A 115,343-nucleotide genomic window follows, 5' to 3' on the forward strand; every position below is an offset into this window, starting at 1 on the left:
AATTGATTATAGTGATCAGTAATATTTGTATAGACTATTTGATCTTCAATCTTTGTTTCAATTAAATCGAATATATTTACTTTCTGAACATGGTCCATTTGCTGGATATTGTGCAAAAGCTCCTTTATGTCTGCATCCGCCTTAACCGTGATCATCAAATTTGCAGGTTCTGCACCAAATATATTTACGAATGCTGTTTTATCTGAACCAATGTTATAATACAGTACTGCTGAAAAAACTGTGGCAAAGGTCAAAGCAATAACAATGAGGAGGATCATCATATTTTGCTTTGCATTTGCTAACGTCGATTTAATCGCAAGGACGAAATGAAGATCGCCGCCTGTCTTTTCCAAAGGAAAGTAATTCTTTTTAAAACTGTGCGTTTGAATACCTCCTCGAAGTGCCGCAACCGGTAAAATTTTACGTACTCGATAAGCTGAAAATAAGGTAACGATAACTACGGAAAAAACAATAAGAACAATACTGACCAAGTTAATAAAAATATCTAATTTTTGTACCCATATTAATCCAGATAAGGACGAGATAATATTGCCGAAAAGGGGCATTAATCCATAGGATAGGACGACCCCTACTCCACTCGCACAAAGGGCGATTAAGATGAACTGCAGAATAATGGATAAAAGAATTTGTCCGCTTGTATAGCCAATCGCTTTAAGAGCTCCAATATTCCCCATCCCATCTTCTATATTATTGGAAACGCGGAATCTAATCACAATTAGTGACACAAGTACAATAATGGCTGCAAAAGCAACTAATATTGTTGCGACAATATTAATCGTTAATGTATTCACATTTTTAACCATTTCGATATCCAATCCAAAAATATACGCTCCCGCTTTATCCTTTTGAGAAAGTTGAACTTCCTTCATAAAATCGTTGCTTAGCTGGGAGGACTCTGTTTTATCCTCCATGATCACAGATAACAGCAACGCTTCTGAACGATTGTCCAATTCACTCGCTAATTTGCGGTAAGTGGTTTCCGGTAGCATAAATTTCATTACGCCTATATTGTTCGTACCCATCATCGTCGTCTCAAAGAATCCAGAAATCCGATATTCATAGTCCTTATTTTGTGATGTTAAGGTAAACTGATCCCCCAGTTGATAACCCCCATCTGTTTTAAAGCTGTATGGAACAAAAATATCATTGGTGCCTGGAGAATCTAATTTTTCAATAAACCTCGGCGCACCTATGTTACGTTCGGCATCTGCATTAAAAATAACCGCACTGCTATTCAATTCACCATTACCATATTTATAAGTGGAATTCTCCATATGGATAACATCTTCCTTTTCCGTCTCTGTTACCCCTTGATAGTCCTCTAAATATTCACTGCGGGAAGGATGATAGCTTTCCTTGTTGATAACAAACATGGCATGGGGATCCTTTAACTGATCAACTTTATCGTCAAAAAAAGGATTAACCTGTGTAACAACCATTAGTCCAATATTGAGTAATAATGAAGCCACTAAAACAAAAATAAACAAAGAAGCTGTAGCCGATTTACCTTTTCTAATATTCGCCAGCGCTAGATTCAGTATTTTCACATTACCACCCCATTTCTGCAAGGAACTCTTTCAGTCTTTCATGACGTTCGAGATTGTCATCGTCACTGTAAGAACCTAGTTGTAAATCGCCACAAATGACCCCGTCCTTTAAATAGATAACGCGATTTCCACGCAGGGCCGTATTTACGTCATGGGTGACCAAAACGATACTTTGTCCAGAGCGATTTATCTCTGAGAATACGTCTAAAACATTTTTACTAGATAATGAGTTTAATGCCCCTGTTGGTTCATCTGCAAACAGTATTTTCGGATTGTTAATGATCGCTCTGACAATTCCAACACGCTGAGCCTCACCCCCAGATAATTGAGTTGGAAATTTAGACCATGAATTTTCATTAATTCCTACTTGAAGAAGTAACTCTTTTGCTCTTTTAACAAGCTCCCGTTTATTTTTATTAACTAAAAGACCGCTCGCCAACACATTATCGAGTACGCTCATATTGTCTAGTAAATAAATCTGTTGAAAAACAAAGCCGCAGTGATTTCTTCTAAATATAGCCAGTCGATCATTGCTGAACTTAGTTAATTTTTGACCGGCAAAATCAATTTCGCCTAAAGTTGGTTTATCCATCCCGCTAATAGCGTAAAGCAGCGTTGATTTTCCAGAACCCGAGCTGCCCATGATTATGGTAAAATCCCCTTCAACGATACGTATATCAAGATTTTTTAATACATGCTGTTGAATCCCACCACTTGAGAAGGTTTTACACAATTTCTCCGTTCTAATGATTGTTTTTGTCACCGTGCGCATCTCCCTTTATATTAAAGTTGGTATCTTCTCGCCATAGAAAAAAGACTGTATAAAAGATTACAGTCTTATCTTACAAAACATTTCCTTATTAAATCTTTGTGCAATTCTTAACCAATTATTAATTATTATGCAAGCTTGATTTTTAAAGCGACTGTAAATCCATCATTGCGGTTGTAACAGACAATATCGCCACCCATATTTTCCATGAAATACTTTGAGATATATAGACCAAGACCGGAGCCGTTTTTACCTGCGACATTTCCCCCGCGATAATATTTATTAAATACTAGGGGTAATTCTTCATCACTCATCCCTGCTCCGAAATCATTAATCATCAATTCCAGGTACTCTTGATTAATCTGCGAAGCGATTTTAATTTTGGTGCCTGCATATTTATATGAGTTACTGATAATATTGTCGATTACCTGCTGGATTCGCAGCGGATCCGTTAAAATGATACAAGCTGGGATAGGATCATACTCAATTTTGTGGTCATAATTGACATTTTCAATCATTTCCACAAGCACATCACTCGCTACTTCTGTGACTTTTAATTTCAATTGTTGAAGTTCCTCCAGAGTGGCGTGAAACATATCTGTCACAAGCAAGTCAATTTGCTCTGCCTTTGAATAAATCGTATTCACTTGCCTAACTATCTTCTCATCTTTTGCTTGCATGAGCATCAACTCACTAACCGCTTTAATGGAAGCAACAGGCGTCTTAATATCATGGCTTAATGTCGCGACAAGCTCTTTCTTGCTGCGATTGGATTCATACTCCTTTTGCCGGGCAGCATCAAGCTCTTCACGCAATAAGTCAAAACTTTCTGTAAATGCACCAAAGTAATTATTCTTCTCCATATTTAAAGGGATGTCGAAATTGCCTCTTGCTATATTAGCGGCAAACTGTTGAAGCTGATGAAATGGCTGCAATAAAGTTTTGTTCAGATAAAAAATGTAAAAAATGCTTATCAGCATTAATAAACCAACGAAAAAAATCACAAATAAAAGCAATTCCCATTTCATTTGCTGGACGAGTTCCTGTTCATTATTGCGAATAATCAATTTTCCGACCAATTCGTTATCCTTCTGCAAATCGATAAACAGATCCCTATTTTTTATAGAATCATATACATCTATAAATTGCGCGTCAGGTGTTTGATAGATTACGTTTCCTAAATGGTCCGTAATCAAAAATGGTTGTGTTAACTCAGCATTGTGAAATGTTTCATCACTAACTTGGCCCCAATTTTTTTCGATTGTTTTAACTGCATCATTGATTGCCACAACATCCACTTCTGCCATATTTTTATTACTTATCGTAATCACGGAGAAAACAATTATTGCGCTAAAAAAAACTAGCATTGTTATCAAGGTAATCTTTAGTTTCATTGATCGTGGTCCTCTAAAACATATCCTGTTCCCCATACTGTTTTTATAAATTGCGGGTCATTCGGATTACTTTCAATCTTTTCACGCAAGTGGCGAATGTGAACGTTAAGGGTCCCATCTCCCACGAAAGCATCTCCCCATACATGTTGGAAAAGTTCGTCTTTAGAAATGATTCGATTTTTATGCTTTGCCAAATAAGAAAGAAGTTTATATTCCATCGTTTTTAAGTGAATGGCGTCTCCATTCACTTTGACTCGTTGTAGCTTTGTATCAATTTGGATTGGTCCAAATGTTAGGATGTCCTGGTGATCATTCGAAGCACTGCCATATCTTTTGAGCACTGCTTTGACCTTTGCTAAGAGAATACTTAATTTATAAGGCTTTTGAATATAATCGTCTCCCCCGATATTTAAAGCGATCAAAACATCGTCATCGCTCGAACGGGCACTGATAAATAAAATAGGAATCTGCATCGTTTGCCGCAGTTTTTTACATAAATCAAAACCAGAACATTCCCTTAAATTAATATCAAGAAGAATCACTGCCGTTTCATGTTCCTGCAAAAAAAGCTCACACTCCTCCGCACTTGTTACAAATGCTGTCCTAACATCAAACATATTAAAATACTCACACGTAGTCTCAGCTAACGCAAGTTCATCATCTACAATCAAGCAATCGTATTTCATTGTAAATCTCCTTGAAAAAAATTATCCTCACATGTTATCAGGGATACTAACAGTATACATTAGATTTAATTAGGCAGTGTAAATCTTTAAGAGTTGCATGTTAAAAACTCACTTGAGCTATGGTAAACTCCAAGCGAAAAAGTGGATTTCAGCAAATGTCTAAACAAAGGTTGGCTATTGCGTTAATTTCCTCATGACCGCATATTTAACTGTTATATTTATTTTTTACATCCAGTTTCTTACTCTTACAAATGATTTTAAATTGATCTGGAAAGCAGAAAGTTTGCATAGAATTGCGGGATTTGCCAATTAATCGTGGAATTTTTGAGGGAAAACCTGCGAATGACTCATAGCTCAAAAAAGCAAAAGGAGAAAAATCAAGCATTTTTCTCCTTTTGCTTTTTTATATCTGCCGAAAATATCCGGGCTTAACTCCCCATAATGAGAACAACGATACACTGTTCATCTTCTGTAAAAAGCAGACGTCCACACTCCATTTCCCTTCTGGATGGCATGACTCTTCGTATTGCAATCAAGTGTATATTCGCTTTACTTTTATTGCGCGTCTGTATAAAAATCTTCGATCGCTTCATCAACGTAAACCCAGCCCTTCCAGCCAAGGTGGAGCGTATCTTTCAAGAAATACGGATCATATTCATGATTTGTTAAATCAGCGACTTGAAAGCCTTCTTGTTCGATTTCTTTTTTTATCTTTTTATAAAAATCAGTCCGACCTTTATTTGGGAAGCCGGTATAATCATAAAATTTCCCATGTACAGGAACTAAGATAAATAGTGGTTCTGCACCGGATTCTTTCAATACATCCATCATGAGGTGGAAATCATGGAACTCAACGGACTCAGCATAATTCATATTTTTTTTACGGTCTTTAAGCTTTGTTAGCTGTGGTTCCAACCTCTTATAAACGCCGTTTGAGATTTTAAACTCATTGTTGTTGGATTCTTCGGCCCCAACCTTTTCGGCCATCTGCTTTAATTCATCCCACGACTTGTTTTTTACATCTTGAGAAATGGTCCTCTTTGGACTGATTCCTTTAACGATGGAATAGTAGATATCCTTTTTCTCCAGAATACTTCGGTAAGCTTTTGCCGGCGGAGTCAGAAGAGACAATGCCACTTTGTCCTGCTCGAGCTCGGCTTTAAAAAGAGCTGAAAGCAGAACGTCATTTTTCACTGCATGAAAATTAAGCATGCGTTTGATGAGTTTTTTATTCAGCTCGGAATCATCATTTTGATTAAACACAAGATTGTAAGCCTGCAAAGCCGAAAAGTTCGGCGCGAAGTGAGCTTCGTCTGAACCGCCTTTTTGAAACCACTGTGGAGAAATAATGAAAACAATTTTCTTGCCCTTTAATTGATCAGACCGTACCGCAAAGTTGATCGCATGGATCAAAGACTGTGAGCCGCCTTTTCCGACTAGGTAAGGCGTGAACCCTTGATTGTTTACTTTAAAATAGTTAGACGGATGGAATGCATCTAACCGGGACAATTCCGATGATCCGTAAATCGGCAAATATTGCGGATCTTCAAGCGCTTTGTCTTGAAGATACATCCCCTGAAACATCGTTGGGTTTAATTCAGTAGCTGCAGTTTCGACGCGTTCTTTAGGAACAAGCTTTAACAGCCATGCTTTTGGGATCAAGATCACGGTGAAAAAAAGGAAAAATGCCAAGATGATTGGCCCGAATAAAAAACGCTTTTTCATTATCTCAACTCATTCAACTGCTTTATGATTTGATTTGGCGTGCTCCATTCATCCCGATCGAATTCCGTTATCGGCACGGTAATGTTAAAGTGATTTTCAAATGCAATCAGCAGTTCCACCGTTCCGAAGGAATCAAGGATTCCCTCCTCGAATAGATCAATATCCGGATTTTCCTTTACAATATCGTCCTGACATACCTCTGCTAAAACTAAAAGTACTTCTTGATTAAAATCCATTATAAAAATCTCCTTTTAATGTATTAATTCGCCTGAGAAAATAAAAAATCCAAAACAGACAAAGTGGAAAGTCACCACGACTGAGACAGCTGTCGTCCACTTATTGTTCGGCCACCATTTATATTTCTTATTCCATTTTTCAAAGAAGTTAAAGCCGACCATAAGCAGCGCGTGATACAATCCATAGACGATGTATTGAAGAGCAAGGCCGTGCCAGACGCCCATAAGCAAGAACAGCAACAAATATCCAATATTGGAAACAGCCATCCTATTTGTGATCCATTTTTTCTTCGTCATCCACAGGACAAAGCGCATAAACACATAATCTCTGAACCAAAAGGAAAGCGACATATGCCAGCGATTCCAGAAATCTTTAATATTGCGGCTGATAAACGGCTTATTAAAGTTTTCAGGGGATTTGACTCCCATGATATAACTGATGCCGACCGCAAAAGCCGTGTAGCCGGCAAAATCAAAGAACAGATAGAGACTGTACGCATACATATATGCCAATCCATGCGAGAAACTGCTGGAAGTCCAATACTGCATTGTCATAATGACATACGTATTAATGCAATAGCCAAGAATGAACTTATATAAAAAGCCGAGAAAAATTTTATTGATTCCTTTGTAAAGCAGGTCTTCGTATTGCTCCTTCGTCCATACCGTCTGATCGTCTTTCTCAAATCTGCGATACCTGTCGATTGGACCTGATGAGATGGTTGGAAAAAAGAGAATAAAATAAAGCAGTCTGCTGATTGGGAGCTGCTTTTTAATGAGACCGTCGCGGGTTTCAATGATGAGCTGAACCCCTTTAAAAGTTAAATACGAGATTCCGAGAAATGTTGCCCAGTTGTCAACAGCGAAAAACGGCAGCAGCTTTGACAACGCCAATGGCAGAATAGAAGCTGCTGCTGCCAGACAAAATATGATGCCGCTGTTCGCTTCGCGACGGTAAGCGATATAGCTTTTGATCAAAATTGTCTGCCAAAGCGTAAACAGGCACAGCATGATCAAGCCGTGCAGGCTGTTGGAAAAAATAAGTGCCAGAACCAGGACGGAAACCAGCATATTATATAAACGAAAGCTTTTTCCGTTCAGTCCGAGAATGATGGTCGGCGCCAATAAAATCCCTAAAATAATGAAGAATAGAAATGAACTATAAGGCGTCATACGGTTACCTCTTCTTTTAATCTCTTGCGATCAATTTTACCGTTTGCCGTCATCGGAATCTCGTTTTGATACATGAATTTCCTCGGAATCATATAGGCCGGCAGCCTGCTGCCCAAATCTTTCTTAATGGCACTGGTTAACTGGTAGTCCTTTTCGAAATTATGTTCGGCAGGCACGATCATGGCGATCAGATACTCAATTTTTTCCTCGCGATAAAATGGAGTAATGACTGCCGACTGCACGTATCGGGACTGTTTGATTTGATATTCGATCTCCTCAAGCTCAATCCGGTAGCCATGCAATTTAATTTGGAAATCAAGTCTTCCGAGGAAGAACAATTGCCCATTTTCTTTATAACCTGCGTCACCGGTGCGGTAAGCAGGAGCGCCGTTGTAAGAAAAAAACGCTTTTTCCGTCAGCGCTTTTTCACCTAAATAGCCTTTGCTGACACTGGTTCCGGTAATAATGATCTCGCCTTTTTCCCCATCTTGGACGGCTGTTCCGTCTTCATTGATGATCACGATTTCGGTTTCGGGCTTTTCAGAACCGACGGGAAGTGAAGAATAGTTGTTTAATACGTCGTCTGTTACTTCGATGGAAGTAACGGCAACGGTCGCCTCGGTCGGGCCGTATGTGTTAAAAACACGTGCCTTTGGAAATCTTTCTTTAAGCTGTCTGGCGACTGACGCAGGCAGCGTTTCTCCGCAAAACATAAACAAGCTCAGGTCCGGAAGCAGCTCTTCCGAATAAGAGGGATCCATCAGGCACATTTGTGCGAAAGAAGGCGTCGATGTCCAGACGTTAACATTCGACTGCTTCAGTGCTTTAAACAATAGTTTAGGCCGATTAATCATGTCTTTCGTAACCGTCCATAATGTACCCCCAGACTGCAGGCACGGATAAAGATCCATTACCGATAAATCAAAGGAGAACGGGGCTTGATTTAAGAACACTTGACCGCTTTCTACCGGAAAGTCATTCGTGACCCAATCTGTGAAGCTCTGAAGATTGTCAGCTGAAATTTGCACGCCTTTTGGATTTCCCGTGCTTCCAGATGTATAGATAATGTAAAAAGTATCTTCACCATCAACCCAGAGTCCGGGATCTGTCTCCGGCCCCCCGTCTCCTTCAAGAACGCCCGGTTCCACTACAGAAATGAGGACATCTCCCGTGTTAACCAAAGTGCCTGAATTATTGAGTAAAAGCTCGGTTTTTGAACTGTTGATGATTTTCAGAACCCGGTCTGCCGGAATCGATACGTCAACTGGAATGTACGGATGCCCGGCTTTCACACAAGCCAGGAAGGAAACCGCCATAGCCGGTTTCATATGCCCATAGACAATGATCGGAGAAGCATCTGTTAAAGCCTCGCTTTGAATCCTTGCGGCAAGGCGCTCAGATTGTGACCAAAGCTCTCCGTATGTCAGTTTTTCTTCTTCATTCAAAAAAGCAAGGGTATCGGGTTGTGTTTGCGCATATTCTTTAATTGTTTCTATCAATCTCATTGTTTTTTCTCCATTAAAAATCATTATAAATATATGAACCTGTATTAGCTGTATGGAATCCGTAAATTAAAAACAGCAGCATTAAAATAAGAAAATAATAGGAAGTTTTGAGCAGCCACTTCATTGCTGTTTTTTCATACAACATTTTTAGCTTATTTAACATTGGTCTGTTCCTTTCCAAAATGTCTTAACAAAAATATATAACGAAAATGTTTATATAAAAGTTTCACTTATGAGGAAATTTGTATATCCAAGTGATACAATTATCAGCTCGCTGCCTGACTCCATATTAAATTTTTGTTCTATAATAATTCAGGATTATTTGCATACTGAGTGCACTTAAACACATAAAAAGATGCATTTTCCTCTATTACTTTTTATCACGTGAACAGTTATATAAAATTCTTGTCAAAAAGATTTTGCCTCCTTCTGAAAAGCAGTGAACCCATTATCCGGATAAAACACGGTTGTTTTAACTAACTCTATCGGTGCTTTTAAACTATTCTCGTACCCAATTATTTTTTTAAAGATTTCTTCTGATTTGTCTAAAGAAAATTTCCTTCTCAATAAAATCCAAGCTATCATTTATGGACTTTCTAAGTCTCAAGATTTTAAAAAATAAAGGATAACCCTGCGTAATTAATAACTTTTATTGACCCTTCATATTTAATTTCAACAAAATATGATCGGATTTTTTGTAGTATTTTTTAGTTTTTTGTAGTTAAGATAATATGATGATTGAAAGGTTGTACTAAATCATAGAATTAATAACTAGACTATTATGTAACAGGAGGCGAAAATACTTGATCCTTTTTCGCAATGTAAATAAACACTATGGAAATTTCCACGTACTGAAAAACATTAATCTTTCCATTGAACGTGGAGAAGTAGTTGTTATTCTTGGACCTTCAGGATCCGGAAAAAGCACAATGCTCCGCTGTATCAATCGTCTCGAAACAATATCTGACGGCGAGTTGATCGTAAATGATATTCCCATTCACGATAAAAAGACAGATATTAACAAATTACGCCGCAACATCGGGATGGTTTTCCAACATTTCAATCTATACCCTCATAAAAAAGTTATTGATAACATCACGTTAGCTCCCAAGAAAGTTGCAAAAATCTCCGACGAGGAGGCAAAAGCTACTGCAATGCAATACTTGCAAAAAGTCGGCATTCCAGAAAAAGCTGATTCTTTTCCATCTCAGCTATCTGGCGGTCAACAGCAGAGGGTTGCAATCGCTCGAGGGCTTGCCATGAAACCTGAAGTAATGTTATTCGATGAACCAACATCTGCCTTGGACCCAGAAATGATCGGAGAAGTACTTGATGTTATGAAAACACTTGCAAAAGAAGGCATGACAATGGTTGTTGTTACCCATGAAATGGGATTTGCAAAAGAAGTAGCGGATCGAATCATTTTTATGGATGAAGGCCAAATCGTGGAAGAAGCAACTCCTGCTGAGTTCTTTAGCAACCCTAAGGAAGAACGCACTCGGATTTTCCTCAGCAGATTGTTGCATTAATAAAAAATAAGCTTTGTTATACGATACTGTTGATTCTTAGCTCATTTCGAATATCTCACGTCTTTCAGCTATGCAAAACAGATAGCTCTGACTCGCTGAAACGGGAAGGCTCACTTTCTCGTTTCAGCGAGTCAGAGCTTAAGGAGCCAATAATCAGCAATATTGTATTGCATCAAAAAATAATAAAAAAAGGGGTATGTTCAATGAAAAAGCTAATTTTTAGTCTGATTTCACTTACCATGATCTTCGTATTGGCGGCATGCGGCGGAGGTAATGAAGAGGAAGCCAATGGCGAATCTGGATTGGACGCAATCAAAGAACGAGATAAACTTATTGTCGGTGTTAAATATGATACGAAATTATTCGGTTTGCAAGACCCATCAACAAAAGAAGTAGAAGGCTTTGATATCGATATTGCAAAAGAAATTGCAAAAGAAATTCTTGGAGATGAATCAAAGATTGAATTAAAAGAGGTAACTTCAAAAACAAGGATTCCTATGCTAAACAATGGCGAAATTGATGCTATTATCGCAACTATGACCATTACTGAAGAGCGCAAAAAAGAAGTTAACTTCTCAGACGTATATTTCAATGCAGGGCAATCTTTACTAGTTAAGAAAGGAAGCCCGATCAAAAGCATTGATGATGTAGGTGCAGATACAACCGTTTTGGCCGTTAAAGGTTCCACTTCATCTATTAATATTCGTGAAAAAGCACCGGATGCTACCTTATTAGAATTCGAAAATTATCAAGAGGCATTCCTTGCCCTGAAAGCAGGTCAAGGTGATACTTTAACGACAGATAATGCAATTCTTTACGGTATGGCACAGCAAGATAACAATTATGAAGTTGTCGGTGACACCTTCACTGATGAGCCATATGGAATCGCGATTAAAAAAGGAAATGATGACCTGACTGAAGCAATCAATGAAGTTTTGAACAAATTAAAAGAATCAGGCAAATATGATGAAATCTATGAAAAATGGATTGGTGAGAAGCCGAAAAACTAATTCTTTCAAAGAATAGGAGTAAGTATACTCCTATTCTATTGATACACAGGAGGATCTTACCTTGATTAACTTTTCCATTCTAATCAACTACTGGGACATGTTCCTCGAAGGGTTCCAAAATACACTCATTGCCAGCATGATAGCACTGCTTGGCAGCTTTGTGCTCGGAACCATTATTGCAGTATTTCGAATTGCTCCTTTTCGTCCCTTAAATTGGGTCGGAGCTGCCTATGTTGAATTTATCCGTAATATTCCCCTGCTCTTAATCGTTTTTGTATTTTTTTACGGTTTTAAATTTGGCGGATTTACAGCAGGAACACTTGGATTAATTATATATACGGCTGCCTTTATTGCTGAGGCAATTCGCGCAGGCATCCTTTCAATTCCAAAGGGCCAGACGGAAGCAGCTAGATCTTCCGGTCTAACCTATATACAAACAATGCGATATGTTATATTACCTCAGGCGATTAAGGTTGTCATTCCGCCACTTGGTAACCAATCGCTTAATTTAGTGAAAAACTCCTCTATCTTAGGAGTTGTAGCAGGTTTAGACCTAATGTATTATGCTGATCTTGTTTCTCTACATACATATGTAGTTTTCAGTGTCTACATTATTGTTGCATTGTTCTATCTTGCTATTACAATACCGCTGAGCTTCTTAGTCGAGTACTTAGAACGCCGGCTAACAACGAGTTATTAAGGAGGGAAAGCAATGGATTTCATAGGTGCTTATTCTCCAGAGAATCTAACGTTTTTATTGTCCGGCTTCATGGTTACGCTTAAGGTAGCGGCAATCGCTATTGTTCTCAGCTTTTTACTCGGTACTATCATTGCGATAATCCGCTATGCAAAAGTACCGGTGTTGTCACAAATACTGGCTGTTGCTGTAAATATTATACGGAATCTGCCGTTACTACTCATTATATTCTTTATGCGATTTGCACTTCCGGAAGTCGGCATCAATCTTGACATTATGACGGCAGCGATTGCAGGATTGACTATTTTCGAAGCTGCTCTTATTTCTGAACTTATCCGTAGCGGTCTCAACTCGATTGATAAAGGACAAATTGAAGCAGCCAGATCCTCTGGGTTGAATTACATTCAAACATTATGGCATATCGTATTACCACAGGCAGTTCAAAGAATGGTTCCGCCTACTGTCAGCCAATTTATTGCCTTATTGAAGGATACATCGCTGGCAGTCGTTATTTCCTTGCCAGAGCTCATGCACCATGCTCGGATCATTAACGGTGGCCATCAAGACTATGTCATTCCAATCTTCATCATGGTTGCCTTTATGTACTTTACAGTAAATTATTTGCTTTCCATATTTGCAAAACGTTTTGAAGCAAAACATGCATAAAAATGCAAGGTGTCTTTGCACCACTTACATTAAGATAAAATGCTAACCCGTTGAAGCAATTCGAAAGCTGATTGTATTTGGGATGATAAAAAAAAATAAAGTGATGCGGTTTCTGTCAATCCCCCATCACTTTATTTTTTCCAATGTTTCCAGGTAAAGCACCTGCAAAAACTTCTTCACATTCACTTTCACATTACTCCGCTTCTCGTTGTTTTCAAGCTCTTGCATTTTTAACCTCACATCTTGAAAATCAAAAAACAAGGGTGCAAAATGTTCAAACTTAGGATGTGAGTAATCTGTCAATCCTAAAGAAGCAATATTGTTCAATGCTGATACTACTGTTCTGCGTATTCTCTGTTCAATTGCCTTTACTTCTTTTAATATATCTTCCCTATCTTCCTTCAAATGTTCTGCAATCATCGTATACAACTTCTTTAATGGTGGCAATTCAATGGTTGTCTCTTCATTGATGAGAAGTTCCATTGCAATGACAAGATCCTTGCTTCCCTTCTCTGCCAATATTCCCATATCTTTTAAAATTTGCGAAACAATCTCCTTAACGGAAAGCCTTTGAATATCCCTTGAAATTTCAGGCTGCATTATCTCCAGACCTGTTAATGATCGCCTGATTTCGACAATGGAGCGGTCCAAAGTCATCTGCATCCTGATCCGATTTAATACTGCCTCAACCTCTATACTATTGATGGGTTTATGAATAAAAAATTCTATCCCCACTTTATAGGCCTCTCCTACCATTTCTTTATTGCTGATTTGAGAAATCATGATAAATTTTCCATTATAGCCACGTTTTTTCAATTCTACAATCATTTCTATTCCATCAATCTCTGGCATCAGCAAGTCGATTAAAACAACATGCGGTTTTTCCTCCAAAATTAAATGAATTGCTTCTTCTCCTCCTGTAGCACTTCCTATCACTATGCCTAATCTGCAATCCGTAATGATATTCTCGATCATTTTGCGACTGGCCGTGTCGTCATCTATAATACAATAGGTAATCATATACTCTACTCCCCGACTTTTAATTTCGCCGTCAGTATCTTCATAACAAAAGATGTCCCTTCGCCTTCAATTGAGTTGACCGTTATCTCACCATTGAAGCCTTCCACAATATTATTTACATGCGAAAGACCAATGCCTGTCGCCGCAACACCTCTCTGGTCATATTTCGTTGTATATCCAGGCACAAAGATATACGGAAGTTCTCCTTCTTTTATCCCTTCCCCAGTATCTTCAATCTGGAAAATAGTCATCTTCCTTTGTTCAGATACCCTAATTCTCACACTGCCACTTCCCTCTATCGCTTCCACTCCATTTGCCGCAAGATTATTTAAGGCAGTCAAAAGCAGCAGATGATGTGATGTCAGATAATTTACATGTAAGTGGCAGGAGAACTCTATCTCTTTTTGCAGCCATTTACTATATTGCTGATTAGCTCTTATTACAAAATCTATAATATCCGATAGCAGCATTTCATTATTCAGCTCTGTATCGTTATGTAATTTAAGTAAGCCGGCCCGGATTCTCTGAGCGTCTTTTTTAATTTCATGTATGCCTTCTGCTATCGATAGGGCATGCTTGCTATGTGCATACAGCCGCTCTTTTTTCAAGCTACGGTAGTGGTCATAACTGCTTAACGTTAAATTTTCAATTTCATCCATTATTTTCTTCATATAAAAACTTTCACTGTATAAACTTGCCCCAACACTTAGAGTATGTTCGTATCGTTTCTGCTGTTCAAAATGAACTGCCTGCAATTGTTTTAAAATTATATTGGCGTATAAACCAATGACAAAGAAGACTCTGATACACGCCACCAACAAAAATGTCATCCACTCTGTAAGGGAAAGTGATGTAGTTTCAATTAGAATTTTTCTAAAACCTATTTCGACCATATTGGAATAAAAATCGACAAAAGTCACAATAATGCCTAGTAAAAATAAGCGAGATTGAAAAAATTGCTTCGGTATCCTGCTCATCCCGAAAGCAAATGCAATATAATAAAACATTGCTGGCACGTGAGTAACAAGGACTTCCCAAAACAAACTAGGTTCGATGATAAAGCTTCTACCCGTTAATGTCCGAAACAAGACGACTACCATTCCAGTAACTACACCTGTACGAAGCATGGGAACATTATTCATCAAAAGCAACAATAGAAAAAACATGCTGCTTCCCAATCCAAAGCGAAACTCCCAGCCAAAAGGGACTATTCGCAGTTCTCCAAATATAGCCGTTGCTACTGCAATAAAAAGAATTTGCAAACTAATATACTTCCTAATAAAATTTATCAAAGGTTCTACTTCTCCCAAACATACAATGTTCGTCATGAGCAAATGACGATACTCATTTTTTGAAATATCTGAAATTATATTTACAATTATATCATTACGTTACTTCACTACACCATATCTTTTACTACTTAATCCTTTAGGGCCCTTCGTTAAGATAAAAGGTTCAAGGCAGAAGCCTGCTAGTTATTTATGTTTCTAGTTATGCTTTCAAAATATAAAAACCACCTCATTCTTCGGTGAGTGAGAACTGTCAACACTACCAAACAAAAGAGGTGTCCCTTATATGATAAAATACAATGACCAAAACAAGCAACTGGAAAGCCGTTTTCCCTGTTATAGTACGAAGTGATATAGAATGGTCTATTAAAATTTTAATAATTGTTAAATAGTTTCTCATTCAGACTTGTCTTTCTCTCTTACCCTTCCACTTTCTTTGCCGAAAAATGATCGAGCATGGCCCGGACTTCATCTGTTGATTTTGTACTCATCAATTGATTTCTTAATTCACTCGCCCCGCGAAACCCTTTTACATAAATCTTAAAGAAACGTTGAAGAGCGGTAAATGGACGTGGCTCCAATTCCTTTGAATATTTATCATGAAGATCAAGATGCAGCCGCAAAAGAGCAAGATGTTCTTCACTACTATGTTCCTTCTTCTCTGTTTCAAATGCAAATGGATTTTTAAAAATACCGCGTCCGATCATAATGCCATCGACACCATATTGCTCAGCAAGATTCATGCCTGTTTCACGATCAGGAATATCCCCATTGATCGTCAATAGTGTATCAGGGGCTATCTCGTCGCGAAGTCTCTTAATGTCCGGAATCAATTCCCAATGAGCATCCACTTGGCTCATTTCCTTTCGTGTGCGCAGATGAATAGAAAGATTCACGATGTCTTGTTTCAAAATATGTGTGAGCCAGCTCTGCCACTCATCTACATTCGTGTAACCGAGCCTAGTCTTCACACTTACCGGCAAGCCACCCGCCTTTGCAGCTTCAATAATGTCTGCAGCAACTTCTGGACGAAGGATAAGGCCACTTCCCTTCCCTTTCTGTGCTACGTTAGGCACCGGACAGCCCATATTAATATCCACACCTTTAAAGCCAAGCTGTGCCATGCCGACACTCATTTGCCGAAAATACTCGGGCTTATCTCCCCATATATGAGCAACGATTGGCTGTTCATCTTTTGTGAACAGCAATCGTCCACGTACACTTCGATTCCCTTCTGGATGACAATAACTTTCCGTGTTGGCAAACTCTGTGAAAAATACATCAGGTCTACCCGCTTCACTTACGACATGGCGAAACACAACATCTGTCACATCTTCCATCGGTGCAAGTACAAAAAATGGTCGTGGTAACTCCCGCCAAAAATTTTCTTTCAATTCAAACTCAAATCCCCTCGTCATGGTAACGACGTCAAACCTCGTCCCAAAGTTGTAAATATATTGTTCATACTTATTTTACATTTATATCATGCTTAGCGACTTATTATCAAACCATATTTACTTTACACATTTTTGAAATATCTCTATCTCTTTCACTAAAACAATCCGGTTTCCATTTTTAACATAAAATTCCAAAAATTACGAGACAGGTGTTTAATCTGCTCCTATGATTGTTCCTTGAGTTTCTCGTAAATACGTCGTTTCTTATAGAGCATTTTCCCCGTTTCTCCAATATCGTGAATCATCGATTTATTAATAAAAGATCCAAAAATCATGCCGGCAATCGGAATCATCTGAAATAGCTTTTTCCAGCCAAAATTATCTCTGTATGTCATGATTACCTCTCTCCAGCCTTGCACCTGAGAAATTATTTCATCATTCTTTTCCATCGAAGGGTCTGAGTAGGCCGACAATTCTTTTAAAACAGCTTGCTTCCCGACAATATCCGAAGAAGTGAATTGTAGACATTTTACGATAAAAATTCGCTCCTTTTTATCATTCGGGTCATAGCCATAAGCAACAGCAATTTCCTGAAGTGTCTTTAGTGATATACCAAGAAGTAGCGGAATATCAATCGACAATGTAAAGATCCCGCCTATTCCAGTTGTGGCTCCTTGTGTCATCGCCATATTTTTTCTTGAATGAATCAATTCATCACTAACTTCATCCATCATGTTTAGCGGTAACTCAGGAATGGATTCTAGTGTGATCTCCTCAACGCCTGTTTTCCGAACGTACCTTTTTAAAATGTCCTTTTCATTTAAGAGATAACGGCCACCCGTTTGTAAATAGCTACCCAATTCATCCAGTGCTTGTCCGATCTTTTTGTGAATAAACTGTGGCGTAAGGCGATCAAGAAGCTTAAAAGGGAGACGTCCGAGCTTTTCCCAAAACCATAGACCCTTTTGTTCTTCCTCCCACTTTTGTATGGCATCTAATTCTTTTAGCAGTTGCTCTTTTGTTTCCATTCTCTACTCTCCCCCGGAATTTCCTATTCGAAATATTTTTATCAATCTTTGCACAAATTCTTGAAAATCAAACGGACTGCCCTGCTTCTGGTTATACCATTTTCTCACCGTTTCGATGAGCCACAAAGGGATTTCTTTTCCATCAATTAAATCATAGTACTCTTCATACCCTTTTCTCAAATAAGTCCAGCGATGGTCATTTCCTTCTTTTAAGTATTCAGAAACATCGAGAAGCTTTCCTCTTCCTTCATGTAAAAGGATATTTTTCAAATGAATATCTCTCGGGTTCAATCCTTTCGATATCGCATAAGCACGGGCTTCCTCCACATCCGTGATCACTTGCCTTGGAATGTGAATCCCCTTTACTAAACAATCATAAAGCGTAACCCCTTTTTCATAACTTAAAATAAGAAAATGACTACCTGCCCCATAATAAATTGGAAAATAGGGGGAATCGCCAAGTTGTTCATATACTTGCTTCTCCCTTTCCATTGTTTCTAATTTATCCTCACTAAATACCTTATACACATATTGCGTGTCCCCTTCAATATGGAAAACTGCCGCATCTGTCCCAACACCAATACATTTCAATTGGTCGGAACCACCTTTAACCGTTACAGGGTTATTATTCTTCGAAGAAATGACCTGAATATCCTTTATGATATTTTCAACATTATGATTTTTCAAATCTTCACCTCAAATTTAGCTTTCGTTTAAGTAACATATGATCTCTTTCATTCCTCATTCCCTAAATTTTTAAAATAAAGCCCTTGTTTCGTTACTTTCGTTTATTAGTCCTTAGTTTCCGAATATAAAACAAAAAGACCTTTACCATATGTTTGGTAAAGGTCTTGAAAAATCGAATATATATCACCTTTACCGAATGGCAAAGGTCTCGCAAACAACTTTCGTTGCCAGTTTAGCCGGTGATCATATGATCACGTAATGACGACATAACTGTAAGCTACTCCCCTTTGGAGTAATTAACTTTTACATGTGTACAGTCCTAACTCTAAGACTGTACTTAAAGGATACTATATTTTTGCAGTATACGTCAATTGAAAGGGTTCATGCCCATATATTATCTAATTTCTCAGGGCTTCTTTTGAAAATTTTCTTGTGTTTTTTGTTCACATCTATTATCTTATATCTAAATGATATATATCCTTTAGATAGGTGTGGGAATATTGAAGCGTTATAACGATACAACATATGCAATATTAGGAATATTAACTACGGAATGTAAATCTGGTTATGCAATTAAACAGATAATGGATCAAAGCTTAAATCATTTTTGGAAAATAAGTTATGGTCAAATTTATCCAACTCTTAAACTAATTGTTCAAGAAGAATTAGCTGAAGTTCGTACTTTATCAAGTCAAGGAAGACCTGATAAAAATGAGTACCATCTAACCTCGAAGGGTATCGAGGTACTAAAAAATTGGTTGGAGCAGCCAATTGAGCACTTCCCAATTGAGCGGAATGAAGTTTTGCTTAAATTATTTTTTGGCCGTTATCAAACTCAAGAAAAACAGGTGTTTCTTTTACAAACTTATAAGAAAGAACTTGACAGACGTTATCAAACCTATATAACTATTGAACAGGCTATTATCAATCAGAACTATAACGATGAAGATTCAAAATATTGGTTGTTAACATTGGATTATGGTAAAAGAATAACCAAAGCCGCAATTGAATGGTGTGTGTTTACTCTAGAAAATAAGCTATAGGAAGGGGAATTCGTGATGAACCATGTTTATACGGGCCGTTATACCACTGACAATAAAGAGGATATTGTCGTCTTCATCATTGGAATGCGAATAAACAGACGGCTAGCCATTCATAAGTGGTTACCAGTATTCACTGCCATGCCTGGAATGATAAAAGAACTTAACACTAAGAAAGAGGAGCTAGGATTTTTATCGATGGAAAGTTTTTTTGGTCTTAGAACAACGGCGATGATCCAATATTGGCGTTCTGTCGATGACCTGCTCGCCTATGCTAAAAATGATAAACATTTAACTGCTTGGAGAAATTTCAATCAAAAAGTCGGGAATAATGATGCCGTTGGAATCTATCATGAAACTTATCATGTTAGGAAAGGAAGATATGAATCGATTTATGCAAATATGCCTCTCTATGGTTTAGGAAAAGCAGTAAACCATATTTCCACTACTCCTGAACGAAACTCCGCTCGTGAACGACTTAAAAATGTTTAAATAAGAAAAAGGAGGCAAATTATATTTCAATTGCCCAGAGTGTAGACAAAGTCAAAAATAAATTTTAGCTTTCTTTGTCCTCATGCATTCCTAGAAGGGAAAGTACCTGTTGTTCATCCAGAGTTATCAGGCTTGCCAACGATGCCAGCCCGATGGACAAAACTCATTGAATTCGCTCAACAATGGATTACCCAACAGTGGTCTGCCTCACTTTTTGTTTGCAGAAAACGTTTGATAGCTTGATTTATAGCAAAAAACCCGGATTTGTATTAGAACAAACCCGGGGATTCTTTTATTGGGTACAGCTTCATCATTGCTTCGCAGTGACTTGTGAGGAAGTATTTCCGTTCTCAGAAACGTACCCACGGTTTGAATCTTCAGTATGAGAGAACTTATCTATACCATTCTCAACAATTAGCCTTTTTTTCATTAACATATTTTGAAGACGCTCAGATGTTAAGACACGTCGCTATAGACCTTTTCATATCATTAACAAGTTCAGCCACTTCAGTCTCCATTCCTTCCCAATTATCCTCATACTCTCCTAAATAGGCCTTTCTTGCTTTGTCGAGTAAAATCGCATGCTCTTTATTTAATTGAGGTATCGCCCATTCAGCCGCCAAATCTTTTGAACTAATTTCACCGGTAGAGGCAGTCAGCCACATTCTGGCTAAAGTTAAAATTACATTGCGTTCATCCCCTTTCATGCCAGCTATCAACCCTGGTAAAGACTCTTTAATCGCCTTTTGAATATCTGTCATTGGTACTGATTCAAGAACTTCTGTTGCCTTTAGTCCAAAAAGGTTAATACTATTTTTTCTTAATTGAGCTAAAAGAATTGTTAAATCCGGATCAAAAGTCGGCTCTGGAATTTCTCCCTTCTCAAATTGTTCTCTTAACCACTCTCCGTACATAAATTCATATTTGGGAGGAAATTGCCAAGGAACAACATCTTTTTGATTGATAACCGTAACTTCCAGCGGTCTTATAGCATCTACGTTTCCTATTTCCCCAGATATAAGCATCAGCCTCTCTGCAAGCTCTTTTCGAGTTCTTTCAGATATATTATCATTAGTTACTACCAATATATCTATATCACTATCCGTGCGCAAACCTTCCATTACAGCAGAACCATATAAATATACTGCCACTAATATCCCGTCAAACAGCTCCACGATAATTTTTAATGCTTGAATTGCTTCATTCGGTATTTCTTTGTTATTCATATTCTCGGCAGGGAGCTCCTTTCATTCAAACAAACTTAAACACTCTTTTACCTATGCGCTTTATTAAATTTATCGCCACTGCAGTATTACCTGACACCATTTGCCCGCTCCATAATTTCTTGAACGATCGATGCTTTGGCATCTGCGTAATGCTGAACATGATGCCACTTACTTTTTGCCAAACTTCGCTTGACTTGCACACTTTCTTCCCAGTCTGTTTCACTGGCTCTTAATCCATCTCGATTCAGTGTTTTTTTTATCATTCTTATTTTCTCCTGTTGGCTTTTGGCCATTTGTGGAACGGTACATATTGCACCATTGTTTTAAAAATAATACTCCACTGCTTTTCATCGAGTGTTCCAATTGCCTTTTCATTGTTGATTTTTAGGTTTTTTCTCAAATATTTCATCTGAGGTGGTGTAAAAACACCAGATAAAGCAATTTCGAATGGAGCTTGTGGTTGCCTTAGAGCATATTCTGCAAGCCGTAAAAAATTTCTATACTCTTTTTTTGGCATTAACTCTTCTTTTTTTCGAGTAATCATCACCATTGCTGAATCTACTCTCGGTGGAGGCGAGAAATTATTACGGGAAATTTCTTTTATATAACGAAGATCAAACCACATTTTCCAAACTAAAACATATGAATTCTTAATGAATTTTGACGTGAAGCGCCTTGCTGCTCCTTTTTCCATTACAATTACACCACTTTGAAATCCACTTGATGGATTATCAAGAAGCATCTTCATAATTGGCGTCGTGATGGCATAGGGAATATTCGAAACGACGACAAATTTCTCTTTTGGCAATTGGATTTTCATAATATCTCTATGAATAATGATTGTATTGGAAGATTGCGCTGTTTTTCTGTTTAAAATATCTACAAACTTGGCATCATATTCTACCGCCAATACTTTTCTAGCTCTTTGACTTAATATTGTTGTTAAAGCACCCTTTCCAGCACCTAACTCTAAAACAATATCGTTGTTGCTAACATTTGCCCGATTTACAATTTCATCTAACAACTTCTTATTATGCATTAAATGCTGACCAGAAAAATTGGGAGGCTCCCCACGACTTAATTTTTTCCCACTATACTTATGAAATTTTTTTGTCATTTCTTCTCTTCCTTTCCTAATAAAAAATCACAGGCGATCTGCCTGTAATTCAGAGTAAAAGGGAGAAGACCCATCCTTATTAACCTAATGGATTCAGTAGCTTCATCAAATAAACCTCCTGTTCAATTAATAAGGAAGGAAAATTAGACAAAAATAAAGAAAGGCAGAATTATCCGTCTTTCTAAACATTACATATTTTACTATCTCTACACAAAGATAGTATAAAAAACACAGCGTAATTGCTGAATGGCAAAATACGTGTATTACAATACGAAATGAAGATTATTAAAAAAGGACAGACTTATCCCATCTACTCTGCATTCACAAACAGAGCCTTTGAAAGTATTCAATTACTGATTCAAAGTTGAGAAACGAAGTCTGATAGAATGTGTCATTTTTTAATAATCCTCCTACAAATTTAAAATACAATAGTCATTATAGACTCCCTGTTAAAAAAAGTCAAATGGAAATCATACTACCTACATTTACCTTAACCTAATTTTTTCTAACTTCCATATTTTCGAAATCAATGATTAATTCATGGGCAAGAAAAAAATCACTGCCGATGACATCATCAAATCCATGCATTTCTCTAACATCACCAAGTTGTATAGTGAATTTATCGAGTTGAAACATATCAATTGTCATGCTGCTTACTTCTTGTTCTATACAAATTTCTGTGCCGCCAATTCCGTACATTTTTCGTGTAACGACATTTTCTAAATCAAGCATCAGCCCGATTTCTTCACATAAGTCCGTATCTAAAATGGTTGAAGAACAGCCAGTATCAAGGAGCACGTTATTGAATGTCTTTCTGTTTCCATTGTATTTAATCTCAACAGATACTAGAGGTAAGTGATCATTCATCTGAAATCTCATACTCTTCTTCGCACTCCTATATACGGCTGCTCAATTATCTTTATTTCTTCATTATTTGTGTGAAAAATATATAATTCACGATTTTGATTTTCCGCATGTAGCTTTTTATATACTTTCCATGCAGCATTGCCATTTTCAAAGTCATCGATTACTGACATTTCTTCGATAATTCTTTCTTTTCCTCTTGTTTCTGATTTTAATGCTTCTACTAAAACACAGCGTTCTGGAAAAAGCTGACGAACTTCAGACCCTTTCAATTTAAAGTCCCTCCATTTGGAAAGTGATTTACATTTATTATAACATTAATTAGATTTATATAAGTTAATCCCCTTACAAACAAACACTATTAAGGACTTTAGAAACATTGATACGTCTTTATAAATCCGAGAATCTTCCACCGATTTTCGACTTCTGGTGATCATCCATTAATTTAACACTTAGAGTCGTTTTCTGTTTAACACAGACCCTTGTTCTTAAGAGGATACAGGTAATAGGTTAAAACTTGATGTATCTTTTATATATACCAATAATTTACACATTCATTCCACTTGCCTAATATACCCCCATAGCCGGGCAAGGGAAAATGCACCTATTAAAATTGGGTATATTTTTTACGTATACTTTCTATGTACATGCTCACTTTCTCATCATAATCAGGATATTTATAATTAAATGTTTTTGCAATAAAATGGGACGTTTCTCTAAATAATTCAATACTAGTATTAAGTGCTTCCCACATTTTTTGATACGAGCCCATATCATAAGTAGATAAAATGTTATTCCACATTTCTTCAGAAATATATTCTTTTAAGAACTTATCCGATTTTCCAATGCTTACAGAAAAACCTGTTTCCACTCCAACCTTCCAACGCAACATGGTATGCAAACTTGGACGAAATGCATGATTCATGATATCAATAGCAAAGAGAATTTCCCTTCTTGCAAGACCTTTTACAACATATGTAGATGTCATCCAAAACTCATTACAGCAGTCATCAAATGATTGTTCACTTGGCTTATGAATGTGGTACAAGCGATCTGTCGGAATAACTGAATTCTGAATAAGATTATCCTTATCCAACAAGACTTCAACGAGTCCATCGCTATTTTTGAAATAATCTTCATATTCATTAAGTGGAATAAGTGTAAGGTCGATTTTCGTACCGTCTTCAAAAATCATTAGATACGAGTACCAATTACCCAGCTCTGGTGGATACAATTCCATGGCTTCTGGCTTTTGCATAATTATCCTTTCACCAAAATAACTTAACCAATCATCACTTTTTTTGAAATCATCCATATCTGTAACAAAATAACTAAAATCATAATCTTGAAATTCATCCTTCGGAATATTTATATTTGTTCGTGACCCCTCAAGAGTAAAGAGTCTAATTTTTTCACAATTAAGAGCAAAATTCATCCCTAAATCCATCATTTCTTTCTTACTTCTCAATGTTATCACCTCCATAGACTGTTATAAAAATTATAATTCATCTGAAAAATTTATCGCAATGCTTTCAACGATTAATATGGCGAACGGGAGATAGCCAGGAGCATTCAAAGAGTGTATAAAATGACGCAAGACTTTATATCATTAATCAGTCAGTCAATGAAAAAAGGAAATGAAAAGATTGTATCTTACTGAAAATCAACATGATCTATGTAACTTCTACACGGATATTCATACAGGAACTGTTGATAATCGTTAGGGGTTAAAAAGACTCATACAAGTCGCTGAAAACAGGGGATTTAATATTGTTGTTGCGAAGGAATAAGTAGATTCAGCCTTTTCAACTAAAGCATGTTGATGGATTATTATAAAATTAGTCAATGAAAAAAGGGGCGAGGAACGAAGCCCCCGAAGTGAGCGAACCGAACGGAGAATACATAGGTACTAATTAAAGTATTGCTATGACTCTTATTTTTCTTAATACTTTTCTATTTAATCCATTCATCAGCTAGTATTCCATAAACAACATGGTCAACATAATGGTCGTATAACCATTCTGCTCTTCTAATGCAGCCCTCATTAACGAAAGCTAGTCTTTCAGGTATTCTTCTACTTTTCTTATTCCCCACAGCAGCCCTAATTTCCACTTTATTTAATTTTAATTCAGTAAATGCATAATCAGTTAATGCTTTAGCTACCCTTGTCATAATACCATTTCCTTGATATCCTTCCCCGAGCCAATAGCCAATATATGCTGTATTGTTTGACCAATTAATACTATTAAAGCCAGTAACTCCAACGATATTTCCTTTGAATAAAATGACTGTACTCAGACTTTTATTTTCAGCAAAACCTTTTAAGCACATTTTTATATATTCAATTGTATCTTCAATTTTTATTGTAGTATCTAGCCATGGAAGCCATTCTCTTAAATACTCCCTTGAATTATTGATTAATTCGAATATTCTTTCCCCATCCCTTAATTCAATTAATTTTAAAGATAAATCTTCATCGATTTTATGAACAAACATATTAACCCCTCCATACAATTTAATCTATCAAATTATAAATTGAAAAGATTTTACCAAATCGAGGAACTAAATTCTAGTAAACATTTAATTCCCTTCTCCTAAACTTTAGAAAACTATTCGCCCACATAGAACGATTGCTAGGTTTGAGAGGGGCGATAATTATGAACATTAAAAGAGAATTTATCGGAACACAGTACTTTGGTTCAGTTCAAAAGATTAACATCCGAGATGTTACTACGTTTCATTGATAAAACCGAAGTAACCGAAAACAAAGTTGTTAAGATTTACTACAAGTTTGCACAGGTTGAGGGGTTATAATTCCCCTCAATCATTTTTTAAAACTAACTGTGAAACACACTCCACATGGCTCGAGTTGATGGCATTGATGTCTAGTGTCTATTTTTTATCCCACGTATGAGGGAACATATCAATAGATTTTATCTGTTTTTTTTAGAAATGAAGTATGGGGAAACATATCAATGATGAATTAACTTTTCTTAGTATAAGTATATATTTTTTTATGTAATCAGTAAAAGGAAGACCTTCCGTAATATATCGTTGCGAAGAGTTCATTCTCCAATCAATAATAACATACAAAAATGGTTTCAATCCTTCAAACACCTGATTGAAACCATTTGAAATAACTATATGTCGATATTTTCGTTATAAAAATATGTGGTAAACTACTTATGAATTTTATTAAACAAGAGGCTTATTCGTCTTTTTTTAATTTTACTGGCAAAATATAATCGATAACTACTTTTTCACCACGACTTAATGGAAGGGAATATCGTTCTTTTGTATATATCTCACACCAATAAAACTGTTCAAAATCAATTTCTTGATCAGTTTTTTCAATGGCTTCTGTAATTAACAAGAAGGCTGAGTCAACAATTTCTGCGATGTTATTTCCCTCAATTTGGATACAAGCAACCGTTCCGCTTGGAATATGTTTTTGGTACAGATCATGGGGAACCGGTGTATTTACCCTCATAAAATCTCCTAATATTAATTCAAAAGTATTTGTATCTTGAAAATTAAACATCATTCCTATACCATCATTTTCATCAATATCCTCACAATAAGTAAATTCAGATAAACTTTTTAAATAGTCAATCTTATCACTTTCAAAATAAGATTTCCATGCGTTCCCAGCCTCAAAAAATGAAGTGTTATTATGAACTCCGACCATTAGACGTTCCTCAAATTCCTTATAAACAATCTTCTTTAATTCTGCCATAATTCTTTTCCCTCCTATATATCTCATATCAAGATAATTCATTGGGTAATATTCATTGAGCTTTGCATTTTTTTGTTTTGCTTGAGAAGGTGTGATTCCGTGGTATTCCTTGAATGCTCTTGAAAAAGCAGAATGTGAATGAAAACCATACTTAAACGCTATATCAATAACAGAATCGTTACCTTTCTTTAAATCAAGTCCTGCTTGCGTTAGCCTTCGTTTTCTTACATATTCAGCAATCGTAACATTTGAAATAAAAACAAATATTCTTTGAAACAAAGCTACCGGAGCAACTACAATTCTTCCAATCTCCTCATAATCAATTTCATCGCCGCTAACAACTAACTCCTCAAGGTATTTAATAACCTTACCAAATGTTTTACTATAATTCATTTTTCCTCCTTTCATTTATATGTTAAATCTTTTATTGCCCCGTTTCTTTACATTTAACATACAAATTCTGCACAACATTTAATAATCATCTTACATAAAGGTAAAAACTTACTAAACTATCTGATAAGCAGTGAATCCGGACTAATCGGAAAACTCTTTACGAATCCCGATGTTGGTTAAATAAATTGACCCTTTGTCGCTTTTATCAAAGACAAATTTAATCTTTGTCATATTTTCTGGTTCAAATTGCTTATTCACTTTTTTAAACTCTTCCAACTGAAAGGCAAAATTCTGAAATATCGGCTCTTTCGTTGGTAGCAAAGATGTAAATGGCCATTTCACAATATCCCCTTCAAGCATTGGCAACAAGAAGGTAACACTGCTTAATGGCAAGCTTGCTATATTGCCGCTGCGATCCTCTACCTGTACAGACAGATCGAGTAGTGGTTTCTTTGCGTCCAACTTTTTTTCTTCTCGATCAGCCATTGAGAAAACGATATAATCACTTCCTTTTGTATCAATTTCTATATCAGATAGTAAAACCCCGTAGTTTGGAACTTTATTAGTCGTTGCACGATCCCAGTCAAGCCTAACCGCACGATGTAGGCCATCAACATATTTCATCTTGACCTTCTCTTCGATCCACTCCTTCAATGCCTTTCCAGCCAATCTTCCCCCTTTTAATGTCGTCGTAGAAAAATCAATGTCCTCATCAAAGTTTGCAACCATCACAGTATTTCCATCCCAGTAATCACTGATATACATCGTATCCGGAAGCCAGTCCTTGGCATAGCCAATATCTTGAAATATACGTCGATACTCTGTTTTTTGTTTCAAGGTTGCTTCCAAAAATGAAGAAACAAGCACCTTCCCGATTTGTAATTGTTCCTCCTGTGGTAAAATTTTTGCTGTATTATAGAGCCTATTACCAAAACCCATTCCGTCATATTTTCCCCATTTTGTGTTAAACTGTCCATGGTTAGCCCCATATACATAGATCGTTGATTTAAAATGGGGACTATTTTCTGTAAAATCAATTCTCTCGTACTGATTGACACTGTCAAACGAACTTACATCCATGTCATGTGATCCTTGAATGGCTAAATAACTGATATCTTTCAAATGGGTCAGTTGTCCCGCAGGTTTATATTGACTGTCAGTACCTGCAATAGAAATAATGGAACGAATGCCAAAATGATAGTCGAATTTGATAGTTCCATTTTCAGGATATGAAGGCAATTGATTGTAAAGAGCCGCTATCGCCACCGCCTCACCACCACGAGAATGTCCAATCAATGAAATTCGGTTCATATCCACTTTGTTGAAGAATGGATGATCCTTTGTATGATTCCACTTCTTCCATACCTTTAAATGTTCTAAAATAAGCCAACCACGAGCCGGATTCTCATTTTTTAATACCTTCAACATGAATAAGTCATCATATGGCGAAGTATTCAGAAAGTTTTCATCAATTGATACAAAAATATAACCTTTGCTGGCAAGCAGGTTCCCTAAATAAGCATATCCAGGATCTGAATAATCAGTTGCTAGATGATTACCATGAACGGCGATGATCAAGGGGAACGTTCCTTTTCCATCGGGATACCATACGGTTCCGTTAAGCGGCATTTGATCAGGCCCGAATCCAAATGTTTTCGTGCGGATGGAGGACCAATTTTCCACAAATGACGAACCATCCACTGGCTTCGTAATCAGTGAATGTTCAGCATTGAATTCCTTTCGATAGCTGTTGGCGCCTCCATACGATAATGTCTTTACATGATAATCCCCCAGCTCAGATGGATTTGCCAATGGGAGCGAATACTGTTCCATTGCTTTCATCGTCTTCAGTTTATATAACATCGGCAATTCGTTATCACCATTATGAAATAACCAATAACCACCAATAAGAATATAGGCCAGTGAACAAAATGACAGCACGATCGTCATGATTTTTGATATCTTACTTGACTGACGATATTGACCTTTCAACATGCACCAAATCGTCATCCCCATGATAGAAAAGGAAACCATGATGGATAGTGTGACAATAAACATTAATTTCAAAGGACCGATAAAACATATAAACACTAGGAAAAAGCAGGCGAGTGCGATCCACATGTAAAGAGAAGGTATTTTCTTCGTCCAATAAATGAACAATGTGATGAAGCCAGATAATAAGATCATCGTAAACAGAAAAACAACACTACCAATCATGTAATCTACGATTCCACGAGTTCCTATCATGTAATACCCTTGTACAATGTATAATAGTAAAGATACGGTACCCAATCCTATTGCTGCTCCTTTCCATCCTGTGGAAAGCTGTGCCCAATGCTTAAACATATTCATCCTATATAAAAATTTAACTTTTGAAGTTTTATTTTCTGGCATAACGTTCTCTACCTCCTTTTCAAAAAATATAAACTAAAAAATCGATGATGTTTTCTCTTTATAGTGAAATACAACATTTATAAAACCATCTTCATCAGGATCATTGGACAAAGGAATAAATCCAACGGACAAAAATAATCGTTTGCTTGCTTCGTTCGTATGGAAAATACCGGCGATCATTTGTTTTATAACGGTATTCATATATTTATTTATGATTTGCTGAAGTGCTTTTTTTCCGTATCCCTTGCGCCTGTAATCAGGCCTTATTATAATGGATATGTAGGCCTTGTCTTCTTCTATTTCAACACCTACTTTACCTATAAACTCGTTATTGCTTGAAATCATCCAGCAGTCATAATCAGAATTTGAAGTTACATAATGGATAAATTCTGTCAGCTTCTCAACATGAAAACTGTCAGTATCGCAATACCAACTATTCACAATCGGAATGTGTTCCATGTTAATGTCGTGAAATATAAGTTCTTCCATCGTTGCTTAAACCCCGAACATTCTGTAAAAATCTGCGCAATCCATTCATATTCTGTTTCTCTTGTTCTCCATTTAATTGAACAATAAAGGGAGAAGGAGCCATTGACTAATGACGTGCGTAGAGATATGTCCCAGCATTGCATATGCTAATCCGTGCTTCCAATATAAATAGCCGAACCCAATCCCCGGCAAAAAATTAAGAAACAACGTGCGGATGACAGACACTTGGCTTAACCCCAACATTTGCGCGGTCGCAGGAAGATGTCCAGCTGCAAATAGAAGCGCGGCGATGATAATACCGGCAATGTAAATTCCATTGCTATTTGTAGATTTCGTCATTTTGCTGGCAATCCATATAATAAGCGTCATAAGTCCAAACCTTAGAAGTATTTCTTCAATAATTCCCCCGTATAATACGCTGCCAAGAAAATAAAGCCAGGAGAATTCAAATTTATCCTCCAGCCCCAATACTTCGGCAAAGACAAGCTTTTCCGGAATGACGATGAGGCTGGCAGATACGAGTCCGATAACCACTGCCGCGGCAATGCTTTTTCTGTTATAAATAATCGGTTTGTTCAAACCTACCTTTGGAGAAGCCCAAGATCCTACTATCGTGGCAATACCCGTCATAACTGCTGTTTGCAACATAGCCACGATAATAATGACTTGCTTTGACCCGAGTTGGGCAACGATTTGGCTTTCCCTTTCAGGCGTTAAAGACATGACTTGCTGTGCTCCTAAAATCGCACCTGCTACCAACCCTAAAATGAATACAGCAATCACTTTTTTCATCATTAACATCTCCTAACATTCTCAGCGCACAGCTTGAAGCCAATTCTTAATCTCATCGACAAGTTCAGAGACAATTGGTTCATTAGCCGATTTTTTATAGATTTTTTTTAATGCTAATAAAGTACAAGCTTCTTTTTGCTTCTTCAACATATGATTCATATCATCAATCATTACCGTTTGAACATGGTCTAAATCTAAATTTTTCAAATGATAGAAAGGCTTTATTGGCGATTGGACGTCTTTGCTTCCGTAAATGGCTAGCACTTTGCACGTTAATGAGGACAACAGCTGCAAAATTTGTTGATCGTTCAGAAATAAATGCTCTCTTAACCACTTCGCTTGAACGATCTGTCCACTAATCCTTACAGTCGCTTTATTCGTTTGCATGACTTTATCAAATAGCTTTTTCTGCTTGAGCCGCTGTTTTTCAGGCGACACAAGCTTGCGCAGAAGCGCTCCGGCAAACCCGGATTTTCTAGCGATTTCTGATAATAATGCCTCATTTTGAGAGGTTATGACACTTCTCAATGATGTGCCGGCACCACACAATAAAATGATTCCATCCACCTGTTTTCGACTGGCGGATAGTGTGGCTATAATCGTGCCCTCACTATGTCCTAGCAAAAAGATTTTTGTAAATGCCATATCCTCAGATGAGTTGCAATAATCAATGATGTCGCTTACGCATTGAACTGCATCGTCAAGTCCCGCGCGGTTAAAATCGCCTGTGCTTTCTCCTACGCCAATTTTGTCATATCTTAAGGTAGCAAATCCCGACTGTACCAATGCATCAGCAAGTTGTTGATAAATACTTGCACGCATTCCTCTCATATTGCCGTCGCGGTTAACTGGTCCGCTTCCTGGAATCATCACAATGAGAACGTCCGAATTTTTTTCATCTCCAGGTTTTTCCACTGTTGCAGCGATTTCGATTCTCCCATAATCTACTGGAATTTTTATATCTTCTTTTATCATCATTATCCTCCGTATCAGCATTTTGTTAGCTTTCAATTGATTGATCCGTTTTCTCGCTTGGATTGAAACATACGTTGCAAGTTGTTGACTATCCACTTGAATTTTGGATCTTCATGTAACGGAACAAATAGCGGTTCTTTCTGTAACATGTTCAGCAAATCGTCTTTGATAGCTTGCTCATTGCGCGGAGCATAAGGACCCGAGCGAATATTCTGTTCAATCCAATTGTCAACGGTATAAAAATAATTATCCCCACTAATTTTAATAGGAAATGACAGATGTTTATTTGTATGATAAAAGTGCTCTAGCATACGCAATGCGTCTGTATGCCGATGTTGTTTCATATAGCCTAACGAAGCTTCATAAAAAAAGATGAGTTTTATAAGACCATTTAATTGTTCAATATGGTATATGTCTATCACTTTTTCCAGACGATTGACCATTTCATCAAATAGATTTTGACTATCTGAAGTATATTTCAATAATTCTATCTCGCTTAATACCATACTAAATAAGTGTTGAAACGTAGTAACCTGCAATGTTTCTTTGACCTTATCATAATCTTTAAGCATCGCATAAGCTTCTGCTATCAGTTTTTCTACCCCCAATTGAATAGGAACTTCAGATCCTACACTTTTTAAAAGCTCTTGTGGATTGTTCTTAATTAACAATACAGAGCCATAAATGATCTGCGCTTCTTGGATCAGTTTGTGATCGTCGCTTAATTCTACGACACGCCCGCACCATTCGACGATTCGTTCCAAAACACTTTGAGAATTTTGTGAGTAGGAATAGTGGTTCAAATACAACTGAGCCATTCTTACCAATAACGGGAAACAGGAATAATACTCTTTTACCATCTTCTCCACATCCGCTTGAACTGTTTCAAAACTTTCTTCAAGGAATCGCTTTGAAAAATTATGGTACATTTCCATTATTTTATGCGCAGTCAGTTGTGGTTCATATCCCAACAATTCGTCAATGGTCGTGTGAAACAAAGATGCCAATTTAGGTAGCAAGGATAAATCTGGATAACTTAATCCCTGTTCCCATTTAGACACTGCTGCACCCGATACCCCTATATAAGCGGCAACATCCCCTTGGGTCATTCCAAATTTTTTTCGCAAAAATATAACATTGTCCGAAAATTTAAACTCCCTCATAAAATTTCTCCTTTTAATAAAAGTATAAATACAGATAATAAATCCAACAAGGGAATTATAGTTGTTTATATACTATTAATTCAACTAGTAGTTGAATTAATCAACTAATATCCAATGAAATATTCATTACAGTATTATTCCTGATTAACTTCAATACCTGATTTGAACTTAACTAGAAATTTATCATTGAATACCGTTATTTCTTCAATAAGCCGCCTTACTAACTGCTCATCATATTCCTCCAATTCGCAGAATTGTTCATTCAAGAAATCAGTCATTTCAGCGATTCGTTGCCTTTTTCCTTCACGCTCTGCATTCTCTACAAGTGCATTTTGCTTCAATTCTCGAAGGCGGTATATTTCATCAGCCACATCTTCATAGTCATTCTTTGACTTTGCTTGTATAAGAAGCTGTTGCTGTAATTCTTCCAATTTGCTATCAATATCATCGGTGACATTATCATTTTCTTCATTAAATATAGTAGCAATATTTTTCTGCAAGGTTGAGAGGAAGGGTTCTTTTTTAGCCAAAAGGTTGTTAATAGCCTTGACCACTGCTGTCTGCAATGTTTCCTCGTTTATGGTAAGAGCAGTGCATTCAGATCCTTTTTCCTCCAAACGGCTGACGCATCTCCAAACAATAGACTTATAGCCTCGGTTATTCCAATGTACCCGTCGGTAAATATCGCCGCACTGTCCGCAGTAAACGATACTCGATAAAGCATACTTGCTGCTGTAGACCCTTTTTTTGCCGTTCTTGCCGCCTCGAAGATTTGCTCTTCGAACCATCTCTTCTTGAACCTGCATAAAAAGCTCGCGTGGAATGATAGGCTCATGGCTGTTTTCCACATAATACTGAGGAACAATGCCGTTGTTCTTGACTCGCTTTTTAGAAAGGAAATCAACCGTATATGTTTTTTGTAGAAGGGCATCACCGATGTACTTTTCATTCTGCAGTATCTTTTTCAGTGTTTCCGGTCTCCATTTGGCTTTGCCTGCCGCAGTAAGAATACCATCTGCTTCTAACCCTCTTGCTATCTGTAAAAGGCTGGCTCCCTCAAGGTACTCTCTATAAATCCGTTTAACAACCACAGCACCCTTTGGGTCAATAACCAGTTGCTTGTTTTCATCCTTGGTGTAACCAAGGAAACGCTTGTGGTTGACCTGGACTTCACCTTGTTGATATCGATACTGAATACCTAGCTTTACGTTCTGGCTTAAGGATTGGCTTTCTTGTTGGGCAAGGGATGCCATAATCGTCAGCAAGATTTCACCCTTAGAATCCATGGTGTTGATATTCTCTTTCTCGAAGAACACAGCAACGTTTTTATCCTTTAATTGACGGATGTATTTAAGGCAGTCCAACGTGTTTCTGGCGAATCGGCTGATGGATTTTGTGATAATCATATCAATATTGCCCGCCATGCACTCTTCAATCATGCGGTTAAATTCATCACGCTTTTTGGTATTTGTACCTGTGATACCGTCATCCGCAAAGATACCCGCCAATTCCCATTCCTTGTTCTTCTTAATATAATTTGTATAATGTTCAATCTGAATGTCATAGCTTGAAGCTTGCTCCTCACTATCCGTTGAAACACGGCAGTAAGCAGCCACTCGTATTTTGGGTTTGCTTTCACTATTTTTATTATTTCCGACTCGTTTAATTGCCGGAATGACTGTTACATTCCTCCTCACTGCCAATGGTTACACCTCGCTTTCTATCAAACTGTAGGCATATTCCGCCTGCTTGTATGGATCTTCATATTTTTGCACCAGAGGTTTTGCTTTGAACTTTACAGGATAATCCTTCTCTGGTTCATCTTTAGGTTCCCATATCCTTCCGAGCTTTTCTGCTCGTTTTTGTTTTTCTACTTTAGCTTTTTCGAAGGTCTCCTCATCAATAATTGAAGGGTAGAATTCATCTCCAAGGTAGCACTTATTCTGTAACATCTTTCCTGCAGTGGCATGGTAGCAGTCTATCCCAGCTTCTTTAGCGGCGCCCTTCAAAGAAAGTCCTGCCAAGTACCCCAAAAATAATTCTCTTACTTTTTTTGCTGCTATATCATCCACAACAGCCTTTCCATCTTCAATTCTATATCCATAGGGTGTGTGACCCATTTAATTCACCAACCTTTCCTTCAATGTGATTCCACATTTTAATTCAAATCCAACTTCCTCTCGTGAAAAAGCAATAATCTTCTCTACGTAATTTTCAAAAAGTTCATCCTCATGGGCTGTAAGCATTTTGGACTTAGTGGCAAACTTGAGCAGTCGATCAACTTCTTCCACTTTTGCAAAATTTCCATTGACGGAACGGGTAAGTTGATCCTTTTCGGCAAGAAGCCTTTCTCTTTCTGCTTCCAGTGAGTTCTTTTCTTTATTAAACAGAGCAGGTTCCAGATATCCTTTGGCCATTAAGCCCGTCAGCATCTGGCTTTGCTCCATGTTGTTTTCAATCTTAGTTTCCAACTCTTCGATTCTACGAAAACTTGCTGCATTGTTCTGGTTACGTAACCCATTTAAAAGTGGTCTTAATATGAATTTCTGACCGAAAATGAGTTTATTCATCATCGTAACAAATGCAGTCTTTATATCTTCATCTCGAATGAACTGCATAGAACATTCCGTTATATTGCTTATATGCTTACTGCAGCACCAAGCAATGTATTTTCTTCCAGATGAATGAATCCGTCTTTTAAAGGTACTGCCGCATTCCGAGCAGATAATTTTGCTAGAGAAAGCATATCGATTTAGATATTTACTGTTGCGCTTTTCGATGCCTTTTTCCTTTGCTCTCTGATTGAGAATAGCTTCCACAGCTTCAAAATCTTCATGGCTGATAATTGCCTCATGATGATTTTCTACTAGGTACATATTTTTCTCACCGTAATTGGTGTGCCTGTTAAAACGGCTGTCAGTATAGGTTTTTTGCAAAATAACATCGCCAGTATATTTTTCATTGGTCAAGATTCCACGAATGGTAGTAGCCGTCCAACGACCACCTCTTTTTGAATGGATACCCTTTCGATTAAGATCATCTGCAATTTTCTGAGTACCTTTGCCTGATAATACTTCTGCAAAAATATACTTCACAATTTCAGCCTGCTTAGGGATTACTATCATTTGACCATCAATGTTTTGATAGCCATAGGGTGGGTAGGAAATTTTAAATGTTCCGTTTTGAAATCGTCTTTGAATTGCCCATTTAGTATTTTCTGAAATGGAAATTGACTCACTCTCTGCAAGGCCACTTAAAATGGAGAGCATCAATTCACTTTCCATTGACCCCGTATTAATGTTTTCCTTCTCAAAATAAATATGAACCCCAATGTCTATCAGTTTGCGAACCATCTCTAAACAGTCTGTAGTATTTCTAGCAAACCTACTGATGGACTTTGTAATAATTAAGTCAATGCTTCTGGTTTCACAGTCTGATAACATTCTAAGTAAGCCAGAGCGATTCTGCTTTTTCGTACCACTGATACCCTCGTCATAGTATAAGCCTGCATATTCCCATTCTGGATTTGCCTTAATGTAGGTTTCATAATGAGCCTTTTGTGCTTGAAGGCTGACTAGTTGTTCATCGCTATCTGTAGAAACTCGGCAGTAGGCAACTACTCGTGTTTTTGGCTTAATAAAAGAGTTGACCGTATTTCCTTCTATTTTCGTTATCTTTTTCATCCTCTTACCTCCTTCTTGGTAGGTCACATATTACCTCTGAAACCCTTATATATCAACGATCTGAGGGCATTATCTCTGCTAAAAAAGGGGAGAAAGTTTGGCGATTTAGTGCGTCTATCTTGTTGAATTCCACTTCATTTATTAGGCCTTTTCCAAGCATCTTTCTAAGTAATTTCTCTGCTTGAATATAATCAAACTCACGCTGTAGCTGCTCCTGTGACATTTTCTTTAATTCGATGCTTTTGTCTATAACCCCATCTGAGATCTTCATAACTTTTTTATCCTCATGCTGATTCACGTAGAATCACCTCCTACCTAATAGCCGCGGGAACAGGTCGAAGTTGAGGATTTGTAAAATTTAATTAAATCAAGGCATAAAAAAAGAGCCTGCAAGGGAAGAATCCCCACAGGCTAGATAAATTAATAGTTTAATATTTTATTTGAGAGACTTTGTAAAAATCTAGTAGCACCGTTTTTAACTCGCCCTTTTGATTAATCATACTTAATAAATGCATCCGTAAAGCCTGCCTTTTTAGCTTTGGCAAGCTGTGCATTCGCATTTACTTTGTCAGAATAAGCACCAATTTGCACACGGTAATATTTCTTATTCACCGGCTCAACTGTTTTATTTTCAGCACTTAATAGTTTCTTTACATCCGCTCGAAAGGTGTCCATACTCTTCCCATGCTTAGGAAACCAATGCATCACATCTGCATGATTACTGGCAATGCCTCGTTTATAACCTTCGCTATGACAGATGATATCTTTTTCACTAAACCCATAGAGTTTGCAAAGATATACACAAAGAGCTACAGCTTCATTGTAAACAGCAGAAAAATACGAGGCATCGGTCAAACCGTCCTCGCAAATTTCAAATCCAATATGAGTATTGTTCGCAGCTCCGCCAGCATGCCAACCTCGGTGATTCCAAGGTAATGTTTGATAGGTAGCAATGGAACCATCTGCTAATTTACCAATGAAGGCATGGACACAGACTTCACGCCCTCCAGGTTTGTCTTGATTCCAATGGTTGTTATACTGGTTCTTTCCTAGCAAGCCATCGTCTGGGCCAACGTAGCGTTTCAACCATGGGTTGTTTGCACCAGTCGAGTGAACCATAATACCCTTTGGCGTTATGGTTTTACCCGCTTTATAGCAGGCATTGTTCGTAAGTAATAGTTTGCGTAACTTCATTAAAATCACCTCTAATCAAATATTAAGTCAATCATCTTCCACCACCAGGCTTAGGCGGTTCCCCATCACGTCCATGTAGTTGCTGTAAAACCGATTTTAGGTTTTCTGGAATAGGCAGTCCAATATGTCCAGCGTTCTCTAAAATGGATACTCCTTCATTACTTAGGTAGAAAAAGATTACTGCTGTTCGTAAAATGCCACTATTTTCTCCAATACTAACCAAAATTTGTGTATCGATAATATGAGCGATGCCTACCATTATAAAGATGAGTACCTTTTTGAAAATCCCCTTAGCACCGATTTCGCTACACAGTTTTTTGTTTGCAATTGCACAAAAGACACCTGTCAGGTAGTCAATGATTACAAAGGCTACCAGTGCATAGAGAAATCCGTCATAACCGCCGAGAAACCACCCAAGAAATCCACCGACTGCGGCAATAGCCAGCTGTATCCAATTCCAAATTTCTTTCATTAAAGACACCTCCGTTTCGTGTATTTCCATATAGAAAAGCGCCCCTGCAAATGACAAGAGCACTGAATTTTATTTTTACATTATTTTTATTAGGTCATGAATTTGTTGCATCACATCTGCCCTAGGTCTTCCTGTACCAATAGGTAGCCATGTGACAGATGGTATATCGAATGCATGGGAAGAATCAAAACTATTAATTATCATAATAATCGCATCAATAGCTTTACGCATTTCAACGATATGGAATGGCCAATTCTTAACAGTGGTCTTTCTTGCGATGATCTCCTCTTTCCAAGTTGCAGGGGACATATTGTAATAGCTACGTACCCTGTTTATAGCAGTTCGAAGCGTCTTAATATGCGCTGCCTTTACATGTGTCACATTAGCGGTGATGATTTCAAAAGGTAATGCTAAAATCGTGAAGGTACGAACAACTTCTGTGCTTGCTGACTCGATATCACTGTCAAGGCAACGAAAAGTAACCGTATGATTTCCTACAGAAAGAGGTTCTGCTTGGTAAACCGTCTTGACACCATTACCAAGATAGCCGCTTACAGAAAACCGCTCAGGATTGTCCACGCTATTTTGCCATGGACCAGAATCAATCCTTACCTCCACTATTTGTGTTTGTCCATCTGGTTCAATTCCTGTTGTAATCATAAAACGTGGTGTAGAGTTATAAGTAAAATTGCCAGACATTGGACAGTCCACTACTGGTGATGCAGGTGGGCTGTTTTTCTTTACCATGTTGCTAACTACAAAGGCAGAAACTGCATCAAGTGCATCTGTAACACTGATTCGATAACGGGTATACCGACCAGCTATTTGTGAAGCATTTACCTGAAGGCTACCTGAGGTATTGCTTGAAATAATAGTCGTCAGTGCTACGTATGCCGACCAATTCACACCATCTGTCGATGTAGACTGTTGTATGACATACTGCTTAATCGCACTGGTTCCAGGTACCGTCCCACTCCATGAAAGATTTATTGTATTAGCTTCATATATAGGAGGGTTTGCGGCAAAAATAGTCGGTGGTATGGGCAGTATGTTTTTACGAACAGTATTGCTGGAAATAGTCCAGTCTGAGTAGTAATCCTCACCTGCCGTACCACGAGTTCTTATTTGAAACCGACGATAATGGCCACGTGTAGCAGGTGGACTGACATTTAAAATACTGCTTGTTGCAGAAGTATTGACTATAGCCAATGCCAACCAGGCACCCCAATTGATGTTATCATGTGAATCACTGTACTGTATTTCATAGGAAGTGATAGGGTTACCTGCACCGCCAGATGCTCCGCTCCAAGAAAGAGTGACATTTCCTTCAGATAATGTTGCACTTACCGTGCAAAGGGTCGGTGCTGCACAAGCTGTGACATTACAATAGATACTATTGCTGACTTTTTCTATTGAATAAACATCCAATGTATCAATTGTCCAAATACCAAATTGAGTATATGTTCCTGGAGTCCTTGAAACTATTGGGTTATAGCTCCCTCCGCTTGCCGCCAGTGTCAACGTGGTCAACACATTCCACGCACTCCAAGTACTATTATCCGTAGATGTGCGACTGGCAATTTGATATCCCTTAATTGGACTGGTACCGTTAGATGCTCCGCTCCAAGTAAGCGTGATAGTCTCATCGCTATATGCTGCCGGGGAGGCAACAGCAGTCGTCGCTGGCTTTGGCACCGTATTTCTGCGGACGCTGTTTGTGGATACTTTCCAGCTAGAGTAATAACTAGCACCTGCTGTACCACGGGTTCGTACCTGAAATCTACGATAATTACCTCGGGTAGGGGGCGGTGCAACAGATACACTACCACTTGTCGCTGTGGTGGTCACCGTTGTCAGAGCAGTCCATGCTCCCCATGTGACATTATCGGCGGAATCACTATATTGAATCTCATAACTGGAAATCGTATTATTGATGCCCCCAGAAGCACCGCTCCAAGAAAGAGTCACATTCCCTTCCGCAAGTGTTGGAGAAACAGTACAAGATGTTGGGGCTCCACAAGCTGTAGTAAGCAATGGAGCACTTAGTACCGTATAGCTTGAATTGGTAATTACACCAGAGGATAATGGCAATCGTCCATCAGATACCACTTTGAATGTGACTGGCTGGATTGCATTACCTGTAGTAGAAGCGCAGGTCACCGAAACATATCTGAGCCTTGGTGTGGTCCCTTCCCAGTTATCTCCATCCGCCTCTTTAATACGTACCTGTGAAGAAGATCCATTTACAGTCATAGTGCAAAGCAATGCATAACCACTACGGATAAAGGAACCTGATGAACCCAACGCAGCGGATATGGTGAAGTTGTATCTCATCTGACTATTATTTAGACGGCTTTTGGTATAAGTAATTGTGTAATGGACGGTCGGGCTAGAACCCGCCTGCAGAGTGATGCCATTAATATCCGCCACTTACATTCACCTCCTCCTATTCATAAACAGCCGAAACTAGCGAGTTTACCAGCCCACAAAGGCTAGTATTCAATCGGGTATCTATAATGTTATTTGCTGAAATCGATGTGGCAGCCGAAGGTACTAAAACATCAGCGATGCCAAGTTCATAGACATCGCTTGTTCTTGTCAACTCTGGAGCTATGGGTGTTGCTGCGGGAGTACCCGTGACAATGGCAAGCTGAATGCTCCTCGTAATTTGACTTAAGCGAACCACAACCCGGTCTATGCGAGGATTGCTTCCGTCTGCTGTAGAAAGTGGTTTGTTTAAAACATCCGTATTTTCATATCGATAACCATTAATCCACGCACTGCCCGCTGCTATGCTCACTGCCAACCCAATCCCTGGAGAAACCAGAAGGTTTGTTGGTGTAGAATAAAATACACCATTCGAGACAAGGCTTCCAAAATATGCAGCGAAATCTGTTGCGTCATAGATTCTATCTCCATCAGATGAGTTGAAAAATCCACTTTTCTCCATAAACTATTCCCTCCTTACTAAACGGTTTTTGTGTACTCTATAACTACATAGCCTGTATATGCAGTTCTATCATTGCCTGGTTCGACTACAATGTCGGTCATATTCACGAAGAGTCCGATTTGAGATGCAAAGTTGTTGTAACGAGCAAGGGGCAGTGGCAAGAAAACACTCCCATTCGTGACAAAACCGGTTAAACTGACAACAGTTCTGAGGTTTGCTATACCATGAGGTACATGTTTTGGTGTTGTATCCGTAAGCGAACCGAGATTTATCTCTTTACGATAAATCGTCTTGCCATCTATCCATATCCGCCCTGTGTTTTGTTCTGTAGTTGAGTAGTCGCTAAAGGAAGAAGCCAGTTTAGTGGCTGTAATTGTACGGTCTGCAATTTTCAAGCCAGTGACTGCTCCATTGGCAATCCTTGCAGTAGTTACCGGTTCGTTATTGATATTGAGCCAGTTTGCTTGACCAGAAGGGTTGTTAAATACGAAAACAGAAATCACATAAAATGTCATGGTATTACGAGAAATAAAGAAACCCATTGCCCGCTGATAGCCATTCCCCGTGTTATCCCCGTTATGCTTTACCAAAAAGACATGACCGTCATCACTTGGCTGGTCACTAAACTTATTGCCACTCCATGAGGTGAAATAAAAGGCATCCCCAGAGTTCATATGGTACAACGCATATTGTCCAATGGATATAGCACCTCCGCCCACATTGATTTCGAGTGCTGGTAGTTTACCATACAGATTATTGATAGTAGATACTACGCTGTCTCCTTGAATCTCTGAATCTACCTCAGTCAAGTCACCTAAGGTTTCCTCCACAATTCCCAGCGTTTCCTCCACGGTCCCTAAAGCCTGTGCAATTTCGGATATGCCCGTTGGAGCCAATATCGCTGTTTTAACCTCGCTTAAGTCAGAGCGGATTTTTTGTGCTATCGTTAACTCCGCTTTTCCAAACACTACACTGATGCTCTGGCCGTCTGCGTCATAGGTTTCCTCGACTTCGGTGATACGTGTCGTCATGGATACACCCCACGCTTTGGAAATAACTTTGACGGTCTGCCCAAGATCGAAGTCTATCTTATATGTTAAATTGCCGTGTGGATTGACCGATGTATCAAATGAATAGCGTATTGCCTGCTCACTAAGCTTACTTTGACCTCGAAAGATTAGTGTATCAATGTAATCCGAACCAAAGTCTTCCGCCCGCAAATCCTTAGCATCCACAAAAATTTCATGTCTTGTCTCACCTGAGCCACCTGTAATCGAAATAAAGGTTCGCTCTGTGCCTTCTCCTTCACCAGCAACAAGGGCAGTGTTGGCATAATCTCCTGCACTTATCGTATAAATCTGTTCCGTAAGATTTTCATATTCCTTAGAAAATACTGCTTGTGATTCCTTTCCTCTATACAACGATATGGTAAATCCCCCTGTCGCGGGAGAGAACACGGTCTTAATGCCAATATCTGAAGCAACACATAGTCCTGTCACCACATCCATCAAATTTCTATACGATATTTGTGTGCTGATGGGAACATTTAAGTTTGGAGCAGAAAAGGTTATGTTTGAAATCTTCCTTGCTATATCAGAAGGATTGATAAGATTATTATTTATCAACTGCTCCACACAGACAGATATGTCACCAGACAGTTTCTCCGTTTGCCAAACAATGCGGCGGGAGAGGAAGGAGGTTGCAAAGCGACCACTTGCAGTAATAATTTCATGCTCGGTTTGAGAAAGTTCTAGATGCTCGATGATCCCGGCTTCCTCATCATCATTTTTCCAGATGATATTCCCTTCCTTTAATAGTTCTGTATTCTCTGGAGTTGCTATGGCTTTTAACTCAAATGAACCACACTGGGAATAGCGTCTCGTCCAGCGTAAGTACTCGAAGGATTCAACAATGCCTGCAAGCTCCCGGTTTGAATTGTAGATATACAGTTCCATTTTCACACCCCCAGAAACTGCGGACGAAAGTAAATACTAACCTCTAACAATTCCATATTGACAGAAGCATCGTATCTCAGTGTATTAAGGCCTGCCGCCAGTTGAAAGAACACCGAATTGGTATCCAACAGTGAAAAAGCATTTGTAACCGTTGAACCATCAACTTGGATCACACGCTTACCAGCGAAATGGGTATATACACGAAGTTCATCCCCAGCGCTCATTGTAGTGAGAAGTCGGATATATTCTCCCGTGTCTATGTTTAATAGTTCAGGGTTCGACACAGTACCTAAGGCCCTAAACACTATCTCGCATCCACAAGATACATCCCCTATATTTTCCACCGTAATGATTTGGCTAGGTTGACGCATTCCGAACTCCATCCCAGTCATTGGAATTTCCAATTCAAACTCAAATAGCGGTATCCATGATGCCAGTTCCTCTCGCACCTCATTTAATGTCTCAAAGAAAGGGGATGGGCAGAGCAGACTGACAAAGAAGTTTGGTATTCGTTGCCGATTAGAAACACTAAAACCTGCCTCCTCTACCACACAGGAAATCTGTCTCTCACGGTATTGAAGGGTCCCTAGTAGCTTTGGGCTGAATATTTGAAGGAAGTGTTGTCTCCTTTTATAAGCTTCATCGGGAGTATCAGCAACAACCGTACCCTCAATCGTTATGTTTCGCATATCTAGTGTGGAGGAAATATAAAAAGCGCCATCTTGGTCTGGCGCCTTGAAAGTGTTGACAGTTTGACGGATGTTGCCAGTACCATCTATCTTCATAAGAAAATACGGTCGGCTTTGCTTAAGCGTAATGCTCTCTCCATCTCTATTGGTGTATGTTAGCTCCATTTCCGTACCTCCTTTACAATTCAAGTGCCAGTTTACGGGATAAGTTCTTAAACTGCCGTGCTAGTTCTTTTTCTGATAGAGCCTTAGGTGTCACTACCGAGATGTTTTGAGTGATACTTGCACCAGTGGCATTGCCTTGCCCAGATATACCTCTGTAATTAAAATCAAAGCTGGTTGGTACTGCATTTTGCATATCCCTTGAAACTGCTGTCATTGCATCCTCAAACCCCACTCCGATACCTTCACCCATGTTGCGGCCAATTCCAGCAAATAGAGTTGAAGGGGAGCGGATACCAAAGAAGTCTTTAATCTTCGATACAACATTTCCGAAAAATCCAGATATTTTACTCCATAGCCATGCACCTGCATCTGATATACCTTGCCATAGACCTTTAATCAGATTGCCACCCACTTGAGCCATTTGACCGATATAACCAGTAAAGGCTCTGACCAGTCCAGAGATGATCTGCGGTACTGCTTTAACAATCTCTACGATTATCCTTGGCAGATTTGCAATCAGTGCCACAAACAGTTGAACACCCGCTAAAATAACCTTATCGATGTTACCAATAATGGCATTGACCAGCGAGGTAACAATCTTGGGAATAGCACCTACAACAGTAGTAATAATCTGTGGCAATGCTTGAATGAGAGATACCAAAAGCCGGATACCTGCATCAATAATCAAAGGGATTGAACCAATAACAGCACTGATGATACTGTCGATAATTTGCGGTATTGCTTCCACAACTGCTGTAATAATGGTAGGCAAAGCTGTAACCAGTGAGGTCAATAATTGAATACCCGCTTCAATAATCTGCGGAATAGATTTAATGATAAAATCCACTATTGCTTTGATAATGACAGGCAATGCAGAAGTAAGCTGTGGTATGGCATCTACCAATCCCTGTGCTAATCCTAAAATCAACTGCAAAGCGGCATCCAAAATGAGTGGTAGGTTATCCATCAATCCTTGGACAATCTGCATAACTGCAGAAACTGCCGCAGGGATGAGTTGTGGTAAAGCGATGCCGATCCCCTCCACAAGTGCTGTTACTAATTCAATTGCTGCATTTATTAGCAGTGGAAGGTTATCAATTAACGCCCCAACAATCGTCATTAGAGCACTTACTGCAGCTGGGATAAGTTCCGGTAAAAGATTTAACATTGTTTCCAGTACTTGCGTGAATATATTTGTAACTAATTCAAGAAGCATTGGAAGCAAGTCTGCAACCGCCGCTAATATTGCGCCTGTCGCTGTTGGTAAGGCGGCTACGATATTTTCTAAAACTGGTACGATATTAGTGACAACCGCCTCGAAAGCCTCCACAAGATTCTCAGTCAGATTTGTCATATCCGCATTGGCATTGCCAAGTCCAGCTGTAAAAGAACCAAGTGCAGCCTGTAACAATCCAATAGAGCCAGAAATTGTTTGAGTTGACTCTCTCGCAAAATTTCCAGCATACTGCTCCGTGTTCTCAAAGAACATCTGCATCGCTACTTCAGCTTTTTCCGCTTGTGTTGCCGTATTCCATGTAAAATCCAGACCCTTTGCGAGAGCGTAGGCTTCGATGTTTGTAGCGTTCATCGCAACGCCTAAGTTATCCATCATATCAAAGTTACCCTTTGCCGCCCCTGTGACCGCCTCCAGCGCAGAGGACATATCAATCCCCATAACAGATGCCATGTCTGCCGCACGTTGCATGGCCTTTTCTGTTAGCTCAAGACTTCTCTGTTGCTGTATACCAGAACCTTGTAACAATGCCCCCATTTTATTGGCAGTAGCAAGATACTCACTTTGGGAAATACCGAGGTTTTTATAGGCTTCCTCACCGGTTTTCTGAATCGATGCAGCGTATGCTCCAAAAACCGCCTCCGATCCACCTAAGTTTTGTTCCAGCTCCCCAAATTGTGTGACTACTTCTTTACCTAACTTAATAGCAGCGGCTCCAGCTGCAACGGCAACTGCACCCATAGCCACACCAATTCCCTTTAGTACACCGCCAAGCTTTTCAAACCTGCCACCTGCGTCTTCTGCACTTTTACCGGAATCCTCTAACTCTTCACCAAGATTCTCGGCTTCAACTGTGGACTCCTCAAGTTCACGCTCCATAAGGTTCAGTTCTGCTTGTGCCCTGTTCAGCTGAATCTGCCAGTTCTGAGTACGGCGGTCATTTTCACCAAAAGAGGAGGAGGCATTATCAAGGGCAGCCTTAAGGGTAGAAATCTTTTCTTTCTGTGCGTCAATTTCTTTATTCAAAACGGCATTACGAGCGGTAACTGACTGAATGGATTTATCGTTTTTATCAAACTGACTCGTTACAAGGGCCATTTCACTGCCCAATACTTTAAATGATTGATTGATTTCTCGCAGTGCGTTCTTGAATTCACGCTCGCCTTCAACACCTATTTTTAAACCAAAATTGTCTGCCATGCCTTCACCTCCTCCTAAATACCTGGTGGGATAATATCGTCAATGGTCCGTGTTTTCTTTGGCTTTTCAATACGATGCCATTGTTTATGACAAGTCCATAAATCAAAAAACAGCCCAATTGGCATAAGCCAGAATTCCTCTGTCTCCATGCCCATCTGAACTGTTCCATAATAAAGAAGCCGGGTAAAGACCTCATCGTCCGTTACCCGACTTCCACGTTTTTTGGAGTTTCCTCCTCACTTTCTACATTTCGCTTTGTACCTTTGAACATCGCCTCGGTAATTGCAGTTTTATATGCCGATAAATCAAGCGGTGAGGTAAGAAGCTCTACTTCTTCCTCTGTCAGTAATTCTTCTGGTGCATTCTTATTCTTTAGGTTTCGAATCAAAATGGACTGGTTTGCAAGCAGCGTGATTAACCAAACAATCTCGTCCAGTGCCATCTCGAAGTTTTCTGATTTCATCAGTTTTTCTCCAAGGTTTTCAAGACCACCATAACGACCGGCAATGGCCTTTGTAGCTCGTGTAGTTAAAACCAGTTCATACTCTTTGTCACCTATGTTAATTGTGGCACTTCTCTCATTATCCATGATTTCTCCTCCTATGGTACAGGTGTATAAACAGGTTCATAGACCTCAGTGAACCAACCTGTTATGGTGGTCGATGAAACACCAGGATCACCTTCTGTAACTTCCGCTTTCCATGGGTGCTTGCCCAATCCATCCAGCTTATTCCTGCGCATAACGGTTCCTTCAATGGTGGGTGTAGAAAAGGTAATGGAATCAGCCTTTGTCTGTAAGTTGGTAGCTGGTAGTCCAAACTTAACACGATACAGCCAAAAATAGCGGTATGTTCCATTAGCCCTTTGCGCACGAAACCCCACTGCAACAGGTGTACCCACGTTTTCACTAGCAGAGATTAGTACCCCGTTGTCATCAGTAGAAGCGCCAGTTAAATCCGCTGCGACCGTTGGACCAATGTCGTCTACACCGAGAGTGAGAGTACCACTGTTAAAGTCTTTCACAACCTCAGCCGCACCATCGTCAGCATACAGAATTGCTTCCACCAGTTCTACCGAGAGTTCAGCAGTGATGGCTTTTGCAAGTACGGAAGGTTGGGCATAAGTTTCCTCACCGTTAGTGTCCTCGGTTATTTTTGAATAGTACAGTCTATCAAGACCGATTGTTGCCATTTGTTATTCCTCCATTCTATAGTTTTTCGCCACATCGATGGCGTAATGGTGATATCCAGTATCATCCTCGTGACCGATATATCTTCGTTCAGTCACAGTAAAATCCGCATTTATTAAAGCAGTTGTGAGCTGCCATTTCCGCTCTAGGTAGTTATTTTTTGAGAACAGTGATATCCTCGCTTCCTGCACATCAAAGCCTGGACGATTATCCGCATGAACTTCAAAAATATCCGAAAGAGGGAGAATCACGACATACTCATCTGGTGCCAAACCTGAAAAAACCCCGGTTTCCACGGGGAGCGGTATGGCGGTCACAAGTGTATTAAGTTCCTCTAAGATATTCATATTTTGTCGATCTCCTCCTCCAGCTTGGCAACCATTGCGTTGATACAGGGTTTCCTAGATGCATTCCTCGCAGGCTTTAGGAAGGGTTTTGCAGGCTGACCATGCTTCCCATATTCGATGATGCTGGCAAGTTTAGCATTGCTCTCACCATCAGAACGTGGCTCTGCAAAGCCAACTTTTACATTGAAGTTACCGTTTCTATCCTGCTTTGCTCCAGAAAGACCCAGTGAAGATAGCAACTCACCAGTGCTTTTGGATGGATATTTCGTGCCCTTGCCAACCACCTTACTTAGATTTCCTTTGACTTTATCAAGCACCACTTCACCGCCAACTTCCAAAACCTTAGGAAGAATCACATCGGTCTGGTCAGCTAATCGAGATACCTTTAAAAGGAATTCTTCTGGCATCTTTATATTCGCTTTTGCCATATCCATCACCTCACAGTTGGTTCTAGCTTTTCGGCTAAAACCTCGACATACATCCCTCGATTTCTTACATCCTCAACACTTAAAATTTGATATCTGCCATCATCACAGACGATGACCATTTCATTCGTCACCTTAAGCCCAAAGATTTTCCTAAACCTGAATAAGGAAGTTGCAGAAGAAAAGGATGCCATATTCGTCCACCGTTCACTGCCATGCCGATCTTCCTTATAAGCAAGTACACTTGCGAGTATGTTGTCACCTTTTGTGGCGAAACCTTCCTCATCCTTTATTGGTACCGTGCTGATGATATCGATGAAGGTGTTCATCTTTCCAAAACTCATGCTAAACACCCCACTCTCGATCAAGTCGTAAAAGCAAGTTCACTGTGTTCCATACTTGTTGCCCTGCCTGTACGCTATCAGCAAAGAAACCTGCCGTTGAGCCATCCCTGCTTTCATAGAAATGACTCGACAACATAATCACTGCTTGTTCTGTTGTTGGAGGCATGGCATGTGTTTCATAATAGTTTTCAGGAACGTGTTGATAGCTCTGTGCATATGAAATTGCAGCAGTAATAAATCCAATTAGGAGGGCATCATCCTGATCATGCGTTAAAATTAAGTTCGCTTTAACTTTTGGCAAGAGATTATCTGCCACTGCCATACCACCAACCTCCTTTACATTCCACCTTAGTCAGTCTCCATAAGCCCCGCTGCCTTTAGTTTGGCAAGCAGAGCATTGAAGTCCGTAACTAGACCAGCAACATCGGTGGCTGTGCTGTCTTCTTGGTTTTCAAGAACAGGAAGCCCCGTAACCGAGGCCCCCTCTTTGATTTCTAAAACACCACCGATGACAGTTTTTTCTCCGCCTTGTTCGGTATAATTCTTCGTGTTATAACTCATAAAGCACCTCCGTTAGGCTTTCTGTTGGAGTACCTTAACGGCCTCCGGTAAGATAAGCTTTCCGTCAACTCGTTGAGTCGCAATAAATCCTACTTGACCTGTGACAGCATAGAGTTCATTTAGTCGTTTGAATACTCGTCCTTGACGGTCTGCCACCCAGTAATAACTAAAATCACCGAATACCACTGTCTTTGCACCTGCTTCAGCAGTAGGTACATAGGATGAGGTATACAGCGGGCGGTTAAGAATCGTATCAGGTGTTCCCGCTTGGATGGAAGGTTGCCATAGGTACTGTCCATTACCGTCTTTTAATTTGCGGATAGCTTTTATAGTTGCATCATTCATTACGAAAACTGCCTTGTTTCGATAAGGTGCTTTCAAGCTATAGAATAAATCTAAAACCTCATCCAAAGTGATGGCAGTTGCACTTGCCGCAGTAACACCAACTTGACCACCGCCTGTGGCATTTAAAATCCCTGTTGGCTTACCTGTGCCATCACCTACAAAGAAGGCTTCCTCTTCCTTGTTACCAATGCGACGGGCGAATTCTCTTGTGATGTAGCTTTCGAGATTAAATACGGAATCATTTAGCAATTCCTCAGAGACTTTAATCATCGTTGCTAGTTTATAAGCACCGATGGATACTTGACCGAAGCTGTCATCACTTTCGGGAATGGCTCCTTCTTCATCGATCCAGCTTGCAGTGCCTTTGCTTGCAACAACAGGAATCTTACGGTCACCAGAAGATGTAGTGATTACATTAGCCAATCTACGGAAAATATTTTCTTCCTCAAGAGCTTCTACTAGAGTACGTTCAAACTCATCTGGTACAAGAAATCCGCCTTCAGAATCAGTGCCAATCTTTAGAGCGTTTCTTACTTCATAGCTAACATTGTCACGCATCGCATTCCAGAAAGCTTTTTTGTATTCAGCACTTGCACGACCGGTCTTTTCCTCTCCAGTTCTAGTAGGTTCGTTGGTAATTGGGTTACTGGTTGCTTTCGACAGTTCCAAGTCGATAGATGCTTGGCGTTCTAAACGTTCAATTTCCTTACCAAGAGCCACCACATCGGCTTCCATTTTTTCATAGGTGGTCGTGTCCTCAGCGGATAACAGTCCATCACCGCCACGTTTTGAATCAAGGAATGCCTTTGCTGCGTCCCAAGCTTTAGCGCGTTTCTCACGCAATTCAAGAATTTTACTCATTGTTATTTCCTCCTTTAAATTAGTGCGAAATTAAAGAAAGCCGCTTATCCAGCGACTCAATGGGTGTACCTGTTTTCTGTTTTGGTTGTTTTGGCAGTTTGCTGATGAGCGAGTTAGTAACCGCCATCCTGCTAAAAATAAGACTATCCGTCAAATCCGGTGTTTCACTTTCCATGAACATGATTTTGTCTGCAAAACCAAGTTCAATCGCTTTGTTTGCATTCATCCATGACTCTGCATCCATTAGATGGGAGAGTTTTGTTCGAGAAAGACCCGTTTTTAACTCATAGGCATTAATAATGCTTTCCTTGACCTCATCCAATAGAGCCTTTGCCCGCAACATTTCCTCACTGTCACCGATAGCAATTGTTGAGGGGTTATGAATCATAAGCATAGATACAGGAGACATATATACATCTCCACCAGCCATTGCAATAACGGATGCCGCACTTGCCGCAAGCCCATCAATCTTTACAGTGACTTTTCCGGTATACTCCATCAGCATGTTATAAATCTGAGCTGCTGCGAACACATCACCACCAGGGGAATTAATCCACACCGTAATATCGCCAGTGCCTGCCAGCAGTTCATCCTTAAACATCTTAGGTGTGACCTCATCGCCCCACCACGTTTCTTCGGATATCACTCCATTTAAATAGAGGGTACGTACTTCATCTGAATCTCGCACCCAGTTCCAGAACTTCCTCATTTACTGACCTCCTTCGGTTTTGGCAAACGCACCTGCGTCAGCCAGTTTTGTCATATTTCCGTTAACCAGATATAAATCGCCACCTTCCTCAGCCGGTATCCGGTTCATATCCTCCAGTTCACGGATATCGTTGGCTGACATCCAGCCATTTTGTCGACCTGTAGCGTAGCCATTCATACGACTTTGGTAATCACCACGAAGCAAACCGTCCAAATTGAACTTGATAAACAGTGAAGTTTTCTCAGAAGGCAAAATAAGCGATTGCTGGAGACTTTGTTCCCATCGCACCACCCACGGATCGAGGGTGTATTTTACAAACTCCAACGATTGCTGCTCAATATTGGAAAAACTAGACTTCTCAAGATCACCCACCATATGAGGCGGTACTCGGAAAATCCTCGCAATCTCATTAATTTGGAATTTCCGTGTTTCAAGAAATTGCGCCTGTTCCGGCGGGATACCAATGGCTTGAAACTTCATGCCTTCTTCCAACACAGCAATTTTGTGAGCATTTCCTGTGCCTTGGTAGGCGCTATTCCAACTATCTTTGACCCTCTGTATATCTTTGATTACTCCTGGGTGTTCCAGCACACCTCCCGGATTAGCACCATTGGCAAAGAATGCCGCACCGTATTCTTCAGTAGCAAGTGACATACCGATTGCATTTTTTGCCATAGCGATTGGGCTATAACCAATGAGTCCATCAAAACCTAAGCCGGGGATGTGTAGAACTTCATCTTTACGGAGTGTGACATAGCCACCTTTTGGGTTTAGACCACTTTCGTCAGTATCACGGTAATAGGTGTAGACCAGCTCACCATTTGTTGCTCGGCTAACTTCCATTTTGTTGGGGAGTAGGGGATAAAGAGCCACTGCCTGCCCACGACCGTTTCTGACCACCTGTGCATAGGCATTGCCCCAAAGCAAAAGATGACTCATCAGTGTTTCTCGAAACACGAATGAAGTCATCTCTGGATTTGGTTCATCATGAAGAAGGTAATACAGCGGATGGAAAGGAATCTTTTCTTTACCTCCATCAGAACGATATCTATATACATGAAGTGGCAGTCCGGCAATCGCTTCAGCTAATATCCTTACGCAGGCATACACTGCTGTTGCCTGCATTGCAGTACGTTCATTAACCATTTTGCCAGATGACGTACCGCCAAACAGGAAGGAGAACGCACTACCCACACGGTTTTGCGGTTTGTCTCTTGAACGAAACAGTCCTTTTATTAGATTCATAGGCATCACCTCCGAATATAAACATTGTGCTAACCATTAAGGTTTAAAAGACAATCAAACCTCGCTCGTCATACACCGAATCTCCACTATTACCTGAGCCACAACGAATAGCACGATCAAGTGCCATGATAGTTGCCACCGCGCCATCTATTTTTTCTGTACTTTTTTCTTTATCCGGCTTCACGTTGCCAGCCGGATCGGTTTTTATAAAGATGTTGTCCATCATCCAACGAAGCACTGGATGCCCACCGTGCGCTATTCTTTCTTCTAATGTCAATTTCATCAGTTCTTTGGTTGGTGGTGACATATCTTTAAAGCCTTGACCGAAAGGAACGACAGTAAAGCCTAATCCTTCAAGGTTCTGAACCATTTGAACAGCTCCCCAACGGTCAAACGCAATTTCTCGAATGTTATACTTTTCGCCCAGTTCTTCAATAAACCGCTCAATGTAGCCGTAATGCACTACATTGCCTTCTGTGGTTTGAATATACCCTTGCTTCTCCCAAAGATCGTATTGCACATGGTCTCTTCGGACTCGGAGGTCAATGTTGTCCTCTGGCATCCAAAAATACGGAAGAACAATGTATTTATCTGTTTCATCCTCTGGTGGGAACACCAACACAAAGGCTGTAATGTCTGTTGTAGAAGATAGGTCAAGACCTCCATAACATACCCTCCCTTCAAGACTTTCTGGAATAACTGGAAATGCACAGGCATCCCATTTTGCCATTGGCATCCAACGGACAGACTGTTTAACCCATTGATTCAAGCGCAATTGCCGGAAGCTATTTTCCTCAGCTGGGTTCTGCTTTGCACTTTCACAAGCAGCCTTACCTTGTCAATCCCCACCGTAATTCCCAAGCTTGGATTTGCTTTCTTCCACACTTTTGGATCTGTCCAATCATCCTCTTCTTTGGCACCATAGATTACGGGATAAAAGGTAGGATCGTATTTTCTGCCCTCAATAATATCAACCGCTTTTTGGTGTGTTTCGTAGCAGATACTCTGAGTATCCGTCCCCGCAGTGGTGATAAGAAAATACAGCGGTTGGGTCCTTGCATCCCCAGATCCTTTCGTCATAACATCAAATAGTTTCCGATTTGGCTGAGTATGAAGTTCATCAAAAACAACACCATGTATATTGAAGCCGTGTTTGGAGTAGGCTTCAGCCGACAATACCTGATAGAAGCTGTTGGTCGGCAGGTACACCAATCGCTTAGTTGAAGCAAGCAACTTTACTCGTTTATTCAGCGCTGGACACATCCGCACCATATCGGCTGCTACTTCAAATACAATTGATGCCTGCTGGCGGTCAGCGGCACAACCGTACACCTCTGCCCGTTCTTCACCATCACCGCAAGTGAGGAGAAGCGCAATTGCTGCGGCAAGCTCGCTTTTTCCCATCTTTTTAGGTATCTCTACATAAGCAGTGTTAAACTGCCGATATCCATCTGGCTTTAAAATTCCGAATAAATCACGGACTATTTGCTCCTGCCAATCGATAAGTTCAAAAGGCTTACCTGCCCATAAACCTTTCGTATGGGAGAGTGCTTCGATAAAAGCTACAGCGTAATCAGCAGCATCCTCATCGTAATATGAACCATCAGCTATAAAGGCGGTCGGCTTATATTTCTTCAGTTTCCGCATAAACACCGCCCCTTTATGAAAAAGGACAAAAGAAAAGAGCCTCAATCCTATAGATGAAGCCCTACTTCTTATCCTAGTTTAATTTTATTTACTTATTTTCATCCACTTCCCCCGTCAGTATGAAATGAGCATATTCCGTTTTATGGTCTATTATATAAACTACCAATTCATAAAACCCTCGTTCATTTGCTTCATACTGGACTCGGTTCACATCAAACATATTTGTGACTCCACTTTCTCGGATGGAAAGGATTTGTTCCTTGATTATTTCATTCATTAGTTGACTCCTTCGAAAACAATACTACAATATAAATCTACATATTTACTGCCACATTTGGCTTAAATTGTGTATGTTTTACTCTTCGATTTTCTTGCATAAATCCTCACCAAAGGCCACTCCAAGAGAGCCACCGGAATCCCAACTGACATGAATCGTTCCTATGTCGTCAACACTAGTAACCGTACCTTTAGATCCAGTTTGAAGTTTGGTATAAGGGTCGTTCATTTTAAGTAGCATGACACGAGTTCCTGGAGTGTAATAGCTTCTTAGTTGCTTTAACATTTCAGGGTGAATGATATTCATTGTTCACTCACCTCCTGCTTGAACGTTCCGCTTTTGAAAGCGGAGCTACCTGAAAGCTTCGAGAGGAGAATCTTTCGTCCCATCTTATATTCTGGTCCGATAAAGCCGAGCCTTAGTAGGAAGCAACGGAAAGCGTACTTTTCATTCTCTATTGATTTCTCGGTGGAATTGACACGGGTCTGTTTTTTCGCCATTTCGCAAAGTGCCTTGACAAAATGGGTGTATGCCTTAACCTCCTCTGAGGCGCACTTACCTTGAAACCAAGGGAAGGTAACATATTCCTCATCTTCAATGATGGGAATGGAGTCCGTATCAAGTGCTTTCTTTATAAGAGTAGCTTTACTTTCTACTAATCCTTTTAGGTTCTCGATTGCCGTGTCGGTAAAATCCGCCCGTGGCATTTGAATTATCAGATTGATAGATTCTTCCCTTTCATTTACTTCTGCTTTCGGAAGTGGTGTGTCAAATTCTTCTGAAATTGCTTTGAGATCGTGAAATCTCAATAGATCATCGACCAGTTCCTTATTGTCTGGTCCACTTAGAACTCCGTTTTTGTTAACATTGTAGTCTGCCACCTCATATGCAAATGTAGGTGCTCCGAGATATTTTACAGGGGCATTTAGTTCTTGGCTGATTGCGTTAACCAGTGCTTTTCTTTTTGGTCCTGTAACATTATAGTTAATCTGCATTTTCATACCGCCTTTCTACTTTCGGTACGTACATATATCACTCTAAAAGCTGTTATTATCAAGTCATTTAGAGCATCTTTCTGTAGAAAATACGGTTCCATTAATCGGCGGTATTTTGTGTAGATAACACAATGCCAGTCAGCACAAAACAAACGCATGGAAGTGCTACACCATTACCCCACATTTTATATTCAGCTGAATCAGAATGAGGATTGTTAAGCCATTTTATAATCTGATTTCTTGTTTTTGGTTTTTTACTTTTACCTATAATTTTGCGGTGGGTTTCCCAAACCTCCGTCCAGAATGAAATTTCATCTTCTGTAGGATTTTCCGTACCAAGGTCATCACACCAATCATCGGGGAAGCCTTGCAATCTTGCACATTCCGTTGGTGTAAGCCTTCGAACAATATAGTCCGGTTCAACCAATCCATTTTGATAGCCTGGATTGGTGCCATTGATAATCGTATTTGATGTACCGTCCTGTCTGTAGCATTGACTTTCAGCTTTCATCTGAGGATAAAATGATGCTGGTTGTGCCACTGCTCCAGGACCTTTTGCTGTAAGCGTAGGTTGCTGTTCTTCATCTATAGTCGGTTTATAAAGAGCGTTCTGTCCTTGATTAAAAGCCGCCCGATCAATACCGTAAGAAGGCTGAGTCACAACAGGAGCATCCTTATAATCTCTCGACAATAGAGTAGGTGCTTTATCTTCTTCAACCTGTGCATAGGCTCCGGTAGTCATGGCATAGGCAACAGCATGACGATCAGCGGTATTAAGCGTAAAAGAAACATCTTCATCTATACCGCTTCCTTGGGGACCGTTTTTATCCTCTCTTCCAATCATCGAGCCTTGCAGAGCAACTACTGCAATACCACCTTGATTACATCCCGGATTTCCCCCATTGGCATCAATGGTCCGAGAAGTATCAGCTTCATATATACCGCTATGCGGATTGCTAGACTGCATGGAATTGCTTTTATCAGAACAGATGCCATATGCGGTGGGCACAAAAACGGTCTGATCATTATTGCATCCAAGAGTTGCAGACTTGTCATCCTGTATCAATGCACCCTTGCCACCGCCTTCACAGCCGGAGCGGATTTTTAAAGTTTTAGGAGTGTTCATAACAAGGGGTACATTTCCACCACCAGTTCCCATCCGAGAGGTTAGCGTCTGTACTTTATTATCCTCCGAGAGTTTCACACGGCTATCGGTTGGATGGTTTTCTATTACAACAGCTGTTTGATTATCTCCCATGTTTGCACGAAGTGATCCACTTAAGTTTTCGTCAGTATGGCCACCAACTTTAGAAGCAGCCCCCGGTTCAAAGGACATGACTGCACCTGGGACAACACCTGCTCTAAGTGTAGGGGAGCGTTCTTCCTCATATCCTACACTTCTGCTCTTGGCACTGTGTTCGGTGCAAAAACCGCTTGACTGCATTACACAAGGCTGATGTCCATGTTCCTCTGCACGAAGTGTTGCAGTAATATCCTTTGAAACAGACATCACTCTTCCACCTTGGTCATTTAGGCAAGTTATGCTATCGCCTGTTTTTCCAGTGCAGTTTTTAGCATTCTCGGCAGTTCTTTGCCACGGGCTGCCGCTCGGCGTAAAATTCCTTGGCATGCCTTCGGACTCAAATAGTATTTCTCCGGCACATCTGTCTGCAAAATCTGCGACAAGGTAGATTCTACGACGACGTTGGGGGACTCCGAAATATTGCGCATCGATAGTTCGGTAAGCCACACTCCATCTGTCTCCCATATAGATGTCTGCGTAAGGCCATCGTCTTTTTTCAGGAAAAGGCACCGAGGTGTTCGGTTCTTTGACACCGATGACCGTTTCGAGGACTGCCCTGAAGTCCTCTCCTTTATTTGACGAGAATGCGCCGGGGACATTTTCCCAGACTGCGTACCTTGGATATTGTCCATTGGTCTTACACCTCATTTCTTTAATAATTCGGATTGCTTCATAAAAAAGGACTGATTGCTCTCCGTCCAGACCGGCTCTTTTACCCGCCACACTCATATCCGTGCATGGAGAGCCAAAGGTTATGATATCTACAGGCGGAAGCTCCGCACCATTTAATTTGTTTATATCTCCATAATGCTTCATCTGAGGGATACGTTTAGTCGTAACCCTTATAGGAAACGGCTCAATTTCAGATGCCCATAAAGGTTCGATGCCACAAAGCAAACCACCCAGAGGAAAGCCACCACTACCATCAAAGAGGGAACCAAGTGTTAATTTACTCATCCTCATTCACCTCTGGCAGGTCACAATATCTGAATTTCGAACCATCTCTTAATAGAAATACACCATCAGAATTTCCCACTTGCTCAATATACCTTTTTACAATGACATCACAGTACTTTTCATCCAGTTCAATGGTGTAGCAGATTCTATTTGTCTGCTCACAGGCAATCAGTGTACTTCCTGAACCGCCGAAGGGATCAAGCACGATACAGTTACTAAGGCTCGAATTCATAATGGGGTATGCCACAAGTGCCACTGGTTTCATGGTTGGGTGGTCGCCGTTTTTCTTCGGTTTCTCAAACTCCCAGATGGTGGTCTGCTTACGGTCTGAATACCAGAGATGCTTGCCTTTCCTTTTCCATCCAAAGAGTACAGGTTCATGTTGCCACTGATAAGGAGAGCGACCGAGAACAAGGGACTGCTTTTTCCATATACAAGTACCAGAAAGATAAAATCCTGCATCGGAGAATGCTCTTCTAAAATTGAGTCCTTCCGTATCAGCATGGAATACATAAATAGAAGCGTCCTTTGCCATCGCTGCCTCGGTGTTTTGAAATGCCGCAAGCAGGAAATCATAGAACGCTTCATTCGCCATATTGTCATTTTTGATTTTTCCAGCAGTGCCTTCATAGTTGACGTTATATGGAGGGTCCGTAACTACCAGATTTGCAGCTTTCCCATCCATTAAGACATCAAAGGTGTCTTTCTTTGTACTGTCTCCGCAGACTAATCGATGCTGTCCGAGTATCCAAACATCCCCTAAATTCGAAACAGCGGGCTTTTTCAGCTCGCTGTCTACATCGAAATCATCTTCTTTTATATTATCCTTAAGGGAATCTTTGAAAAGATCCTCCAACTCTCCTGGGTCAAATCCTGTAAGAGAAACATCAAAATCAGAAGCATTTAGGTCTGTAATGAGAAGTGCCAATTTATCTTTATTCCAATCGCCACTTATTTTATTTAGTGCAATGTTTAGAGCCTTTTCCTTTTGCTCATCCATTTCGACAACTACGCATTCTATTTCATCCATGCCCATACTCAGCAGGACTTTCAAGCGTTGATGCCCTCCGATAACTTTGCCTGTGGTCTTATTCCATATAACGGGTTCTACATATCCAAACTCCTCAAGGGAGCGTTTAAGTTTCTCATATTCCGGATCACCCGGTTTTAAATCCTTCCTTGGGTTATATTCAGCGGGGATGAGTTGTTTCGTTTTAATCTTCTCTATCAACATACTTTTCCACCGCCTTTCTAAATTCACTGTATTTATTTACATCCTCCCACGGGAACAGACAACTATTAAAGTGACCATAAGCCGCTGTGTCAGAATAAACCACATTTCTAAGACGTAGTTTTTCAATGATGGCCGCAGGTCTTAAGTTGAAAGTCTCCTGAGCTGCAATAGTTAATATTTCATCAGAAACAGTTCCAGTGCCAAGGGTATTTACAGTAAAGGCTACTGGATTTGCCTTACCAATGGCATAGGAAATACTCACTTCACACTTCTTTGCATAACCACACCAAACAATATGCTTGGCAATATACCGAGCCATGTAAGCACCGCTTCGGTCAACTTTGGTTGGGTCTTTACCACAAAGAGCACCACCTCCATGAGATGAAAGCCCTCCATAGGTGTCGACCATGATTTTTCTTCCAGTCAAACCCGTGTCGGCAGCGGGTCCACCAAGAACAAACTGACCAGATGGATTGACGAGAAGTTCTGTTTCATCATCAAAAGGGAAATCCTCAAAGCATTGCCATAAGACATTGTTAAGAATATCCGCCTTAAGTTCTTCCTGTGTTTTATTCTTATCATGCTGCACAGAAATCACAATCGTCTTTATTCTCACTGGAGTGTCGTCCTCATATTCTACTGTTACCTGTGCTTTACCATCGGGAAGAATCCCTTTGATCAGCTTTCCTTTGCGACAATCATCCAGTCTCTTTACGATTCTGTGAGACAGTACAAGAGGGAGAGGAAGCATTTCTCTTGTTTCCTTTGTAGCATAACCATACATAGTTCCCTGGTCTCCGGCACCTATTGAACTGTACTGTTCATTTATTCCATTTCGTGCTTCCAGTGAGGCATTCACACCTGCCGCAATATCTACACTTTGATTATGTACATATACATAAATCAAAAATTTTAGAGGGTTGTATCCAATCTCTTTTAGGACATTTCTAACAATGCCTCGGATATCGATTTTCTCGCTGCAGGAGATCTCGCCCGCCACGATAATTTTTCCTTTAGTCGCCATAACCTCGCAAGCCACCCTTGATGCCCTATCTTTACGTAGGCAAGCTTCCAAAATGCTATCTGCTATGATGTCGCATAGTTTGTCAGGATGCCCGGCGCATACACTTTCTGCTGTTAAGTATTTTTTACTCATTACATCATATCTCCTTATCTTTATTTTCCTCTGCGGGCAGATAGCAATCGCTCCATCACGTCGTCCTGTGGATTTAAACCAGAATACTCTGTAGCACAATTCTCTCGAACGATTTGATATATCTCCATCCATAGCCTGTTTGTCTGACTCATAAAGTTCTGACTCATCGCTACATAGGGACTTTGAATAGCATTGCCGGTGGTTGGGTGCTTGGCTAGAAAGCCAAACTCAGTTACTGCTTCCTCACACTGTATCCATCTGGCCGCACTCATGGCATATCGCTCTAGAAGCTGCGGAAGTACCAAATGGGCACACCCACGTTCCTCAAGCCATTTCCATGTAATTTTATAGATTTCACTTGCTACTAGGGTTTTCCCATCCTTTTGCACTGCGGAGAGCATGGCCATTGGCTTTGGCATTTCTTGCCCCTTCAGGTCAGCGGTATTTTGGAACTCAACGACTTCAATTTTTCTCTTACCGGGATTTCCCTCTGCAATTTTGTCAGCAAGCGGTTTCTTCTTTTGACCGGAGCCTATACGGGCACCTCCACGATTTGTTCCGTCTTTGGCCATTCACTCACCTCTTTTCATCGATGGGCGCCTATTACCCTGTTTGAAACCGCGAATTTTCACGCGTTGCCCCACGCCCGTTACACAAAGAAAAAGCTGTAGAGATTTGACTCCCCCTACCGGTTTCCCCAACGGTCTCCATCTCTTGCTGTGATAGCAGAGTGGCAAGGAGTACAAAGAGCCATCAGATTACTCCTATCGTGAGTCCCTCCTCTTGCAAGAGGAAGAATGTGATGGACTTCATTTGCTGGGGTCAGCTTTCCTTGTCGATGGCATTCCTCACAAAGAGGATGAGCTGCAATGTAACGGTCACGAATTCTTTTCCAAGCACGACCATAACGCTTACGGGTTGCTGGGTCACGGTCATACTTCTCATACCGTGCAGCTTCCTTCTTGCCATGCTCTTCACAAAAGCGCTTGTCGGTTAGCTCTGGGCAACCAGGGTAAGAGCACGGTCGCTTAGGTTTCTTTGGCATACGGCACCTCCTTTTACCCATAGAAAAAGCCCTCGCAGGAGAAATGCTCCCGTGAAGGCTTCTGTTTATTAATATTCCATACTACCATTATATAACTTTCACTACGGACAAACAGTGTCAGCGTGTGCCAAACTGTGCCAAAGTGTGCCAACTTTATAGATTATCGTCTGGAACTATAGCTTTTGATGTTAGCGTAACAGAATAACTTAACAAAGGAGTTGTAATTCTTGGTAAAATGTATATGAGGGGGGAAGATATGCCATTCGTTAAACATTTTGGGGTAAATGTAGTTGAAAAACCTAGTGGATTAAAATTAACAAGAGAAAATTATATAGAGAAAGTAACTTTTAAAGATTCACATTTAAAGAAACTCTATACTGATTCAATTATAAATAGCCACACAGAAGCTTGTTTATATAATTACGATAAGAATATGAACTATTTTCATTCATTATCTCATGAAGATTTTAATGAAGAGTTAGAAAATTTCATCCGTGAAAATATGAACTTTAAGGAAATTACAGACCTAACTTCTGTAGATGGTAAATCTGGATATTACATTATGGTGTTAGACGAATATGCTCAAGCTTATATTGGTACAAGCCGTGATATCAAAAAACGAATACAACAACATTGGCGTATGCAAATGTTTTTTGATCGAATGATATTTGGCACTAAAGAAAATTCAATTTTATCCATAAATAGCTTTAGGGCTTTAGATACTACAAGGATATTTGTATATTTAACATCTAACACTTATCATCTCGAAGATAAATTAATTAATCAATTTGATAATAAATATCTTTTGAATAGAACTGCTGGTGGAGTTTTAGATGGATTATTGGGAGCTATAACAAATGGAAAAACCAGAGATTTGTCTGTTTAGGACAATTAGTTGAACAAAAAAGGCATTGCATATTAGCAGTATAAATATGTAATGCCTTTTTCCTTTATTTTAAATTTGAGTATCAACCTATCCACACTGTTTTCCTTTTTATTTCGGCACCTTTAAATGTTGCAAAGCGGATGAATGGAGTCTATGCACGGTTCTCATAGAAACATTAAGGTTAACACAGATTTCTTCCCAGTTAAGAAAGTTAATATATCGGTAGCGAAGGAGTAGCTTCTCATCCACGTTTTCCATTTGGTTAATCGCTTCACGGATATCTGATTTCAGCTTTATTAATCGTTCAACCTCATGTTGTATCTGTTGCTCCAAATCTATTATCCTAATCACATATTTTTCAAAGGGTGGGTCAGTACTCTTGGTTCGACTGACTTTCTCATCAAGCACAGGGGATGAAACACTTCTTGATAAATCCCTTAAGTTTTGTAACTCTTCAAGGTCGGAATTAATCAATTCATTCAGACGATAGGCCTGTTTTAAGAATTCCTTAGCCGTCATCATCGCACCACCTCCTCTTGTAGCTGTTGAATTAACATGTCAGGGTTTAGGGAGGTGAGGACATTGAACAATCCAGAATGAAAGAAGCACTCAACCTCACGTTTTGTATATAAAGCAGAATCATTGCGAGGGTGTTTTGCTAATCTTTTCAGTGCAAAACGATAATCCTTGACTGCCTGAAGAATAATGGCATTTGCCAGTTTTTCAAATGCATCCATCATACGGCATCCCTCGCTTTCCCAAGATTTGCTTTGACCGCATTAATAAGATCGGATTGTGTCTTGTCCTTTCGTTTCAAGGCTCCCATCACATCTTCATCGATTGTGCCTTTAGTAATGATGTGATGGATTACTACTGTCTCTTTTTGTCCTTGTCTCCAAAGTCTCGCATTTGTTTGTTGATAGAGTTCCAGACTCCAAGTAAGTCCAAACCAGATAAGCGTTGAACCTCCACTTTGTAAGTTGAGACCGTGCCCCGCTGATGCAGGATGGATAACTGCCACAGAAATATCACCGTTGTTCCAATCCTTAATATCCTTGGAAGTTTTAATTTCTCTGACATTGAATTTTGCCTTAATACGCTCTAAATCGTGATTATACCAATAGACAATAAGCACAGGTTTGCCGTTAGCACCTTCAATTAAATCCTCAAGAGCATCTAGCTTGCGGTCGTGGATAATATGGGGGTTTTTATCATCATCATAGATAGCACCGTTTGCCATTTGCAGAAGTTTGCCTGAAAGGACAGCTGCATTCATGGCATCTATTTCTTCATCGCCAAATTCAAGGACCATCTCTTCACGAAAGTGATCATATACTGATTGTTCTTTTTCATTTAGATAGACAGGTACTTCATTGATCACGCATTCTGGCATTTTGAGAAAATCTACCGACTTCATGGAAATGGTAATATCTGAAATGAGCCGATATATGGCATCTTCAGCACCTGGCAATGGTTTATATGAAAACACAATCTGCTGATTTCGTTTATCCGGTGTAAAGTAGGAATTGCGGTAGTGTGTTATGTACCTGCCGAGTCTTTTACCCATGTCGAGAATACGAAACTCTGCCCACAAATCCATTAACCCATTACTGGAGGGTGTACCCGTAAGACCCACAATCCGTTTTGCCCTCGGTCTTACTTTTAGTAAACTTTTAAACCTTTTTGCGCCATAGGACTTAAAAGATGATAGTTCATCAATGACCACCATATCGAAATTAAAAGGAATACCGCTTTTGTTTACCAACCAGTCAACATTTTCTCTGTTTATAAGATAGACACTTGCAGGCTTCCTTAGAGCCGCCAATCGCTCCTGCTCTGTACCGATTGCTACCGAAAACTTGAGTCCTTTTAAATGCTCCCACTTATTTATCTCAGCTGGCCAAGTATCCCTAGCTACTCGAAGTGGAGCAATAACCAGAACCTTTCCAACTTCAAAACGATCAAGACATAGGTCAAATATAGCAGTTAGAGTAATGACGCTTTTGCCAAGACCCATTTCTAAAAACACCGCAGCAATGGGATGCTCTAGAATGAAGTTCGTTGCATAGGTCTGATATTTATGAGGATTGTATTTCACCCAGTATCCCTCCAATCTGCTTAACATCATCAATGACATAGCAGGCAAAGCCTAACTTCTGTAATTGCTTTATTCTTCTAATCTGTAACAGGCGAGGTTTCTTTCCCGGAGCCTTTAATTCCACAAAAGCCATCTTCCCATATGGTAAAAGCACTATGCGGTCTGGCATCCCATCTAAACCTGGGCTAACAAACTTCGCAGCAATGCCTCCCATCTTTTTTACCTCAGCCACCAGTTTCTTTTCGATATATTTTTCAAGCATAAATACCTCCCATATAAAAAGCTCGGAACAAGAAAACAACTTTGAACCAATTTTCCTATACGCGCGTGTATGCGTGTATGCACAGGCTACTCTTACTTCTTTTGACTATTTATAAATAAATAGGTTACTTCTTGTTCCACTTGTTCCGAACCGTTGATTTTCCTTATTATTACTAACTTTAGGGAAGGAACTAGTATGGGAACAAGGTAAGGTACAACTTAGCGTTGTTCCTCGACTCGGGAATAAGCTCGTTGCTTTCCGTAGACAGGAAACGTCACAACACCATTCTTGTTCCCGGTGTACTTGTTCCACTCACTGATCTTTCTCATAATGGCACCGATGGCATAAGAATCTGAAGGCTTTAGCATTGAGGCCTCTTTACCGAAACACTCGCACCAAATTTCCATATTGCAAACAAGGGTTCTCTTTACTGTTCCAACACGGGTGCCGCCGCCAAATTCGCTACCGCCGAGGAAATTTCTACGCTCGTACAAAGACATCGTGTCCCAATCATCCGGCAAGAGCGTATCCAAGTAAGTACGAACCAGTCCTTCTCGTTCATCTGTTTCCATAGCATCTGCCTGTTCACTAGTTGCCATGGATACATCATCACCTTCAAGATAGAGTTTTTCTCCATTCTCATAAAGCACTAGTGCCTCTGCCCAAATCTGCTGTACTTCCTCTTTGGTCATCTGCCAAGCTTTCTTTTTACCGTTGCCGTTAATGCGGACTGGCCAAAATCTGCGGTTGCCCGTAATATCCCGAAGAAATCCGCTTTCTGCATTCGTTGAACCTACAATTACACACTGACGGGGATGACTTTCGACGTTGACTCCATAACTGGCACGATACTTATCATCCGCCCTTGAAATAAAGGACTTCACAACCTCCACATCCGTCTTACGCATTCCAGCAAGTTCCCCCAGTTCCAGTAACCAATATCCCTGAAGTTTCTCAGCCCCGGATTTATCCTTCATATCTGTAATAGTCAAACTATCTGAAAACCAGTCTCCAGCAAGTTTGGCAAAGAAGGTTGACTTACCGATGCCTTGAGGACCGTTTAATATTAGTACACTATCAAACTTTGTACCTGGTCTATAAATGCGGGCTACCGCTGCAACCATCGTTTTGCGAATAACTGCTTTTGTATAGGAATTATTTGTTGCACCGAAATAATCAATTAGCATATTTTCTACTCGACTAATACCATCCCATTTTGGTAGTGAGTCTAGATACTCCTTAACAGGATGGTAGGCTCGTTCTGACGCTACCGCTAACACAGCATCCTTGGTCTTGGTAGGAGAATAGACTCCGTATTTGCTACTTAAGTAAACTTTAAGAAGTGCATTATCTGAATCATTCCAACCCGCTTTGATTTGTTCCCAAGGCAGGCCACCCTTGGCATCGATCCCATCACGGTGGCAGTTGAAAGCTATATACTGTAAATCTTCATCATGCCGAATAATCTGAACGATATTGTCCAGCGTGTCTTTTATCCGACCTTGCTTATCCAATTCCAAACCTGTCTGCCAATCCTCATCACTAAACTCCTCTTCAGCCTGAGCCTGTCTCTCCTTTGCGAACTCAGCTTTTACCACTTCATCTTTTATAGCAAACTCGCACATTGCCACAAAAGACGGCATCCTGCCAGGAGCCGTAGTAGTGGAAGCTCTATCATCTAAAGAGCCGAATTTATGAATACGAACGAGATCAAAAGCATTAAGGAGCAGGCCGCTTGCTGGATCAGTAGCATGGTGGCTGTATGCAAATTTATCATCATAGATAATCACACCCGCACTACTGTCAGCTGGAATATAGTCATATCGCCCTTCCATAGCAGATGGTTCATAAACTGCACCTAAAAATTTATCAATTGCTTCACGAACGGAATAGGCGCGACAGAAAGTTCCTACCACACCTTCCTTTAAAAGAGGATCTGCTTGTTCTTTCAGACTGCGATTAATAACTTCAGACTGCCTGCTTGATACAGGCCAAGTTGATGTATCCCGCCAATTTTCATATTTTAATAGATAAACATCGGGGTCAAGTAATTCTCCATCCTGCTCTTCGTAGACAAATTGACCATTAGAGGAAGTGGATGGCCAATACATAAGGCGATGGGGTTCATATGTCGTATCATCGAAAAGATCAATACCAATTTCTTTTGCCACCATACGTCCAACAGCTGCATATTCTTCTTCGCTGATCTCACGAGCAAGGGGAACGATAAGTCTGAGTCTTGGATTTTCTGGTGTGTGCTTATGAGTGGAGTAAACGCAACATTTGAAATCGAAAAGCAGACTGATTTGCTCCCAAATATCTGGTCTACCGTAATCCATATCAAGGGTAAGCAAAGAACGGCATAAAACATTGCCCTTCTTTCGCCTTCCTTCTTTTAAATGCCCTCCGACAAAGCCACCCACGTCTTTGATATCATCTTGCTGGCCTTTTTTAAGTTTCCGATATTCTTCTACCGTTTCTGTAGTACGTTGGGTTGTCTTTACACGGGAGCAAAAATCCTCCCAGGAGATATCTTTGTTTTTCCATTTTCTATCCATCCGGCTATTGCCCACTGCAATTTTCATAAGCTTTCAACCTCCTCATGCACCGGACTAAAATACCTGACCGTTTGCCTGCGTTTCTTGGCTACTTCAATCTCCCTTGCCATACCGCTTGAGATGGTATTGCCCAGCACCCACACCTCGGAGCATTTACCCATAAGCACGATGTCCATAAATATGGCAAGCTCTCGTTCCTCTGGGTTTTCATCATCCATAAACTGCGGAAACATAAGGTGGGGAGCAATTGGGATACAATTACTCTCCAAGGCAAATCTACAAAAGCTACGAGCCTTTTTAACATTTCCTTCTACATCACCGGAATAGGGAGAACAGATATATACAAGCGGCTTAAAGGCAGATTTTTTCTCTGCCTTTTCCTTTCTCATTATGTTGGTCAGTGCTTCATGGGGAGTTGGGCCATGGTATCCTTCATGGTTAAATTTGTTGATTTCCATTACACACCCTCCATTTCTATCTGTGGCAAAATACCGTCTGCCTTCATCAGTTCGTAAATGAAGAGTCTGCCTTTTTGTGTCCAATATGTATGGACCTTTGTATGCTGTTGCCCATTACTGCCAAGGTAGCTATGAGTCTTAGTGCTGGTGTAACCTTTTTCCGCATACTTCTGATATAAAAGCCAAATGCCGCCTTGTTTAAATTGGATGCCCTTTTTATTAAGATAGCGGTTCATCCAAATAGCTGACTTACCGTAATCTTTGGCGATTGCTGATGTGGAAATGAGGTCTTTGCAATTTAAAACCACATCGTAATAAGACACTTTCGGTTTCATTTCTGCAATTTGCTGATTCTGAACAGCAATCGTACCTTCAAGCATTTTATTTTGTTTCCTTACTTGAGTTAGCTGTTGATTGGCAATCTGAAGTGCCCTTGCCATGATCGCTTCTGGGGAATTCCATCTTCTTTCTATTTCAAGAAAGTATTGACGGCACTCTTTCCCTTTTGGAGTACGCTGTATCATGCATAGCTCTTTTGCCATGTCAATTGTTAACTGATGGTCTATGCTTGGTCTGCCTCCAGTACTTTCGCTCAAAAATGAGCTAAAGTCTGATCCTTCCTCAAATCCGTACTCACACATTCTTGGAAACCAATCTTTATAAGCGGTCTTTACATCCAAGGCTTCATGTAAATCACGACCGAGTACGGTTGGTCGTTGATTTTCATAATTGATTTTTACTAATTCGTCCATACGAATTACCTCCTGCAATATAGTCAGAGGAAAGTTCCTCTACCTAATAGCCACAGGAGGTAATGATTGTTGAGGATTTAAAAAAATAAATTATACATCCGATTGTTTTTCGGAATTTGAGTATGTAAAATAGATTTAACAGTTGATTCAGTAATTTTCTACTTTAACAAACGGACTAGATTGATAAACAAGAAATGGTAACGTAAACAGTAATAGGCCTATAGTGATTTGGGGCTAATAGGAAAAGAGAAAAACAGTCATTTTGGTATCATATTTTATCTATGACCTGGATGAGTAAGGTTGGTAGAGTCTGAGGAGAATCAATTAAAATAAAAAATACAGAGCGAGAAATTCTCACTCTGTATTTTTTATTTTTGCATCGTTCACTTATCGCTTTTACTTGATGTTATTTTACGAGTGGCTAAAGCTATGATCCCACCAACTGCAATAAATACAATGTCCAAAACGATTTCCAACCCTTGAAACGCATCAATATAATTTACTAAAAACCAACTTTTTCCTCCATTAGTCAAATGATTGATTAATCCTCCTACTCCCTGAATAATAAAAAGTAGGCTGAGTCCACTGATAATTTCTTTCATGATGAACACCTCTTTAATATTTTTTCTAATTTAATATGCCTCTAAGACCGATATTAAAAAAAACTGCACCTATGACTCCTATCGCTACCAAGAGTGAAGAGATTGGAGCTTCATTTAATTTTGACCTCATTTTAACAAGAATTTGTTGCAACCTTTCTTTAAATATAATATTAACCCCTAATAGTAATAGAGAAGGAAGCACCATTACTAGATTGTATCCAATAATTATTAAGATAGCAGGTGTAGTCTCAATTGTTTGATGATACATTAAAAAGATTGAATAGAAGTAAGGCAGTGCCGTTACAAATTCAATTAGGAAAACAATGATCCCTAATATAATCATCCCTTTAATAGTTGTATTATTGGGGATAAATGAAATTAAACGTTTTTTTGTAGTCTCTTTTGGTTTACTGAAGCTTATAAGAACAAGAACTGCTCCAAGTAGGATATAAAACCAATTGATAAAGTCAAACTGAGACAATTGTTCTATTCTCTTCAATAATGAATTTCCACCAAAGTAGAGTAATAAACCCGTGATGAAATAGCCTAACTGCGTGATGAATAAAAACACAAATAAACGAGAAGATAACTGATTCGGTTGTGTCAGTAATAAATAGGCTGTTACAGTCAGTACACCGGGACTTAAAATATCAATTAAAGCACACAAAAAAATAATCATTAATGCTGAAGAAATGTCTAATGATGAAGAAGGCATCAATGCTTCAATAGTTTCGATCAAACAAACTAGTCCTCCTTTAAATGTTGTGGTATTATCTATTTAACACATCGTGCTATAAAAAGATAATAACACACTGTGCTAAATAAAGGAAGTGATTTTTATAATGCCAAAAATTGTTGATCATGATGAAAAGCGCAAACAAATTGCTGAGGCTGCATGGAATATTATTGGGAAAGAAGGGGTTGAGAAAGCGTCTATACGAAGAGTTGCAGCTGAGGCAGGGATGTCTTCTGGTGCGTTAAGACATTATTTTTCAACTCAAGATGAAATGTTATTATTTATTATGAATTACTACTTAGAAGAAGGGAAAAAACGTTCTCAAAATATAGAATGGTCAGAAAACCCAGTGCAGGCAGTAGAAGAAGTTTTATTAGAGCTAGTACCAATAGATGAAGAAAAGAAAATTGAAACGAGTGTTTGGTGGATTCTTGCATTACGTTCACTTACAAGTGATACAATAAAGGACAAAAAAGATGAAATGACGGACGGTACATATGAATTAGCAAATTCAATGATTGAAATCTTAGCTCTAAAAGGCGTATTATCAGATTCAATGAATGCAGAATTAGAAAAGAGTAGGTTAACGGCATTAATAGAGGGATTGTCGATTCATGCTTTATTAAGACCTGATGTATACTCTCCAGAAAAGGTGAAGGAAGTTATTCGTTATCATTTAGAGACACTCTGCAATAAAATCAATTAAGCTAATCGGTCGATGTATCAATTATTGTCCCATGTGTTTTTAATAGATTTAGTCTTACCCCTTGATTTATTATTAACTTTATAGAGAGAGGAGTCAAAATCGGTTCTTTCACTATATTTCTTCAAGATTCGAATTTTAACCCTTTATTCCACAAAAATGGAGCGTTTATTAAACAAACAAGATAGCACGTGCCGGTCATAAAATAAGTGCTATCCTGTTTTCATTATTTAAAAATTGAAGGTCTTTTAACCTCCTCCCACACGATTATCCGATTACCAATTAATTTAATCTTTTTGATAAAACAGACACTCATAGCCATCAGCACTAAGTAACAGACCATTTGCCCATGTTGGTGTCCTAGCCATCTGTTCACAGATAGCGGAAAGTGACATTCCCATATCTGCCTCGATGATAATTTCATCGTGTACATGAGCCACAATAGAACAATTCTTTAATGTCTGCATGGCATGACACAAAATGTCACGACTGATTGCCTGAACAATATTCTCTACAAATTTGGGTCCATAGCTATCGATTCTTTCCCATTTCTTCGTCCCACCGACCCCTTCGTAAGTAACCGACTCACCGCCAAACATATTCTCTCCCATACGAGGTTTCACATAGGCAAGCCGTCTACCAGAGGGGAGGACAATAAAGAGCATTCCACTTTGATAGATAAATTTAATGCCGTGTGTCTCTGTAGGAGTTTTTTGCTTAACACAAGTTTTTACTGCACGGTCAACATCCCACCAAAGTTTTGTGATATTGGGATTGGATTGTCTCCAAGCCGTTACAAGGGGCTGAAGTTCCTCTTCTTCAATTCCCATCTCCAAAGCACCCATTGATTTTAATGCTCCAACAGATCCACCATAACCGAGGGCAAGTTCGGCTATTTTCCCTTTCTGACGAAGGTGACCGTTCACACCATGCTTTTCAACAGGTACATTAAACATCTGAGAGGCACTGGCACAGTAGATGTCACCGCCGTTTTGGAATACATCTATTCTCCATTTTTCACTTGCAAGCCAAGCAATGACGCGAGCCTCAATCGCTGAAAAATCTGCCACAATGAACTTCATACCTTCTCGCGGTATAAAAGCAGTACGGATAAGTTCCGACAGTACCTCTGGGATTGAATCATAGAGTAAAGTAAGAGCATCAAAGTTTCCGCTTCGAACTAAAGCACGAGCCTGTTCCAAATCGGGCATATGGTTTTGGGGGAGATTTTGCAACTGAATCAGCCTGCCAGAGAATCTGCCGGTTCTGTTGGCTCCGTAAAACTGAAACATTCCTCTTGCACGACCGTCACTACATACCGCATTTTCCATTGCCGTGTATTTTTTCACCGATGATTTTGCAAGCTGCTGGCGAAGTTCCAAAACAGTGCCTAGTGGTTCAGGAGCCGTCTTTAACATCTCAGCAACCGCTTTTTTACCAAGGGTATCTGTTTCTAGCCCATTGTCGGCAAGCCAGTCTTTCATTTGTTGTACAGAGTTTGGATTCTCCAAATTAGTTATATCTTGCATCGTAGCCATTAGCTTTTCACGAGAATTTTCATCCATCTCTACAGCCTGTTTTACGAAAGTCATGTCAATGGCAATGCCACGATCATTGATTACCTGGTCGAGATGATATTCCTCCCAGATGTTCTCTGGTACTTGAAACTTGGATAATTTCTGTTGTATTGACATCTCGGATTCCACATCGCGAATGTTATATACTTTAAACCGCTCCCATTTATCCATGTCGTGTTCTGGTAAATTACGAACTCGATCACCATTAGATTTTGTAGGGGAGCAAGGTGTACAGAAATATTTGATGAGGTCTTTACCCTCTGTTAGCTTTTGTTTCTCCAAACCTAGAACTGCACCGACTCCCTCCAAAGAAAGAGGTAATCCCATATATGCCGACCATATCATGGAACATTTCCAGGATGCGGGGTTAAGATATTCAGTAAGGTTAAGCCATTTTGATAGACACACACGCTCAAACATTGCATTGAAAGCCCACTTGGTAACGGAATCATCCATAAGTGCGTTTATAATTTCATCGGGGATTTCCTCCCCACTGGCAAGGTCAACCACCTGTACTTCACCGCCATCCACCGAATAACCAAATAGTAGAATTTCAAAATCATCACTCTCTGCATAACGGTAAACTCCAGACTTTTGAAGGTTGGCACTACTAAATGTTTCAATATCAATAGAAATAGAATTCATATATTACCGCCCTTTCCAATGCAAACGAGGTGGCAGAAGAACAACCTCCACCACCTCGTCTGTATTTATTCCTTATGCTAGAAAATCATCATCATCAATAGTTGTGAAGTCATCAGCTGCATTGGTCCTTCCACCTAAAGGCTCTCCATCTCTTATCTTCTGGATGTTGCCAAGACCACATGCTACACCCTTATTGCCATTAGAGTTAAAAGCATAGAAATTTAGGGATACTCTTGCATAACAACCGCTGTAAACCTCGTTGCGATCCAAGATAGGTCTAACCGCTTTATCTACTATTTGGGGTGGCGTCTTGCTGTTGGCATTTACGAAATAATGTCCTTTATAAGCCTCATCATCTCGTTCTACATCACCATCTCGAAGTGGTAGCTTGATAGCAGCCTTATTTGGCTTTTTACCACCAAACTTTGCAATGCCCTCTTCAATGGCTGCATCTACTGCTGCATTGATAGCATTGATGGTTTCCTTATCTGTTTTGGGAATCAATACAGATACGCTGTACTTTTCCGCTCCGCCATTGATGGATACGGGCTCCCAGCCGTGAAAGTAGCTAAGACGTGTGTTGACGCTTGTAACAACCTTAGTTCTGTTTTGATTATTCATATTCCAATTCCTCCGTTATTTCGTTAAATTCGTTTTTTACGTTTGATATATTCATAGCCTGCCGCTTATCCGAATTTGGAACCAGCGTTGGCTTGCCCGGTGGTTTATGTATGAGACCACCGAGAATTTGCTCAAATTTCTTTTTGCCCATCAGCTTCTGCATTTCCGTAAGGTTAATGAGACTCTGACGATAGATATCCTTATAGCCGTTTGCCTTGGCTGCTTCAGCCACAGCTTCTTCGTCCTTATATTTACGGATTGATCTGCCCTCGACTACCTTAAAACCGTGCCACTCTTTCCCGTGATTAACGGCAGTATCCGTGGCATAAGCAATGATTTCATTTGCCCACTTTGTAAGGTCAGACAGTTTAGAAAGAACTTCTTCAATTTCGGAGTCCGGAAGTAGGGGTGGCAATTTAAAGACAATTATCCTAAGGCAGTGGGTTTAGCAAAAATCGCAGAGAAGCATTGGGATATATTTGGCAGGATTCAGCTCATTCGACTTAAAAAAGGTGTAGATGGTCGTGAACATTTCTATCGACTAGATATGGGAAAAACAACGATTAGGAATAAAGTTCGTGGCATAACATCAAATGAGGAACTGGATAGAATTTTCGATACAGATGCTGTACGAGAAGATTAAATAATACATCTATCCTGTCTCCTCAACCTCAATAAAAAATCTAATCTGTCAACTCGACCCTATCGTTTTCAGGGTAGTTGATATGTTTCCTCAAAGAATAAAAATGAGGGTTTCCCGACTTTAACATCCTCGGCAAAGTAGCCGTGAGCAAAGTTCAATGTCAGGAAACCCTTTATTTATCAGTGCTTTGAATAGCCTTATTTCTCCACCTGTACCATAAGAATAATCATCTGCTAAATCCCACCTCTCCAACCCGCATTCCACCGTTCGAGTCATAATAAAGTTTTGCTACAGACCCCTCATTTTTATCCAATTTTGGATTAAAATCGATCGTTTTACGAGCCTTTTTTAGCTGTTTTTTCATGGTTTTTTCGGAGTTAGAATAAAGTTTTGACATAATAGAGGGAAGAAAATAATGGAGATAAGAGATCAAGAGGAAAGATAAAAATATTGGATAAGTATTGATTTGTTATTGAAATAGTATTGAATCGAATATTGGAAAAAGCCAGTAACATCAATAGTTTGGGAACATTACTGTATTGAAAAGATATTGAAAAAGACATGAAAAAACCCGGGTTCCTGATGAGGAAAACCCGAATTTTTAATGAGTTTTATATTGAAAAAGCAAAGGTTTATTCTTACAGAATTGGTGGTAAAGTTAGCAAAAGTTTATTATGACTGTCAAGAGTTTATTATTGATCTACATAGTAGAAAAAGAGTTTCAGATATAAGAAAATAGATTTTCTACTTAAATTACTTTCTTAACCTTTTGGTACAAAACCCACCAAGTAAGTCATCATCCACACTACTTTTCGAGAGTGAAGTATTTTAGAACAAAGATCAGAAGAACCTATTAAGCATCCAGTCCGATCTTAATTTAATTGTTCTTTTTCAATTTATCTATATGTCCACCTATTATGAACTCGAGATTATCACTAATTTTCTTAGAATCCCAATCCCACCACTTTATTGTTAGCCAATCCTCTATTACTTTATCTGAATAACGTTTTTTTATAACTATCGCAGGATTTCCTCCAACAACTGTATAGGGGGCTACATTTTTTGTAACAACTGATTGTGCAGCAATTATTGCTCCATCTCCAATTTTGACTCCAGGCATAATTGTTACATCTCTTCCTATCCATACATCATTTCCGACTTCAGTATCTCCTTTAATCGGCAGGTCGTCTAAGGTAGGTACATACATATCCCACCCACTGCCAAACAAATGGAATGGATAAGTAGAGCCATCCATTTGATGGTTCGCTCCATTCATAATAAAGGTTGTTCCTGGACCTATCGAACAAAACTTTCCTATAATCAGTTCATCACCTATTACTTCATAGTGATATAGAACTTGTTCTTCAAATGACTCTCCATGTTTACTATCATAGTACGAATAATCCCCAACAGAAACATTTTTTCTTGTTATAGTTGGCTTAATAAATTGAACATTTTTATTTCCTTCTAATGGAAATGGAGTTTGTGGATTTGGTCCAGGAAAATTATTAGCAGACATAAACTCACTCCTTTATATCATTGTTTAAAGATGACTTGCTAATTTAATCACAACGAATTATTTCACACAGGCCGAGGCAGCGGTCGTTTTTTCCATTTCCCCTACTAACTGGTTAAAGTCTATTTTTTTATAGTCAAAAAATGCTTAATAATGTTACTCGAAGTATGAATCAATTAAGAAATGGATTAAACTACCATGAAAGATATACTTTTAATAGAGGGGCTCTAAAAACGGAACAGCTGTATCATCTCCAATTCTAGAACTTCTTCAGAAAAAACCATATTGAACACCAATAAAAAAGATATAATTAATGGTCATATTCTTAATTTTAATTTACATTTTATTCAAAAAACACACGAGGATATTCAACAACTCCTGAAACTTTATCAAGGGTATTTCCGCCTAACTCCACTGCCATAAACGACTCGTCTGGCACTTCAAAAGGTGCTTTTATTCCCCAAGTGGATGCTTTTTTGAACCCGAACTTCGGATAATATTCAGGATGCCCTAAAACAACAACCGAATTAAATCTAAGCTCTTTTGCCTTTTGCAATGCTTTACTAATCAATAATTTACCTACGCCTTGATTTTGATATTCTGGTAGGACAGATACAGGTGCAAGAGCGAGTGACTCTACAACTTGATCTTCATTTTTAATTTTTATCTTGGATAATAGAATATGTCCCACTTGTTTGTTATCATCATTATCCATCGCCACTAAAGATAATTCTGGTATAAATACGTTTGAATTTCTAATACGAGACACCAAATGATGTTCATTTTTATCACTGTGCTCCGCATTAGCGAATGCATTCTTTACCACTTCTTCAGTTATTTTATAGTCTTTCACCTGTTCTTGTTTAATTACTATGTTCATTTCTTTATAGCTCCTGTTCAAGTACATATTTTTACTTTACTCTTTCCCTAGAAATGTTGTAATAACTCGGGTAAACTCTTCCGGTCTCTCTTTCTGTGGCCAATGTTTACACCCTTCCATTACATACAGCTCGGAAGCCTTCATAGCCTCATGTGCTTCAAACGCATGTTTAATAGGAACTGAGGTATCTTTTGACCCATGAACGATTAATGTCCGTTTTTTAATTTCAGATAGATTTTCTGCCAACTTAGTTCTAAGTCCTGTGCGTGTAATCTCACTTCTCTGGAATGACATAAATGCTTTACCAGCATGTGGTGCTTGTAAAAATCCATAAATTTCATCTACAAGTTCTTCTGATACATTATTAGGATTTCCAAATAAACTATTTAGCAGCGTCCACTTCACAAATCTTCTGCTTTTACTTGACCATTTATACGAAAGTTCATTGAGGAATGATTGTGTATACCAATAAGTGAGAAGATGATAAGGAAGTTTACTAAATAGCCCCCACGCACCTACTAATACTAGCTTTTCTACTCGAGCTGGATATTCGAGCGTATACCCAAGAGAGATTCCTCCACCTAAAGATAGTCCAACCAAGTTAGCCTTCTCAAGGTGAAGACGATCTATTATTTGATTCAATATATCAATGTAAAAGGAAAGTGAATATTCCACATTAGGTTTATCACTTTCTCCATACCCAGGAAGGTCAGGAGCAAATACACGGTGATTTTTTGATAAAGGACCTAATACCTCACTCCAAGATATATTTGCTGAATCAACTCCTGCACCATGCAAAAGTATCACAGGAGAACCAGATTCTCCAGCTGTATAGCAATTGACATTTATATCATTTAATTTTAGTTTTATCGTTTTAATTTCTGGAAAGTTTCCTATCATAATATTAATCCTCCACAGCATTTTAATAGATTCATGTTTCATCGCCTTTAAATTATGAACTATTTTAACTCGTTTATTTCATAATATACAAAAACTATTTTTTCTGCAACAACTTATGAACTATTTTTATTGTTTTATTACATAATTTTTATTAAACTAACAATGAGGTGAAGAAAATGGATGGGTTTGAAAAACGTAGGGAACAAAAGAAAAGAGACATTTTAAATGCCGCATTAGCCCTATTCATGGAGTATGGATTACAAAAGGTATCTATTACAGAAATAGCTAAAAAGGCCAATGTATCGCAAGTCACCATATATAATTACTTTGAAAGTAAAGAAAATCTAGTTCGTTTAGTTTTTAAGTTTTATGTTGATCAGATATGGGATGAACAAAAACATCTATTAGTTAATGACCTTCCATTTAATGAGAAGATTAAAAAGATTATATTTGAAAAAGGTATTGCCGCTAATCAAATAAGCGAACGATTTTTTCAAGACTTTATGAAAGATTATGCAAGTGGGCAGAGTTATGTTGAAGAAGTATATCAAAAGGAAGCCCTTCCACTCTTCATTAAACTTTTTAATGAAGGTAGAGAACAAGGATATATTGACTCTGAGATATCAGATGAAGCTATTTTATTCTATTTAAAGATGTTTCAAGAATATTTGCAGCGTGAAGATGTTGCCACAATGACACTTCCAATTGCTGAGGATCTTACCAAGTTATTCTTTTACGGCATAGCAGGTAAGAAAGAAGATTAAGACCTTGTTTACCAAGTAAAGTTGGGTAGGAATTCTTAAATTAAGTATTTAATAAAAATGAAGACTTATTTTCGGAATTACTCCTTGGGCTTATCCTCGATTAAACCAAACAAAAGCATTTGAGAAAAAACTTTACTGAGGGAATTTTCAAACTATAATTCAAGTAAATGTTCTTAAAGAAATATTTTATCAAAATAAGGAGTTGAATCTTGTTTTAGATTCAACCCTTCATTTTTTATCTATATTTTCTCTCTTTTTTCTTTTAAGAACTTCCAAATGTTCATTTTAACGATATTCGGATCAGAGTCGGTAATGTTTATTTTAATTGAGAGATTTACTTTTTAAACAGACAATTTTCCACCATAAGAATAATCATTTGCTAAAACCCCACCCCTCCAACCCGCATTCCACCGTTTCACTCATAATAATGTTTTGCTACAGACCCCTCATTTTTATCCAATTTTGGATTAATATCGGTCGTTTTTCGGGCATTTTTCGGCTGTTTTTTCACGGTTTTTTCGGAGTTGGAATAAAGTTTTGCCATAATAGAGGGAAGAAAATGGTTGAGATAAGAGGTAAAGAAAAAAGATAAAAATAGTGGAAAAATTATTGAGATTATATTGATTAGTATATTGGATAAACCCACTATTATCAATCGGTTTAGGTACATATATGTATTGAAATGATATTGAAAAAGACATAAAAAACTCGGGATCCTGATGTGGAAAAACCGAGTTTTTAATGAGTTTTATATTGAAAAAGCAAATGTTTATTTTGACAGTATTGGTGGTGAAGTTAGCAAGAGTTTATTTTGGTTGCCAAGAGATTAATATTTATCTACACCACTGTTCTTTTAAAAAAATCTCACCCCATCTTCACCCCACGCCAACCCGCATTCCACCGTTGCCGTTTAAAATAAAGTCACGCTATCTTTCCCTCATTTTCACACATTTTTAATCACGTTTTGCACGTTTTTCCGCCCTTTTTTCACACTTTTTGTTCACGTTTTTCTCGATTTAAAATAAAGTTCTGTAAGATTCAAATCAAGAAAAGATAGTAGTTACAAGGGTTTCGGGCATTTTGGGTACAGGACTTTATTTTAAACGGTTGAATATGGATATTGCGACTTTATTATAAAGTACAGGAGTTTATTGCTTGTCTACAACCACCCTAGACATCCACGCCACACACTCCACATGCCCCGTATGCGGAAACATATCCACTGGCTGAACTTCAACGGTCCGATAGCCCCCGTCCTCCAGGATTCGTAAATCTCGCGCCAGGGTAGCAGGATTACAAGATACGTAAACAACCTTTTTCGGCTTCATCTTGATTATGGTCTGGAGCAATGCCTCGTCACAGCCCTTGCGTGGAGGATCAACAACCAGCACATCAGCCTTATTGCCTGCCTCATACCATTTCGGAATCACGATTTCGGCTGCTCCTGATTCAAATACTGCATTAGTAATCCCATTCAATTTAGCATTCTTCTTGGCATCCTCAATCGCTTCAGGAACAAGCTCGACCCCGAATACTTTCCTTGCCTTCTGGGCTAGAAACAATGAAATCGTGCCAATTCCACAATAAGCATCAATAACTGACTCTGTTCCTGTTAGTGCGGCATATTCAAGGGCCTTATCATAGAGCACCTTTGTCTGAATGGGATTCACCTGATAAAATGATAAAGCAGAAATGGCAAAGCGCACATCGCCAATATAATCATAAATCACTTCATTGCCCCAAAGCACCTTTGTATGCTCGCCAAGGATAACATTTGTTCTTTTTGAATTAATGTTATGAATAATGGATTTGACCTTGGGCAAACGAGTAATGATCTCCTCCATAAGCTGCTCTTGATGAGGAATATCTGGAGTCCGAGTTACAAGCACAACCATCAATTCCCCAGTTTGTTGACCATAACGGGCCATAATATGACGCAGAACCCCTTTATGGGCACCCTCATCATATGGGCGAATGCCGAGCTTGGCGCAAATTTCTTTCACTATCTGAACTGCTTCATTAATTTCTGGAATTTGAATCAAACTTTCATCCGTATCGACAATTTCATGGCTTCTCGGTTTGAAAAAGCCCGCAATCAGTTGGCCATCTTTTTCGCCGACCGGAACCTGCGCTTTATTGCGATAATGCCACGGATTGTCCATTCCTAGAATCGGGTGAATTACAACATCTTCAAGTTTCCCAATGCGTGCCAGAACTTGGCGGACCTGATTTTCCTTATACTTCAATTGTCCATCATAACGAATATGTTCAAGCTGGCAGCCACCATATTTATGGAGTTCTTCTTTGCTGATTTCGACCCGATATGGACTTTTTTCATACAGTTCTATTAGTCTGCCAAAGCCATATCCTTTATTGACTTTAATAACCTTGATTAATGCTTTTTCTCCCGGCAGACCATTAGGGACAAAAATCGGATAGCCCTCAATTTTTGCTACTCCTGCTCCTTCATGAGTTAGATCTTCAAATATCACATCTATGTATGTATTCTTTTCAACCGGTAATGTACGTTTCATCGATAAATTCCTCTTTCATTCGTCCTTCATACATGTGAGATTGTATCATACCTTTATAGGAAAATAAAAAAAGCTAACATAATGCTAGCTCTTCATTCAATCAGTGTCGTTCACTTCGGCGTCCTTTGTTTTCTTTGAATCTGTGTGTATAAAGTCTTTTAAATCGTCTTGTACAGATTCTTCAGCGAGTGCTACATTTGAGCGATAAGCGGACCGAACTAACACGTGCGCTGCAACCGGAGCAGTTAAGAACACAAAAAATATGCCTAAAAATAATCGAATACTAAAGTAATGTTCCTCTAATAGAAAAAAGAGAAATGTTCCTACTAAGATAAAGAGAACTCCAAGAGTCGTGCTTTTGGAAGCAGCATGCGAACGAGTATATACATCAGGTAAACGCACTAACCCAATTGCACTTAACAAACTAAAAATGGTACCAATTAAAATCAACAAAATGGGCAGAACTTCACTTGGGATGTTTGCGTTCAATGACTACACCTCTTTCCAGATATCTTGCAAATGCAATGGTGCCAATAAAAGAGAGAATGCCGATCAGAAGGATGACCTCAAAAAAACCCGTACTCCTCATTAATACAGAGAAAACAGCAACCCCGGAAATAATATTAATTCCTAATGTATCAAGTGCTTGAACGCGATCAGACGCTGATGGTCCCTTCACTAACCGATACATAATAGCAATAATCGATAAAGTGAGAAAAATTAACGAGCAAATTAACATAATCTCTATCATAATCTCGTCACCCTCTTTATAGCCGTTTCAAATTTCTCTTTTGATTTAATAACAGCATTACTTGAGTCTGGAATATCCATGGCATGAATAAAAAAACGTTTGTTATCAGGTGAAATTTCAACTACGACAGAGCCAGGAGTTAGCGTCAATAATAATGCTAATAAAGTAACCTCCAAATCACCTTCCAAATCAGTTTCCAAAGTAAAGATCCCAGGTGAAATGTCAATCTTCGGCTTTGTGACCTGCCGAATCACCAGAATACTTGAGGAAAATAGTTCATAAATAAAAACGAGAACTAGTTTTAAAATGGCTAATAATGTTACAGGGTAAAATTTAGCAGGAAGAAATCTGCGTAAAATATATAACACTAGCAGTCCAAATAAAAAACCACTAAAGAACGTCAGGACACTCCAATTATCTTGAAAAAACATCCAAAGTACACCGATAAATAAATTAATTAAGATTTGCACGGGCATTTTAACCACCCCTTTTCATTTTTCCATCTAGGATTATGGTTTTGGATTAACGCCTAATACTGCTTCAATATATAAATTCGGATTCATTAATACCTCTACTGCTAAGTCCACATAATCATGAATCGCTTCTGCCCCTAGTCCAAGAGCAATGGTAAGGGTAGTTAGCAGGCCAATCGGCAGTAATAGACCTTTCGTTGTGCCGTACTCATCCTCTTCTCGAATAACCGTATATCCCCAAAAAGCATTCATAAAGACCTTCATAATGGAGTAAAGAACTAAGAGGCTGGTAATTAGACCAATCGCACCTAGCCAAAAATAACCCGATTCAAATGTTCCCTCCGTAATGAAGATTTTTCCGAGAAATCCACTTAATGGTGGTATCCCTGATAAGGATAAGGCAGCAACGAAAAACATCCAGCCTAATTGAGGATGCAAGCGAATAAGACCACTTAAGTCTTTCAGATTGCTCGTACCCGTTAGATAGATAATCGTTCCTCCTAAAAGGAAAATAAGTGCTTTAACAATCATATCGTGAATTAAGTAGTATAGCGCACCCGTCATCCCAACTGTAGTAAAAGAGGCAACCCCAGCTAAAATAAAACCAACCCCAACGATCACATTGTAGGTGAGAATTCTTTTGATATCCCAATAGGCAACCGCACCAATTGCCCCTAATCCCATTGTGATGGCAGCTAACAGCCCAATAAACCAGTGAGTCACCTCTGGCTCATGATAGAACACCAAAGTAAATACTCGAATAATTGCATAAATTCCTACCTTCGTAAGAAGTGCAGCAAAAATAGCTGAAATGGCTGTTGGTGGGGCACTATAAGCTCCCGGTAACCAAAAGAAGAGAAACAGTCCAGCTTTTAAGCTGAAAACAATTAAGAACAATATCGCAACAGTCGTCATCAGTCCTCCTTGGCCAACCTCCGCCACACGAAGGGAAAGATGAGCAAAGTTTAACGTCCCAGTCATTGCATAAAGAAAGGCAATTGCCACTAAGAAAAGGAAGGATGACAATATATTAATTAAAATATACTTTATTGACTCCCTCAGTTGGATTTTGGTTCCACCTAAAGAAATGAGGACGTAAGAAGCTACTAGCATAACTTCAAAGCAGACAAATAAATTAAAGATATCACCTGTTATAAATGAGCCATTTACTCCGGCAATTAAAAATAGAAATAGAGGATAAAAGTAAAACTTTTCTCTTTCCTCTCCTATGGTATGAAAAGCATAGAGTAAGCAGCAAAAGGCTACTATGCTCGTTACCATAATCAGCAGGGCTGCAAACAAATCAATCACCATACTCACTCCATAAGGTGCTTCCCAACCACCTAATTGAAGCGTTTGGATTCCCTCACTCTTAATTTGAAATATTAAATAAAGAGTTACAGAGCCTACAGCAAGCATAGAAAAGAGGCTTAAAAACCGTTGAATCTTTATCTGTTTTCTCATAATCACCATTATCATCCCTATAACAACTGGAATAATGATGGGTAATATCACTAAATTATTCATCTTCTTTACCTCTCAGTTGCTCCGTATCATCCGTACCTAAAACCGTATAGGCACGATAGCTTAATACTAAAAATAAGGCTGTAGTAGCAAAATTAATTACGATTGCTGTTAATAAGAGAGCCTGGGGCAAGGAATCAGCATAAGTCACATTTTCAATCCCCAAAAGTGGTGGTCCCCCTTTTTTTAACCCGCCCATTGTAATAATGAGAAGATTTACCCCATGTCCAATAATAGATGTTCCAAGGATAATCCTTAACAGTGTTTTCGTTAAGATCAAGTACGTCCCGATCATGAACAACAAACCAACAACTATGCACATTAATGTCTCCATTATCGATCATCCCCTATACTCATAATAATCGTTAGAGACGTTCCAATTACAGCAAGTGCAACCCCTATATCAAAAAGAACAGCTGTTGCTAATTCGGTTTTTCCAAAAATAGGGAGATTAAAGTAATCAAAGGCTTGGGTCAGAAAAGGAACACCCAATAACATAGCTCCAACTCCTGTTAGGACTGCAATTAATACCCCTAAAGCCGCTATCACTTTAAAATCAACGGGAAAGTTTTTACGAACCGTTTCAATATTAAAGGTTAAGAAAAGAAGAACTACGGCGGAAGAAAACGCTAATCCACCAATAAAGCCACCACCAGGATAATGGTGTCCTGAAATAAATAAGTTGATCGCAAATGTAAAAATAATCACAACCGCAACTTTTGAGACACTGCGAATCAAGACATCATTCGGCTCCTTCATTCTTATCCCTCCTTGCCATTCTTAATTTAATCAGCGTGTATACACCTAATCCCGCCATCGTTAAAACCAAAATTTCTAACATCGTATCGATTCCACGGAAATCAACAAGAATCGCATTAACAATATTCTTTGCACCAGCAAGTTCGTATGAATTTTCATAGTAGCTTGATATTGAATCGAACAACCGTGTCCCTTTGGCAGATAGTGCAACAACTGTAATGATCACTCCCACTCCAATAGAAATGATCGCATTTGTCATTTTAAACGGAATCTTCCCAATCTCTTTACGTAATTCTGGAAGATGATAGAAGCATAATAAAAACAGCACAGTCGTCACAGTTTCTACCACTAATTGGGTGAGAGCCAGATCGGGAGCTCGAAAAAGAACAAAGAAAAACGAAACAAGAAACCCTAATGCTCCGATTGCGAGGATCGACGTAAGTCTGGATTTTGAAAAAAGGACGGTCACTGCTGAAATAATCATGGCGATTACTAATCCCGCCTCATATATATTGATATCAGCATCCTGTGATACATCAAAAGTAAAGCCGCCAAACGTCCAAAATACCCCACCAACAATCACGACGATGAACGCAAATATATACACGAGGTAATCTCTGATAAAGCCAGTCATATATTTGTTGGTTGCCTTCTTTGATAGAACTTCCATATTCTCTAGACTGAAATTATAAATAGTATTCAGCGTTAAAGCTTGAGGATAGTAATTATAAATCCGATACCACTTTCTTATATAGAGATACATCAATATCCCTAATCCCACAACCCCCAGAGTCATTATTAGTTCTGGAGTCCATCCGTGCCATGGGCTAAGTTTGATACTTAATTCTCCTGCTTGAGCAAGACTCGGCAATACCCCTTCCCACGCAGGCAACAAAAAGTACTTAGAAAATAGATTTGGGAAAAAGAAAATTGCCACTACTAATATTGCTAAAATTAGTGGTGAGATTAACATCCCAAAAGGTGCCTCATGTACTGGTTTATCCACTCTTACAAATCTATGCTTTCCTCTAAATGTTTTAAACACAAGAATCATACTATAAATAAATGTAAAAATACTCGCTACCCAAGCAATAACCGGGATGACAAATCCAAGGTTAGCCAAATTGAAAATAGACATATTCGCTGCCTGAAGAGTTGCAGTAAAGAACAGTTCTTTACTAAGAAATCCATTGAATGGCGGTAGTCCTGCCATTGAAAAGCCACCAATAATCATTAATGTAAAAGAAATTGGCATTAGATGCATGAGACCGCCCAACTTTCGCAAATCACGCGTCCCTGTCTCATGGTCAATAATTCCTACCACCATAAATAGGCATCCTTTAAAAGTGGAATGGTTAACAAGATGAAAAATGGCTGCAAATATAGCGGTGGCATAAATGAAAGATTCATCGCCGTAACCGAAGTATAAAGCGCCAGATCCCATCCCGAGAAGACTCATAATTAAGCCCAATTGACTGATGGTTGAGTAGGCTAAGAGAGCTTTCAGGTCCGTTTGACGAACAGCATTGACCGAACCGTATAGGAGGGTCACCAAACCCACTCCCGTGACAATCCAGAACCATTCACCAGTCCCTCCAAAAATAGGAGTCAGCCTTGCAACTAAATAAATCCCCGCTTTGACCATCGTTGCTGAATGTAGGTACGCACTAATCGGGGTAGGTGCTTCCATAGCGTCGGGAAGCCAAATGCTGAATGGAAATTGGGCAGACTTCGTAAAGGCGCCTAATAAGATCAAAATCATTGCCGGTAAAAACAATGTGTTAGAAGTGATTGCTTCCAAATTGTGACTGGTTAACATTTCCCGAATACTATATGTATCTGACATCATCGCCAACATAATCAGACCAGCCAGCATCGCAAGTCCGCCAAAAACCGTAATAAGCATTGATTTTTGGGCACCATATTTTGATTTTTCACGTTCATACCAATAAGCAATTAATAAAAAAGAAGACACGCTTGTCATTTCCCAAAATACATATAAAACAAAAATATTATCTGAGAAAACAAGCCCGAGCATCGCTCCCATGAACATCAATAAATACACATAGAAGTTATGCAATGCTTCACGGTCTTTAGACATATAATAAATGGAGTAAAGCACAACTAGTGCACCAATTCCTGCAATAAGTAGGGCAAAGATGAGGCTTAATCCATCCATATAGATTGCAAAATCAATATTATAGGATGGGAGCCACGGTAATATTTTCATAAAGGTATTACCGCCAGAGATTTCGGGGATAAATGTAATGAGATAAGCAAATATGAATACTGGGATAAAGAACACAAACCAACCAGTATGAATTTTCTGATTGAATTTTTTATATAAATATGGCACAATCGTTGCAAAAATAAATGGTGTCAGCACCATTACGTGTATCCAAGACAATAGGTGTCCCTCCTCTACATTTAGACAAAAAGCTGTCAATTTCCAAACATTCTCCAACTTTGAAGTTCGAAAATCCATTGACTGAAAATGTGGCATGGGTTATAGTCATACATAGTTTATAAAATGGAACAAAAAATTAACCAATGAATACCCATTTTTATTTGAGGTGAATCAATAATGAAAACAATGAAAGAGCGGATGGATGAAAGCATCCTTGTCTGTGTTTATTATGGTCCGAATGGTGAACGTCTCATTCAGCGTGGCTGCAAAATAGCCAATATGCTTAATTGCCCCTTATATATTCTTACGGTTGACCCGAAACGTTTTGATGATTTAGACGCAGAAAAAACAAATTATATTACTAGATGGAAAGAATTAGCTGAACAGCATAGTGCAGAAGCTTTTATTTTGAAAGACAATGAAAAGAGACCTGTTCACCAAGTGATAGCAGAAGTTGCTCGAGAAAAACATGTTACTCAAATCATTATCGGTCAAACAGCTCAGAGCCGTTGGGAACAGATTGCAAAAGGATCCATTATCAACTCCTTACTTCGAGAGATCCCGTTTGTAGATCTGCATATCATTTCTGTTGCCCGCTATTTAAAAAATCCGGATAAACATTATGATAAAGGAATTCGCGCTTACTTAATCAAGGAAGATGACCATTATCGAATCATCTTTAAGCATACTAAGGATGTAGAATATGAAGGTATCTTCTTCAAGGAACTTGGAACAGATTTTAATAATGGCATCTTCAAGTTCATAAAAGGAACAGAGACATTGCAGGTTCATGTAGATGAGAACATTGTTAAAAGCTTAACAAATGTTGAAATGGATACTACAATAGAGGATGAAGACGACTATTTGTAATGTTAGCCCTCCAATTAAATGGAGGGTTTTCTTTATCAAACTCTTTTTTAAAAAATGGGACTTAGATTTTATAAATGGCGAGACTTTCCTCTATAAAAATGAATCATTTATAAATTCACATCTACCTTTATCAGCCTTTTTTCATTTTTATCAATTCCCAAATACCTTAAAGTTTCTGACGCAGATTGATGGCTGTAAATTTTCATTAAAATCGATATGGCAATACCTTTCCGATAAGCATGATAGCCGAACGTCTTTCTTAAGGTATGCATCCCAATTTTCCCTTTAATTCCAACTTCCTTTGCGGCGGCATTGATGATTCGATACGCTTGCTGACGAGAAATGGGCTTGTCATTTTTCTTTGATTTAAATAAATAATCTGTTTCTTTAAAATCATATTGGCTAAAGTAAATACTCAATGCCCACTTTACACGATCGTTGAGATAAAACGCCCGTTCTTCCTCTCCATTTGAATCCTTTAAATAAAGGAACTCCTTAACCTTCTCTCCATCCCATACATCTGTGATCCTTAATGAAAGCAGTTCACTTACTCTTATTCCTGTATTAATTCCAAAAATAAACAATAGCAAATCCCTTTGAGAACTCTTTTTTAAAATACGTTTAATCGCATTAATTTTTTCGATATCCCTGATTGGCTCGACGTACTCCACAGAATCGCCCTCCGCTTATGTTACATAATTATATCCTAACATATACTAAGTTACATGACAATTCCTTAGTATCCCTTTTCACTAGAAACCTTTTGAAAACCGAAAACAGTAATGTTCATCTTTAAAAGTTCAACCTTTGCATAGAATTGCGAGGATTTTCCGGTTGATTGAATTTAGATGCGGGATTTATTGAAATTCTGAGGAAATAAAAGCGGGGGCAAAAAAGCCCTTGAATGTGAGAAGAAAGCCACCATCTACAGCTCGACACAAAATCGAAATAGAAAGTGTTCTGTCACATCAAGGGCAATCAATTTTTCCATGTATTTTTACTGCGGGTTATTAATAAACGACATGTCTTAGTTCGAAAATTGCAGCATTCACCAACCGCATCCTCAGAGGACTCATCAAGAGAAAAACGAACCGTTTTTTTCTCCTACTGTCAAGTGTTTTATTTGGCAATCCTTCTAATCTGGCCGGTCTTCATCCCGTATTTGATCAATCGGAACGAATACCTCTAGGTGACGGTATAAATTGACGAATTCTGCCGGAAGTATTCCTCCGAATTCCCCATCTAAGTTCAGTTGAACTTTATCATCAGAATGGACTTTAATGCGGTTTGCCTGTGTATAAATAACAGATGGATCATGAATATGTTCACCGCGAAGAGCAAGGGTGGCGACACGGATAAAGTCAGCTAGATTAGTTTTTTTCAAAATGAGAAGTGAAAATAAACCATCATTAATCGAGGAATTCGGTGCGAGCTTCTCGAAGCCACCCACTGAGTTTGTGAGGCCGACTAAAAATAGCATGACCTCTCCTTCGAACAGTTTTCCATCATACTCGATTCGAACTTCCGTCGCTTTGAAGGAAGGGAGCATCTCAATCCCTTTCAAATAATAAGCTAGTTGTCCGAGCATCGTCTTAAGCTTACTTGGCACCTCATAAGTAAGCTCTGTAATACGACCACCGCCACTTATATTGATAAAATATTTATCATTCATCCGACCGAGATCAACCGGGATTGTGTCACCCTTAACAATGATCTCTGTTGCCGCATCAATATCTCGCGGAATATGCAATGCCCTGGCAAAGTCGTTCGTTGTGCCAGCAGGAATAATTCCAAGCTTCGGGATGTATTTTTGTTCAGCTAAACCGTTGACGACCTCGTTGATCGTCCCATCTCCTCCAACCGCGACAACAAGATCATGCTTACGCTCAACCGCAACTCTTGCTGCTGTAGTAGCATCACCAGCACCAGTTGTTGCATGACATGAAGTCTCATAACCTGCCTTCTCTAGTTTTTGTAGAACTTCAGGCAAATGCTTTTTGAATGCTTCACGGCCTGAAGTTGGATTATAAATAACTCTTGCTCGTTTCATATCTATCCATCCTAAACATAATATTTAAATCGCTCCAAGTGCTTTTTACATTAGTAAATAATTCCATACCTATCATATCGCAAAAGAAGTCTGACTTCCACTTATAGACCTTTTTCTTTCTTCATAAAAAAGAGAATTCCCAGCCTAAACTGAGAATATCTACTTTAAGGACTCACCGTTGACACATTTACCTGATAGGCTCTTTTTATATCAATACTATGTGTACCTGCGCCTATTTTCATCCTACCATTTTGGTTTAAATCGCCATCAAATTCCGGTTTTGAAGTTACCGTCCACTCGCTAGTCTCACTGAGTAAGTCTTGAACTTGTTGGGCAGAGATTTCAACATCGCTATTTTCCTGAATGAGCAGTGAAACCTCTCCGGCATTTTCGATTAACCAATTATTGCTAAGCTCCCGCGGTTTTAAAGTGATACGATTATTTTGCCCCGTTATTTCAAATTTAACATCCTTAGGCACTAATATTGTCACTTCCATATTGCCATAGTAGTGGTAAAACGGTCCATTTCCGTTTGGTAAATTTTTCATTTCGAGGTATAATGTATCCCCCTTTGTGTTGATGGACATATAATCTTCCACTTTCGATAGAAGTTTCTTTTCTCCAGTTGGAAAGGTTGCTGTATATGTCCCAAACATTGATATTTCTTGACTATTCGTTCCTTCTATAGCAATCTCATGTTCCGTCTTTAACACAATCCTTTTTATATTCTGATCAATCGTTTGAGAAAATGGCGGAAGCTCTACTGTTCGTTCCTCACGGGTCATCAATTCTCCGACAGCATTCGTAATCCCCAGTGAACTTACAATCGCAAATGCAATTCCGATTGTTCCTATCATTCCAACAAAGAAAATACTTAAGAAATCATATTTTAAGAACGGCTTTTCTTTTCTTGAAACAAAAAGATAAAGAAGGATTTCAATCCCTAAAATAATGAGAATAATTGGCCACCACGAAATCATAATGCTCATCATGCTCAAATCGAAAAACTGTGAGAGAAGAAGGAAAATTCCTAGAAAAAGTAGAGAAGCTCCCATTGAAATCGTCCCGACTCGCCATGTTCTAATCTGTTTCTCCTCCATCATTCTGCCTTACCTTCTTTCTTTCGTTTACTTCCCATTAATAGTTTGATTCCGCCGCCAATCATAAGAACACAAACGATTCCTGTTTGAAAATAGCGATCGAACCAATAACGTACATCAATATTGATCAATTCACTAATCATTGGAGAGAAAGCCGGCAGTACAATATTGCTTGTTAAATAGTACAAACCTAATAAAACGAGTCCAATTCCAACCCATTTTTGATGATTAATAAAATGGGAGATAATCGGAACATCCTCCAACTCTTCCCTACCATATCTTGATGCTTTTTGTAAGCCGTCAAAGAAACTGTAAAACCAAATAATTGGGATGAGAAATAAGAATATCCCTAATCTTAAAACATCTAAAATATAAATGGAAAAAAGAAATGCTGCCATTAGCTGAATCCCGCGCTTTTGTAAACCAAGGTATAAATGACCCGCACCCGGGAAAATGGAGAGAAACGTCGCAATTGATTTGCTCTTTTTCCCGACCTCTCTTTTCATTTCTAAATCTTCTAAAATAGAACGGTCAACAAGTTCTTCTCCTAATTGCTTTTTGTTCAATTGCTGCATCGTATCAAAAAAACCGTACACCCAAATAACCGGGAGCAATGCTAAGAAGAGAAGAAACTCCATTCTTGACGACAATACCGTCACAAAAATCACCATGATAATGGTTCCTAAAAATGCTGTTAACAGCGTCATGCCACGATTCATCAATCCCAATTGAAAATGCCCAACCCCAGGAATGAAAGAGAGGACAATCGTAAAAAAACGCTCCTGTTCATTCGTTTGCACTTTTGATGGCTGCTGACCCTCTGTTTGCATGAATCCTGCTTTATAAACTGTTTTCGGCGCCGTTATGGCAGTATCAATAATATTGACTATATAGAGGATCACGCCCAAGATAAAAATAATGATCGCCAATCCCTCTTCCAATGCTGACATGAGGACAATGAACAAAAAAATTAACGCAAATTCTCCAAACATATAAGCTAATCCCCGAACAGTTTGCCTTAAGTACAGCAAACCGCCACCTGGAAAAAAAGATAGTAAAAACGCCAAAATCGGGTTTTTCATTAATTGTCCGCCCCCTTATTTTTCAGTTGATCCATCCACGCAAATGTTTTATTGACAAGCTCTTCTGTTACAGAAGGCGTACTTTGCTTGAGCTCTGAACCTTCTACTGCATCAACATAATTCGTAATTGATTGAAAGATGCCCGAAGCCATGAATAACAGTGTCATCGCAGCTGCAATTGTATAATGGAATAAGGTCTTTTGATAAAAAGGAACTTTTTTATCAATCTCCTTTTCCTTTGACTCGATCACTTGAGCCATGATAGCATTCGTAAAATCATCCGTATTCGACAAAACAGGTAATGTCGGTTCGAGTTCTGTTACTGCCTCAAGATAAAGCTCCAAACATTGGTCACAGGTGTATAAATGATCTTCATACCTTTCTCGGTCTCTTTCATTTAATTCATTTTCCACGTATCGTTTCCACTCGTCATATGAAATATGGGTCATGAAAAATCGTCCTCCTTCCAATGCTTTTTCATCCAGAGACGTGCCCGATATAACTTTGTTTCAATCGTCTTCACTTGGACTTGCTGTTCTTCTGCGATTTGCTGATAGCTTTTTTCAGCGATATAAAAATCGTAGATCACTTCCCGATAGTTTTCCGGAAGCTCTCCCAGCCTCTTTCGTACTAATTCTCGTCTTTCTTTATTAATGACTTCCTCCTCAATCCGATCACGAGTTGTTGCGAGAGAGTCATATTCAAGCGATTCGACCATTTCTTCTGGCTTTCTTGCTTTTTTTCGTTTTAGATCAATCGAATGATTGACAGCAATTCTTTTCATCCATGTTTTAAAGCCCTGATTCTCATATTGGGGGAGAGAATGGTAGATCTTTATAAACACTTCTTGAGTAGCATCTTCAGCATCCTTTTGATTCCGCAGCACCGCATAAACTGTTTTAAACAACTCCGTCCGGTACTTTTCAACAAGTAGCCTGAATGCATGATCATTGCCGCTTAATATTTTCTTAATTAGAACCTGATCGTCAATCTCTCTCTCCCCCTTTCGAGCAGCTTCTAAACAAATAGACGACATCCGTTGATAGAACCCCTACACTATTTTTAAAAAGGCTTTATTAAATAGAATTGTTGTTAAAATGAGCCAAACATCGTTTTCTAAACCATATAGAATGAAATAATTATCTCATAAAAGACTCTCAAGATATGGTAAGATTTATGTACAGCTTTTTATGCTGTGCTTTTTCGATCGGCATCTCCTATATTTTAACTACAGAGCGTGAAATGCACGCTATCAATTATTATTGGAAACACTATAACTATAAAACTGGGGGTGTATTATGAACGTTATTTTCTTGCTTGCGGCCTATTTGATCGGTTCGATTCCAACAGCATTAATTGTTGGAAAGCTGTTTTTCAAAATAGACATTCGTGAGCATGGGAGCAATAATCCTGGAGCAACAAACACGATTAGGGTGTTGGGAAAACGTGCTGGTCTCATTGTCTTAATTGTCGATATTGGAAAAGGAGCTTTAGCCGCAGCACTCCCGCTTCTATTTCATTTAGATATGGAGCCACTTACGCTCGGATTAATTGCTGTCGTCGGACACTGTTTTCCGATCTTCGCCCACTTTCGAGGCGGAAAAGCGATTGCCACAACTGCTGGCACCTTGCTTGTCGTCAATCCATGGATGCTCTTAATTGCCTATGTCACCTTTTTTGGAGTCATCTTCATCACAAAATATGTCTTTCTTGGCTCAATATCCGTTGGTGTTGCTCTATTGATCTATTCCTTCTTTCAACCAGGAATGGGATATGAACTTATCTTTTTCTTATTTATAGTATTTTTGCTTTTCCTGCACCGATCGAACATTCGCAATTTCATCGCCCATAAAGAGCCAAAAATCAATGACAAAAAGGTTAAAGACGATCGCATAAAGAAATAGACTCCTTGTAAAAACATTGTCAATTTATAAACAGCGTTGTAACAGTAAAATAAGAATTCATTCCGAAACAATCAAAGCCGGTGGAATTTTACGCGTCGTAAAATCTCATCGGCTTTTCATTGTCATTATAACTGATGTGGATGTTGATAGTGCTCATATACGCACCCTTTTCCCTCTTAAAGGCAAGATGCTTGAAAATGGCGCTCACACCATTGTTTAACTGAACCACCTGCTGAGTCACGCTTACTTGTTTCCTTCGTTTTAGTCGAATCAAGCTTGGATTCGAACTTATTCCCGATGGTTTGCTGCCCGGCTGGTCTAATCAGTCTTCTATTCGAACTTAATCCCGCTAATTGATGCTCGGGCACGTCTAATAGACCTGTGATTCGGACTTTCACCCAATAGCTGATGCTCGTTACGTTCAAATGAACCTGTGATTCGGACTCATCACCGCAATTTCTTGCTTGTTCCAGACGAATAGGCCTTTTAAAAAAGCTCACTTTAACTACTCAGCTCGTATAATCCGTCGAGCTTGCTTCTATGGATTTTTGTTATCTGTTGCTTTTCAGTTTTTCAATCATGCTGGTCGCACTGCGTGCCAAAGCTCTTGATCTGCTAAGTAGGTTTGTTTGATTTGCTTGTACATTTCTTTTTGTCTTTCTTGGAAATCAACTGCATCTTTAGAAGGCAATTTCTCGCGAAGATCGTCGACAAAGCTTTGTGCTTCAGGTGCTCTTGGGCCCCAAACAGCCTTTTCATTACCCTTATCATCAATAAAAATAAATATCGGGATTGAGCGTGCTGTTCCATTGGTCAAATATTGATCCATCAGTTCAAGATTGCTGTCTCGTAACACAAAGTGAACCTCTATTTCCAGCTCCTTAGCGATTTTCATTAAAATGGGATTGTTCATTAATGCATCTCCGCACCAATCCTCAGTCAAGACGATCGCTTTTGAAGCAACGTCTTTTAACGCTTGTAATTCCGCTCTAGCCGACTCATTTAGGGCAAATTGTTCGTAAACGGAATTCATTTCAGCAAGATTGACCTTCATTTGTTCTTTGTACTCATCATATGTGAACCCTTTATCAAACCATTCAAGTAAAGTCATTTCGATTCCCTCCATATAAAAAGCTGGTAAGCCTATTATAGCCTACCAGCCCTACTTACTAATAATTTAACGCTTTTGAATTTCCTGTTGTAAAAGTTTATTAACGATCTGCGGGTTGGCTTGACCTTTTGTCGCTTTCATCAATTGGCCAACAAGAAATCCAATTGCTTTGTTCTTGCCATTTTTAAAATCTTCAATCGATTGTGGATTCTTATCCAATACTTCGGTTACGACCTTTAGAAGCTCACCCTCATCGGAAATTTGAACAAGCCCTTTGTCCTTAACAATTTGTTCAGGATCGCCGCCGTTTTCGATTAATTCTTTAAAAACCGTTTTCGCAATCTTCGAGGAGATTGTTCCGTTCTCAATGAGTTTAATCATGCCCGCTAACCCTTCCGCCGTAAGGGCAATATCTGCTAATTCTTTTTGTTCCGCATTCAAGTAAGCTGAAAGCTCACCCATCAACCAGTTCGAGGCCTGTTTCGCATCAGCTCCGGCTGCGACAGTCGCTTCAAACAGATCTGCCATTTCCTTTGTCATTGTAAGGACACCCGCATCATATGGCGGTAGTCCCAATTCTTCTACATAGCGTTTTTTCCGTGCATCCGGAAGTTCAGGAATCTCTGCGCGAACCCTTGCTTTCCATTCTTCATCAATATACAAATCTAATAAATCAGGCTCCGGGAAGTAACGATAGTCATCAGAGCCCTCTTTAACGCGCATGAGCACAGTCTTTCCTGTCGCTTCATCAAAGCGGCGTGTTTCTTGTTCAATTTTGCCACCTGCAAGAATGACTTCCTCTTGACGCTTTTCTTCGTATTCCAGGCCTTTACGGACAAAGTTAAATGAGTTTAAGTTTTTCAATTCCGTTTTCGTACCGAACTCTTCCTGGCCGACTGGTCGAATCGAGATGTTCGCGTCACAGCGTAATGAGCCCTCTTCCATTTTACAATCAGATACACCTGTGTATTGAATTATCGATTTCAGTTTTTCCAAATATGCATAGGCTTCATTTGGCGTGCGGATATCTGGCTCTGATACGATTTCAATTAACGGCGTCCCCTGCCTGTTGTAATCACAGAGGGAATAACCTTGCTCATGGTTAAGCTTACCTGCGTCCTCTTCTAAATGAATGCGAGTAATCCCGATTTTCTTTTTGTAGCCATCCACTTCAATCTCGATCCAGCCATGCTCACCAATCGGCTTATCAAATTGAGAGATTTGGTACGCCTTCGGATTATCAGGATAAAAATAGTTTTTACGATCAAATTTTGTCTCCGTGGCAATTTCACAATTAAGAGCCATTGCTGCCTTCATGCCATAATCAACGACCTTTTTATTTAAAACCGGTAGTACACCTGGATAACCTAAATCGATAACGCTTGTATTTGTATTTGGTGCTGCTCCAAAATGATTGGGGCTGGAGGAAAAGATTTTTGATTCTGTTTTTAATTCAACATGGACTTCAAGTCCGATCACCGTTTCGAATTTCACTTATTCTCACCCCTTACAATTGTGGTTTTTGTTTATGAAAATCTGTTGCCTGTTCAAATGCATGCGCGACCCGATAAACAGTGCTCTCATCAAAATGCTTTCCGATAATTTGCAATCCAAGTGGAAGGCCATTGCTAAATCCACATGGAACAGAAATTCCTGGAACGCCTGCAAGGTTTACTGGGATTGTTAAAATATCATTTCGATACATCGTCATGGGATCAGCCGTATTTTCCCCCATTTTGAAAGCAGGAGTCGGCGTTGTTGGGCCAATAATAACATCGTATTTTTCAAAAATATTTTCAAAGTCTTGTTTAATAAGAGTACGTACTTTTTGTGCCTTTTTATAATAAGCGTCATAGTAGCCGGAGCTTAAAGCAAAGGTACCTAGCATAATCCGTCTCTTAACCTCATCCCCAAAGCCTTCTGCCCGCGTATTTTTATATAAATTCATCAATGTGTCTGCATTGGGGGAACGATATCCATATCTCACTCCATCGAAGCGAGCAAGGTTTGCGGATGCCTCTGATGAAGATAGTAAATAATAGGTTGCTAACGCATACTTAGAATGCGGCAGCGACACTTCCTCCCATGTTGCTCCTAATTTTTCAAGTATTTTGAGAGCATCTAACACAGATTGTTTGACCTCTTCTTTTACTCCTTCACCAATATACTCTTTTGGTACAGCTATTTTAAGCCCCTTTACATCACCTGTTAAAGATTGCACAAAATTAGGGACATCGACATTCACAGAAGTGGAATCCATCGGATCAAGCCCTGCGATAGCTTGGAGCAAATAGGCATTGTCCTCTACCGTTCTTGTTACAGGTCCAATTTGGTCTAATGATGAAGCAAACGCAACAAGACCAAAACGGGACACTCGTCCATAGGTTGGTTTCAGTCCCACAACACCGCAAAAGGATGCCGGCTGACGAATCGATCCGCCCGTATCAGATCCCAATGAAAATGGTACTTCTCCAGCTGCAACGGCAGCTGCCGAACCACCGGATGATCCGCCTGGCACCGTTTCAAGATTCCACGGGTTTTTTGTTTTTTGAAAGCCTGAGTTCTCTGTTGATGACCCCATAGCAAACTCGTCCATATTTAGCTTCCCAATTGTAATAGATTCAGCCGCTTGCAGCTTTTGTACGACCGTAGCATCATAAATTGGATTAAAATTATCGAGGATCTTACTCGCACAAGTTGTCCGTAAATTACGCGTAACGATATTATCCTTTATCCCGATAGGCATTCCAAAAAGGAGGCCTTTCGCTTCATCCGTACCTAATTTTTGCTCAAGCTCTTTTGCTTTTAAACGGGCTCTCTCTTCATCCAATGTCAAAAATGCTTCCACTTTATCATCCACTTGTTCGATTCTTCGATAAGATTCATCGACAAGATCGGAAACAGAAATTTCCTTTTTCTGCAATTGTTCATGAAGTACACTTAATTTCTGATCAAATAAACTCAAGCCATTTCCCCTCCTTACTCAATAATCGACGGCACTTTAATTTGGCCCTTTTCATGTTCAGGTGCATTTTTGAGAACTTCTTCTTGTGGAAGCCCCTTCGAAGGGATGTCTTCTCTCATCACATTTTTCATATCTAATACATGTGAAGTTGGCTCCACATTTTCAGTATCTACTTCATTTAAAAGCTCTGCGTATGTAATAATCTCATCAAGACTTTTCTTAAATTGGTGCACTTCTTCTTCTGTTACTGCTAATCTAGCTAAATGGGCTACATGTCGAACTTCTTCCTCTGATATTCTTGACATCGTCGTCACCTCCATATTTTATAGTTTTTTCACATTCCTCATTTCATTGTGAAAAACTTCATTCTTTATTGATTTTTCGTAAGTCAACAATAACTTGATAATATCAAAATTTACTGCTATAAAGCAACAGAGAGTAGATTTTTGCCTATTTTCATATTCAACAATAACAAAAAAGGATGTCCTAAAAACTTAAATTTTTAAGGACATCCCAATAGAGCATTTTCACATTGTGCTAGTATCAATGACAAAACGATATTTTACATCTGAAGCTAACACCCGTTTGTAAGCTTCATCGATCTGTTCTGCCGAAATCACTTCAATTTTTGGAACGATTTTATGCTCAGCGCAGAAATCCAGCATTTCTTGAGTCTCACGGATACCTCCAATCATCGAACCTGCAAATGAACGACGATGGCCAATCAAATTAAAGACATTTAAAGCCAATGGCTCTGCTGGTGCCCCGACATTTACTAAAGTGCCATCGAGAGTAAGCAAACGCAAATAAGCATCTAAATTAATTTTTGCGCTGACTGTATTAATTATTAAATCAAACGATCCATTCAACTTCTCGAACGTTTCTGGATTGCTTGTCGCATAATAATGATCTGCTCCCAATTGCAGGCCATCTTCCTTCTTCTTTAATGTTTGTGACAACACGGTCACCTCAGCCCCCATGGCATGCGCAATTTGCACAGCCATATGTCCAAGACCACCCATTCCAACAACGGCAACTTTTTCCCCTGGTCCGGCTTTCCAATGATTTAATGGCGAGTAGGTTGTAATCCCTGCGCAAAGTAATGGCGCTGCCTCATCAAGCTCAATATTATCGGGAATTTTGAGAACAAAATTTTCCTGTACGACAATATGAGTAGAATAGCCACCTTGAGTGGGTTCGCCATACTTATCAACACCTGCATAGGTTTGAATATTTCCTTTCAGGCAATACTGTTCCTCACCTTTAAGGCAGTTTTCACATTCGCCACAAGAATCTACCATACATCCGACTCCAACACGATCACCGATCTTATATTTGGTCACTTTTTCCCCTACATCGGTAACAATTCCTGCAATCTCATGACCAGGCACAAGTGGATAGTTTACCTGACCCCATTCTCCATGTGCCGTATGGATGTCAGAATGGCATATTCCGGCATATTTAATTTCAATTAAAACATCATGCAAATCTAAATCACGTCGCTTAATTTCAGCTGCACGGAACGGTTTGTCCGGTCCATCGACAGCTCTTGCCTTTGCCATTACCATTAATAACTCCTCCTTAAAAAGCTACATTTCAAGCGAATGAGTTTACTTTGTTTTCTCTTGCAACCTTATGTTAATCGTTATAGTTAACTCTAGGTCAAGTGTTTAACTTAAATTTTTCTAATCAAATTTCTTGAAATTTTGAATGGATGTAATTAGAGTTAACTCAAAGTCTATATGATGTAGAGAAAGAAGGTTACGTATTGAAAACTTATTCAATTAGTGAAGTAGCAAAAGAGTTGAACCTCACCACTTATACGCTACGTTATTATGATAAAGAAGGTTTGCTCCCTTTTGTTGAACGAAAAGCAAATGGCACCCGTATATTTAACCAATCTGATATTGAAGCTTTAAAAATTGTTGAGTGTCTAAAGTCAACAGGGATGCCGATTAAGGAAATAAAGCATTTCATTGATTGGTGTGGAGAAGGTGATTCAACCTTGCAAAAACGTTATGACATGTTTATGGAAAGGAAAGCTTGCGTAGAAGCACAGTTGGAGGAACTGAAAAAAACAATGGAAGTTATCGAACATAAATGTTCATACTACAAAACAGCGTTAGATGCCGGTACAGAGGATATTCATAAAAACGTTCATATTGCTGCTTCCCTTACTAAATAAAGAAAGTTACATGCGTTTAAAAGCAGGCAGTGGCTCCTTCTAACACTTTTAAGCCAAAGTTTTTGTTATAATTTGCTCATTTTTGCTTCGATTCCATGAAGCGATAAAGTTCCACATATAACTGAAAGACGTGTGAAGCCAAGGTATCATACGAAATAAGCCCTTTTTACCAAGGCCTAAACTCTATAGGCATGAGTTCAAATTCCGAGCAATAACTATAACTACTTTATTGCTCGGAAAATGGTGAAATTTGGCGACTTATTAGGAAATCTCTCACAATCGCATTAGCATTGGAACAAAAAGCTAGATACGAGCGTTTTTCGCTGCTTTCTATGTCTTAGAGACTTGTTCATCCGCGCCGCTTAAAAAGCTTCGAAAAGAAACCTTTCTTATCATTGCTTTCTTCATATGTGATCTTTGATTTCGTGACGTAAATGTCCTCTTTATCGATAGCATAGTCATGAGCAAGGACTAATCCAATATCAGAATTATGTTCTTTGTTTGTCACAATCGTATATTTGACATCATGATCAGTACAAATTTTCATGTATTTGGATAGATGTCTATAATCAATATTGCCATTTAGCAACAATGTAGCAGTACGGTTTAATTTTATCGCTGCTTCTACTTCTGAAAAAATGGTTTCCTCCCGGACTTGCGCTTGAGTGAGGGCAATAACGACTCTTTCCCTAAGTGTCCCTAAAAACTTTCTCCTTTCATCCGGATTAATTTCCTTTTGCCCATGAATCCCCTGCTGAAGATAATCCTCCAAATTTGGACCTGACATTGTAAACCCTCCTTACCTTAGGCTATTATGATCTATGTATAAACAAGAGCCAATGTTCATCATTGTTCAAACGATTGATTGAATAATTATAGTGTACCCAATTTCATCATAACAAAAAAGGAATACACCCTCTGGCTGCCAGCAAACCTTACTTTTTTGCCCTCTCTTCCTGTACGGAGTGTTTTCAATCAAACAACAAAAGAGTACTTTACCTTCCCCTGTTGAATTCCTTCCTCAAAACTTCATACTCAATGCAACATTTTCTACCACCTGAAAACAGTTTTAATATGTCGGTTTGATTTACGGCGTATTTCGTGTAAAATTTTGTACACACGAAATACGCCATAAATCATTTTATCAACCATTCTGTTTAACTCCGCATGAAGGTCTCATGAGGACAGCAAAGCCTAAATAAAAAGATGACTCCCTATTCAATACGGGAATCATCTTCTAGTTACTTAGACTCTTTTTTTTATGGTCCTGGGCACAGGTACATGGTTAAACATGAAATCCTTTTTTCATTAGTCCTTTCTTTAAGACAACTTCCATGCAGGAATTAATGAATGAAACTTAAAGAAGTAACTCATTGGAATATGCAGGACTGTGTATAGGACAAGCGTCAATAAATAGGTCAAAAACCATTGCCAGACGGATACGTTCAAGAATGTATAGAGTAAAAACATTCCGACTGGAAATGGAATGAACACAATTAACCACATTGGGCTACCAATTGCTTCCGTTAAAGCTCCAAGAGAAACAACGACAAAACCAATAATTAATGCTTGCCACAGAGGCAAGCCCTTTTGCAAAATGAGGCTTGCTATAAAATAAGAACATCCTGTCAAAAACACTGCAAGTAGAAAATTAAATAGATATTTCACTAAGAACCCTCCCGTAAGTTCTTCATTCATGCACCCCGTGAATCGCAAAATTCAGACAACAAGAGTTTATCATAGAAGGGTTCCGCCTGAGAACAGATTATGTGCATTCTTTACCTAAAGTTAATGATTCTGTTTGTAAAATTACTATAATCTGCATTCTTTTTTCGAATAATGGCCGTACAACGTTTGTTTTTCAAGGAATACAATGAAAATTCGAATGATTGCTATGGGGATGAATCGACGGACTTCTCTTAGCGCTCATCTTTATCCAACTATAATGGGGGCTTAGCGGTCGTTAAAAATGCTGGTAACAAGGCTGCTTTGCAACGTTGCTACCAGCATTACTTTTACACTTACTTTGTACTACTTGCTGTAAACTGTTCCTCTTCCGTTGAGCCTTTTAAGGCAGTCGTTGAAGATGTTCCTCCTGTGACAACCATCGACACTTGGTCGAAGTAGCCTGTGCCAACTTCCCGTTGGTGACGAGTTGCTGTATAACCATCGTGCTCACTTGCAAATTCTGCTTGCTGAAGCTCTGAATATGCTGCCATTCCCCGTTCTTTATAACCTAAAGCAAGCTTAAACATACTGTGGTTCAAAGCATGGAAACCGGCTAATGTAACAAACTGGAACTTATAACCCATTTTTCCTAGCTCAATTTGGAAATTAGCGATTTCTTCATCACTTAATTTCGCCTTCCAGTTGAAAGATGGCGAACAGTTATAGGCCAACAACTTGCCTGGATATTCCTTATGAATTGCTTCAGCAAAGGCGCGAGCCTCGTCGATATTTGGCTCAGACGTTTCGCACCAAATTAGATCGGCATACGGCGCATATGCAAGACCACGCGCGATTGCTTGCTCTAGCCCTGCCTTTGTACGGAAAAATCCTTCTGCTGTGCGTTCTCCGGTAATAAAAGCCCGATCATAAGGGTCGATATCACTTGTGATTAAATCTGCCGCATTGGCATCTGTTCTCGCCACAAGCACAGTTGGTACACCCATTACGTCTGCTGCTAGACGTGCAGAAATAAGGTTTCTAACTGCCGTTTGTGTTGGCAGCAGTACCTTCCCACCAAGATGTCCGCATTTTTTCTCGGAGGAAAGTTGATCCTCAAAGTGAACGCCTGCTGCTCCCGCTTCAATCATTCCCTTCATAAGCTCGAACACATTGAGTTGTCCTCCAAAGCCTGCTTCAGCATCCGCTACAATTGGAGCAAACCAATCGATCGAATGATCGCCTTCTAAATAATGGATTTGGTCAGCACGCTGCAGCGCTTGGTTAATCCGCTTTACAACACTTGGTACACTGTTGGCAGGGTACAGGCTTTGATCAGGGTACATATGCCCTGAGAGATTGGCATCTGCTGCCACTTGCCAGCCACTTAAATAAATTGCTTTAAGTCCGGCTTTTACTTGCTGCACCGCTTGGTTCCCAGTCAACGCACCGAGAGCATTGACAAAATCCTCTGTGTTTACAAGCTTCCACAACTTCTCAGCTCCACGGCGAGCAAGCGTATGTTCAATATCGATTGAGCCTCTTAGTTTAATAACTTCTTCAGCCGAATAAGGCCTTTCGATGCCCAACCACCGTTGATCTTGCTCCCAACTTGCTTGTAATTGCTCTGCTCTTTCGTTTGTCATTCCCATTCTCCTCTCACATTGAAATGTCTTCCTTTTTGTCTGCCTCATTTTGTTATAATACAGTATTACATTATATATTTTGTATTATATAACAGTAAAAATAAAAATGTAACCTTTTTTTGAAAATTTAAACAAAAAATCGGATATAAATCAGATTAAGAGAGTTTCTTTTAGGGATTATAATTTTCTAGATTAGGAAAAAATAGACAACATAAATAAAACGATAATTGAAGGATGATGTAGATGGTTTATATTTTGCTAATAATCGGCTTTGTCCTGTTAATAAAAGGAGCTGATTTTTTTGTGGAAGGCTCCTCCAATATCGCTGCCCTGCTCAAAATTGCACCGATGATAATCGGCCTGACGATCGTTTCTTTTGGAACGAGCTCACCTGAAGCTGCTGTCAGTATTACCGCGGCACTTAACGGGAATGCCGGAGTAACCCTTGGAAATGTTGTCGGGAGCAATATTTTTAATATTACTTTAGTCATTGGAATCTCAGCATTTCTTAATCCTTTAAAGGTCGAAAGCGATACAATCCGTAAAGAAATTCCGTTCACACTTTTAGCGAGTGTCGCTTTGTTTATTATGATTAGTGATATTTCTCTCCAATTTTTTGATGCGAATTCTCTCACACGTGGAGATGGACTCATCCTGCTATTGTTTTTTGCCATTTTCATGTACTACGTTATTGAGATTGCACTTAATAGTAGGGAGCAGGGACTTCATGAAGAATCTAACAAAAAAACAGGCTCTTGGGGCAAAAATATTGTCTTTACGATTGGAGGACTTGCCGGAATTATTTTGGGCGGCAATATAGTCGTCGATAGCAGTACAACCATTGCCTATTCGCTTGGAATGAGTGAAACATTAGTCGGACTGACCATTGTTGCGATCGGCACATCTTTACCTGAATTGATTACCTCTGTTACTGCTTCATATAAAAAGCTTAGTGAAATTGCCTTGGGTAATATTGTCGGAAGTAATATCTTTAACATATTGTTCGTACTTGGAGCATCATCCGCAATTTCCCCACTTCCAGTTGATGGAAAGCTGTTTACGGATGTTATCTTAATGATCGGTTTAACAATCCTTCTTTTTATCTTTTCCCGCTCTAATTATCGAATTGGTAAAATCGAAGGGGTGATTATGGCATTAACCTATGTTGCTTATATGGTTTTCATCATAATGAGAAACTAACTTGATGAGGAATCGCATTATGATTGCTTTTTCCGGAATTGCACATGAAATTTCCGGAATTGTTACTGATTTTTCCGGAATTAGACACGAAATTCCGGAATTATTTTTCATTTTTCCGGAATCCAATCCCCACGGCTCTCTCTGAAATGGCGTATAGATTTAAATTTTCAGCATGGCTATCATTATAAACAAAAAACCGCACTCCCGTAACTTCGGAATGCGGTTTAACTATCTATCTTTTATTAATACATTTCAGATGTTGTCTTGGCCTGCATGTGAAGTAATAAGTAGTCTGGGCCACCAGCTTTGGAGTCAGTTCCAGACATGTTGAAGCCACCAAATGGTTGGTAACCAACGATTGCACCTGTACACCCACGGTTGAAGTATAAGTTTCCAACATGGAAGTCTTCACGCGCTTGTTCCATATGTTCACGGTTTGATGTAATGACAGCTCCCGTTAAACCATATTCTGTATTGTTAGCAATTTCTAATGCTTCATCAAAGTCTTTCGCTTTTGTGAAACCAACAACTGGACCAAAAATTTCTTCCTGCATCAATCTTGCTGTTGGAGAAAGATCTGCAAAAACAGTAGGCTTAACGAAGAAGCCTGTAGAGCTATCGCCTTCTCCTCCGGTCATTAAGCGACCTTCTTCTTTTCCGATTTCGATATAGCTCATGATTTTATCAAAAGCTGCTTGGTCAATAACAGGCCCCATAAAATTATTTTGGTCTTCCGGGTTTCCTTGAGTCAGTTGGTTTGTTAATTCGACAACACGAGTTAGCACTTGATCGTACACATCTTCCACAATTACTGCACGAGAGCAAGCTGAACATTTTTGTCCAGAAAAACCGAAGGCAGATGCAACAATCGATTGAGCGGCAAGCTCTAAATCAGCTTCCTTATCCACGACAATGGTGTCTTTTCCACCCATTTCAGCAATTACTCGCTTGAGCCAAATTTGACCTTCATTCAACTTTGAAGCTCTTTCATAGATTCGTAGACCGACATCACGAGAACCCGTGAAGCTGATGAAACGAGTGTCTTTATGGTCCACTAAATAATCGCCAACTTCCGCTCCGCTTCCTGGTACAAAGTTCAGAACCCCTTTAGGTAGTCCTGCTTCTTCCATCACTTCTACAAATTTCGCTGCAACAACAGGTGTTGTAGATGCTGGTTTTAATAAGACAGTATTTCCTGAAACAATTGCGGCAACAGTCGTTCCAGCCATAATCGCTAACGGAAAATTCCATGGTGAAATAATGACACCTACACCAAGCGGAATGTAATCATAACGGTTATATTCATTTGGTCGGCTTTGTACCGGAACACCGTCCTTTAGCTTTAACATTTGACGGGCGTAAAACTCCAGGAAATCAATCGCTTCTGCTGTATCAGCATCAGCTTCTCTCCATGGTTTTCCAGCTTCTTTTGTTAATAGCGCCGAGAATTCATGCTTGCGTCGACGAATGATCGCAGCTGCTTTAAATAACACATCTGCACGCATTTCAGGCTTTGCCTTTTTCCATGTTTTAAACGCTTTCACAGCCGCCTGCATCGCTTGCTCAGCAAGATCCTTATTAGCCTTCGAAACACGCCCAATGACTTCAGCCTTGTTCGCTGGATTAATTGAAACAATTTTATCCTCAGTGGAAATGCGCTCACCACCAATGACGAGATCATAATCCTTTCCTAAATACCCTTCAACTGTCTTTAAAGCTTGTAAATAGCCTTCACGTTCCTTTTCTACTGAAAAATCTGTAAATGGCTCATGCTTATATTCCTGTACCAATCAAACCGCCTCCTTAGTACTGATTATGTAAGAAAATTCCACAAAAGACTTAAAGAAAACGAACTTTTCGCAAAGAAACACAATAGTTCGTATTTTTAAACTAAGCCTTTATGAAATTGACTAACGAAGTATTCACTCACATTCTATCAGTTTTACTTATATCGTTCAATCATCTTAAAATAGTCTTTATTTCAAGATCAATAGCAAGAGCCTCAATTGAGGCCCTGGCTTGTTCAATATGGGTCTGAAGGGTGTCCTACTTGTTCCGCCTGCTGTACCGCTTCCTCTGTTTTTGTTGTGCCGATAGGCCCATGGCCAGTTTCCATATGCATCATCTTCAATCCTTCTGCGACTCGCTTGCCATAATCTGGGTCGCATTTTGTTAAATGCTCGACCATCGCATCCTGTATTTCCTTCCGGCAGGAGTGTAGGGTATTAACAAGATTATTAATTAATTCATTTCGCTCCCACTCATTAAATCTACGGTATGTTTCGCCAGCTTGACCATAGTTATTCTGACGCTCGATTGCCTCTCGTTTTACTTCACCTTCGACGTGTGGCGTGTACTCCTTGCCTACCTGCTTCGCTTCTTTTAACCCACCGATAATGGAAGGCTCATAATTGACATGAGGATTTTGATGGGTACCTTGGTCCACTCGGTATTCCATTTGACCTCCCCTTTGATTTGTTGCCACATGCTTTTTCGGAGCATTGATGGGCAGTTGCAAATAATTTGCTCCAACCCGATAACGCTGCGTATCCGAATAGGCGAATGTTCGCCCTTGAAGTAGCTTATCATCAGAGAAATCTAGTCCATCAACTAAAACCCCTGTTCCAAATGCAGCTTGTTCAACTTCAGCATGAAAGTTTTGTGGATTTTTGTTTAAAACTAATTTTCCGACTTTTCTCCATGGTACATCGTCTTTATACCAAAGCTTCGTTGGATCAAGTGGATCAAAATCCCATTCGGAATGCTCATCATCTGAAATAATTTGTACATACATCTCCCACTCAGGATATTCTCCCTTTTCAATTGCTTCATACAAGTCCTGTGTTGCATGATTGAAGTTTTTCCCCTGAATTTCCTCTGCTTCTGCTTGGGTTAAATTTTTAATTCCTTGCAAAGGCTCGAAATGATACTTTACTAGCACCGCTTTCCCTTCATCATTGACCCAACGATAGGCATGAACTCCGGAACCTTGCATTTGACGATAATTAGCTGGTATTCCCCAAGGAGAGAATAAGAACGTAATCATATGCATCGCTTCTGGAGATTGAGATATAAAATCAAAAATTCTTTCCCCATCCTGAATATTTGTCACAGGATCTGGTTGAAATGCGTGAACTAAGTCTGGAAATTTTAACGGATCACGAATAAAGAAAATTTTCAAATTATTTCCAACTAAATCCCAATTGCCATCCTCCGTATAAAATTTGACAGCAAACCCGCGCGGATCTCTTAAAGTCTCAGGCGAATGCTTACCATGATTGACAGTAGAAAAGCGAACAAATACAGGCGTCTTTTTACCCTTTTCCTGAAAAAGCTTTGCCCTTGTATATTTAGATATGGGTTCATCTCCGATCGTTCCATAGGCTTCAAAATACCCATGTGCTCCTGCTCCTCGTGCATGTACGACCCGCTCAGGAATACGCTCTCTGTCAAAATGACTGATCTTCTCCAAAAAGTCGTAATTCTCAAGCGTTGTCGGTCCACGATTACCGACTGTTCTAACATTTTGATTGTCCGTGACAGGGTGGCCTTGACGATTGGTTAATGTATCCTCCGTCTCATTCTCCCCAGTCTTGTTTTTCAACACTTCCTCTGAACCTTCCACATTTGTTCCAAAGTACTCATTTTCCTTTTTACCCATCAGTCTACCTCTCTTTTCATTAATAGTTAACACTATCAATATGCGCATTGAGAGGGCATTTTATGAAAGAAAGGTAATTATTAGAGAGATTTTATTAACGAAATGATTTCAGGAAGGATAATAAATAACACAAGCCCTGCACAAATGAGGAGCGCACCAAATAAATAATATAATTGCCTATTGCGATAAATTTGGATGATCAGTATGACGTTGGAAACAAGCATGATCAGAAGGAGCCAAATAGAATTACCTTTCTCAATCAACTCACCATCTTCAAGTGCAAAAAACCCCATCATTATCAATAAAACAAAAGTTATAAAGAAAAATTTCTTTCCTTTTTTATTCCAATTTGACGTTTCTATTTTATTTTCAGCCATCCACGATTTGCCCCTATTCATTCTTTAGTGCTATTAAGGTTCATCTTCTCTGCTTTCGCTTCAAACCAATTCTAATAAAACGACATGACAAACTGACTGACTGGTTCAACAGCCTTTTTCCAGCTCCAAATTTGATTGCTTCCTAACAAAACAAATAGAAGCATTGCTAGTAACTGCATGTTCGAAAATGCTAGATTCCCATTTCCGTTAATTCGTCAAGATTGCTGCCACTCAAACGGAACAGCTAATAAACTTAACCATACAAATACGTTAGCAATCAGCCTAAATTGCCAATTTCCCAATGAGACTCCCTCCCGCAAAAATCAACTCAGCTCATTCACTTTTCATGAAAGGCAGAATAGTTGTAAAGCCTTTTGCCTGAAGAACAAGCCCTCTATTGCCGCTTTCTCCTTAGAAATAATTGGATTTTTTCGTCCAATCAAACGTTTGTACAATTCCTAATTAACACTGACTTCTTTATTGTCTATATCATATTCAATAATCGTTCCTATTCGGTTGCTCAGGCGAAATCATGAAGAATTTTCACGGTTTCATTTCTTTTCCCCTCTGCTGTTTGCTCACGAATTTCATAGATTTCAAATGTTCCTTTTTCAAAGAACAGCGGAAATCTTCTTCTAAACCATGGCTGCATCGGTAAATTTAATGCCTCCTTAATCGGTACCCAGCGCAATTCTCCCTCTGGCGGATTATCAAGCAGCTCTCCTTCGAATGACTTCGCTAAGTAATTAAAGACCATATAACGATAATTTTGTTGCGGATCGACAAACTCAGCCAACCCTTTATAAATTAGCTCCTTAACCTTTAAGCCTGTCTCCTCCCGGACTTCTCGAATGGCCCCCTCAGTCAGACTTTCAGGAAAATCAACTTTTCCACCGGCAGCGATGTATCCTGGAAATCCTCGCTCACTCGGCCTGTTAATTTAATAACACCTTATCCCCATCCTGCACTAAACACATGGTGAACATATCAGCTTTGACCATTGCTGTATTTCTCCTTTTTTTAAACATATGTATGAAAAACAGACCATTGCCAAATTGACTGGTCTGCTAAGTGTATATACTAAGTTCTCTTATTTTTGGACAAATGCTCTAAATACTCCACGAAACACACTAAAAATGATGACTAGACAAATGATCAATGCAATCATGCGATTAAACCCATTCGGCTCCCCAAAAATCAATAGAAATAGATCAGCAAAGCTATAAGGAACAAGAGCTGGTAGGAGAAATAATCCCGTTAATATCCCTGCAGCTAAATATATAAGATATTTTTTCTTATTCATGTAGTCCCTCCGATCGTTTGCACGACATCTTTATTTTAATTCTAGCATAAAATTCCAGCATTGAACGTAAAAAAGCCTAAATTGACAGACGACAATTTAGGCTTTCATTTGTTTAATTGTAAATATGCACAAATGGGTCGTTTTGATCGACTTTGCGGACGATTAATGCTTCCGGTCCATTCACAGAAGAGATGTTCACTTCAACCGAAATATAGTTTGGAAAATGATCCACTATTAAGCCCGTTACATACTGAGTAAACCCGATCGTCTCCGCTTTTCCATAAAATTGAATGGGGATACTGATGCTTAAATCCTGAAGTTCATTATCGCTATAAAAGGCTTTTCCAATTACGCCATTAAAGTTTGGGAAGAATTCTTCCACATCCTGTTTGAAATTTAAAAAGGTCGTTAAATCATCTCGATAATTATTTTGAGCATCTGTCGATGGGAATAGAACATAGTCTTCCTTCACATTTTCCCAGCTGCCAAGTTTTGAGCTGCCCTCTGACACATTTGCATAAGCAAAGAAATTACCTGGCACAACAGATGAGTTGCTTTCCTGTTCAAACAAAGCAATCGTAATCGGTACTTTTTCCAGCCCTTTGATTTGTCTTAAACGCGTCACAACCTCTTGCGCAATTTTTTTTCCTTCACTATCCAATTTAGCGTGATCAATCTTTGTTTCCAATGTTGGCCCATACTGGATTTCTTGGAAATAGTGAACGGAGTTTAACGCTAAGCCGATGACAATTCCTCCAAGACGGGCCGTTTCGCCTTCTTTCACAAGATAATTATGCTCCAAAATATGGGCTAAATAAATAGGATTTTCTTTATTTCTTGTTTTTACATCGCCTTTTCCCGGATCTGCAGGGTTAAGTCCGATGTTATCTTCTGGTTTAATCTTCATTTGCTCTAATTGCTCATCCGTATATTTTCGGTTCAGCCACAAACCAACTGTTTTACGATCTAAATACTGTCCCTCTTGAAAATAAAATTTATCGGTATTAAAGACGTTTTGGGCAATTCGCATCAACCCTGTTTCGAATTCATCAATATCGTATCTTGTATTTAATTGGCTAACCGTTAAACCGCGGGCTTCAGAAGGCACAAATGGTATTATCGTTTGATAATATTGATCAGATATTTTATATTTTGGGATAATCGCTTTCTCTTTCGAGTCATCCTTTTCCTGAACGATCTCCTGTTCCTTTTGAAAATTAGGAGCGCAGCCAGTTAGTAAAAGGAAAAAAGCTAAAACGACCAATGAGATCTTTCTCACGGTACATTCACCTCTTAATTCCGTAGTAAGTTCTTCTTATCTCTAGTGTACTTAAGACTTCTTCAATTCATCTATTAATTTCTCCTCATTCCATACTTCAACACCTAGTTCCTCTGCCTTTGACAGCTTGGAACCAGCATCTTCTCCTGCAATGACAAGATCCGTTTTCTTACTGACACTTCCGGAAACCTTTCCACCGAGCTTTTCAATTTCCTCTTTTGCCTCATTGCGGGATAACTGTTCAAGCTTACCTGTTAAAACAATTGTTTTTCCTGCGAAAAATGATGTAGATTCTTCGAGCGAGACGGGCTTTGGCCCCTTATATTCTGTATTCACTCCGATTGCTTTTAATTCCTCGAGCAAATCCTTTACTTCTTCAAGCTCAAAATAAGAAACAATCGAATCCGCCATTTTATCGCCAATTTCATTGATAGCCGTTAGTTGTTCGGAGGTTGCTTCTGCTAAATTATCGAGTGTATTAAACTCCATTGCCAACGTCTTTGCTGCTTTTGCCCCTACATGTCTGATCCCCAAACCAAAGAGCAGCCTCTCGAGAGAGTTGCTTTTAGAAGCTTCAATTGCTTGCAACAGATTGCTTACTGACTTTTCGCCCATTCTTTCCAATGCCAACAGTTGTTCTCTTGTGAGCTTATAAATATCTGCTACATCCTCAATCAACTGTGCAGAGAAAAGCTGACCAATTACTTTTTCACCCAACCCATCAATATTCATAGCATCTCTGGATACGAAATGAATCAACCCTTCGCGAATTTGTGCCGGACATTTCGGGTTAATACAGCGTAATGCCACTTCTCCTTCAAGTCTTACAAGTTCACTTTCACACTCTGGACAATGGGTCGGCATTTGAAAATCGATTTCTTTTCCTGTACGACTGTCTGCTAAGACGTTGACGACTTCAGGAATAATATCCCCTGCCTTTTTAACGACAACCTGATCACCAATTTTAATATCTTTTTCCCGAATCAAGTCTTCATTGTGCAAAGACGCCCGTTGCACGGTTGTTCCTGCAACACGAACAGGTTCTAAAATCGCAGTTGGCGTCACGACACCCGTTCGTCCTACACTTAACTCAATATCTTTAAGGATCGTCACCACTTCTTCTGCGGGAAATTTATACGCGATCGCCCAGCGAGGACTTTTTGCAGTGAAGCCTAGAATCCTTTGTTGTTCTAAAGAGTCGACCTTAATGACAAGCCCATCTATTTCATAAGGAAGATGCGGTCTTTTCTCAGCCCAGCCTGCAACGAACTCAATCACTTCCTCGATTGTTTTGCACATCTTTCTTTCCTTATTCGTTTTAAATCCTAATCGATCTAAAAGCTCAAGTGCTCCACTATGGGAATCGACACCTGCTGCTTCTGTATTAGCAATGCTATAAAGAAAAACATCTAAATTTCGCGAAGCCGCAATTTTTGTATCTAATTGCCTTAAAGAGCCTGCTGCTGCATTGCGCGGGTTTGCAAACGGCTCCTCTTCACGCTCCTTTTTCAGCCTATTTAAAGCTTCAAAAGAACGTTTTGGCATGAATACCTCTCCGCGAACCTCAATGGACACAGGCTCACGCAAACGCAATGGAATCGAGCGAATCGTCCGTAAATTTGCGGTAATATCCTCTCCGGTTGTCCCATCACCTCGAGTTGCCCCGCGAATAAATAAACCATTTTCATAGCGTAAAGAAACGGCCAAGCCATCAATTTTTAACTCACATACATAGGAATGATCCATGCCAACAGCCTGGGTAACGCGGCGATCAAAATCAACCAAGTCCTGCTCATTAAAGGCATTGCCCAGGCTGAGCATCGGAATTTCATGCTGAACTTTTTCAAACAGGTCAAGAACCTGCCCTCCTACCCGTTGTGTAGGTGAGTCAGAAGTCTTTAGCTGCGGAAATCGTTCTTCAATCTGAATTAACTGTTGCATCAATCGATCATATTCTGAATCTGGAACGGAAGGTTTATCTAATACATGGTATTCATAATTATACTGATTCAATCTTTGATGAAGTTCTTTTACTTCTTTTTCTGCCGTTTGAAGATCCATCTTCCCACCCCTTTCACTTACACTTTTTGAATTGGAGCAAACTTTGCGAGAAGTCGTTTGATCCCTACTGGGCTTGGAAATGCAATATCAAGCTCCATGCTTTCGCCTTCTCCTTTGACACTAACTACCGTACCAACTCCCCATTTTCCATGCTGCGCTTTGTCGCCAACCGCCCAGCCTAATCCTTCTCCACCGGTAGAGGCTGGCACAGGTCGTTTAACTGCCGGTCTCATCGTTGGACGTGAAGCGGTAGCAAATGGAGATGATGCTCTTGCTTGCGGCTTGACCCCTTCTAATAATTCTTCCGGAATTTCGTTAATAAATCGTGAAGGAGGATTCATGTTCGTGCGGCCAAACAATGTTCGCATTTGAGCATTCGTTAGATAAAGCTCCTCCTCAGCTCGAGTAATTCCCACATAAGCTAAGCGGCGCTCTTCCTCCATTTCCGCCTCTTCCATTAATGAACGGCTGTGTGGAAATACCCCTTCTTCTAAGCCCATTAAAAAGACAACTGGAAATTCTAAACCTTTTGCTGAGTGCAATGTCATGAGCACAACCTGATCCATCTTTTCTCCCTCATCATCAAGCCGATCAATGTCAGCAACAAGAGCTAAATCCGTTAAAAATGCGACAAGGCTTTTATCGTCGCTTCCATCCTCAAAACTCTTAGTTACAGACAAAAATTCATCAATATTTTCTAGCCTGCTTTCCGATTCTAGCGATTTCTCGGCTTTTAACATTTCACGGTAACCTGTTTTATCAAGGACCTCTTCAACCAATTCTGTAACTGATAGATATTCTTGCATATTTGTATAGCCTTTAACAAGCTCACGGAATTCTGTAGCTGCCTTCGTGATTTTTGGACTTAGACCAATTAGTTCAATTGAATCGAGGGCACCAAACATCGAAAGATCATGGAGGGTGGCAAAATTGGCAATTTTGTCGATCGAGCTTGAGCCAATCCCCCGCTTCGGTACATTAATAACCCGCTGCAAGCTGATGTCATCATCGGGATTAGCAATCAATCTTAAATAAGCTAAAATATCTTTAATTTCTTTCCGATCATAGAATTTAATACCGCCGACAATAGCATAGCCGATGTTTGATTTAAGCAGCACTTCTTCCATCACACGGGACTGAGCATTCGTGCGGTAGAGAACCGCAAAGTCGGAATACTTCCGTTTTCCGCTGTCCACTAGCTCTTTCATTTTTCCGGCGACAAATTGAGCTTCTGTTTGCTCACTGTCCGCACGAAAATAGTAGATTTTGTTGCCGTCCATATTTTCCGTCCAAAGATTCTTCGGCTTACGATTTAGGTTGTTTTTAATCACTTCATTGGCTGCATTGAGAATCGTCTTTGTTGAGCGATAGTTTTGTTCCAGCAAAATCACAGCGGCACGTGGGTAGTCCTTTTCAAAGGAAAGAATATTGGCGATGTCAGCGCCCCTCCAACGATAGATTGATTGATCCGAGTCTCCGACAACACAAAGATTTTGAAAGCGGCTTGCCAATAATTTCACAAGCATATACTGAGCACGGTTTGTATCTTGATACTCATCAACATGAATATATTGAAATTTACGCTGATAAAATTCAAGAACCTCTGGAACCCGTTGAAAAAGCTGAATCGTAATCATAATCAAATCATCGAAGTCAAGCGCTTGATTTTTGCGCAGTTTTTTTTGATAAAGCTCGTACACATCCGCCACAACCTGATCATAATAACCACCAGCAGTCTTGCTGAATTCCTCGGGTGTCTTCAGCTCGTTTTTCGCGCTGCTAATCGCACCTAAAATCGCGCGAGGGTCAAATTTCTTCGGATCAATATTTTTCTCTTTTAGGATTCCTTTGATTACAGATTGTTGATCGGTTGAATCCAAAATCGTGAAGTTGCGATTATAGCCGATGCGATCAATATCACGGCGCAGTATCCTTACACACATTGAATGGAAAGTCGAAATCCAAATTTCATCCGCCGCTCCACCCATCATCTTGTAAATCCGTTCCTTCATTTCACGTGCAGCTTTGTTCGTAAAGGTAATGGCCAAAATATTATACGGATTAACGCGTTTTTCAACCATTAAATAAGCAATCCGATGGGTCAGTACTCTTGTTTTTCCACTACCTGCACCTGCCATAAGTAGCAAAGGGCCCTCTGTCGTTTTAACAGCTCTTTGCTGCTCTGGGTTTAAGCCATTTAGTAATTTATCTGTTAAATATTGCATTCCTTCACCACCAAACAAACATATGTTCTTTTTCTATTGTATAAGAGTTACGTTCAGCCTTCAATTTATATTTTCACCGTTTCAAGAGCTTTTTCTAAGTCCCTATAGATCGCATTGCCGACGACGATCACATCAGCGTATGCCGCCATCTCTTTTGCCTGACTTAAATTCGCAATTCCTCCACCGTAAAAAAGGACGGTATTATCAAGCACTTCTTTCGCCTCTTGAACGATTTGTACATCCCCATATGAGCCGCTGTATTCTAAATAAAAAATTGGCAAATGCAGCATATTCTCTGCAATTCTTGCATAAGCAGCCACATCCTCACCTGTCAAATTCGTCTTTGCTTTTGTCAGCTTTGCCACCTT

General features: G+C 39.4%; 118 protein-coding genes and 4 pseudogenes (2 of these 122 only partly in view). 15 read left to right on the top strand and 107 right to left on the bottom strand.

Annotated elements, in window-relative coordinates; genetic code table 11:
• The 9 genes from FCJ93_RS04340 to FCJ93_RS04380 all read right to left on the bottom strand — a co-directional run.
• Positions 1-1,568, bottom strand: the 5' portion of a protein-coding gene (locus tag FCJ93_RS04340) for an ABC transporter permease (protein WP_235879412.1). 778 nt of this gene lie to the left of the window's left edge; only the first 1,568 of its 2,346 coding nucleotides appear in the window; it begins with the start codon at positions 1,566-1,568; its stop codon lies beyond the left edge, outside the window.
• A 1-nt stretch (position 1,569) separates the two neighbouring features.
• Positions 1,570-2,331, bottom strand: a complete 762-nt coding sequence (locus tag FCJ93_RS04345; RefSeq protein WP_095309005.1) for an ABC transporter ATP-binding protein — start codon at positions 2,329-2,331, stop codon at positions 1,570-1,572.
• A 134-nt stretch (positions 2,332-2,465) separates the two neighbouring features.
• A complete protein-coding gene (locus tag FCJ93_RS04350) occupies positions 2,466-3,731 on the bottom strand; it encodes a HAMP domain-containing sensor histidine kinase (protein WP_095309008.1) in 1,266 nt (421 codons plus the stop codon).
• Positions 3,728-4,417: a response regulator transcription factor gene (locus FCJ93_RS04355; protein WP_095309010.1), complete on the bottom strand. Its 690-nt coding sequence runs from the start codon at positions 4,415-4,417 to the stop codon at positions 3,728-3,730. Before FCJ93_RS04355 ends, FCJ93_RS04350 begins: the two co-directional genes overlap by 4 nt.
• A gap of 555 nt (positions 4,418-4,972) precedes the next feature.
• Positions 4,973-6,142 carry a D-alanyl-lipoteichoic acid biosynthesis protein DltD gene (dltD, locus tag FCJ93_RS04360; protein WP_137743012.1) on the bottom strand — a complete coding sequence of 390 codons (1,170 nt, stop codon included), beginning with the start codon at positions 6,140-6,142 and terminating at the stop codon, positions 4,973-4,975.
• Positions 6,142-6,378 (bottom strand): D-alanine--poly(phosphoribitol) ligase subunit 2, encoded by a 237-nt coding sequence (gene dltC, locus FCJ93_RS04365; protein ID WP_095309015.1) that lies wholly within the window; start codon positions 6,376-6,378, stop codon positions 6,142-6,144. The genes dltD and dltC overlap by 1 nt, the downstream gene beginning before the upstream one ends.
• Positions 6,379-6,393: 15 nt before the next feature.
• On the bottom strand, positions 6,394-7,551 hold the full coding sequence (dltB, locus tag FCJ93_RS04370; RefSeq protein WP_137743013.1) for a D-alanyl-lipoteichoic acid biosynthesis protein DltB: 1,158 nt from the start codon (positions 7,549-7,551) through the stop codon (positions 6,394-6,396).
• Positions 7,548-9,056 carry a D-alanine--poly(phosphoribitol) ligase subunit DltA gene (gene dltA, locus FCJ93_RS04375; RefSeq protein ID WP_137743014.1) on the bottom strand — a complete coding sequence of 503 codons (1,509 nt, stop codon included), beginning with the start codon at positions 9,054-9,056 and terminating at the stop codon, positions 7,548-7,550. Before dltA ends, dltB begins: the two co-directional genes overlap by 4 nt.
• 13 nt (positions 9,057-9,069) lie before the next feature.
• The gene (locus FCJ93_RS04380; protein WP_095309019.1) at positions 9,070-9,219 is read right to left on the bottom strand and encodes a teichoic acid D-Ala incorporation-associated protein DltX; all 150 of its coding nucleotides are present in this window, start codon (positions 9,217-9,219) and stop codon (positions 9,070-9,072) included.
• A gap of 640 nt (positions 9,220-9,859) precedes the next feature.
• On the opposite strand from FCJ93_RS04380, the gene FCJ93_RS04385 reads away from it, so the two are divergent.
• The 4 genes from FCJ93_RS04385 to FCJ93_RS04400 all read left to right on the top strand — a co-directional run bounded on the left by FCJ93_RS04385 (position 9,860) and on the right by FCJ93_RS04400 (position 12,958).
• Complete coding sequence (locus FCJ93_RS04385) at positions 9,860-10,585, top strand: amino acid ABC transporter ATP-binding protein (RefSeq protein ID WP_095309020.1); 726 nt, start codon at positions 9,860-9,862, stop codon at positions 10,583-10,585.
• A 203-nt stretch (positions 10,586-10,788) separates the two neighbouring features.
• Entirely contained in the window at positions 10,789-11,595 is an 807-nt protein-coding gene (locus FCJ93_RS04390; RefSeq protein ID WP_137743015.1) for a transporter substrate-binding domain-containing protein, read from the top strand.
• A 61-nt stretch (positions 11,596-11,656) separates the two neighbouring features.
• Entirely contained in the window at positions 11,657-12,295 is a 639-nt protein-coding gene (locus FCJ93_RS04395) for an amino acid ABC transporter permease (protein ID WP_095309024.1), read from the top strand.
• 12 nt (positions 12,296-12,307) lie between these two features.
• Positions 12,308-12,958 carry an amino acid ABC transporter permease gene (locus tag FCJ93_RS04400; protein ID WP_095309026.1) on the top strand — a complete coding sequence of 217 codons (651 nt, stop codon included), beginning with the start codon at positions 12,308-12,310 and terminating at the stop codon, positions 12,956-12,958.
• Positions 12,959-13,084: 126 nt separating this feature from the next.
• Here the strand turns inward: FCJ93_RS04400 and FCJ93_RS04405 are convergent, their stop codons facing one another.
• The 5 genes from FCJ93_RS04405 to FCJ93_RS04425 form a co-directional block, all read right to left on the bottom strand.
• On the bottom strand, positions 13,085-13,978 hold the full coding sequence (locus tag FCJ93_RS04405) for a response regulator (protein ID WP_170943548.1): 894 nt from the start codon (positions 13,976-13,978) through the stop codon (positions 13,085-13,087).
• A gap of 5 nt (positions 13,979-13,983) precedes the next feature.
• Entirely contained in the window at positions 13,984-15,270 is a 1,287-nt protein-coding gene (locus FCJ93_RS04410) for an ATP-binding protein (protein WP_170211204.1), read from the bottom strand.
• A 416-nt stretch (positions 15,271-15,686) separates the two neighbouring features.
• Positions 15,687-16,685: a tRNA dihydrouridine synthase gene (locus FCJ93_RS04415; protein ID WP_137743017.1), complete on the bottom strand. Its 999-nt coding sequence runs from the start codon at positions 16,683-16,685 to the stop codon at positions 15,687-15,689.
• Between the two features lie 203 nt (positions 16,686-16,888).
• A complete protein-coding gene (locus tag FCJ93_RS04420) occupies positions 16,889-17,692 on the bottom strand; it encodes an EcsC family protein (protein WP_137743018.1) in 804 nt (267 codons plus the stop codon).
• A 3-nt stretch (positions 17,693-17,695) separates the two neighbouring features.
• Entirely contained in the window at positions 17,696-18,379 is a 684-nt protein-coding gene (locus FCJ93_RS04425; RefSeq protein ID WP_095309033.1) for a serine/threonine-protein kinase, read from the bottom strand.
• Between the two features lie 500 nt (positions 18,380-18,879).
• Between FCJ93_RS04425 and FCJ93_RS04430 the strand changes: the two genes are divergently transcribed.
• The 3 genes and pseudogenes from FCJ93_RS04430 to FCJ93_RS25845 all read left to right on the top strand — a co-directional run.
• The gene (locus tag FCJ93_RS04430) at positions 18,880-19,422 is read left to right on the top strand and encodes a PadR family transcriptional regulator (RefSeq protein WP_137743019.1); all 543 of its coding nucleotides are present in this window, start codon (positions 18,880-18,882) and stop codon (positions 19,420-19,422) included.
• A 15-nt stretch (positions 19,423-19,437) separates the two neighbouring features.
• On the top strand, positions 19,438-19,911 hold the full coding sequence (locus tag FCJ93_RS04435) for a DUF4188 domain-containing protein (RefSeq protein ID WP_373315136.1): 474 nt from the start codon (positions 19,438-19,440) through the stop codon (positions 19,909-19,911).
• A gap of 63 nt (positions 19,912-19,974) precedes the next feature.
• Positions 19,975-20,154: pseudogene (locus tag FCJ93_RS25845) on the top strand (hypothetical protein); the annotation flags it as partial.
• Positions 20,155-20,360: 206 nt separating this feature from the next.
• Here the strand turns inward: FCJ93_RS25845 and ant(9) are convergent.
• The 46 genes and pseudogenes from ant(9) to FCJ93_RS04655 all read right to left on the bottom strand — a co-directional run bounded on the left by ant(9) (position 20,361) and on the right by FCJ93_RS04655 (position 61,242).
• Positions 20,361-21,137 carry an aminoglycoside nucleotidyltransferase ANT(9) gene (ant(9), locus tag FCJ93_RS04440; protein WP_095309039.1) on the bottom strand — a complete coding sequence of 259 codons (777 nt, stop codon included), beginning with the start codon at positions 21,135-21,137 and terminating at the stop codon, positions 20,361-20,363.
• A gap of 86 nt (positions 21,138-21,223) precedes the next feature.
• Positions 21,224-21,400: a GrpB family protein gene (locus FCJ93_RS04445; protein WP_235879413.1), complete on the bottom strand. Its 177-nt coding sequence runs from the start codon at positions 21,398-21,400 to the stop codon at positions 21,224-21,226.
• 2 nt (positions 21,401-21,402) lie between these two features.
• Complete coding sequence (gene erm, locus FCJ93_RS04450) at positions 21,403-22,254, bottom strand: 23S ribosomal RNA methyltransferase Erm (protein WP_095309042.1); 852 nt, start codon at positions 22,252-22,254, stop codon at positions 21,403-21,405.
• Positions 22,255-22,604: 350 nt separating this feature from the next.
• The gene (locus tag FCJ93_RS25850) at positions 22,605-22,649 is read right to left on the bottom strand and encodes an erythromycin resistance leader peptide (RefSeq protein ID WP_137743070.1); all 45 of its coding nucleotides are present in this window, start codon (positions 22,647-22,649) and stop codon (positions 22,605-22,607) included.
• Positions 22,650-22,749: 100 nt separating this feature from the next.
• Entirely contained in the window at positions 22,750-23,121 is a 372-nt protein-coding gene (locus FCJ93_RS04460) for an aspartyl protease family protein (RefSeq protein WP_170211206.1), read from the bottom strand.
• An 8-nt stretch (positions 23,122-23,129) separates the two neighbouring features.
• The gene (locus tag FCJ93_RS04465; protein WP_095309046.1) at positions 23,130-23,390 is read right to left on the bottom strand and encodes a hypothetical protein; all 261 of its coding nucleotides are present in this window, start codon (positions 23,388-23,390) and stop codon (positions 23,130-23,132) included.
• A gap of 335 nt (positions 23,391-23,725) precedes the next feature.
• On the bottom strand, positions 23,726-24,586 hold the full coding sequence (gene ant(6), locus FCJ93_RS04470; protein WP_137743020.1) for an aminoglycoside 6-adenylyltransferase: 861 nt from the start codon (positions 24,584-24,586) through the stop codon (positions 23,726-23,728).
• 485 nt (positions 24,587-25,071) lie between these two features.
• On the bottom strand, positions 25,072-25,614 hold the full coding sequence (locus tag FCJ93_RS04475; protein WP_137743021.1) for a GNAT family N-acetyltransferase: 543 nt from the start codon (positions 25,612-25,614) through the stop codon (positions 25,072-25,074).
• A 712-nt stretch (positions 25,615-26,326) separates the two neighbouring features.
• On the bottom strand, positions 26,327-27,247 hold the full coding sequence (locus FCJ93_RS04480) for a helix-turn-helix transcriptional regulator (protein ID WP_137743022.1): 921 nt from the start codon (positions 27,245-27,247) through the stop codon (positions 26,327-26,329).
• Positions 27,248-27,388: 141 nt separating this feature from the next.
• A complete protein-coding gene (locus FCJ93_RS04485) occupies positions 27,389-29,641 on the bottom strand; it encodes an MFS transporter (protein WP_137743023.1) in 2,253 nt (750 codons plus the stop codon).
• A gap of 33 nt (positions 29,642-29,674) precedes the next feature.
• Positions 29,675-30,130, bottom strand: coding sequence for a GNAT family N-acetyltransferase (locus FCJ93_RS04490; RefSeq protein WP_137743024.1), 456 nt, complete (start codon positions 30,128-30,130; stop codon positions 29,675-29,677).
• A 72-nt stretch (positions 30,131-30,202) separates the two neighbouring features.
• On the bottom strand, positions 30,203-30,922 hold the full coding sequence (locus tag FCJ93_RS04495) for a CPBP family glutamic-type intramembrane protease (protein ID WP_137743025.1): 720 nt from the start codon (positions 30,920-30,922) through the stop codon (positions 30,203-30,205).
• A 21-nt stretch (positions 30,923-30,943) separates the two neighbouring features.
• On the bottom strand, positions 30,944-31,897 hold the full coding sequence (locus tag FCJ93_RS04500) for an alpha/beta hydrolase (protein WP_170211207.1): 954 nt from the start codon (positions 31,895-31,897) through the stop codon (positions 30,944-30,946).
• A 32-nt stretch (positions 31,898-31,929) separates the two neighbouring features.
• Positions 31,930-33,060, bottom strand: a complete 1,131-nt coding sequence (locus tag FCJ93_RS04505) for a helix-turn-helix domain-containing protein (protein WP_137743027.1) — start codon at positions 33,058-33,060, stop codon at positions 31,930-31,932.
• A 134-nt stretch (positions 33,061-33,194) separates the two neighbouring features.
• Positions 33,195-34,757, bottom strand: a complete 1,563-nt coding sequence (locus tag FCJ93_RS04510) for a recombinase family protein (RefSeq protein WP_456238952.1) — start codon at positions 34,755-34,757, stop codon at positions 33,195-33,197.
• A 9-nt stretch (positions 34,758-34,766) separates the two neighbouring features.
• The gene (locus FCJ93_RS04515) at positions 34,767-35,180 is read right to left on the bottom strand and encodes a recombinase (RefSeq protein WP_137743029.1); all 414 of its coding nucleotides are present in this window, start codon (positions 35,178-35,180) and stop codon (positions 34,767-34,769) included.
• A complete protein-coding gene (locus tag FCJ93_RS04520; protein ID WP_137743030.1) occupies positions 35,181-36,743 on the bottom strand; it encodes a recombinase family protein in 1,563 nt (520 codons plus the stop codon). It abuts the gene before it with no gap.
• A 52-nt stretch (positions 36,744-36,795) separates the two neighbouring features.
• Positions 36,796-37,041, bottom strand: a complete 246-nt coding sequence (locus tag FCJ93_RS04525; RefSeq protein ID WP_137743031.1) for an SHOCT domain-containing protein — start codon at positions 37,039-37,041, stop codon at positions 36,796-36,798.
• Between the two features lie 194 nt (positions 37,042-37,235).
• Complete coding sequence (locus FCJ93_RS04530) at positions 37,236-37,937, bottom strand: N-acetylmuramoyl-L-alanine amidase (protein WP_137743032.1); 702 nt, start codon at positions 37,935-37,937, stop codon at positions 37,236-37,238.
• A gap of 31 nt (positions 37,938-37,968) precedes the next feature.
• Positions 37,969-38,409 carry a phage holin family protein gene (locus tag FCJ93_RS04535; RefSeq protein ID WP_027625352.1) on the bottom strand — a complete coding sequence of 147 codons (441 nt, stop codon included), beginning with the start codon at positions 38,407-38,409 and terminating at the stop codon, positions 37,969-37,971.
• A 75-nt stretch (positions 38,410-38,484) separates the two neighbouring features.
• Positions 38,485-40,674, bottom strand: a complete 2,190-nt coding sequence (locus tag FCJ93_RS04540; protein WP_235879414.1) for a phage tail protein — start codon at positions 40,672-40,674, stop codon at positions 38,485-38,487.
• Positions 40,675-40,855: 181 nt separating this feature from the next.
• Positions 40,856-41,359, bottom strand: coding sequence for a hypothetical protein (locus FCJ93_RS04545; protein WP_027625350.1), 504 nt, complete (start codon positions 41,357-41,359; stop codon positions 40,856-40,858).
• 17 nt (positions 41,360-41,376) lie between these two features.
• Positions 41,377-43,314, bottom strand: a complete 1,938-nt coding sequence (locus FCJ93_RS04550; protein WP_137743034.1) for a siphovirus ReqiPepy6 Gp37-like family protein — start codon at positions 43,312-43,314, stop codon at positions 41,377-41,379.
• Positions 43,315-43,316: 2 nt separating this feature from the next.
• Positions 43,317-44,168, bottom strand: a complete 852-nt coding sequence (locus FCJ93_RS04555) for a phage tail family protein (protein WP_137743035.1) — start codon at positions 44,166-44,168, stop codon at positions 43,317-43,319.
• Between the two features lie 13 nt (positions 44,169-44,181).
• The gene (locus tag FCJ93_RS04560) at positions 44,182-46,602 is read right to left on the bottom strand and encodes a phage tail protein (RefSeq protein WP_137743036.1); all 2,421 of its coding nucleotides are present in this window, start codon (positions 46,600-46,602) and stop codon (positions 44,182-44,184) included.
• Between the two features lie 14 nt (positions 46,603-46,616).
• Positions 46,617-46,757 carry a hypothetical protein gene (locus tag FCJ93_RS24770; RefSeq protein WP_170211208.1) on the bottom strand — a complete coding sequence of 47 codons (141 nt, stop codon included), beginning with the start codon at positions 46,755-46,757 and terminating at the stop codon, positions 46,617-46,619.
• Between the two features lie 47 nt (positions 46,758-46,804).
• Positions 46,805-47,191: a hypothetical protein gene (locus tag FCJ93_RS04565; RefSeq protein WP_028988108.1), complete on the bottom strand. Its 387-nt coding sequence runs from the start codon at positions 47,189-47,191 to the stop codon at positions 46,805-46,807.
• 11 nt (positions 47,192-47,202) lie between these two features.
• Positions 47,203-47,793: a major tail protein gene (locus tag FCJ93_RS04570; RefSeq protein WP_028988109.1), complete on the bottom strand. Its 591-nt coding sequence runs from the start codon at positions 47,791-47,793 to the stop codon at positions 47,203-47,205.
• A gap of 3 nt (positions 47,794-47,796) precedes the next feature.
• Positions 47,797-48,138, bottom strand: a complete 342-nt coding sequence (locus tag FCJ93_RS04575) for a hypothetical protein (protein ID WP_028988110.1) — start codon at positions 48,136-48,138, stop codon at positions 47,797-47,799.
• Positions 48,135-48,566 carry an HK97-gp10 family putative phage morphogenesis protein gene (locus FCJ93_RS04580; protein ID WP_028988111.1) on the bottom strand — a complete coding sequence of 144 codons (432 nt, stop codon included), beginning with the start codon at positions 48,564-48,566 and terminating at the stop codon, positions 48,135-48,137. The genes FCJ93_RS04575 and FCJ93_RS04580 overlap by 4 nt, the downstream gene beginning before the upstream one ends.
• Before the next feature lie 5 nt (positions 48,567-48,571).
• Positions 48,572-48,907 (bottom strand): head-tail adaptor protein, encoded by a 336-nt coding sequence (locus FCJ93_RS04585; RefSeq protein WP_028988112.1) that lies wholly within the window; start codon positions 48,905-48,907, stop codon positions 48,572-48,574.
• A gap of 1 nt (position 48,908) precedes the next feature.
• Positions 48,909-49,229, bottom strand: coding sequence for a head-tail connector protein (locus tag FCJ93_RS04590; RefSeq protein WP_028988113.1), 321 nt, complete (start codon positions 49,227-49,229; stop codon positions 48,909-48,911).
• 26 nt (positions 49,230-49,255) lie between these two features.
• Positions 49,256-49,468, bottom strand: coding sequence for a head fiber protein (locus FCJ93_RS04595; RefSeq protein WP_028988114.1), 213 nt, complete (start codon positions 49,466-49,468; stop codon positions 49,256-49,258).
• Between the two features lie 12 nt (positions 49,469-49,480).
• Positions 49,481-50,674, bottom strand: a complete 1,194-nt coding sequence (locus FCJ93_RS04600) for a phage major capsid protein (RefSeq protein WP_028988115.1) — start codon at positions 50,672-50,674, stop codon at positions 49,481-49,483.
• A 19-nt stretch (positions 50,675-50,693) separates the two neighbouring features.
• Positions 50,694-51,383, bottom strand: coding sequence for a head maturation protease, ClpP-related (locus tag FCJ93_RS04605; RefSeq protein ID WP_028988116.1), 690 nt, complete (start codon positions 51,381-51,383; stop codon positions 50,694-50,696).
• A complete protein-coding gene (locus tag FCJ93_RS04610) occupies positions 51,384-52,628 on the bottom strand; it encodes a phage portal protein (protein ID WP_028988117.1) in 1,245 nt (414 codons plus the stop codon).
• A gap of 43 nt (positions 52,629-52,671) precedes the next feature.
• Positions 52,672-54,275: pseudogene (locus FCJ93_RS04615) on the bottom strand (terminase large subunit).
• Between the two features lie 88 nt (positions 54,276-54,363).
• The gene (locus FCJ93_RS04620; RefSeq protein WP_028988119.1) at positions 54,364-54,552 is read right to left on the bottom strand and encodes a DUF5049 domain-containing protein; all 189 of its coding nucleotides are present in this window, start codon (positions 54,550-54,552) and stop codon (positions 54,364-54,366) included.
• Positions 54,553-54,630: 78 nt separating this feature from the next.
• Complete coding sequence (locus FCJ93_RS04625; RefSeq protein ID WP_028988120.1) at positions 54,631-54,858, bottom strand: DUF4314 domain-containing protein; 228 nt, start codon at positions 54,856-54,858, stop codon at positions 54,631-54,633.
• Positions 54,855-55,547 carry a hypothetical protein gene (locus FCJ93_RS04630; protein WP_028988121.1) on the bottom strand — a complete coding sequence of 231 codons (693 nt, stop codon included), beginning with the start codon at positions 55,545-55,547 and terminating at the stop codon, positions 54,855-54,857. The genes FCJ93_RS04625 and FCJ93_RS04630 overlap by 4 nt, the downstream gene beginning before the upstream one ends.
• 100 nt (positions 55,548-55,647) lie before the next feature.
• The gene (locus tag FCJ93_RS04635; protein ID WP_328591993.1) at positions 55,648-57,297 is read right to left on the bottom strand and encodes a DNA cytosine methyltransferase; all 1,650 of its coding nucleotides are present in this window, start codon (positions 57,295-57,297) and stop codon (positions 55,648-55,650) included.
• Between the two features lie 105 nt (positions 57,298-57,402).
• Positions 57,403-57,813, bottom strand: a pseudogene (locus FCJ93_RS25745) (DNA cytosine methyltransferase); the annotation flags it as partial.
• Positions 57,800-59,041, bottom strand: a complete 1,242-nt coding sequence (locus tag FCJ93_RS04640; protein WP_028988123.1) for a site-specific DNA-methyltransferase — start codon at positions 59,039-59,041, stop codon at positions 57,800-57,802. The pseudogene FCJ93_RS25745 and the gene FCJ93_RS04640, both read right to left, overlap by 14 nt.
• Positions 59,022-60,197 (bottom strand): methionine adenosyltransferase, encoded by a 1,176-nt coding sequence (gene metK, locus FCJ93_RS04645; RefSeq protein ID WP_137743038.1) that lies wholly within the window; start codon positions 60,195-60,197, stop codon positions 59,022-59,024. The genes FCJ93_RS04640 and metK overlap by 20 nt, the downstream gene beginning before the upstream one ends.
• 20 nt (positions 60,198-60,217) lie before the next feature.
• A complete protein-coding gene (locus FCJ93_RS04650) occupies positions 60,218-60,769 on the bottom strand; it encodes a P27 family phage terminase small subunit (protein WP_137743039.1) in 552 nt (183 codons plus the stop codon).
• Positions 60,770-60,882: 113 nt separating this feature from the next.
• Positions 60,883-61,242, bottom strand: a complete 360-nt coding sequence (locus FCJ93_RS04655; protein WP_137743040.1) for an HNH endonuclease — start codon at positions 61,240-61,242, stop codon at positions 60,883-60,885.
• Between the two features lie 256 nt (positions 61,243-61,498).
• Between FCJ93_RS04655 and FCJ93_RS04660 the strand changes: the two genes are divergently transcribed.
• Positions 61,499-62,128, top strand: a complete 630-nt coding sequence (locus FCJ93_RS04660; protein ID WP_137743041.1) for a hypothetical protein — start codon at positions 61,499-61,501, stop codon at positions 62,126-62,128.
• A 108-nt stretch (positions 62,129-62,236) separates the two neighbouring features.
• On the opposite strand, the gene FCJ93_RS04665 is transcribed toward FCJ93_RS04660, so the two are convergent.
• The 9 genes from FCJ93_RS04665 to FCJ93_RS04705 all read right to left on the bottom strand — a co-directional run bounded on the left by FCJ93_RS04665 (position 62,237) and on the right by FCJ93_RS04705 (position 69,597).
• Complete coding sequence (locus FCJ93_RS04665) at positions 62,237-62,650, bottom strand: DUF1492 domain-containing protein (protein ID WP_042357512.1); 414 nt, start codon at positions 62,648-62,650, stop codon at positions 62,237-62,239.
• A complete protein-coding gene (locus FCJ93_RS24775; RefSeq protein ID WP_019155136.1) occupies positions 62,647-62,865 on the bottom strand; it encodes a hypothetical protein in 219 nt (72 codons plus the stop codon). Before FCJ93_RS24775 ends, FCJ93_RS04665 begins: the two co-directional genes overlap by 4 nt.
• Positions 62,865-64,226: a DEAD/DEAH box helicase gene (locus FCJ93_RS04675; RefSeq protein ID WP_235879418.1), complete on the bottom strand. Its 1,362-nt coding sequence runs from the start codon at positions 64,224-64,226 to the stop codon at positions 62,865-62,867. The genes FCJ93_RS24775 and FCJ93_RS04675 overlap by 1 nt, the downstream gene beginning before the upstream one ends.
• The gene (locus tag FCJ93_RS04680; RefSeq protein WP_137743042.1) at positions 64,207-64,488 is read right to left on the bottom strand and encodes a VRR-NUC domain-containing protein; all 282 of its coding nucleotides are present in this window, start codon (positions 64,486-64,488) and stop codon (positions 64,207-64,209) included. The genes FCJ93_RS04675 and FCJ93_RS04680 overlap by 20 nt, the downstream gene beginning before the upstream one ends.
• Before the next feature lie 218 nt (positions 64,489-64,706).
• A complete protein-coding gene (locus FCJ93_RS04685) occupies positions 64,707-67,073 on the bottom strand; it encodes a virulence-associated E family protein (RefSeq protein WP_137743043.1) in 2,367 nt (788 codons plus the stop codon).
• The gene (locus tag FCJ93_RS04690; protein WP_137743044.1) at positions 67,070-67,504 is read right to left on the bottom strand and encodes a DUF7768 domain-containing protein; all 435 of its coding nucleotides are present in this window, start codon (positions 67,502-67,504) and stop codon (positions 67,070-67,072) included. Before FCJ93_RS04690 ends, FCJ93_RS04685 begins: the two co-directional genes overlap by 4 nt.
• Positions 67,504-68,256 carry a phage antirepressor KilAC domain-containing protein gene (locus tag FCJ93_RS04695; protein ID WP_137743045.1) on the bottom strand — a complete coding sequence of 251 codons (753 nt, stop codon included), beginning with the start codon at positions 68,254-68,256 and terminating at the stop codon, positions 67,504-67,506. Before FCJ93_RS04695 ends, FCJ93_RS04690 begins: the two co-directional genes overlap by 1 nt.
• A gap of 383 nt (positions 68,257-68,639) precedes the next feature.
• Entirely contained in the window at positions 68,640-68,858 is a 219-nt protein-coding gene (locus FCJ93_RS04700) for a hypothetical protein (RefSeq protein WP_039236448.1), read from the bottom strand.
• A gap of 25 nt (positions 68,859-68,883) precedes the next feature.
• Positions 68,884-69,597 (bottom strand): GAP family protein, encoded by a 714-nt coding sequence (locus FCJ93_RS04705; RefSeq protein WP_137743046.1) that lies wholly within the window; start codon positions 69,595-69,597, stop codon positions 68,884-68,886.
• A 103-nt stretch (positions 69,598-69,700) separates the two neighbouring features.
• Between FCJ93_RS04705 and FCJ93_RS04710 the strand changes: the two genes are divergently transcribed.
• A complete protein-coding gene (locus FCJ93_RS04710; RefSeq protein ID WP_137743047.1) occupies positions 69,701-70,300 on the top strand; it encodes a TetR/AcrR family transcriptional regulator in 600 nt (199 codons plus the stop codon).
• A gap of 284 nt (positions 70,301-70,584) precedes the next feature.
• Here FCJ93_RS04710 and FCJ93_RS04715 read toward each other — a convergent pair whose 3' ends face one another.
• From FCJ93_RS04715 to FCJ93_RS04725, 3 genes are all read right to left on the bottom strand, one after another.
• Positions 70,585-72,519 carry a DNA polymerase gene (locus FCJ93_RS04715; RefSeq protein WP_137743048.1) on the bottom strand — a complete coding sequence of 645 codons (1,935 nt, stop codon included), beginning with the start codon at positions 72,517-72,519 and terminating at the stop codon, positions 70,585-70,587.
• A gap of 72 nt (positions 72,520-72,591) precedes the next feature.
• Positions 72,592-73,140: a DUF2815 family protein gene (locus FCJ93_RS04720; protein ID WP_063442184.1), complete on the bottom strand. Its 549-nt coding sequence runs from the start codon at positions 73,138-73,140 to the stop codon at positions 72,592-72,594.
• On the bottom strand, positions 73,133-73,555 hold the full coding sequence (locus tag FCJ93_RS04725) for a DUF2800 domain-containing protein (RefSeq protein ID WP_235879415.1): 423 nt from the start codon (positions 73,553-73,555) through the stop codon (positions 73,133-73,135). The genes FCJ93_RS04720 and FCJ93_RS04725 overlap by 8 nt, the downstream gene beginning before the upstream one ends.
• Positions 73,556-73,579: 24 nt before the next feature.
• On the opposite strand from FCJ93_RS04725, the gene FCJ93_RS04730 reads away from it, so the two are divergent.
• Complete coding sequence (locus FCJ93_RS04730) at positions 73,580-73,783, top strand: hypothetical protein (RefSeq protein ID WP_211344083.1); 204 nt, start codon at positions 73,580-73,582, stop codon at positions 73,781-73,783.
• 877 nt (positions 73,784-74,660) lie between these two features.
• On the opposite strand, the gene FCJ93_RS04735 is transcribed toward FCJ93_RS04730, so the two are convergent.
• The 3 genes from FCJ93_RS04735 to FCJ93_RS04745 all read right to left on the bottom strand — a co-directional run bounded on the left by FCJ93_RS04735 (position 74,661) and on the right by FCJ93_RS04745 (position 77,079).
• On the bottom strand, positions 74,661-75,302 hold the full coding sequence (locus tag FCJ93_RS04735; protein WP_018664385.1) for a Vat family streptogramin A O-acetyltransferase: 642 nt from the start codon (positions 75,300-75,302) through the stop codon (positions 74,661-74,663).
• A 340-nt stretch (positions 75,303-75,642) separates the two neighbouring features.
• Complete coding sequence (locus FCJ93_RS04740; RefSeq protein WP_137743049.1) at positions 75,643-76,179, bottom strand: GNAT family N-acetyltransferase; 537 nt, start codon at positions 76,177-76,179, stop codon at positions 75,643-75,645.
• A 36-nt stretch (positions 76,180-76,215) separates the two neighbouring features.
• Positions 76,216-77,079, bottom strand: coding sequence for an alpha/beta fold hydrolase (locus FCJ93_RS04745; protein ID WP_018664383.1), 864 nt, complete (start codon positions 77,077-77,079; stop codon positions 76,216-76,218).
• A gap of 176 nt (positions 77,080-77,255) precedes the next feature.
• On the opposite strand from FCJ93_RS04745, the gene FCJ93_RS04750 reads away from it, so the two are divergent.
• Positions 77,256-77,843, top strand: a complete 588-nt coding sequence (locus tag FCJ93_RS04750) for a TetR/AcrR family transcriptional regulator (protein WP_018664382.1) — start codon at positions 77,256-77,258, stop codon at positions 77,841-77,843.
• Positions 77,844-78,991: 1,148 nt separating this feature from the next.
• On the opposite strand, the gene rlmD is transcribed toward FCJ93_RS04750, so the two are convergent.
• From rlmD to FCJ93_RS04790, 8 genes are all read right to left on the bottom strand, one after another.
• The gene (gene rlmD / locus FCJ93_RS04755; protein ID WP_137743050.1) at positions 78,992-80,377 is read right to left on the bottom strand and encodes a 23S rRNA (uracil(1939)-C(5))-methyltransferase RlmD; all 1,386 of its coding nucleotides are present in this window, start codon (positions 80,375-80,377) and stop codon (positions 78,992-78,994) included.
• Between the two features lie 96 nt (positions 80,378-80,473).
• Positions 80,474-80,866 (bottom strand): monovalent cation/H(+) antiporter subunit G, encoded by a 393-nt coding sequence (gene mnhG, locus FCJ93_RS04760; protein WP_095309054.1) that lies wholly within the window; start codon positions 80,864-80,866, stop codon positions 80,474-80,476.
• The gene (locus FCJ93_RS04765; protein WP_095309055.1) at positions 80,844-81,128 is read right to left on the bottom strand and encodes a Na(+)/H(+) antiporter subunit F1; all 285 of its coding nucleotides are present in this window, start codon (positions 81,126-81,128) and stop codon (positions 80,844-80,846) included. Before FCJ93_RS04765 ends, mnhG begins: the two co-directional genes overlap by 23 nt.
• Positions 81,125-81,604: a Na+/H+ antiporter subunit E gene (locus FCJ93_RS04770; protein WP_095309057.1), complete on the bottom strand. Its 480-nt coding sequence runs from the start codon at positions 81,602-81,604 to the stop codon at positions 81,125-81,127. Before FCJ93_RS04770 ends, FCJ93_RS04765 begins: the two co-directional genes overlap by 4 nt.
• 33 nt (positions 81,605-81,637) lie before the next feature.
• Entirely contained in the window at positions 81,638-83,128 is a 1,491-nt protein-coding gene (locus FCJ93_RS04775; protein ID WP_137743051.1) for a Na+/H+ antiporter subunit D, read from the bottom strand.
• Positions 83,121-83,459: a Na(+)/H(+) antiporter subunit C gene (locus FCJ93_RS04780; protein ID WP_095309060.1), complete on the bottom strand. Its 339-nt coding sequence runs from the start codon at positions 83,457-83,459 to the stop codon at positions 83,121-83,123. Before FCJ93_RS04780 ends, FCJ93_RS04775 begins: the two co-directional genes overlap by 8 nt.
• Complete coding sequence (locus tag FCJ93_RS04785; protein ID WP_095309062.1) at positions 83,459-83,884, bottom strand: Na(+)/H(+) antiporter subunit B; 426 nt, start codon at positions 83,882-83,884, stop codon at positions 83,459-83,461. Before FCJ93_RS04785 ends, FCJ93_RS04780 begins: the two co-directional genes overlap by 1 nt.
• The gene (locus FCJ93_RS04790) at positions 83,868-86,291 is read right to left on the bottom strand and encodes a Na+/H+ antiporter subunit A (protein ID WP_095309064.1); all 2,424 of its coding nucleotides are present in this window, start codon (positions 86,289-86,291) and stop codon (positions 83,868-83,870) included. Before FCJ93_RS04790 ends, FCJ93_RS04785 begins: the two co-directional genes overlap by 17 nt.
• 177 nt (positions 86,292-86,468) lie before the next feature.
• Here FCJ93_RS04790 and FCJ93_RS04795 point away from each other — a divergent pair, with 177 nt between their 5' ends.
• Complete coding sequence (locus tag FCJ93_RS04795; protein WP_095309066.1) at positions 86,469-87,161, top strand: universal stress protein; 693 nt, start codon at positions 86,469-86,471, stop codon at positions 87,159-87,161.
• Between the two features lie 107 nt (positions 87,162-87,268).
• Here the strand turns inward: FCJ93_RS04795 and FCJ93_RS04800 are convergent, their stop codons facing one another.
• From FCJ93_RS04800 to FCJ93_RS04825, 6 genes are all read right to left on the bottom strand, one after another.
• The gene (locus tag FCJ93_RS04800) at positions 87,269-87,832 is read right to left on the bottom strand and encodes a tyrosine-type recombinase/integrase (RefSeq protein WP_095309068.1); all 564 of its coding nucleotides are present in this window, start codon (positions 87,830-87,832) and stop codon (positions 87,269-87,271) included.
• Positions 87,833-88,296: 464 nt separating this feature from the next.
• Positions 88,297-89,211: a diacylglycerol kinase gene (locus tag FCJ93_RS04805; RefSeq protein ID WP_095309070.1), complete on the bottom strand. Its 915-nt coding sequence runs from the start codon at positions 89,209-89,211 to the stop codon at positions 88,297-88,299.
• A gap of 164 nt (positions 89,212-89,375) precedes the next feature.
• Complete coding sequence (locus FCJ93_RS04810; RefSeq protein WP_095309072.1) at positions 89,376-90,314, bottom strand: LiaF transmembrane domain-containing protein; 939 nt, start codon at positions 90,312-90,314, stop codon at positions 89,376-89,378.
• A complete protein-coding gene (locus tag FCJ93_RS04815; RefSeq protein ID WP_137743052.1) occupies positions 90,311-91,393 on the bottom strand; it encodes a hypothetical protein in 1,083 nt (360 codons plus the stop codon). The genes FCJ93_RS04810 and FCJ93_RS04815 overlap by 4 nt, the downstream gene beginning before the upstream one ends.
• Positions 91,393-91,842 (bottom strand): anti-sigma factor family protein, encoded by a 450-nt coding sequence (locus tag FCJ93_RS04820; RefSeq protein ID WP_095309076.1) that lies wholly within the window; start codon positions 91,840-91,842, stop codon positions 91,393-91,395. Before FCJ93_RS04820 ends, FCJ93_RS04815 begins: the two co-directional genes overlap by 1 nt.
• Positions 91,839-92,429 carry an RNA polymerase sigma factor gene (locus FCJ93_RS04825; RefSeq protein WP_095309078.1) on the bottom strand — a complete coding sequence of 197 codons (591 nt, stop codon included), beginning with the start codon at positions 92,427-92,429 and terminating at the stop codon, positions 91,839-91,841. The genes FCJ93_RS04820 and FCJ93_RS04825 overlap by 4 nt, the downstream gene beginning before the upstream one ends.
• Before the next feature lie 262 nt (positions 92,430-92,691).
• Here FCJ93_RS04825 and plsY point away from each other — a divergent pair, with 262 nt between their 5' ends.
• On the top strand, positions 92,692-93,297 hold the full coding sequence (gene plsY, locus FCJ93_RS04830) for a glycerol-3-phosphate 1-O-acyltransferase PlsY (protein ID WP_095309080.1): 606 nt from the start codon (positions 92,692-92,694) through the stop codon (positions 93,295-93,297).
• 176 nt (positions 93,298-93,473) lie between these two features.
• On the opposite strand, the gene FCJ93_RS04835 is transcribed toward plsY, so the two are convergent.
• From FCJ93_RS04835 to FCJ93_RS04860, 6 genes are all read right to left on the bottom strand, one after another.
• Positions 93,474-93,797, bottom strand: a complete 324-nt coding sequence (locus FCJ93_RS04835) for a hypothetical protein (protein WP_095309081.1) — start codon at positions 93,795-93,797, stop codon at positions 93,474-93,476.
• A 77-nt stretch (positions 93,798-93,874) separates the two neighbouring features.
• The gene (locus FCJ93_RS04840) at positions 93,875-94,408 is read right to left on the bottom strand and encodes a thioredoxin family protein (RefSeq protein WP_137743053.1); all 534 of its coding nucleotides are present in this window, start codon (positions 94,406-94,408) and stop codon (positions 93,875-93,877) included.
• Between the two features lie 66 nt (positions 94,409-94,474).
• Positions 94,475-95,902, bottom strand: a complete 1,428-nt coding sequence (gene gatB / locus FCJ93_RS04845) for an Asp-tRNA(Asn)/Glu-tRNA(Gln) amidotransferase subunit GatB (RefSeq protein ID WP_095309085.1) — start codon at positions 95,900-95,902, stop codon at positions 94,475-94,477.
• A 13-nt stretch (positions 95,903-95,915) separates the two neighbouring features.
• Entirely contained in the window at positions 95,916-97,373 is a 1,458-nt protein-coding gene (gatA, locus tag FCJ93_RS04850; protein ID WP_137743054.1) for an Asp-tRNA(Asn)/Glu-tRNA(Gln) amidotransferase subunit GatA, read from the bottom strand.
• Between the two features lie 14 nt (positions 97,374-97,387).
• Positions 97,388-97,678, bottom strand: coding sequence for an Asp-tRNA(Asn)/Glu-tRNA(Gln) amidotransferase subunit GatC (gene gatC / locus FCJ93_RS04855; RefSeq protein WP_095309089.1), 291 nt, complete (start codon positions 97,676-97,678; stop codon positions 97,388-97,390).
• Between the two features lie 222 nt (positions 97,679-97,900).
• The gene (locus tag FCJ93_RS04860) at positions 97,901-98,941 is read right to left on the bottom strand and encodes an NAD(P)-dependent alcohol dehydrogenase (protein WP_137743055.1); all 1,041 of its coding nucleotides are present in this window, start codon (positions 98,939-98,941) and stop codon (positions 97,901-97,903) included.
• Positions 98,942-99,141: 200 nt separating this feature from the next.
• On the opposite strand from FCJ93_RS04860, the gene FCJ93_RS04865 reads away from it, so the two are divergent.
• On the top strand, positions 99,142-99,558 hold the full coding sequence (locus tag FCJ93_RS04865; RefSeq protein WP_095309093.1) for a MerR family transcriptional regulator: 417 nt from the start codon (positions 99,142-99,144) through the stop codon (positions 99,556-99,558).
• Between the two features lie 349 nt (positions 99,559-99,907).
• On the opposite strand, the gene FCJ93_RS04870 is transcribed toward FCJ93_RS04865, so the two are convergent.
• From FCJ93_RS04870 to aceA, 3 genes are all read right to left on the bottom strand, one after another.
• Positions 99,908-100,345, bottom strand: a complete 438-nt coding sequence (locus FCJ93_RS04870; protein WP_095309106.1) for a YueI family protein — start codon at positions 100,343-100,345, stop codon at positions 99,908-99,910.
• A gap of 533 nt (positions 100,346-100,878) precedes the next feature.
• Positions 100,879-101,226: a hypothetical protein gene (locus FCJ93_RS04875; RefSeq protein WP_170211209.1), complete on the bottom strand. Its 348-nt coding sequence runs from the start codon at positions 101,224-101,226 to the stop codon at positions 100,879-100,881.
• Between the two features lie 353 nt (positions 101,227-101,579).
• On the bottom strand, positions 101,580-102,869 hold the full coding sequence (aceA, locus tag FCJ93_RS04880; protein WP_095309110.1) for an isocitrate lyase: 1,290 nt from the start codon (positions 102,867-102,869) through the stop codon (positions 101,580-101,582).
• A gap of 243 nt (positions 102,870-103,112) precedes the next feature.
• Between aceA and FCJ93_RS04885 the strand changes: the two genes are divergently transcribed.
• On the top strand, positions 103,113-104,069 hold the full coding sequence (locus tag FCJ93_RS04885) for a calcium/sodium antiporter (protein ID WP_137743057.1): 957 nt from the start codon (positions 103,113-103,115) through the stop codon (positions 104,067-104,069).
• Between the two features lie 242 nt (positions 104,070-104,311).
• Here the strand turns inward: FCJ93_RS04885 and pruA are convergent, their stop codons facing one another.
• The 9 genes and pseudogenes from pruA to pcrB all read right to left on the bottom strand — a co-directional run.
• A complete protein-coding gene (gene pruA / locus FCJ93_RS04890; RefSeq protein ID WP_095309114.1) occupies positions 104,312-105,859 on the bottom strand; it encodes an L-glutamate gamma-semialdehyde dehydrogenase in 1,548 nt (515 codons plus the stop codon).
• Between the two features lie 233 nt (positions 105,860-106,092).
• A complete protein-coding gene (gene katX, locus FCJ93_RS04895) occupies positions 106,093-107,730 on the bottom strand; it encodes a catalase KatX (RefSeq protein WP_137743058.1) in 1,638 nt (545 codons plus the stop codon).
• Positions 107,731-107,810: 80 nt separating this feature from the next.
• Positions 107,811-108,107: a hypothetical protein gene (locus FCJ93_RS04900; RefSeq protein ID WP_137743059.1), complete on the bottom strand. Its 297-nt coding sequence runs from the start codon at positions 108,105-108,107 to the stop codon at positions 107,811-107,813.
• 520 nt (positions 108,108-108,627) lie between these two features.
• Positions 108,628-109,108, bottom strand: a pseudogene (locus tag FCJ93_RS04905) (NUDIX domain-containing protein).
• 89 nt (positions 109,109-109,197) lie between these two features.
• On the bottom strand, positions 109,198-109,410 hold the full coding sequence (locus FCJ93_RS04910; RefSeq protein ID WP_095309119.1) for a hypothetical protein: 213 nt from the start codon (positions 109,408-109,410) through the stop codon (positions 109,198-109,200).
• Positions 109,411-109,522: 112 nt separating this feature from the next.
• Positions 109,523-110,689 (bottom strand): CamS family sex pheromone protein, encoded by a 1,167-nt coding sequence (locus FCJ93_RS04915; RefSeq protein WP_095309121.1) that lies wholly within the window; start codon positions 110,687-110,689, stop codon positions 109,523-109,525.
• Positions 110,690-110,740: 51 nt separating this feature from the next.
• Positions 110,741-112,750, bottom strand: coding sequence for an NAD-dependent DNA ligase LigA (gene ligA / locus FCJ93_RS04920; RefSeq protein ID WP_095309123.1), 2,010 nt, complete (start codon positions 112,748-112,750; stop codon positions 110,741-110,743).
• A gap of 17 nt (positions 112,751-112,767) precedes the next feature.
• Complete coding sequence (gene pcrA / locus FCJ93_RS04925) at positions 112,768-114,975, bottom strand: DNA helicase PcrA (protein ID WP_095309125.1); 2,208 nt, start codon at positions 114,973-114,975, stop codon at positions 112,768-112,770.
• 65 nt (positions 114,976-115,040) lie between these two features.
• Positions 115,041-115,343: the final stretch of a heptaprenylglyceryl phosphate synthase gene (pcrB, locus tag FCJ93_RS04930; RefSeq protein WP_095309127.1), read on the bottom strand. Its footprint extends 375 nt past the window's final position; only the last 303 of its 678 coding nucleotides appear in the window; its start codon lies beyond the right edge, outside the window; the stop codon is at positions 115,041-115,043.

It is taken from the genome of Robertmurraya siralis (assembly GCF_005502275.1).
Lineage (GTDB): Bacteria > Bacillota > Bacilli > Bacillales > Cytobacillaceae > Robertmurraya > Robertmurraya siralis.

What these genes read in the sequence shown, in the direction of transcription:
- FCJ93_RS04595 (WP_028988114.1), bottom strand. Translation starts at nt 49,468, where the DNA reads ATGAGTTATAACACGAAGAATTATACCGAACAAGGCGGAGAAAAAACT.
- FCJ93_RS04750 (WP_018664382.1), top strand. Translation starts at nt 77,256, where the DNA reads ATGGATGGGTTTGAAAAACGTAGGGAACAAAAGAAAAGAGACATTTTA.
- FCJ93_RS04660 (WP_137743041.1), top strand. Translation starts at nt 61,499, where the DNA reads ATGCCATTCGTTAAACATTTTGGGGTAAATGTAGTTGAAAAACCTAGT.
- FCJ93_RS04820 (WP_095309076.1), bottom strand. Translation starts at nt 91,842, where the DNA reads ATGACCCATATTTCATATGACGAGTGGAAACGATACGTGGAAAATGAA.
- erm (WP_095309042.1), bottom strand. Translation starts at nt 22,254, where the DNA reads ATGACAAAAAAATTTCATAAGTATAGTGGGAAAAAATTAAGTCGTGGG.
- FCJ93_RS04560 (WP_137743036.1), bottom strand. Translation starts at nt 46,602, where the DNA reads ATGGCAGACAATTTTGGTTTAAAAATAGGTGTTGAAGGCGAGCGTGAA.
- ligA (WP_095309123.1), bottom strand. Translation starts at nt 112,750, where the DNA reads ATGGATCTTCAAACGGCAGAAAAAGAAGTAAAAGAACTTCATCAAAGA.
- FCJ93_RS04785 (WP_095309062.1), bottom strand. Translation starts at nt 83,884, where the DNA reads ATGAAGGAGCCGAATGATGTCTTGATTCGCAGTGTCTCAAAAGTTGCG.
- FCJ93_RS04780 (WP_095309060.1), bottom strand. Translation starts at nt 83,459, where the DNA reads ATGGAGACATTAATGTGCATAGTTGTTGGTTTGTTGTTCATGATCGGG.
- FCJ93_RS04740 (WP_137743049.1), bottom strand. Translation starts at nt 76,179, where the DNA reads ATGAACATAGTAATTAAACAAGAACAGGTGAAAGACTATAAAATAACT.
- FCJ93_RS04565 (WP_028988108.1), bottom strand. Translation starts at nt 47,191, where the DNA reads ATGGATAATGAGAGAAGTGCCACAATTAACATAGGTGACAAAGAGTAT.
- FCJ93_RS04815 (WP_137743052.1), bottom strand. Translation starts at nt 91,393, where the DNA reads ATGAAAAACCCGATTTTGGCGTTTTTACTATCTTTTTTTCCAGGTGGC.
- FCJ93_RS04680 (WP_137743042.1), bottom strand. Translation starts at nt 64,488, where the DNA reads ATGCTTGAAAAATATATCGAAAAGAAACTGGTGGCTGAGGTAAAAAAG.
- aceA (WP_095309110.1), bottom strand. Translation starts at nt 102,869, where the DNA reads ATGACAAACGAAAGAGCAGAGCAATTACAAGCAAGTTGGGAGCAAGAT.
- FCJ93_RS04580 (WP_028988111.1), bottom strand. Translation starts at nt 48,566, where the DNA reads ATGGCAAAAGCGAATATAAAGATGCCAGAAGAATTCCTTTTAAAGGTA.
- FCJ93_RS04545 (WP_027625350.1), bottom strand. Translation starts at nt 41,359, where the DNA reads ATGGAGAAAAGTGGATTTTTCAACTCATCTGATGGAGATAGAATCTAT.
- FCJ93_RS04585 (WP_028988112.1), bottom strand. Translation starts at nt 48,907, where the DNA reads ATGAGTTTTGGAAAGATGAACACCTTCATCGATATCATCAGCACGGTA.
- FCJ93_RS04655 (WP_137743040.1), bottom strand. Translation starts at nt 61,242, where the DNA reads ATGCCAAAGAAACCTAAGCGACCGTGCTCTTACCCTGGTTGCCCAGAG.
- gatC (WP_095309089.1), bottom strand. Translation starts at nt 97,678, where the DNA reads ATGTCAAGAATATCAGAGGAAGAAGTTCGACATGTAGCCCATTTAGCT.
- plsY (WP_095309080.1), top strand. Translation starts at nt 92,692, where the DNA reads ATGAACGTTATTTTCTTGCTTGCGGCCTATTTGATCGGTTCGATTCCA.
- FCJ93_RS04590 (WP_028988113.1), bottom strand. Translation starts at nt 49,229, where the DNA reads ATGGCAGTGGCAGATAATCTCTTGCCAAAAGTTAAAGCGAACTTAATT.
- FCJ93_RS04420 (WP_137743018.1), bottom strand. Translation starts at nt 17,692, where the DNA reads ATGGAAACAAAAGAGCAACTGCTAAAAGAATTAGATGCCATACAAAAG.
- metK (WP_137743038.1), bottom strand. Translation starts at nt 60,197, where the DNA reads ATGAGTAAAAAATACTTAACAGCAGAAAGTGTATGCGCCGGGCATCCT.
- FCJ93_RS04770 (WP_095309057.1), bottom strand. Translation starts at nt 81,604, where the DNA reads ATGCCCGTGCAAATCTTAATTAATTTATTTATCGGTGTACTTTGGATG.
- FCJ93_RS04735 (WP_018664385.1), bottom strand. Translation starts at nt 75,302, where the DNA reads ATGTCTGCTAATAATTTTCCTGGACCAAATCCACAAACTCCATTTCCA.
- FCJ93_RS04555 (WP_137743035.1), bottom strand. Translation starts at nt 44,168, where the DNA reads ATGGAGCTAACATACACCAATAGAGATGGAGAGAGCATTACGCTTAAG.
- FCJ93_RS24770 (WP_170211208.1), bottom strand. Translation starts at nt 46,757, where the DNA reads ATGGGCATGGAGACAGAGGAATTCTGGCTTATGCCAATTGGGCTGTTT.
- FCJ93_RS04610 (WP_028988117.1), bottom strand. Translation starts at nt 52,628, where the DNA reads ATGAATCTAATAAAAGGACTGTTTCGTTCAAGAGACAAACCGCAAAAC.
- FCJ93_RS04625 (WP_028988120.1), bottom strand. Translation starts at nt 54,858, where the DNA reads ATGAATATCATTCACCCTGAAATGTTAAAGCAACTAAGAAGCTATTAC.
- FCJ93_RS04520 (WP_137743030.1), bottom strand. Translation starts at nt 36,743, where the DNA reads ATGAAAAAGATAACGAAAATAGAAGGAAATACGGTCAACTCTTTTATT.
- FCJ93_RS04710 (WP_137743047.1), top strand. Translation starts at nt 69,701, where the DNA reads ATGCCAAAAATTGTTGATCATGATGAAAAGCGCAAACAAATTGCTGAG.
- FCJ93_RS04665 (WP_042357512.1), bottom strand. Translation starts at nt 62,650, where the DNA reads ATGATGACGGCTAAGGAATTCTTAAAACAGGCCTATCGTCTGAATGAA.
- FCJ93_RS04460 (WP_170211206.1), bottom strand. Translation starts at nt 23,121, where the DNA reads ATGAATGATCACTTACCTCTAGTATCTGTTGAGATTAAATACAATGGA.
- FCJ93_RS04355 (WP_095309010.1), bottom strand. Translation starts at nt 4,417, where the DNA reads ATGAAATACGATTGCTTGATTGTAGATGATGAACTTGCGTTAGCTGAG.
- FCJ93_RS04690 (WP_137743044.1), bottom strand. Translation starts at nt 67,504, where the DNA reads ATGGAAATCAACAAATTTAACCATGAAGGATACCATGGCCCAACTCCC.
- FCJ93_RS04630 (WP_028988121.1), bottom strand. Translation starts at nt 55,547, where the DNA reads ATGCAGATTAACTATAATGTTACAGGACCAAAAAGAAAAGCACTGGTT.
- FCJ93_RS04435 (WP_373315136.1), top strand. Translation starts at nt 19,438, where the DNA reads ATGAACCATGTTTATACGGGCCGTTATACCACTGACAATAAAGAGGAT.
- katX (WP_137743058.1), bottom strand. Translation starts at nt 107,730, where the DNA reads ATGGGTAAAAAGGAAAATGAGTACTTTGGAACAAATGTGGAAGGTTCA.
- FCJ93_RS04910 (WP_095309119.1), bottom strand. Translation starts at nt 109,410, where the DNA reads ATGAATAAGAAAAAATATCTTATATATTTAGCTGCAGGGATATTAACG.
- FCJ93_RS04550 (WP_137743034.1), bottom strand. Translation starts at nt 43,314, where the DNA reads ATGGAACTGTATATCTACAATTCAAACCGGGAGCTTGCAGGCATTGTT.
- FCJ93_RS04485 (WP_137743023.1), bottom strand. Translation starts at nt 29,641, where the DNA reads ATGCCAGAAAATAAAACTTCAAAAGTTAAATTTTTATATAGGATGAAT.
- FCJ93_RS04575 (WP_028988110.1), bottom strand. Translation starts at nt 48,138, where the DNA reads ATGAATATCTTAGAGGAACTTAATACACTTGTGACCGCCATACCGCTC.
- FCJ93_RS04840 (WP_137743053.1), bottom strand. Translation starts at nt 94,408, where the DNA reads ATGACTTTACTTGAATGGTTTGATAAAGGGTTCACATATGATGAGTAC.
- FCJ93_RS04400 (WP_095309026.1), top strand. Translation starts at nt 12,308, where the DNA reads ATGGATTTCATAGGTGCTTATTCTCCAGAGAATCTAACGTTTTTATTG.
- pcrA (WP_095309125.1), bottom strand. Translation starts at nt 114,975, where the DNA reads ATGCAATATTTAACAGATAAATTACTAAATGGCTTAAACCCAGAGCAG.
- FCJ93_RS04720 (WP_063442184.1), bottom strand. Translation starts at nt 73,140, where the DNA reads ATGAATAATCAAAACAGAACTAAGGTTGTTACAAGCGTCAACACACGT.
- FCJ93_RS04745 (WP_018664383.1), bottom strand. Translation starts at nt 77,079, where the DNA reads ATGATAGGAAACTTTCCAGAAATTAAAACGATAAAACTAAAATTAAAT.
- FCJ93_RS04870 (WP_095309106.1), bottom strand. Translation starts at nt 100,345, where the DNA reads ATGTCAGGTCCAAATTTGGAGGATTATCTTCAGCAGGGGATTCATGGG.
- FCJ93_RS04495 (WP_137743025.1), bottom strand. Translation starts at nt 30,922, where the DNA reads ATGAAAAAAGTGATTGCTGTATTCATTTTAGGGTTGGTAGCAGGTGCG.
- FCJ93_RS04620 (WP_028988119.1), bottom strand. Translation starts at nt 54,552, where the DNA reads ATGAATGAAATAATCAAGGAACAAATCCTTTCCATCCGAGAAAGTGGA.
- FCJ93_RS04765 (WP_095309055.1), bottom strand. Translation starts at nt 81,128, where the DNA reads ATGATAGAGATTATGTTAATTTGCTCGTTAATTTTTCTCACTTTATCG.
- FCJ93_RS04685 (WP_137743043.1), bottom strand. Translation starts at nt 67,073, where the DNA reads ATGAAAATTGCAGTGGGCAATAGCCGGATGGATAGAAAATGGAAAAAC.
- rlmD (WP_137743050.1), bottom strand. Translation starts at nt 80,377, where the DNA reads ATGAAACGTACATTACCGGTTGAAAAGAATACATACATAGATGTGATA.
- FCJ93_RS04480 (WP_137743022.1), bottom strand. Translation starts at nt 27,247, where the DNA reads ATGAATTATAGTAAAACATTTGGTAAGGTTATTAAATACCTTGAGGAG.
- FCJ93_RS04715 (WP_137743048.1), bottom strand. Translation starts at nt 72,519, where the DNA reads ATGAATTCTATTTCTATTGATATTGAAACATTTAGTAGTGCCAACCTT.
- FCJ93_RS04650 (WP_137743039.1), bottom strand. Translation starts at nt 60,769, where the DNA reads ATGGCCAAAGACGGAACAAATCGTGGAGGTGCCCGTATAGGCTCCGGT.
- FCJ93_RS04860 (WP_137743055.1), bottom strand. Translation starts at nt 98,941, where the DNA reads ATGGTAATGGCAAAGGCAAGAGCTGTCGATGGACCGGACAAACCGTTC.
- FCJ93_RS04500 (WP_170211207.1), bottom strand. Translation starts at nt 31,897, where the DNA reads ATGATAAAAGAAGATATAAAAATTCCAGTAGATTATGGGAGAATCGAA.
- FCJ93_RS04775 (WP_137743051.1), bottom strand. Translation starts at nt 83,128, where the DNA reads ATGAATAATTTAGTGATATTACCCATCATTATTCCAGTTGTTATAGGG.
- FCJ93_RS04475 (WP_137743021.1), bottom strand. Translation starts at nt 25,614, where the DNA reads ATGTTTGTTCATAAAATCGATGAAGATTTATCTTTAAAATTAATTGAA.
- FCJ93_RS04530 (WP_137743032.1), bottom strand. Translation starts at nt 37,937, where the DNA reads ATGAAGTTACGCAAACTATTACTTACGAACAATGCCTGCTATAAAGCG.
- FCJ93_RS04350 (WP_095309008.1), bottom strand. Translation starts at nt 3,731, where the DNA reads ATGAAACTAAAGATTACCTTGATAACAATGCTAGTTTTTTTTAGCGCA.
- FCJ93_RS04600 (WP_028988115.1), bottom strand. Translation starts at nt 50,674, where the DNA reads ATGAGTAAAATTCTTGAATTGCGTGAGAAACGCGCTAAAGCTTGGGAC.
- FCJ93_RS24775 (WP_019155136.1), bottom strand. Translation starts at nt 62,865, where the DNA reads ATGGATGCATTTGAAAAACTGGCAAATGCCATTATTCTTCAGGCAGTC.
- FCJ93_RS04795 (WP_095309066.1), top strand. Translation starts at nt 86,469, where the DNA reads ATGAAAACAATGAAAGAGCGGATGGATGAAAGCATCCTTGTCTGTGTT.
- FCJ93_RS04515 (WP_137743029.1), bottom strand. Translation starts at nt 35,180, where the DNA reads ATGGGTCACACACCCTATGGATATAGAATTGAAGATGGAAAGGCTGTT.
- FCJ93_RS04445 (WP_235879413.1), bottom strand. Translation starts at nt 21,400, where the DNA reads ATGATAAAAAAAACACTGAATCGAGATGGATTAAGAGCCAGTGAAACA.
- FCJ93_RS04640 (WP_028988123.1), bottom strand. Translation starts at nt 59,041, where the DNA reads ATGTTGATAGAGAAGATTAAAACGAAACAACTCATCCCCGCTGAATAT.
- FCJ93_RS04505 (WP_137743027.1), bottom strand. Translation starts at nt 33,060, where the DNA reads ATGAGGGAGTTTAAATTTTCGGACAATGTTATATTTTTGCGAAAAAAA.
- dltC (WP_095309015.1), bottom strand. Translation starts at nt 6,378, where the DNA reads ATGGATTTTAATCAAGAAGTACTTTTAGTTTTAGCAGAGGTATGTCAG.
- FCJ93_RS04570 (WP_028988109.1), bottom strand. Translation starts at nt 47,793, where the DNA reads ATGGCAACAATCGGTCTTGATAGACTGTACTATTCAAAAATAACCGAG.
- FCJ93_RS04390 (WP_137743015.1), top strand. Translation starts at nt 10,789, where the DNA reads ATGAAAAAGCTAATTTTTAGTCTGATTTCACTTACCATGATCTTCGTA.
- FCJ93_RS04405 (WP_170943548.1), bottom strand. Translation starts at nt 13,978, where the DNA reads ATGATTACCTATTGTATTATAGATGACGACACGGCCAGTCGCAAAATG.
- dltD (WP_137743012.1), bottom strand. Translation starts at nt 6,142, where the DNA reads ATGAAAAAGCGTTTTTTATTCGGGCCAATCATCTTGGCATTTTTCCTT.
- FCJ93_RS04810 (WP_095309072.1), bottom strand. Translation starts at nt 90,314, where the DNA reads ATGATGGAGGAGAAACAGATTAGAACATGGCGAGTCGGGACGATTTCA.
- FCJ93_RS04490 (WP_137743024.1), bottom strand. Translation starts at nt 30,130, where the DNA reads ATGGAAGAACTTATATTTCACGACATTAACATGGAACACATTCCGATT.
- dltA (WP_137743014.1), bottom strand. Translation starts at nt 9,056, where the DNA reads ATGAGATTGATAGAAACAATTAAAGAATATGCGCAAACACAACCCGAT.
- FCJ93_RS04700 (WP_039236448.1), bottom strand. Translation starts at nt 68,858, where the DNA reads ATGAAAGAAATTATCAGTGGACTCAGCCTACTTTTTATTATTCAGGGA.
- FCJ93_RS04605 (WP_028988116.1), bottom strand. Translation starts at nt 51,383, where the DNA reads ATGAGGAAGTTCTGGAACTGGGTGCGAGATTCAGATGAAGTACGTACC.
- FCJ93_RS04535 (WP_027625352.1), bottom strand. Translation starts at nt 38,409, where the DNA reads ATGAAAGAAATTTGGAATTGGATACAGCTGGCTATTGCCGCAGTCGGT.
- FCJ93_RS04885 (WP_137743057.1), top strand. Translation starts at nt 103,113, where the DNA reads ATGGTTTATATTTTGCTAATAATCGGCTTTGTCCTGTTAATAAAAGGA.
- FCJ93_RS04825 (WP_095309078.1), bottom strand. Translation starts at nt 92,429, where the DNA reads ATGTCGTCTATTTGTTTAGAAGCTGCTCGAAAGGGGGAGAGAGAGATT.
- dltB (WP_137743013.1), bottom strand. Translation starts at nt 7,551, where the DNA reads ATGACGCCTTATAGTTCATTTCTATTCTTCATTATTTTAGGGATTTTA.
- FCJ93_RS04695 (WP_137743045.1), bottom strand. Translation starts at nt 68,256, where the DNA reads ATGGACGAATTAGTAAAAATCAATTATGAAAATCAACGACCAACCGTA.
- FCJ93_RS04805 (WP_095309070.1), bottom strand. Translation starts at nt 89,211, where the DNA reads ATGAAACGAGCAAGAGTTATTTATAATCCAACTTCAGGCCGTGAAGCA.
- FCJ93_RS04415 (WP_137743017.1), bottom strand. Translation starts at nt 16,685, where the DNA reads ATGACGAGGGGATTTGAGTTTGAATTGAAAGAAAATTTTTGGCGGGAG.
- FCJ93_RS04900 (WP_137743059.1), bottom strand. Translation starts at nt 108,107, where the DNA reads ATGGCTGAAAATAAAATAGAAACGTCAAATTGGAATAAAAAAGGAAAG.
- FCJ93_RS04380 (WP_095309019.1), bottom strand. Translation starts at nt 9,219, where the DNA reads ATGTTAAATAAGCTAAAAATGTTGTATGAAAAAACAGCAATGAAGTGG.